Genomic DNA, 114135 nt, shown 5'->3' with positions numbered 1-114135 from the left:
CTGCTCCCGAGCAGGCAGCCGAGACGAACGCAAAGTACAAGCAGTGGCTCGGCAACGTCATGTTCAGCTACGCGACCGGGAACGGAACCATCAGCAAGACCGGTGTCGGAACGACGCCGTGGAAGAAGGCCTGGACGACGGAGTCCGCTGATGGTCGCACTGTCAGCGTCAACGGCAACACGGTCACCGTCACCTACAAGAACTCGACCGACGCCGAAGGGGTGAAGGGGTTCACGTTCACCCAGACGTACACGGTCGCTGCCGACGGATCGATCACCTGGAAGCAGAACGTCGAGAACACTTCCGGCCAGCGACTCGTCCTCGGGGACTGGGGACTCCCGATCCCCGCGAACGAACTCTGGAAGGGTGGCGACTCGATCTACGAGACCCGCGTCCTCACCCACTCCTACGTGGGGAAGAACGGCTCGTACCTGACCTTGCAGCGCCCCAGCGGTCAAGGCCCCGGGATCATGATCACTGCTGACACGGGCACCGGTTCCGGTTTCGAGTACCAGGACCGCTGGCGCACCCAGGAAGTCGGCGACACCTCGTGGGCGTGGAACTCGGACAACGAGAGCTCGAACATCAAGGGCCTGAACGTCTACTACCCGAACTCCACGGCAATCCAGTCGACCAACCGCGGGTACCTCGGATCCACGGCGACAACGCTCGCCGCCGGAGCCAGCAAGACGCTTACGTTCCACATCAGTAAGTTCACCAGTGACAACGACCGTCAAGACGTGCTCTACAACCAGGGGCTGCTCGACACCACCGTCGTCCCGGGCCTCGTCGTGCCGTACGACCAGACCGCGCAGGCCGCGTTCCGGATCAAGGGGACGATCACCTCGGTGACGGCGAAGAACAACAACGACCTCGGCGGCGCCAACCCGACGAACCCGAAGGTGACGTTCTCACGCGCCAACGGTGACTACCGCATCTACTCCATCGCCTTCGACAAGACCCAACTGGGAACCAACCTGGTGACCGTGAACTACACGGACGCGGCGGGGAGATCCCGCTCCAGCGTGCTGCAGTTCTCCGTCACCGACAAGGTCGCGAACGCCCTCAACGCGCATGCGGACTTCATGGTGAAGAACCAGCAGTGGACGACCGCCGACGGCATCACCACCGACGACATCCGGTACGGAACCTACGACGACTGGATGATGAACGCCGCGGACGGCTCGCTGCCGTCGTCGACGAAGGCGCCGGAAGGCAAACGCAACGAGTACGCCGGCTACTACGGCCTCGGAGACGACTGGGGGCTGCCACACGGAGAGTTCCTCGCGGCGAAGAACGCGCTCGACCCCGTCAAGACGCAGGTACAGTCCCTCGACCTCTACCTCGAGAAGGCCGTCTGGGAGCACCTGATGGGCAACACCGCCGACACGACGAAGCCGAGCTACCTCGTCTACGACTTCTGGGAGCAGGGCAAGCCCGGTGCCGCGAACACGACACCCAGCTACCGCGGGTACGCCTACCCGCACATCTACAACACGTTCTTCAGCATGTACCAGATCGCGAAGCAGAACCCCGGCCTGATCAGCTACAGCCACCCGTCGAAGTGGTACCTGACGCAGGCGTACGGGGTGTTCAAGGAGCTCTACGACGGCCCAGTCGCATACAACTGGAACACCGGTCTCATGGGTGAGCTCACCACGCCCGCGCTGATCGATGCGCTGCGCACCGAGGGCATGACCGAGCAGGCCAACGACATCGAAGCGAAGATGGCCGTCAAGTACAAGAACTTCTCGTCGGAGAAGTACCCGTACGGCTCCGAGTACAGCTACGACAACACCGGCGAAGAGGCGGTGTACACACTCGCCAAGCTCAACGTCAACGCCGACAAGGCGAACGCGCTGCGGATGATGCGCGACATCGTGGCGAAGACGCGCGCAGCGCGAGGACAGATGCCCGTCTGGTACTGGTACGCCGACCCCACCACCATCACCGGCGAGAACTGGTGGCAGTTCCAGTACAGCATCGCCCTCGCGGGGTACACGATGGACGACTACATCAACCACACCTCCGCGCTTGAGACCGGCACGGACGCGGTCACTCCGACGGAGCGGGCCGAACTGCAGCGACTGAACTACGCATCGAAGCTCGGCGCGATCGCGAACGTGAACTCCGGACAGATCAGCAACGTGCCGGCGAACATCGGCGCCTCCGCATGGTCCTACCAGTCGGAGAAGGGCAACCTCGGCACCCTCGGAGTCGGCGGGGGCACCAACGTGCAGCTCCTGAACGGCTGGCGGGGCATGACCGGCGAGAGCGACCTCAACCTCTGGGGCGCACTGCAGAACATGAGCGCGGACGTCGTGACCGATGACCCGATCTTCGGGACCATCGGCTACGGCGCCACGGTTTCCTCCGATCAGTCATCGACGACGGTGCAACCCACCGACGGTGTGCAGCGCAAGCTCAACCTGGTCAGCCAGCAGCTCTCCGTCGACCTGAACTCCGACCGCTACACGCAGGCCGTCGTCGGCAAGAACAGCGCCGACCTCCGCCTCGACCTGGCGAACGTCTCCGGGGCAGCACACACCGGTTCGTTCGACGTCACAGGGCTGGCCCAGGGCACGTACTCGGTGCTCGTCAACGGACAAGCGCAACGGAAGATCAACGTGTACACGCCGGCGGCCGCCGCCGGAACGCTCCGCGCCCCCACGAGCGTGACGTACCAGGTTCCGGCAGGGTCCAGCTACACCGTCCGCCTCGTGACGGCCGCTCCGGATGCCAACACGGCACCGAAGGTCAACGCCGGCGCGGATCAGACCGGCATCGTCAACGGGCTGGATGACGTGACCCTCAGCGGCTCGGCCACCGACGACGGACTCGGCAACCCGAACGGCACACTCAACTCAACCTGGACGGTGAACACGAAACCCTCCGGAGCCACCGCGACGATCAGTGACCCGAAGAGCCTGCACCCGACGGTGAAGGTCAGCGGAGCGGGCAACTACCTCTTCACCCTCACCGGGTCCGACGGATCGCTACAGTCCACCGACAGCGTGAAGGTGACCGTCACAGCCCCGGCACCGATGCCCACGAACTGGGTCAACTACACCTTCGCCACGGCAAGTGGGAAGACGGTGCCCGACACGAGTGGGAGCGGCAACAACGCAACGCTGAACGGCACCGCGGCAGTGACCAGCGACGCTGGCACGAGCGCACTCCGACTCGACGGCGCAGACGGCTCCTACCTGCAGCTGCCGAACGACATCGTTTCGCGCGGAACGTCCATGACGATCTCGACGAGACTAAAGGTGGACTCGGTGCAGACGTTCGGCAGGATCTTCGACTTCGGCAGCAACACCACGAAGTACATGTTCCTCACGCCAGCGCTCGGTGACGGTCACGTCGGCTTCGCCATCAGCAACGCGGGCAACGGCGCGGAGACCCAGATCACCAGCGACTACACCATGAAGGCGAACACCTGGACGACGCTGAAGCTGACGTTCAAACCGAATTCTGACGGGACCACGACCGGCACGCTCTACGCGGACGGGACACAGATCGGTCAGAACACGGCCATGAAGGTGGCGCCGAAGGACCTCGGCCGCACCACGGGTGACTACCTGGGCAAGTCCCAGTTCCCGGACCCGTACCTGAAGGGCACGATCGACACCTTCGAGATCCACGGGGACGTCCGCTGAGCCGGTGCGGGCCGGGTTTTCGGGATCCGGCCCGCACCTCAGCAGCACCCAGACAACCGCCCGCACGCCAACGTTCCGTCTTCCTCACCGCGAAGGTTCCCATGCCAATCACCAACAGGACCGCACCCAGGAACGGCCCGGTGCTGCCCTCTTCCTCTCTCTTGCGCCCGCTCCCTCTCGGGGCTCTCCGGCTCGCCGGTGGGTACTGGGGAGAATGGCAGGACCGGAACGCGCACACGATCCTGCAGCACTGCGAAGACTGGATGGAGCGAATCGGGTGGATCGGGAACTTCGACGCCGCCGCGGCGGGCGAGCCGTTCACACATTCGGGCATCGAATTCGTCGACTCCGAGGTCTACAAGCTGCTCGAGGCGATGGCTTGGGAACTCGGACGGAGCGCTGACCCGGATCTCGCGAGCCGGTACGAGCGCCTCGTGAGACGAGTGGCTGCTGCCCAGTCCCCGGACGGGTACCTGCACACGAGTTTCGGACGTCCCGGGCAACCTGCTCGGTGGTCGAACTTCGAGTGGGGTCACGAGCTCTACAGCATGGGCCACCTCATTCAGGCTGCCGTGGCGCAAATTCGGACCGCCGGCAGCGGACCCCTCGTCGACGTCGCCGTCCGCGTCGCCGACCATCTCGTTGCGGTGTTCGGTGCCGACGGGCGACAGGCGGTATGTGGGCACCCGGAGATCGAACCGGCCCTCGTCGAACTCGGACGGGCCACCGGCGACCACCGGTACACCGAGCTCGCGCGGTTGTTCGTCGAACGACGTGGGCACGGTCTCCTGAAACCGATCGAGTTCGGGCAGGAGTACTTCCAAGACGAGCTTCCCTTCCGCGAAGCGGACGTGATGCGTGGGCACGCCGTCCGAGCGCTCTACCTCGCGGCGGGCGCCGTCGACGTCGCCGTGGAAACCGGCGATGCCGAGTTGCTACGCGCTGCCGAACTGCAATGGGAGCGCACGGTCGCACGGCGGACCTACCTCACCGGTGCAATGGGCTCGCATCACCAGGACGAATCCTTCGGTGCGGACTTCGAATTGCCGTCGGACCGCGAGTACGGCGAGACCTGCGCGGCGATCGCCTCCAACATGCTGTCGTGGCGCCTGCTGCTCCAGACCGGGGACGCCAAGTACGCAGACCTCATCGAACGCACCCTTTACAACGCGGTGATGGTGGCGCCCCGAGAGGATGGCCGCGCGTTCTTCTACGCGAACACGCTGCACCAACGTGTCGAGGGAACAGTCCCACCCGAGGACGAAGTGAGTGCCAGAGCGCTCGCGAGTCTGCGTGCACCCTGGTTCGAGGTCTCGTGCTGCCCGACGAACCTCGCCCGGACCCTCGCGAGCGTGGAATCAGTCTTCGCAACGATGACCGAGCACGGGCTCCAGCTGCACCAGTACGGCGACTACGACATCGACGTCGACCTCCCGGGCGGCGGCACGGCAGGCTTCGAGGTCCGCTCCGGCTGGCCGTTCAACGGCGAAGTGATCGTCACGGCGACCAAGTCGAGTGAGACACCGCTCGAGCTTCGACTCCGAGTGCCGGCCTGGGCCACGACCGCCGAGCTCGACACGCCGGACGGCCACCACCGCGTGGCGGGTGGCACGTCGATCGCCGTCGATCGGATCTTCAACCGGGGAGACAGGGTGACGCTGACGGTACCCAATCGGGCCCGGATCACGCACCCCGATCCGCGCATCGATGCTCTTCGCGGCACCGTCGCCATCGAGCGGGGCCCCCTCGTCTACGCCTTGGAGTCCACGGACCTCGGAAGAGCGATCAACGATGTCGTCCTCCTCGACGAAGTCGCCTTGCAGGACGACGGCCCAGACGACGTCCGGGTCGCGATCGCGGTACGAGAAGCGCAGACCGGATCACCGCTCCCCTACGGAGCCGCAGTCACAGAGACGAGGTTCATCGACACAGTGCGGCTCGTCCCCTATTCGACCTGGGGGAATCGAGGTCCATCGACGATGCGGGTGTTCCTCCCCACTGAATGACGCCGCTGGAAGCGGGAGAGGAAGCGCTATGACGCGAACGCCAGCCTTCGTAGGCGACCGATTGCATTCGCGGATGGGTGCACCAGCTGGGCAATCAGAGACCGCCTGTCTTGCCTCGCGGCCGCGGCGACACGGACAGATCAGGTGAAAGCAGATGGCTGAAGCTGGTGCACCCACCATCTACGACGTGGCGACGGTGGCAGGCGTCTCGCACCAGACTGTCTCACGCGTCCTCAACGACCCCACGAGCGTCGCTCCCACCACGAGGCACCGAGTGTTGGCGGTCATCGCCTACCTGGGGTACCAACGAAACGCAGAAGCAGCCCAGCTCGGCCGCAGAGCAAAGAAACCGACTTGAAACACCGCCGGTGGTCCGGCCTCCGCTCCCTGCAGGAGCGGAGAAGTCAGGCGCTGGCGACACCAACGCGGACCCCACCCACCGGCACCTCCGCCCAGAGTGGGTGTGCGGGACAATCAACAGGTCGGCACAGATTGGGAGCACCGTGAGCGAACCGTCCCTGAAGAGCATCCATCGCGAACTGTTCGTCTGGCTCGCCGCCCGTCCGGACGCCATGGAGGTGCACTACCAGGAGAGCACGATCGTTCTGACGCCCACACCGAGAACGAAGGCCGACGGCTCTCCGTGGCAGAAGGTGGTACGAGTACAAGTCCTCGAGTCCGAACTCGCAGCAGCGTGGCCGTATTTGCAGCGCGCGGCAGTCGCCCTTACCTCCAACACGACAGACGACCTTCCGGAGCTGGCTGCCTTCAGCTTGCTGGCCATTCACCTCGACCACGCGGTGAATTCGACGCAAGAACCCGGACCGGGAGGGTATTCTTACCGAGAAAGCGGATTCGTCGCCGTTTGACGACCCCGAGTGCGCTGCCGAACAGCACCTGAACGGGCGTGCGTCCGTTGCTTGCGCGGGCCGCATCGGGAGGGGGATGCGCGTCGTTTATCGTGAGGACGATGCCAAGGACTTCGATGGGACTCTCGATGGACTCGGGTTCATGTCGCGGGGGCCGGAGCGGAGCACCAGCCGTTCGCGAGGTCACAGCAGGCGCAGTTAGCCCCTGTCGGGCTTCCGACGCTTGGATTCGATGATCAGCACGATTCCCCCGACCAGCGCCGGCGCCCCGACAAGTAGCGACAGCATCGCGAACACGAACCATCCCGTGAACGCCATCAGAGCCAACGCCGTCACCGTGAGCAGCCCACCTGACACAAGCAGGCATCCATTGACATCTTGCACGTGATCCGTCCCGGTTCCCAGTTCGATTCGTCGGCACCTACGTCTGATCCAGACGGGCACGGTGGGGCCGCCACCGGCGATACCCCGGTGCCGGCCCCACCGCTTGCAATTTGTCCGTCGTCGCGTCGATCTCCCTAGAGTTCGCTCGACGGAGCAGCATCACCGCGCACCCGAACAGCACGCTGATGGGGACTGCTGCCGGTTCGGTTGACTCCTGAGAGGTAGGGGCATCGGCTCCACGTAGCTGACCCTCAAACGCGCGCAGTGGTGGGAGCGTCCCGCGCCCACGTCTGGTTGCGCGGTGTGCGCGGCCTCTTCTGGGGGCAACTAAAGCCTTTGGCGCGGCGGCACCCTCGTGGGATGCTCATGTTCGGCCGTGGACGCTACTTCTTTAGCCCGGCCGAAGCCAACCCGAGGGCAGAGGACCACGCCATGACCGAATACACGACCAAGTGGAAGCCCGCCAAGGCGGAGAAAAAGGCCGCAACCGCGCGCGAAACGCTCCTCCCTGGCGAGGACGTCTGGTTCCTCGGTGTGTGCAATAACCTTCGACCCTTCATCTCTGAGGTCGCGCTGACTTCGCTCCGCTTGGTCGGTCTGCAGGATCGCTCGATCAACTTCGAGGTGCGGTACGCCGACATCACGAACGTCGTGTTCGATCGCAAGAAGGAGACCGTCGAGGTCACCTCACGAGCGGGAGTTCGCACGGTCCTGAAGATGGTGCCCAAGGCCGATCACGACGTGATGTCGCGGTTTGTGGACGAGGGGCGTTCATCGACACCGCCTGACGAACTGCTCCAGGCAGCTGATGCGGCTGCAGACGAAGTCGCTGCGTCTACTGCTCGCCTCGAGGCAGCGAAGGGGGCGGAATGGCCCAACTCGATCGTCAGAGGAAAGCTCGGACGGAAGGTGAGCGAAGCGATTCTGCGCCAGTGCCACGAGGATGAGCAGCCCTGGTTCATTCTCACCTCCTCAGGTGGGGCTGGCACGCTCGCGGCGTTCGATGACAGAGCGGTCATCATCAAGACTGGTGCCCTGACCAGCTTCATGGCCGGCTCGCTCGGTGGGGAACGCTCGGCGACCTTCCACTTCACCGACATCACGGGCATCGAGTACAACTCAGGCTTTGTGAACGGTGTGCTGGAGGTGCTCACGCCGAGCTACAGCGGCACGGCGAACCACGACTTCTGGAGCGGTGCTGGCAAGTCGCGCAACTCTGCAGCGTCTGACCCGTACACGCTGAGCAACGCCTTGCCCTTGTCGAAGCCGGAGTACAACGCCTGCCTCGCAGAGATCAACGAGCTGAAGGCTCGCATCAGCCGAGCGAAGGCACCCACCGTGCTCGTCGCACCGGCCCCAGCGCCGGTTGCCGACGGGCTGGCCGAGCAGATCCAAAAACTCGCTGACCTTCGGGCCGCCGGAGTGCTTTCTGACGAGGAGTTCGCCAGCGCGAAGGCTCGCTTGATTGCTCAATGAAGGGCACTCGCCGGCGCTGTGCGTTGTGAGCGGGAGCGGATTAGCCGGGTCGTGAGGAAGGGGACAGTCGTTGAACGACGAGCGCGTGCGGTATGAAACAAAGACCGTGAACGCTATCCGCGGTCTTGAAGGGAAGACGCGGTCGAGGATGGAACAGGACGGGTGGGAACTCGTTCAGCAGAACGAGGGTGCGCTCCGGTCAAGTCTCGTGTTCCGCCGGCCGAAGAGGCCGCGTCCGAAGAAGGCGCTGATCATCGGCGGTTCCGTGGCCGCTGTCGCCGTCATCGTTATCGTCATCGGAGCGATTGCCGAGGGAGATCCTGCGCCTGTCGAGACGGCAACCGCGATCGCGAGGCCGGAAGCCTCCGCAAGAGCAACCACCTCTGCCGTGCCGACACCTTCGGCCGCCGCAACTACAGGGGCTGCAGCCGCCTCCGCCGCGGCTGATGCCCCAGCTATAACTGACGCGGAGGTGCTTCAAGTCTTCAACGACTACTTCGCCGAGCGTTCTTCCAAGGGCGTCGTCCTCGCCAAATCCGTCTCCCAAGTGCGTTTCGAAGGCGGGATTGTGCAGGTGACCTTCGACCCTGCCAAGGCCGGCATCACGAGGGACCAGTTCGACTACATCAACCCGTTCCCGAACCTCGCGAGCTTCGTAGCCAGCCCGATCGCCTTCAACGATGAGGTCGGCAATCGAATCAGGCCGTCCGTGCAGTCAATCGCCACAGTGGCTTCAGACGGAGCACCTCTCGGCTCCTTCACCCACGACCAGATCCTCGCGCTCAACGAGCTCGACCGCTGAGGCCACGAGCGTTGACAGGGCTCGCGGCGGCTGCACAACTTGCGGCGCTCATCTCCATCGTCGTCACGGTCGGGCTCTTCGCGTACACGCAAGTGACGACAATCCGTGCCGGCCGGTCGCAAGCGCGGGAGGCGGCCGTGCTCGAAGTACTCGACGCGCTCGACCGAATCACAAGGCGCCGCGCTTGGCCGACTGTGGCGAGGCTCTGGCACAAGCCAGAGTTGGACTACGCGCTCCTCGTCCCACGACTCCTCGTTGGACTGCCCAAACGCGACAGGGCGATCGCCACATGGCTGGCCACCCAGGTGAACCTGATGAACGCCGCGTCCACCCAGACCCAGGTCTTCAAGGTCGCCCTCGAGGCAAGCAGCCGCATCGCGAACTGGCACATCGGCGAAGTGCCAACGTCGTGGTTCGAAAGCGCGGTCCGCGCGCACTCACCGCGCAAGCCACGCGGGAATCTCAGAGTGCTCATGACCAGCATCGCGGCCGCAGCCGGGCTGGTAGTGGCTGGCCTGACTGCCAGCGCGGTCGCGGGAGTCGGAGCCGGACTGGCGCAGCTCCGCGTTCGAAAGGCGGCCGACAACGGCTGACGTCGCGGTGCCATGGAACAGAATCCCGATACCCGTGGAACGCCCGTCACGACTGGGATCCGCGATCCGCGCAAGCACTGGCATCCGCGAATAGACCGAACACCTCGCTCGGCTCGATCAGAACATCGTGTTCGCGTTGGCCGCTTGCTCCGGTACCTGCTGCATCACGTCCCAGTGCTCGACGATGCGTCCGTCCTCGAGCCGCCACAAGTCCGCGACGGCCATGCCGCGGTCGCCCGGTGCGAGGTGAAACGCACTGTGGGTGACGACGAGGTCGCCCTCGGCGACGGTCCGCTTGACGTCCACGTGGAGTCCGGGGAACCGTGTGCGCATGGAGTGCACGTAGGCGATGAATGCCTCCGCACCGTCAGGGGCCGAGGGGTTGTGCTGCACGTAGCTCGTGCCGAGGGCGCGCGATGCCGCGGCCTCGGGCTCGCCGTCGTTGAACGACTGCGTGTAGAAGCCCACGACGGTCTCGGTGTTCTCGGCGGTCGACATGGGTGTTCCTCTCCGCGGTGCGCCCTCTGCGTTCCGCTGACCAGATCTTCGCCGGTCGCGCGGCCCGGCAGCCTGCCCCCGACCGGGACACGCTCCCGGGCCGTCGCCTCCGTACGGTCGCTGGCACCAACCGAACGGAGATCCGATGCCCGCTGTGCAGTTCACCCGCGAGTCACCCGAGGTCGGACGCGTGGTCGTCTCCGATCCACCCGTCGGCCTGATGACGGGGGCGACCGTTCACGGCCTGGCCGACGTCGTCGCGGGGCTCGCGGGCGACTCGGACCTCAAGGTGCTCGTCTTCGAGAGCAGCACCGACGACTTCTTCCTCAACCACTTCGACCTCGCGCGGATCGACGACTTCCCCGGAGGTGCGGCCTGGCTCGATCTCGTCGTCGCGCTGTCGGAGGCCCGGTACATCACGATCGCGGTGATCCGTGGGCGCACGCGCGGCGGCGGCAACGAGCTCGCGCTCGCACTGGATCTGCGGTACGCGAGCCGGCAGCGCGCCCGCTTCGGACAGCCCGAGGTCGGCACGGCGGTCGTCCCTGGTGGTGGCGGGACGGAGCGACTACCCCGTCAGATCGGACGTGACCGCGCGCTGGAGGTCATCCTGACCAGCGCGGACTACGACGCAGACACCGCCGAGCGCTGGGGGTGGGTGACGCGTGCGCTCGACGACGACCAGCTCGACGAGTACGTGGCCGGCGTCATCGGGCGCCTCGCTTCCTTCGACGGCGACGCGCTCGCGACCGCGAAGGCGATGGTCAACCGTGCCACCCTCCCGCCGAAGGCCGACCTCGAGTCCGCCTACCGCACCTTCGAGGAACGCGTGGCGAGCCCGTCGTACCGCGCACGGGCGGCGGCCGGTGCTGCGCGTCTCGACGACGACCAGCTGCTCGCCCTGGAACTCGAACTCGGTGAGTTCATCGGAGCGGCCGCTCGACGTCGGGTCGCCGACGCGTGAGACGGCGGACGGGAGGCGCGGTGCGGGCCCGACCCGCGCCTCCCGTCCGATCTGCGGTCGTGACGGGAATACCTGACGCGTCAGGTAGTTGTAGCCGCTGTGCAACAGCGACTGAGCGAGCGACAACTGGCCACGTGGCAACGGCTCCAGGTGGTGACGGAGCGGCTGCGCCGCCGTGTCGGCGCCGACCTGCGCGACGGAGCCGACCTGTCGGAGGCGGAGTTCACGGTGCTCGCGCACCTGGTCGACATGGGCGGCGACGCCCGGCCGACGACGTGCGCCGCAGCGATCGGCTGGGACTCCAGTCGCCTCGCCCACCAGCTGCGCCGGCTCGAGCGACGAGGACTGGTCGAACGGCGCGGAGGCCTCCGGGACGCGCGCGGATCGTCGATCGTGATCACCGACTCCGGGCGGTCCGCCCACCGGGCCGCCGTCGGGTCGCACCTCCGTGCTGCGGCGACGTGGTTCGGCGACGCGCTCGACGACGCAGCACTGGCAGGGCTCGACGGCGCACTGCGCGCGCTCGAGGAGCACATGCGCCGATTGGACGGCGACGGACCGGACGACGGACGTCCGGAAGCAGACGAACACGAGGAGCACGGACGATGAGCACCATCGACACATGGACGACACCCACTGCGGACCTGACAGGACGGACGGTCGTCGTGGTCGGCGGCAGCGGCGGCGTGGGGGAGGGCGTGGTCCGGTCGATGCTCGCCGCGGGCGCGACCGTGATCGCGACCGGACGGGACGTCGCGCGACTCGATGCCGTCGCGGCACGGCTCGCGACGGCCGGGCTCCCCGGCACCCTGCACACGAGGGTGCTCGACGCGATGAACCCCGGGCTGGACGACGACGTGACCGCGATGGCGCAGGAGTTCGGGGCGTTCGACGGGGTGGTCGTGTCGCTCGCATCCTGGGGCGACCAGGGCCGGAAGCCGGCGCTGGCGCTCGACGACGACGAGTGGCAGCGCCTGCTGGACGGCAACCTGACGAGTGTCTTCCGGGTCTTCCGGGCGTTCCTGCCGCGGATCACCGGGACCGGAGTGCTCATGCAGTTGAACGGCATGAGCGCGGACATCCCGTTCCCCGGGAGTGCCGGGGTCGCGCTGAGCGCCGCGGCGACGAAGTCCCTCTCCCTGACGCTGGACGCCGAGCTCGGCGGACGCGGTCCACGCGTCGCGCAGCTCGTGCTCGGGGTGGTCCGGACCCGCGCCCGGCAGGCCGCCGGGATCGACGACCCGCGGTGGATCGACGCGACCCAGGTCGGCGACCACGTCGCGCACCTGGTCGCCGGGAGCAGCCCGCTCGCCCGCACCGCCCTGCAGTACTTCACCGATCGAGCCGAGGGCCCGCGTCCCGGGTCCACCGTGCGCTGAACCGAGGAACCATGGACATCGTCCGACCCAGCGACACCGGGTACGCCGCACTGCAGCACGTCTACTCGAGCACCGGCCGACCGGGATCGATCCTGCTCCCGCGCACGACGACCGAGGTCGCCGAGGCGCTCGCGATCGTGCGCGCGTCGGGGCGCCCGTTCGCGGTGCGCAGCGGCGGGCACGGCATCAGCAGCATCGCCACCAACACCGGTGGCGACGTGATCGACCTCCGTGCCCTCGCGTCCGTCGAGCCCCGGGGAGGCCGGTCGGTCCGCATCGGGCCCGGCGCGCGCTGGGGCGCCGTGGCGTGGGCGCTCGCCCCGCACGGCCTCGCGATCAGCTCCGGCGATTCCGGTGACGTCGGGGTCGGCGGTCTCGCCACGACCGGTGGCATCGGCCTGATGGGCCGTGCGCACGGCCTCACCATCGACCGCCTGCGAGGCGCGGAGATCGTCACGGCGGACGGGACCGCACGGCGCGTCTCCGGCGACGAGGAACCAGACCTGTTTTGGGCGATCCGTGGCGCCGGCGCGAACTTCGGGATCGTCACGGCGTTCGACTTCGAGGCCTCGGAGACCGCCGACGTCGTGCAGACCACCGCGGTGTACCAGCCGATCGACCTCGCTGCGTTCCTGCAAGCCTGGGGCCGGACGGTGGAGACCGCGGCGCGTCCGGTGTCAGCCTTCCTCTACCTGGGGGCGGGGCCGACGCCGTTCGCGCAGGCGACCATCGTGTACGCCGGCGACGACCTGGAGGCGGCGGCCCCGGAGATCGAACGCTTCCTGCGGATCCCGGGCCTGGCCGGGCAGCGGGCCGCCGTGACGCCGTACGCGGCGGTACCGCTGACGAGCGGTGCGCCGCACACCGGGCAGCAGCGTGCTGCCACCCACACCGGGCTGGCCGTGCACCTCGACCAAGACCTGTCCGACCGGATCGCGGTGTTGCTCCGCAGCGCCGGCGTGGACATGGTCCAGATCCGCTCGGTCGGCGGCGCGATCAACGACGTCGACCCGGCGGCGACCGCCTACGCGCACCGGCACCAGAACTTCTCGGTGACTGCGGTGTCGGTCCGGGGCGGCGACGCGTTCCACGACGCGTGGGAGTCCGTGCACCCTCGGATGGACGGCATGTACCTGAGCTTCGAGACCGATCACGCACCGAGCGCCGTGGCCGAGGCGTTCCCGCCGGCGACGCTCGCGCGGCTGCGGGACCTCAAGGCCCGGTGGGACCCCGACGACCTGTTCGACCAGAACTTCGACGTGTCGCGGACATCCGCGGAGCTCAGCTGAGGGCGACGGCGCCCGCGATGCGGTCCGCGAGGTCCGCGAGCGCGGCGGCGCTGTCGGACCCCGGCACGGCGTGGTACGCGCAGAGCAGGTACCCCGGTGTGTTCGGGACCACGAACGTCTGGTGGCGGAGCGTGATCTGTCCGTACCCGTCGACCGAGGGCCGGACATCCCCGTCGTAGTACGGGTCGACCTCGTGGCGCTCCCAGAGCCGGCGGAACACCGGGTCCGCCTCGGCGAGCCTCGCCGCGGTCTCGTGGAGCCGGGGGTCGTACGGGTGCCCGTAGAACCGCATGCGGCGTGCGGTCCGGTCGGCGAGCGCCGGCCAGGTCGGCAGCGCTCGGACCTCCGGGAAGGTGAAGACCACCTCGGGGATGCTCCTGCCGACCTCGAGCCCGAGCGGGACCACCCACCGCGCGAGGGCGTTCGAGAGCACGACCTCGTGGCGGGAGTTGATGATGTACGCGGGTGTGTTCGGCCAGGAGTCGAGGATGGCGGACATCGCCTCGATCGAGACCGCGGCCTCGGCCGCCGCCACGTCCAGCGGCTGCACCGTGCTGAGCCGCAGCAGGTGCTGGACGCCGGCATCGTCGAGCCGCAGTGCCCGGGCCAACGCGTGGAGGACCTGTTCGGACGGTGCGCGGTCGCGACCCTGCTCCAGCCGCAGGTAGTACTCCTGGCTGATCCCCGCGAGCCCGGCGACCTCGTCGCGACGGAGCCCCGGGACCCGGCGGCGCGTGTGCGACCGTACGTCGACGTCCTCGGGGCGGGTCGCCGCCCGACGCGCTCGGAGGTAGTCGCCGAGCGGTGTCCCTGTCGCGATCACGACCCGTCCTCCCTCCCTGCCGGCGCGTCCGGCGCCGTGGTTCCTCCATCCTGGCGCATTCCCGGTCCCGGGATGCGCCAGGTGTCCCCGACGGGGACACCCTCACGCCTGCTCGGACCCGTACCGTCGGCGCAGTGCGAAGGGAGTGTCGTGCACGATCCACCGGTCCGCCGGGCGCACGTCACCGTCGCCGCCCGTTTCGACTGCTCGCCGAGCGCGACGTGGTCCCGCTTCGTCGACTTCGCCGACGGGCACGTCGGTCCCGACGGTGCGACCGAGCTCCTCACGCCCGGTACGAGTCGCTGGATCCGGCGGCTCCCTGGCGACCTCGGCGTCGTCGAGGAGCGTTCCCGCACCGAGGACGGCGTCGTCGCCTATCGCGCTCGCGTCCCCGGCGGTTCGGCGGTCGACGACGTGGACGGCGTCGTCCGCGTGTCCCAGGAGGCAGAGGGGAGCCTCGTCACGTGGACGACCGAGGCGGTCACCGCCCCGTCCGCGTCCGAGCGCGAGCGCGTCCGGCAGTGGCTGGCGGATCGGCTCCGGACCGCCGGGGGCACGGTCCTCGCCCCCCTCACCATGGACGTGTGGCTCGGAGGCTACCGGGACGTCGCCCGCACCGGTCTCGACGGCACGGGCACCGCGACGTGGTCGCCCACGACGGCGACCCTGGTCTCCGGCGAACACGACGCCGTCCTCGTCGACGCCCTGATGACGGCGGACGAGGCCGACGCCCTGGTCGAGTGGATCCGAGGCAGCGGGAAACGGCTCCGGACCGTCGTGGTCACCCAGGGCCAGGCAGACCACTTCTTCGGCCTCGGTCGCGTCCTGCGGGCGTTCCCCGACGCGGTCGCGACGGCCGTCGCCGACGTCGCCACGCGTGCGCTCGACCAGACGGCGCCCGCACACCGTTCCCGGTGGGAGTCGTTGTTCCCCGGACGGCTCCCCGGATCCCTCACCGCTCCGACCCCCGACCCGGCCGGGGTCGTCGACCTCGAGGGCCATGCACTGCAGCTGTTCGACGTGGGACGGATCGGCGACCGGCCGACGAGCCTGGTGTCGGTCCGGCACCTCGACGCGGTGATCGGCGGCGACCTCGTCTACAACCGCGTGCACCCGTGGCTCGTCGGCACGGACGCGGATTCCCGACGGAGCTGGGCGCGGGCACTCGACCTCGTCGAGGCGCTGCGTCCGGCATGGGTGATCGCGAGTCACCGGCACCCGGCTTCCCGTTCCGACGCCGCTCGACCGCAGGTCGCCGCGCTCCGCAGGTACCTCGGCGACGTCGAGACGGTGCTCGCGGACCACGGTGATGCCGTTGGGTTCGTCCGCGAGATGCTCCGGCGGTGGCCGCGGTTCGGCAACCGATCGACGTTGGAGGCCTCCGCGGTGGCCCTGCACACGATGGGCCCCCCGCCATCGGAGGCCGAGTTGCCGGACCTGCTCCCGCGTCGTCCGCAGGACGAGGCGGACGAGCCGACGGACCTCGTCTGAGACGCGACTCAGGTTACGCTGTCCCCGACCGGGAGGAGCGTCGTGGGCGACACGGACCTCGCAGCGCGGCTCCGGACACTCCGGCTCGCAGCCGGCATGACGCTCGAGACCCTCGCGGAACGATCGGGCGTGAGCGTCCGGGGCATCAGCGACATCGAGCGCGGCCGCAGTCGCCACCCGCAGCCCCGCACGATCGAGGCGCTGGTCTCCGGACTCGGGCTCGACGACGCGGCACGCCGATGGCTCCGGGCGCCGCTGGTGGGCGCGGGGCCGGACACCGGACGCACCGATTTCCGCCCGCCACGCGTGGCGGACTTTACCGGGCGCTCGGGTGAACTCGACCGGCTCGTCGCGGACCTCGACCGGCCGTCGGGCCCGCCGGTCGTCGTCGTCTCCGGACCACCCGGCATCGGGAAGACCGCGCTCGTGACGGAGGCGATCGGACGAGCGTCCGCCGCCGAGCGCCGCGTGTTCGTGGACCTCGCCGGACACGGCCGACCGGCGACGACCGCGTTGGAGGTGCTCCAACGCGTCCTCCGACAGTGCGACCCGGACGATCCGCCCGGCACGTTGGCGGCAGCGAGGGCGCGGTGGTCGGAGCTGTGCTCGGCCGAACGGGTGCTGGTGCACCTCGACAACGTCTCAGGCGAGGACCAGGTCCGACCTGTGCTCGTCGAAGGACGGTCGACCGTCGTCGCGACCTCGCGTCGGACGCTCGCGGGTCTCGACGCGGACCGGATCGTCCTCGACGTGCTCGGACCGGAGGACGGTCGTCGCCTGCTCGAACGCATCGTGCCGGACGAGCAGCGCGATCCTGCTGCGGTCGACGAGCTCATCGCGCTGTGCGACGGATTCCCGCTCGCGCTCCGCGTCGCCGCCAACCGGATCGCGAGCCGTCCGGCCACGAGCGTGGCGGATCTCGTCGCCCGCATGCGGTCGACCGATCGCCGGCTCACGCTGCTCGTGGCCGGCGACGTCTCGGTCGCGGCGGCGATCGCGGTTTCCTACGACGACCTCGACCCGGCGACGGCCGCCGTGTTCCGGGCGACCGCGGCACTCGACGGCGTCACGTTCGGCGCCGACGTCGTCGCGGCGGCGGTCGGCGCGAGCCCAGACGAGACCGAGGCCCGACTCGAGGGACTGGTCGACCTCGGCCTGGTCGAACCCCGGGGCACGCGGTACCGCGTGCACGACATCATCCGGCTGTTCGCGCTCGAGCGGCTCCGCGAAGACGCCCGGACCGAGGCAGCTGCACGCGAGCGGCTCACCCGGTGGTTGCTCGACCGGCTCCTCGCGGCCGGGTCCGCGTTCGTGGTGCCCGGCCGTGCCCCCGTCGCACAACCGGACGCCGATCAGGACGTCGCCCGCGACTGGATCATCGGAGAGGTCGACCACTGGTGGCCGGCCTTCCGTCGGGCCGCCGCGCTCGGGTGGCACGAGATCGTGGTCGCACTCACGACCGTGCTGCAGTGGTTCGGGAACCTCTGGCCGGACTGGGGACGGTGGTACGAGCTCGACCTCGTGGCACAGCGAGCAGCGGACGAGCTCGCGGACGATGCCGCGCGTTCACGAGTGGCGGGACATCTCGCCTGGGCCGCGCACGTCGAACGAGCCGACCACGGACTGGCCACGCAGCACGCGGACGAGGCGCTCGCCGCGGCGGAACGTACCGGTGCCGTCGATCTGATCGCATGGGGGCACTACCACGTCGCCTGGAGCGCACTCGACCGCGGGGATCCGGTCACCGCCGAAGTACACGCACTCGCTGCGGTCGCGGGGTTCGAGAGCGAGGACGACCCGGTCTTCCTGCACCAGGCGCGGGGCATGTTGGGCCTCGCCCTGCAGGCACAGGGTCGGTACGACGAAGCGGTCGCCGCGCTCCGAGCGGCGGTCGACGGCATCGTGGAGGGGCTCGACCCCGTCGACGAACGCGTTCGGTACGCGCAGGCGCTGGCCCGCGCGGCGCTCGCCACCACGCTCCTCGAGTCCGGTGCGCCGAGCGAAGCGCTCGACGTCCTCGACGCCGGGCTCCGGACGCTGCCGGACGACACCGGGACGTCCATCGGGCTGCTGCTCCGTTCGCGGGCGGCGGTGCTGGTGGAGCTCGGACGACCCACCGAGGCGCTGGCCGACGTGGACCGTGCGCTCCGCGCCTTGCCGGCACGCGTTCGTCCTGCCCGCCTGGACGCCCTGCAACGGGAGTTGGCGGCGCTCCGCGACTCACTCACCGGCCCGAGCGGCTGAGGGCCCGCGGGACGAGGGCGTCGCCCGGCGGTCAGACCTCGACGGTGCGTCGTCCAGGAGCGGTCGTGACCTCGTCTCGCAGCGCCGCCAGCGCCCGCGCACCGTCCGTGCCGTCCGCCGCGTGGAAGGCGGTGAGCACGTACCGCTGCGGGCCCGGGACCTCGAGCGTCTGGCACGTGAGGGTCACCCTGCCGTGGCCGTGCACGTCCTGGTCGATCGAGCCGTTGAGGTACGGGCGGGCGTCGTGCCGTGCCCAGAGCCGCCGGAAATCCGGGTCCCGGACGGACAGGGTGCCGATGATCTCCTGCAGCCGCCGATCGCGGGGATCGCTCCCGTACCGCAGCGTCGCCGCGGTCCGGGCAGCGGCATCCGGCCAGTCCTCCATCACCGCGCGGCCGAACGGCGAGAACACCGCCAGCGGCAGGTTCACCCCGGGTGTCAGCCCGCCGCCCGTCATCGCCCGTGCCAGCGGGTTCACGACCAGGACGTCCTGGTTGCCGTCCATGATGTACGCCGGCGTCCCGGTCCACTGGTCGAGGAGGCCGCTCAGCGTGTTCATGACGCGAGCCGGCGTCGTGTGGTCGTCGGAACGAGCCTCGCCGGTCTGGATCCGGACGAGGCGGTCCATGTGGTCCACCGCGTCCTGGTCCAGGCGGAGCGCACGGCCGAGGGCGTGCAGCACCTGGTCCGACGGTTGGCGATCGCGGCCCTGCTCGAGTCGGAGGTAGTACTCCTGACTGATCCCGGCGCGGCGGGCCACCTCGTCCCGTCGCAGCCCGACGACCCGCCTCGGCGTCGACGACACGATGCCGACGTCCTGCGGCTGCACGAGTGCTCGTCGTGCGCGGAGGTACTCACCCAGAGGCGTGATCGCAGTCGGCATGGCATCGCTCCCGCTCGTCCTCGCTGCACCGTCGTGAACGGTGCTGCATGATGTCGGGTACCAGCCCACCAGGCACCCGGCGTCGGCACCATGCAGAACGCAGGCAGGAATCGAGGAGCACGTGCAGGAACGACCCGACGGCGAGCTCCTCCGGCGGTTGCGCACCACTGCGGGCCGGACGCTGGCCGACCTCGCCGACGCCGCCCACGTCGGCGTGCGGACCCTCAGCGACATCGAGCGAGGGGTCGCGCGGCGCCCGCAGCGCGCGACGATCGAGGCGATCGCGGCGGCACTCGGCGTGACGTCAGCGGAACGGGACGCGCTGCTGTCGATCGGTCGGGCCCGTCCGTCGACGGAGGCGAGCGCCCCGGACGTCGTCGGCGACTTCACCGGACGCGACCGCGAACTCGGCAGGGTGCTCGACCGTCTCCGGGGCGCCCACGCGGGTGCGGTGATCGTGTCCGGCGGCCCCGGGGTCGGCAAGAGCACCTTCGCTGCCGAGGCGCTCCGCGTCCGCGGTGTCCCGTGGATCCACGTCGACCTCGGCGGGCAGACGGCCGCCCCGCTGTCGGCGCTCGACGTCCTCCGCCGTCTCGTCTCCCTCGCCACCGACGGCACGGAGGAGGCACCGGTGATCTTCGACGCGGCGGCAGCACGGTGGCGCGAACTCAGCGCCGACCACCGGCACGCGGTCCTGCTCGACGATGCCGGCAGCGAGGCGCAGGTGCGTCCGGTGGTCGACGCGGCGGGACCGGGGGTGCCGGTGATCGTGACGAGCCGGAGTCCGCTGGCCGGACTCGACGCCGGACTCCGCCTCCAGGTCGAGCCGATGCCGCTCGCCGATGGCCTCGCGTTGCTCGAGCGGATCGTGCCCGACGTGGCGAGCGAGCCGGCCCTGGCGGCGGTGGCCGAGCACTGCGCGGGGATCCCGCTGGCGCTGCGGATCGCCGGGAGCCGCATCGCGGCACGGACGGACGACGTCGACGGCTTCCTCGGTGCCATGCGCGCCGAGGAGCAACGGCTCGGTGCCCTCCGGCACGGTGACCGCTCGGTCGAGGCCGCGTTCGCCGTCTCCTACGAGCGGCTCCCGTCCGTCACGGCGCAGGTGTTCCGCTCGCTCGCGGTGATCGACGGGACGAGCTTCGATGCACGGACCGGCGGCGCTCCCCTCCGGCTCGACGACGTGACCGCCGAGGACGCACTCGAGGAGTTGGTGGACCTCGGTCTCGTCGAGCCGCGCGGTGGGAACCGGTACCACGTGCACGACCTGCTCCGGGCGTTCGGCGCCGATCGGATCGACGCCGAGGACGGTCCCGGCGCGTCCCGTGCGCTGCGGGAGCGACTGCACCGGTCGGTCCTCTCGTCCCTCGATCGAGCGGCACGGCGGTTCGCTCCCGAGTCCGCCCGCCGTGACCAGGCCGATCCGGAGTTCGCCGACCCGGCAGCGGCGAAGCGGTGGATCACCGGTGAGGTCGACCACTGGTGGGCGGCGTTCCGCGCCGCGGTGTCGGACGGGCTGCACGGCGACGTGATCCGGACCGCGGCCGGTCTCGAGTGGTTCTCCAACCTGTGGCCGGCATGGGGGCACTGGTACGAGCTGTTCGGCGACGCGGTCGACGCCGCGCACGCGGCCGACGACCGAGCGTCGGCAGCGCGGCTCCTCGGTCTGCAGACGTGGGCTGCCCTCATGGAGCGCGGCGACCGGACCGGTGCGCTCGAGCTCGCCACGAGGGGTCTGGCGGACGCCCGTGCGGCAGACGACGACGCCGTGTCCGCGAGCGCCGAGTACCACGTTGCGTGGGCACACCTGGCGCTCCGACAGCCGGAGCTCGCGCTGCCGCACATCGACGCCGCGATCGACGGGAACACGAGGACCGGGGACGACGCCGCGCTCGTCCAGTGTCGCTCGATGGCGGGCGCAGCACTCCACCTGCTCGGCCGGCACGCCGAGGCGATCGCGTCCTTCCGAGCGGTCCTCCGCGACCTCGAGCGGGTCGGGGAGGGCGACCCCGGGGCGGTGTTCACCCGGGTGGTCGCGCTGGAGGAGATCGCGAAGTCGGCCAACGCGCTGGGGCGATGGGACGACGCCCGGGACGCGGCGGACGCGGGGTTCGGTGCGGCGTCGGCGCTGTCGTGGGACACGGGTGCTGCTCGCGCGCTCCGACAGCGTGCCGAGGCGCTGCTCGGTTCCGGGGAGGCCGATGGAGCCCGACGCGACGCCGAGCGGGGGATCGCCCTGGTCGACGCCGATCGGGCGGACGCCCAGGCGGGTGCGGTGCTCGGCGAGCTCCGCGCGCTGCTCGAGCGGATCGACGGCCGCGCGCCCTGAGCGGAGCCTGTCCCCGGCAGAGACAGGCGCACGGCCTTCCTCGCTGGCTAGCCTGCGACGGTGCAGCGAGACCCTGATGACCGACCCATCGTGCGCGCCCGCGACGTCGAGCACGCCTATCCCGGTCGCGCGGCCGAGCCGGTCCTGCGCGGGGTGTCGCTCGACGTCCAGCGCGGCGAGATGCTGGCGGTCGTCGGCCCGAGCGGCTCCGGCAAGAGCACGCTGCTCGCGTGCCTGTCGGGTCTGGAACGCCCGCTCCGGGGCACCGTGGAGATCGACGGCACCGACATCGGCCCGCTCTCGCGGCAGCGGTCGGCCCGGTTCCGACGCGGTCGGGTCGGCTTCGTCTTCCAGTCGTACAACCTGCTCCCGGCACTCACCGCCCGGGAGAACGTGGCGCTGCCGGCACGCCTGGCGAAACGCCCCGCTGATCGCCGGACGGTCGACGCCGCCCTGGACGCCGTCGGCATGCTCGACTCCGCACACCGGTACCCGGATTCGATGTCCGGCGGACAGCAGCAGCGCGTGGCGATCGCCCGGACGCTCGTCGCACGGCCGCAGGTGGTGTTCGCCGACGAACCGACCGGGGCGCTCGACACGGTGGCCGGCGGCGCGGTGCTCGACCTGCTGCGGCACACCGCCTCGGGGCAGCGTTCGGTCGTCATGGTGACGCACGACCTCGCGGCCGCGGCGCGGGCCGACCGCGCGATCGTCCTGCGGGACGGCATCGTCCACGCGGAGCTGGTCGCACCGGACGTCGACGCGCTCTTCGACTCGATCGAGCGTGCGTCGGTACGCGCATGATCCTCGTCCGACTGGCGGCAGCCGATCTCCGCACGTCGTGGCGCGTCTGGGCCGGCCTGTGCGCGGTGTCCGCGGTCGCCGCACTGGCCGGCAGCGTCCCCGGTGTGCTCGTGGTCGGCGGCCTGCGGACACCCGGGGTCCGGGGGCTGGCGCTGCTGTCCATCGCGGGCACGACCGCCGCGTTCGGGCTCATCGCGATCCTCGTGGTGGTGTCCGCCGTGGTGCGGCTCACCGCGGGGCTCCTGGAGCGGACGTACGCCCTCTGGCAGCTGGCCGGCGTCACTCCTCGAGGGGTCCGTGTGACGGTGCTCGTCCAGACCGCACTCGTCGCCGTGCTCGGCGCCGTGGTCGGAGCGGCCGCGGCTGGCGCCGTCGTCCCGGCCGCCGTCGACGCCGCCCTGGCCGGAGCCTCCGGACTCGACGGGGTCCGGGTGGCCGCTTCCTGGGCCGAGGCCGTCGTCGTCGTCGGGCTGACGGTCACCGCCGCGGTCGTCGCCGGGCTCTCGGGGAGCCGCCGCGCCGCCACGACCCCGACGCTGCTCGGTGTCGGACCGGGTGTGCGCGGACGTCGACCGCCGATCCTCCGTGCCACGGTCGCGGCACTGCTGACGGCGCTCGCGGCGAGCATGCTCGCCGGACTCCCGGCGTCCGTACCGGACGGCGCGGCGTCGGCACTCCTCATCGGTCCGGTGCTGGTCGCGGTGGTCGCCGTCCTCGGCAGGTCGGTCGGTGCACCCGTCGTCCGGCTCTGGACGGCGGCGGTGCCGGCGAGCGCGTCGGTGTCCTTCGCTCTCGCGCGCGCAGCTGTCCGGCGGGCTGCGGCTCGGAGCGACACGACGCTCGCGGCGCTCCTGGTGGCCGTGGCCCTGCCGACGGCGCTCGTCGGGGGTCAGCGGACGGCGGCGACCGCGATCGGAGACGACGCGACCGGGAGCGGCTCAGCGGTGACGACCGTCCTCGTCCTCAGCGGCCCGGTCCTGCTCGCCGCCGTCGGGGCCGCGGCGACGGCGGCGATGGCCGCTCGGGACCGCGCGCAGGAGCGCGAGCAGCTCCTGGCCGTCGGCGCGACCCCGGCCTTACCGGTGGCCGTCGCGGCACTCGAGGGTGTCGTCCTCGGGGTGAGCGGCACGCTCATCGCCGCGGCCACCGTGGGCGTCTCCGTCATCGCGGAGTGGGCGGTGCTCGTCGGGCGGTACCCGTCGACCAGGCCGATCGTCCCCGTCGCGGTCCTGGTGGTGATCGGCGCGCTGTGCACGGCTCTCGTCGTGCTGTCGACCCTCCTGCCGGCCGTGCCGGGGCGGACACGGAGGAGTACCTCGCCGGGCGACTGACGGCGACGTATGCTCACACCGTGCCCGAACGTGCCTCGCAACTGGTCGGCCGCGAGGCCGAACTCCTCGTCCTGGCCGGTGCCCTGGACCACGCCCGGCGGGGGCACGGTACCGCGGTCCTGGTCGACGGCGATCCCGGCATCGGCAAGAGCGCGCTGCTCGAGACCGTCGCCGCGGACGCCACCGCGGACGTCCGGTTCGTCCTCCGTGCCCGTGGGGTCCGCAGCGGGACCGAGATCCCGTTCGGCGGCCTGCACGAGCTGCTCCACCCGCTCCTGCCCTTCGCGGCCGCCCTCCCCGATCGTCAGGCCTCGGCCCTCGACGTCGCCTTCGGCCGTCGTGACGGACCGGCCCCCGACCGGCTCCTGCTCGGCATCGCCGTGCTCGGGCTGCTCGAGGAGGCGAGCAGTCACGGCACCGTGGTGGCACTCGTCGACGATCTGCACTGGACGGACCGGACCTCGCTCGAGGCGCTCCTCTTCGTCGCATCGCGGGTCCGCGGACTCCCCGTCCTCCTCGTCGCGACGACCCGGAGCGGTACCCCTGTCGGTGACCACGAGGACGCGTTCCCGACCGTGCTCCACGTCGGCCCGCTCGACGACGCCGCGGCGGACCGACTGCTCACCGACGTCGCGGACCACCTGCCGACCGGGGAACGGGCACGGGTGCGTCGGGAGTCGTACGGCAACCCGCTCGCCCTGCTCGAGTTCTCCGCGCCCGTCGCCGGCACTGCGCGCGGACCACTGTCCGAACGCATGTCCGCCCGACTCGAGCGGACGTTCCTCGCCGGTGTCCTGCTGCTCCCGGAGACGACCCAGCGGGCGTTGCTCGTCGCGGTCGCCGGAGAGGACGCCACCGCACGGGAGCTCGAGCAGGCACTCGTGGGTGTCGGACTCGGCGCAGGCGAGTTGGCGACCCTCGAGCGCGAGGGTCTGCTGCGGCGTGACGGCGACCGGTTCGTGCCACGGCACCCGCTGGTGGGGTCGGCGCACTACGACGCCGCCGATCCGGTCCGTCGGCGCGAGGTCCACCACGCCCTGGCACTGGCGGTCCGTTCGCCCAGTCGCCGTGCGATCCACCGGGCCGAGGCGACGACCGGCCTCGACGAGGCGGTCGCCGCCGAGCTCGACGCCGTGGCGAGTGCTGCGCTCCGGCAAGGCGCCCCCGCCGAGGCGGCATCCGCGTGGCGGCGAGCCGCCGACCTCTCGCCCGACCCGACCCAGCAGGCGAACCGGTTGGTGGAGGCCGCCGAGGCGGCCCGACGCGCCGGCGCCTCGGGTGAGGCGTCCGCCTTGCTCGACCGTGCCAAGCCGCTCACCGATCTGTCGGACGGCCGCACACAGCACCGGTTCGCGCGCGCGGAGTGGATGCTGAGCATGACCGCGGATCACCGCGGTCGGACGGCCGAGGAGCTCGTGGCGTTCGCGACGACCCGGGCAGATCCGACCGAGCGTGCCGAGGTCCTGCTGTGGGCGGCGGCGAAGTGCTACATCCACCAGGAGGCGGACGCCGTCCGAGCGCTCGTGGCCGCCACGGTGGAGGACGTCGACCACGCTCCGGGCGGACGCGGGGACGCCGACGACGCGGTGCTCGCCGAGGTGGCACTCGCCCTCGTCCGTCCCGGGCAGCGTCTCGACGAGCGCACCGTGGACCGGTTCCTCGCCCGTGCACAGGCGACCGACGGCGTCATCGTGAACTGCCTGGCGTTCGCCGCCGAGGAGTCCGGCGACATGGCCACGTCGGACCGGTGCTGGACCGCTGGCGTCCGGCTGTTCCACGATGCGGCACGCACGAGCGACGAGACCACCGCTCTATGCGGACGTGCCTCACCCCGCGTCACGGCGGGCCACCTCACCGACGGGCTCGCCGACGCGGATCGCGCGGAGCGTCTCAGCCGCGAGCTCGATCTCCCGGTGGTCGCCGGGATGGCGCTCTCCGAGGCGGCTCGGGCCCTCGTGCGCGCCGGGGACACGGCCACGGCCCGGACACGACTCGCGGCCCTGGACGAGATCCCGGTGGCCGGCGCCTTCGCGCGCATCGTCGCGACCGCCGCGTGGGCGGCAGCACTCATCGCCGTCGACGAGGGACGCCACGAGGACGCCGTGGCACACCAGGTGCGCACACGGGCGAACGGCGCGGTGGCGCTGTGGGCGGGCGCCGACGTGGTCGAGTCGGCGGTCCGCGCGGGCGACACCGACTCGGTCCGCGCCTGGCTGGCGGACGCCGCCGCGGCGGCCGCCACGACCGGCTCGCCGCACCTCGCGCTGCTCGTCGAGCGGACGCGCGGTCTCCTCGCACCGGACGACGAGACGGCCCTCGGGCACCTCGCCGCGGCGGTCGACCTCGGTTCGGCGATCGACACACCGTTCGACCTCGCGGTCGCGCGACTGCACCTGGGTGAACGGCTGCGGCGCGTCCGCCGGATCGTCGATGCACGTCAGCACCTGTCCGAGGCGGCCCGGCTGTTCGACCGCATCGGCGCCCGCAACTGGGCCGCGCGCGCCGCGTCCGAACTCCGGGCGACCGGTGGACAGTCGACGGACCGGACGTCGACGGACCGGGCGCCGGCTCGACTCCTCACCGCGCAGGAGCTCCTCGTGTCGCGTATGGCGGCGACCGGGCGCACCAACAAGGAGATCGCGGACGAGGTCTACCTCTCGCACCGGACGGTCGCGGCGCACCTGTCCCGGGCGTTCACGAAGCTCGGCATCAGCAGACGGTCCCAGCTGGCCGGTGCGCTGCGGCCCTCGGACCGTTCCGACTGAGGGCGCGAGCAGACGGTCACGCCACGCGTCCGACCTCGCTGTCGGCCGAGCGAGCGCCGAGACCGCGGCGCATCGCGGTGAACCGCTGCAACGCCAGGGCCGCCGCCGTCCCCGGTTCGGCGGTCAGGGTCATCACCGACCGCCCGCTGCCGCCCGGGACGGCCAGCGAGTGGCACGTGAGCTCGACCGGTTCGGCGGTGCCGAGTCGGATCCGAGCGACCCACGTGACCTGCTGCTCGACGTCGTGCCGGGCCCACAGTTCCCGGAAGGTCGCGTCCCGGATCGCCAGGGTCCCGACGACCTCGCGGTGACGGGCGTTCCTCGGATCACCGTGGAACCGCAGGTTGGCGACCGCCCGTCGGGCGTCGTCCTCCCAGTCGATGACCTCGGCGCGCGCGCGGTCGGTGAACAGGTGGAACAGGAAGTTCGACCCTGGCAGCAGCCGCGGCCTGATCGCCCGGGCCAACGTGTTCGACGCCAGGACGTCCTGCTCCGCGCTCATGAGCATCGCGGGCACGCCGGACAGCCCGTCGACGAGCTCGAGCAGTGCGGGCTCGACCGGTGCGGGCGGTCCCGCCCCGTCGTCGGTGGTGCTCCCGGTCGGGCCGCCCTCGTCGAGTCGGGCGAGCCGGTGCATGTGCTCGAGCGCGACGTCGTCGAGGCGCAGGGCCCGCACGATCGCGCCGAGCACCTGGTGCGAGGGCCTCCGGTCCCGGCCCTGCTCGAGCCGGAGGTAGTACTCCTGGCTGATCCCGGCCAGTCCCGCCACCTCGCTGCGGCGGAGTCCCGGCACCCGCCGAGCCCGTGAGGAGTCGATGCCCACGTCGGCCGGTCGGACGAGGGCCCGGCGTGCGCGGAGGTACTCGCCGAGGAAGGAGGTCTGAGCGGGCATCGTGTCTCCCGGGTCGTGGCGAGCGTTCCCGGGACGTCCGGCAACCGTGCTCCACGTTGCCGCTGGTCGTCCCCTCCGGGCATCGGTCGAATGACCACATGTCGGCGGCTCGACCGGATCGCGCCGATGGTGTCCCCGCCGGGGACACGATGCCGTCGACACCCGGGCCGTACGCTCCGTCCGTGAGCACGGACGACGGGGTCGACCACCCACGAGCACTGCTCGGCAGGCTCGTGCTGCCGTGGCGGACGGTCCCCGCGGTCGTCTACGACCGACACCTGACCGTCCGGGTGGCGAACGCGTTGGCCGGGGCCGTGCACCCGACGTTCCGGTCCGGTGCGAACCTCGCGCGGGCGACGTTCCTGCGGCCTGAGGGCGACGAGGCGTTCCGCGCGTCGTCGGAGACGGCGGAGGCGGTGCCGCTCGGCGCCCGCGTCGTCGCGGAGCTGCGGCGCTCCCTCGACGAGCACGAGGAGGACCGCGGGTACGTCGAACTGGTCGGGGAGCTCGCGGCCCGGAGCGACGCCTTCGCTCGACTCTGGGCTGGGCCGGACACTGCGGATCCGGACGGGGTCGTCGGCTTCGACAACCCCGTGGTCGGTCACCTGGCCCTCGCCTACCACCGGTTCGCGGTGCCCGGCCCGGACGGCGACACGCTGCTGTTGTGGCGTGGCGCGGACGAGCAGTCCGCCCGCCGCCTGTCGAGCCTCGCCGACAGCCTCGCCGACTGACAGCCTCGCCGACTGACAGCCCCCGCCGCGGCCACCCCACCCGGCCCGGCTGACCGGTCCCGCCCGGCCGAACGGTCCCGCCCGGCCGAACGGTCCCGCCCGGCTGACCGGACCCGGCCCACCGCGCACGCCTCAGCGCGCGACGACGACCTTTCCGATCGCGGTCCCGCCCGCCACCTGACGGTGCGCTTCGCGGAGGCCGGCCGGGTCGAGCCCCCGGACGACCGACGTCGCGGTGGTCCGCACGCGACCCGCGTCCACGAGGTCCGCCAGCGCATCGAGGAGCAGGCCCTGCTCGCCCATGTCCGGCGTCCCGAACGCCGATCGGGTGAACATGAGTTCCCAGTGCCAGGCGATCGACTTCCGCTTGAGCGGGTAGAGGTCGAGCCCGCGCGGGTCGTCGATCGCGGTGATCTGGCCGAACGGGCGGACCAGATCGGCGAAGGTGGTGACGTTGCCCGCCGAGTGCGCGGTGAAGACGTAGTCGACCCCGTCCGGCGCGACCGACCGCACGCCGCCGACGAGGTCGTGGTGGTCCACGACGTGGTCGGCTCCCATCGACGACACCCAGTCGCGGCTCTCGGAGCGGCCGGCGGTCCCGAGCACCGTGAGGCCGGTGCGCGCCTTCGCGAGCTGGACGAGCACCGACCCGACACCGCCGGGTGCTCCGACGACGAGCAGGGTGCCGGTACTCGACTCCGTCAGGCGGAACCGGTCGAACAGTGTCTCCCAGGCGGTGATCCCCGTGAGCGGGAGCGCCGCGGCCTCGGCGTGGTCCAGCGTCGCGGGGCGGCGACCGACGAGGCGTTCGTCCACGAGGTGCAGCTCGGCGTTCGTCCCCGGGCGGTCGAGGGTGCCGGCGTACCACACGGCGTCACCGACGGAGAACCGGGTGACCTCCGAGCCGACCGCCTCGACGACGCCGGAGGCGTCCCAGCCCAGTTGCTTCGTCCCGGACCGCAGGCCCTGCCGGGTCTTCGTGTCCACCGGGTTCACCGACACCGCCTCGACCCGGACGAGCAGGTCGTGCGGGCGGACCGGGTGGAGGGGGACGTCGCGGACGACGAACGCGTCCTCGTCGCGGACCGAGCGTCCGCCCTGGGCGAGGAACGCACGGGTCGTGGTCGGGACGTCCCGTCCGGTTCGGTGTGTGGCAGTGTCGGTCATGGCGGTCCTCCGTGCGGGTCGCGTCGGCGGGTGACCGACCGGAGGCGCGGATCGCCTCGTGCAGGCACGGTACGTCCGCACGTGGCCGGTCCGCGTGGCTCCGTCGGGGACACGCTCGCGCCGCCTGTCCCTGCGAGGGGATGGTCCTCGGGGGGACACGTGCGGAGCACCCCACCGGCCGTAGCGTCCTCGGTGTCGCGACGACGTGACCCCGACCGAGGAGACCTGCGATGACGATCTCGTTCCCGCCCCTGCCCGCCGTGCTGCACGTTGGAGCGGGAGCCGCCACCCCTGCCGTGCAGACCCTGCTCCTGCCCGTGCCGACGCCCGCGACCGAACGGCCGGGGGTCCGGCGGTGAACCCGCTGCGGGCGGTCCTGCACGTGCTCAGGGCGGACCCGGACCAGTGGCGTCGACGCGGGCTCCGGTCCCCGCGCGAGATCGCCGTGCTGGTGGCGGAGCGGTCGCTCCCCGACGATCCGTCGTACCGGGACTTCTTCGTCCCGTCCCCGTGACCCGGGCGCACGGCGAACGGCCCGGCCCCGAGGGGCCGGGCCGTCTGACGTACCGGGCGTCAGGCTGCGCCGTCGAGCACCGCGACGTCCCTCGGGGACAGGACGACCGACGCCGCCGCGACGTTCTCCTCGAGGTGGTCCACGCTGGACGTCCCGGGGATCGGCAGCACGTTCGGAGCGTGCTGCAGCAACCACGCGAGGGCCACCTGCGACGGTGAGGCGCCGGCCCGTGCCGCCATCGCCCCGAGTGCTCCGGCGCCGCGCGTGAGGCCGCCGGTCGCCAACGGGAACCACGGGATGAAGCCGATGCCGAGTTCCGCGGTGACCCGGACCAGGTCCTCGGAGGAACGCTCGACCAGGTTGTACAGGTTCTGCACCGTGGCGATCGGCAGGATCCGCTGCGCGGCGAGGAGCTCCGGAACGCTCACCTCGCTCAGGCCGACGTGCCGGATGAGTCCCTCGGCGCGGAGTGCCGCGAGGGTCCCGAGCTGCTCGTCGAGCGGCACCCGCTGGTCGATGCGGTGCAACTGGTACAGGTCGATCCGCTCGAGTCGCAGGCGGCGGAGGCTGCCCTCGACGGCGGCGCGCAGGTGCTCCGGGCGACCGTCGACGACCCATTCGCCCCGTGGTCCCCGGACGAACCCGCCCTTCGTCGCGATGACGACGTCCGATCGGTACGGGGCCAGCGCCTCGCCGATGAGTCGTTCCGCGACCTCGGGGCCGTAGGCGTCCGCGGTGTCGACGAGCGTCACGCCCAGCTCGACGGCGCGCCGGAGCACGGCGCGGGCGCCCTCCGGGTCGCGGGACGGGCCGAAGGCATTCCGGCCGGCGAGCTGCATCGAGCCGAACCCGAGTCGGGCGACGGGCAGGTCCCCGCCGATCAGGAATGTACCGGCGGCGGCGGCTGAGACGCCGTGGAGATCGGTGGTGGTGGTCATGGTGGTCCTGTTCGTTGACGTGGAGTGACCGGGAAGGGGGTCACGCGGTGTGGACTGCCGCGCGCTCCCTCCGGGACCGCGCGGTCAGACCGATCCCGGCGGCGACGGCCGCGATCGCCACGACCGCGGCGTACGCGGCGCCGACGCCGGCGAGTCCGACGGCGCCGGTGAAGAACCCGGCGACGAGCACCGGAACCCCGTAGGCGGCGTACGCGACGAGGTAGACGGCGGCGAAGAGGCCGCCGCGGGTCGCGTTGTCGGCGAGTGGTCCGAGGATCCGCAGGGAGGAGCCGAACGCGGCGCCCTGGCCCGACCCGCCGACGACGGCGGCCACGACGAGCAGCGGGAGGTCCGCGGAGAGGATCGCCGACCCGGCGCCGATCGCGCCGAGCAGCAGCAGCGCGGCGCCGACCGCGGTCGCGATCCGGGCGGTGGCGCGTGAGAAGAGCATGCCGGACACCGCGGCGGCCGCCGGTTGCAGCGCGACGACGGCCGCGCTGGCGGTCCCGCCGTCGATGCCGAACACGCCGTCGTCGAGACGTGGGCCGAGTCCGAGGAACAGCCCGGAGAACATCCAGCCGGCGACCGTCAGCGGGGCGAGCACGGCGAACCACGCTCGCGCTGCACCGGGCACCGCGAGCACCGGCCGCAGGGACATGAGTGCGCCGGCGTGCCGGTCAGCGGTCTCGTCGGCCGCGAGGACCGCGGCGATGCCGACGAGCAGGACGACCCCGAGGGTCAGGAAGACGGCGGCGGTGGGGTCCGGGGCGAACTGTGCCGCGATCCCGCCTCCGAACGCCCCGAGCGCGAGCCCGCCGACGGGAGCGGCACTCGTCAGCACGGTCATCGTGCGACGGTGTCGTTCGCTCGACAGCTCGATGATGGCCGCCGCGAACGTACTGGTGGCGGCTCCCGTCGCGATCCCCTGCACGGCCCGCGCGGCGATCACCCACCCGATCGAGTCGGCGAGCAGGAACAGGACGCTCGCGATGAGCATGAGCACGAGCGCCCCGATGAGGACGGGCCGACGCCCGATGTGGTCGGACAGCCGTCCGGCCACGAGGAGTGTCCCGAGCAGGGTGACCGCGTACACCGTGAACGCCGTCGTCAGCTGCCAGTCGGGGAAGCCCCACGCCGACTGGTACACGACGAACAGCGGACTGCCGGCACCCGCTCCGAACGCCACCGCGACGGACGCGACGACGACGCCGATCAGGGCGAGGCGTCGGTACGGGGCCGAGGTGCGGCGGGAGCCACTCGACTCGGACCTGCGGAGCAGCCCCAGCGAGCGGACCGCGATGCTGCCGACGATGCCGGTCGCGACCGCGACGACGACCCAGGCGAGGACGGTCCCCAGGGTGCCCAGGCCGGCGGTGGAGAGCAGTCGAACCGCGTACGTGGCGCTCGCCGCCGTCGTGAACGTCATCGCCCAGAACCCGATCGCGAACCCGCTCCGGACGTACCGGCGCACGAGGAAGGCGTGTGGGAGCAGGAAGGCGACCATCGTGCCCGCGAGGGCGGTGTCGACGACGGAACCCGCGCCTCCCGTCATGGTCCACCAGGCGTTGCCGGCGACCGCCGGCGGCGCGGACAGGATGGCGAGCGTCGGCAGGAGCGGCGGCGGCACGGCGGGGCCGGTGGCGAACCGTGCGATGAGCACCGCGCCCACGAGCAGCCAGAACAGCACCCCGGTCGCGAAGTACCCCATCGCCAGGTCGTGGTGTCCGATCACGGCGAGTGACTGCGCACTGAGCAGCGAGCCTGCCACGGTCGGCAGCAGGTAGCCGCCGTGCAGTGAGGCGGCTTCACGGGGAGACGTGAGGAGATCGGTGACGAACCAGGCGCCGAAGGCGGTCGTGAGCGCCAGCATCGTCCAGACGCCGACGGCACCGGCGACGGGCGCCCAGGTCGCGAGGTGGGCGGCGAGCAGCGAGCCGACGGCGGGGACGAGCGCGGCGAACGGCCCGAGCACGGGGTGTCGGAGGTCGGCGCCGATGGCACGGAGCCCGCCGGGGCGGTGGAGGTACCGGACGATCGTGACGGCCCAGGCGATCGCGGCGGCGGCCCACAGGACCTCGCCGATCGCCGTGGGCGCACCGAGCAGGCTGCCGGCGGCCGTCCAGGTACCGGCGAGTCCGGCGGTGCCGAACGCGATGCCGAAGGTGTTCAGGGGGAGCCGGGGGTGGTGCGTGGCCGTGGTGTTCATCATGCCTCCTGTGGCGGTGCCGCTGTAACCATCCAGAGCGGTTGCGTATTCCGGGGCGCGAGCGGTGACGGACTGGAGGCGCGGTGCGGGCTGGCGCCGCGCCTCCAGTCCGGTGGTGGGTCGCGTCAGCCCTTGATCCAGGCGAGGACGTCCTGCTGCAGGACCGCGCGGTAGTCGCCGTGGATGCCGTGGGGGGCGCCGGGGTAGGTCTTGAGGGTGCCGTCGGCGACGAGCTCGATGGCCTTGCGTGCGGCGTCGTCGATGGGGACGATCTGGTCGTCCTCGCCGTGGTTGATGAGGATCGGCACGGTGAGCGCCCTCAGGTCCTCGCTCTGCTCGGTCTCGGAGAAGGCCTTGACGCAGTCGTACGCGGCGGACAGGTTCACGTTCTGGCCCTGGCGCCAGAAGTCGAGCTTCGCGCCGTACGAGACGTCGCGGCCGTGGTTGGCGCCGAAGAAGCTCTCGGAGAGGTCGAGCCAGAACTGCGACGCGTCCTCGAGGACGCCGGCACGGATGCCGTCGAACACGTCGATCGGGGAGCCCTCGGGGTTGCTGTCGGACTTCACCATGATCGGCGGGATCGCGCCGGCCGTGACGACCTTCGCGACGCGGCCGTTCGCGTACTGCGCGGCGTAGCGGACGACCTCGCCGCCGCCGGTGGAGTGTCCGAAGACGATCACGTCGTGCAGGTCGAGGTGCTCGATGAGCGCGGCGAGGTCCTTCGCGTACTGGTCGATGGTGTGGCCGACGGCGGTCTTCTCGGAACGGCCGTGGCCGCGGCGGTCGTGGGCGATGGTGCGGTAGCCGTTGTCGCTGAAGAACTTCAGTTCCGGCTGCCAGGCGTCGGAGCTGAGCGGCCAGCCGTGCGCGAAGACGATGGGCTGTCCCTCGCCCTGCTCGGTGTAGTACATCTCGATGCCGTCGGGAGTGGTGAACGTGGGCATTGCAGGCTCCTTGCGTCGTGGTCTGGTGCCGGACGAAGGTCGTCGGCGATCGTCACGCTAGGAGCGGTGCGCACGGCAGGGCGTGTCCCCGTCGGGACCACCCACGGCCTCCGGTGCGACCGCACGGGTGACCCGGGCGGGGACACGCTGCGACGGTGCGCGGTCCCTAGCGTCGGCTGCGTCCACGACGAAGGGAACCAGCCCATGACCGATCTCACCCTCACCCAGGCGCACGCCGCCATCGCCGCCGCCGAGGCGAAGGCCGCCGAACTCGGCGTCCCCTCGACCGTCACCGTCCTGGACCGGGGCGCACGCGTCGTCGCGGTCGCCCGGCAGGACGGCGCACCGCTGGTGTCCGTCGACGCCAGTGCCGCGAAGGCCCGCACCGCGGTGTCGTTCGGTGCCGCGTCCGGCGACCTGGCCGGCGCCGTCCAGCCCGGTGCACCGCTCTACTCGCTCGGGGCGGCCAGCCACGAGCCGCTCACGTTCGTCGCGGGCGGTGTCCCGGTGACCGACGCAGCCGGTTCCGTCATCGGTGCCGTGGGGTCGAGCGGCGGGTCCCCGGACCAGGACCTCGCGATCGCGGAAGCCGCGGTCGCCGCGCTCTGAACCACCGGTGTCCCCGCCCGCGCTGACTGGCCCGGGCGGGGACACGCACGTCCGGGGGCGGCCGATCTACCGTCCCGACATGCACACCGAGATCACCGAGTACACCGCCGACCGATTCTCCATCCCCATGGCGCAGCCCTTCGACGAGGTCGTCGCGGCGTTCGAGCTGGCCGTGCCGCCGCTCGACCAGACGAGCCTGACCGAAGCACTGGCGCGGCACCGCGACTGGGACACGGTCGAGACCTGGACCGAGCAGCACGCACCCCGTGGCTTCATCCGGTACTGGCGGAACGAACCGACCGCGTTGATGGCCATCGCCGGGCACCGGTCGTCGTGTGTCTCGTACCTGGTGGGGAACCACGTCGTCGCGGAACGGATGTACCGGTTCGACCCGCGCGTGATGGGGCTCGCGCCGTTCCGCGTGACCATCTCGCAGCGGCCCGGGGACCCGGTCCTGCTCACCGCCGACGTGCCGAGCGCGTCGTTCGGCTCCTTCGGTGACGGGCGCATCACCGCCGTGGCCCACGGTCTGGACCGCGAGTTCGCGGAGCTGCTCATCGCACTCGGCGCTCCGGTCCCCGAAGTCTTGGCGGAGCTGTGACGGCGTGCCCGTCGTCAGCGGACCTGCTCGACGACGCTCTCGCCGTGCGGTTCCCCGATCCGGACGACGGGATCCGCGAGGATCCGGGCGAGGGGGATCGACACCAGCCCGGTCGCGGGCGGCGTGTCCGGGGCGGAGGGGTCGCGACGGCGGCTGCGCATGGAGGAAGGCTAGGCACCCGCCGTGCCGGGCCGCGTGGCCGCGCCACGGTCACCCTGGAGCCGGCGCCGTGAGCATCGACGAGACCCTCACCTGGGTCGTCGCGTTCCTCGTCGTGACGGTCGCCGTCAGTGCAGCCGCACGGCGCGTGGGGTGGTCGGCCCCGCTGGCCCTCGTCGTCATCGGGGTCGCCGTGTCCTACGTGTCGGGTGTGCCGCGCGTGGACGTCGAACCGGACTTCGTCCTGTCGGTCCTGCTCCCGCCCCTGCTGTTCGCGGCGGCGCTGCAGACCTCGCTGTCGGACGTCCGTGCCCGGCGGGAATCGCTGTTGCTGCTGTCCGTCGGGCTCGTCGCGTTCACCACGCTGGTCGTCGGCGTCGTGACGTGGGCCGTGGTCCCGACCCTGACGCTGGCGGCGGCGTTCGCCTTCGGTGCCGTCGTGGCGCCGACCGACGCGGTGGCCGTCTCAGCCGTCACCCGGCGCGCACCGCTGCCGAGGCTGCTCGCCTCGGTCCTGGACGGGGAGAGCCTGCTCAACGACGCGACGGCGCTCGTCGCGTTGAACACCGCAGTGGTGGCCATCGTCGCGGTGTTCGACCCGGTCCGCGCCGCGGGCGAGTTCGTCCTCGCGGTGGTCGGCGGCATCGGCATCGGGTTGTCGGTCGCGTTCGTCATGGGCGCCGTCCGGAGGCGGCTCTCCGTCGCGGTGCTCGACACGAGCCTGTCCCTCGTCACGCCCTACGTCGCGTTCCTGCTCGCGCACGGCATCGGTGCATCGGGTCCACTCGCCGTCGTCGTCACCGGACTCTTCCTCGGGTACCGGGCGCCGGTCCTGCAGTCGGCCGAAGCCCGCCTGGCCGAGTCGCTCAACTGGCGCACCGTGCAGTTCCTGCTCGAGAACGCGGTGTTCCTGCTCATCGGACTCAGCCTGCCGGCGATCCTGCGCGGGGCCTTGTCGTCCGGGATCGGGCTGGGTCGCGCGCTGCTCGTGATCAGCGTGGTCCTCGTGACGCTGGTGGCCGCGCGGCTCGGCTGGAGCCTCGCCGTGACGGCGGTCTACCGATGGGGGCCGGCGCGGCTCCGACGCCGGAGCTGGCAGTGGCGCCTGGACCTGCCGGTCACCGTCGCGGGCGTCCGGGGGGTCGTCACCCTCGCCGCGGTGTTCCTGCTGCCCGAGCAGACGCCGCACCGGGCGTTCCTGCAGTTCCTCGCGTTCGTGGTCGTCGTCGCGACGCTCCTGCTCGGGCTCTCGCTGCCGTGGGTGATCCGCCGGGTCGCGCTGCCACCACCGAACCTCGACCAGGAACGGATGGAGACCCAGCTGCTCCTCGCCGAGGCCCGCGCCGAGAGCCTGCAGCTCGTCGACGGCCTCGACGACGGTGCCTACGACGACCGGGCCGTCGAACGCGTGCGGATCGACGCCGCCCTGCTGGGCGAGACGTTCGTCGGGGACGACGGGGTCCGAGCCGACCGTGCGGCCTCCTACGCGGAGCTGCGGATGCGCACGATCGCCGAAGAACGTCGAGCGGTCCTGCGCGCGCGCCGGGAGGGGCGCTACGCGGAGACCGCCGTCCGTGCGGTGCTGACCGTCCTCGACATCGAGGAAGCCGCGGTCCGCGCGACGCTCGCCGGCGACGTGGACTGACGGCCGGCCGGTGTCTGACCGTGTCCGGACCATGTCCCTGACGGGAGCACGCGGCGCTGTCCGCACCGCTCCTAGCGTCGACCTCGCCACCGACCACCCGGGTCGGTCGAACCCAGGGAGTCATCGATGAGCACCACGGAGACCACGGCCGGTCACACCGCCACCACCGTCCCGACCAGCACCGTGACCGCGGCGAACGGCACGACCTACGCCTACCGCCGGTTCGGGAGCAGCACCGACGGCGTCCCACTCGTCTTCCTCATGCACTTCCGCGGCAACCTCGACAACTGGGACCCGGCGCTCATCGACCCGATCGCGGCTCGGCGCGAGGTCGTCCTCGTGGACAACGCCGGCGTCGGCGCGTCGACCGGGACGGTCCCGACCACCGTGGGGCAGATGGCCACCGACCTGCTGGCCTTCACCGACGCCCTCGGCATCCGTCGGTTCGACGTCTTCGGGTTCTCGCTCGGCGGGTTCGTCGCCCAGGACCTGGCCCTCCTCCGACCGTGGGCGGTCCGCAGGCTCGTCCTCGCCGGGACGGGCCCCGCCGGTGCACCGTCGATGCACGGATGGCGGGAGGACATCGAGCGCGAATCACGGCACGACGTCCCCACGGCGGAGAGCCTCCTGTACATCTTCTTCGCGCACACGGACACGAGCCGGGCTCGTGGCGTCGACTTCCTCCGGCGGTTGGGCGCTCGGACCGAGGACCGCGATGCGCCGACCACCCCCGCTGTGCGCGACGCGCAGTACGACGCCGTGCTCGCCTGGGGCGTCCCGGACATCTCGAAGCTCGAGCGCTTGACCGGGATCCGGCAGCCGACGCTGGTGCTCCAGGGGGACGACGACCTGATGATCCGGACGCCCGGGAGCCACACGCTGGCCGGACTCATCCCGGACGCGCGCCTGCACGTGTTCCCCGACGCCGCCCACGCGTCGATCTTCCAGTACCCCGACGAGGCCGCTGCCATCGTCGAGGACTTCCTCACCGCGGCCACCGCCGCCTGACCCGGAGCGATCATGACCACCACCACGACCCTGCTCGACCGCATCCTCGACGCCCACGGCGGCAGCCGCTGGGCCGACGTCTCCACCATCTCGGCGAACCGACACTTCGGAGGCGCCTTCTGGGGCCTCAAGCAGGTTCCGGGGATCGCCGAGGAAGGTCGGTTCACCGTCGACCTCCGCCGCCAGCGCACGTCGCTCGAACACTTCGGCGCCGACGACCTCCGTACGGAGTTCACCGGCGACCACGTCGCGGTCGTCCGCACGACCGCGCACGGCGACGAGGTCGTCGAGGAACTCGCCGATCCGCGATCGTCGTTCCGCGGGCACGTGCTCGAGACGCCGTGGAACCGGCTGCAGCTCGCCTACTTCACCGGCTACGCCATGTGGACGTACAACACCGAGCCGTGGTCGTTCACGTTCCCCGGCGTCCGCGTCGAGGAAGTCGGCCCGTGGACCGAGCCGGACGGAGCCACGTGGGACCGCCTGCGCGTCACCTACCCCGACAGCATCGCGACCCACACCCCCACGCAGACCCTCTACGCCGATGCGGACGGCGTCCTGCGTCGCCGTGACTACGAGGTCGACATCGCCGGTGCCTCGCCGAGCGTCGAGTACATGACCGGCCAGACCTGGGTCGACGGCCTCCTGCTCGCCACCGAGCGCAACATCTTCGTCCGCGACGGAGACGGCCACGCGCTCCCGGAGCCGCTCATCGTCTCCATCGGCATCGACGACGTCGTCGTCGGGTGACCGGGCCCACCATGCGAGTCGTCGTCGCCGGCGCACACGGCAAGGTCGCACGGCTGCTCTCCGCACAGCTGCGCGCCGGCGGGCACGTGCCCGTCGGCCTCATCCGGAACCCCGACCAGCGCGGGGAGCTCGCACGTGCGGGCGTGATCCCGATCGTGCTGGACCTCGAACACGCCTCGGTCAGCGACGTCGCGGCGGTGCTCACCGGTGCGGACGCCGTCGCCTTCGCAGCGGGCTCCGGGGAGAACAGTCCCAGCAGCCGTTCGCTGGCGATGGACCGGGACGGAGCGATCCTCCTCGCCCAGGCCGCGGTGGTCGCCGGCGTCCGGCGGTTCGTGGTGCTCTCCGGCGCCGGTGCCGACGACTACGAACGCGGCTCCACCGAGCCGTTCCAGGTCTACCTGCGGGCCAAGGCGGACGCGGACGCCGCCGTCCGGACGCTCGACCTCGACTGGGTGATCCTCCGCCCCGACGCGCTGCACGACGGCGCCGGCACGGCACGGTTCTCGGCCGGAGTCCGGGTCGAGCGGCGCGGGATCGCTCGCGAGGACGTCGCGGCGGCGTTGTGCGACGTCGCCGTCGGCCAGGACCCGGGCCGGGTGCAGCTCGAGATCACCACCGGCGACCTGCCGCTCCGTGCCGCGCTCCGTGCCGCGGACGTCGCGGTCGGTTGATGCCCGCACACCCCCGATCGACGGCACGACGACAGGAAGGCCAGACATGACGGAGATCACAGGAGCAGTGGTCGTGGTGACCGGTGCGAACGGCGGCCTGGGACAGGAGTTCGTCCGACAACTGCTCGACCGCGGGGCGGCCACGGTGTACGCCGCAGCACGGACTCCACGCGCTCAGGTCGACGACCGCGTGGTCCCGATGCGGCTCGACGTGACGGATCCGGCATCGGTGCGGGCCGCCGCGGACGCGGCTCCGGACGCGACGATCGTCGTCAACAACGCCGGAGTGCTGCGCAGCGGATCCCTGGTGGACGGCGACATCGCCGCTGTCCGGGAGCAGATGGAGACCAACTTCTTCGGACCGGTGCAGGTCACCAGGGCGTTCGCGCCGGCACTGCGTCGCGCACACGGTGCGGTCGTGAACGTCGCGTCCGCGCTCAGCTGGCTCGCGATCGGCAACGGGTACAGCGCGTCCAAGGCCGCGCTGTGGTCGGCGACGGACTCCATGCGCCTGGACCTCGCCCCCGACGACGTCCAGGTGCTCGGCGCGTACCTGGCGTTCACGGACACGCCGATGACACCGGGGGACATGCCGAAGAACGACCCGGCAGACGTCGTCGCCGCGATCCTGGACGGCGTCGAGGCAGGGGCGCACGAGGTCCTCGCCGACGACCTCACGCGCGCGGCACGGTCATCCCTCGCTGCCCCGGTCCACGAACGCTACGACGCCCTCCGGTGAACGACGGAACGGCCCGCGGGGACCCTGATCGGGTCCGCGCGGGCCGTTCGTCGTCTCACACGTCCAGCGGTTGGAGCGTCCGGAGCGCGATGGGGACCGCCAGGCGCCCCTCGAGAGCCGAGCCGAGGGCCGCGAACGCGGCGCCCGCTGCGTGGCTCTCGAGGGCGGACTGGTCGGCCCAACGCTCGACCATCACGAACCGACCCGTTCGGGCGTCGTGGTGGAGGTCGTACTGTTCGCAGCCGAGATCCTCGGACCGGACCCGCGCGACCGCGGCGAGCAGGGCCTCCTCGACGGCCGGTTCGTTGTACGGCGCGGGTTCGATCTCCGCGATGACGACGATGCTCATGACTTCCTCCTCGGCTCAGGCGACGCGCTGGCCACCGTCGACGTGCACGGCGGTCGCCGTCAGGAACGGGTTGGTGAGCGCGAACACGACCGCGTCCCCGATGTCCGCCGGTGTTCCGACGCGCCGGGCGGGGTTCGTCCGGGCGACCTCGTCGAAGAACGCCGACTTGTCGTCCAGTCCGTCCCAGGACCCGGAGTCCACGACGCCGGGTGAGATCCCGACGACCCGGATCGGGGCGATGTCCACCGCGAGGGCCGGGACGAGTGCGTCCACCGCGCCGTTCGTCGTCGCCATGACGGCGAGCCCTCCCTGCGGCCGGGCCGAGACGTACCCGGAGAAGAGCACGAACGAGCCCCGCGGTGACATGCGCGGCGCGAAGTGCTTGGTCAGCAGGAGCGGGCCGAGGACCTTCGCCCGGAACGCCTCCTCGATGTCGGCTGCCGCCAGGGTCGTGACGGGGCCGTTGGCATGGTCGGCCGCGACCGTCACGACGTGGTCCACCGGTCCGAGCACGTCGGCAGCGGCGATGATGCTCTCCTCGTCGCCGAGATCGAGGCGGACGGCCGCCGTCCCGCGTCCGACGATCTCGGCGACCTGTTCCGCGGTGTCGAGTCGTCGGCTGGCAGCGACGACCCGCGCGCCGGCACCCGCGGCCGCCTGCGCGATCGCGGTGCCGATGCCTGATCCGGCGCCCACGACGAGGACGGTCGTGCCGCCCAACCCCTGCGTGCTCATCGGATGGCGTCGAGGCCGGCCTGCGCGATGACGGCGTCCTCGTCGGGCGTACCGCCGCCGGAACCGACAGCACCGATGACGGTCCCGGTCGCGTCCGTGATGGGGAGTCCACCGGCGAGGAAGGCGAGGGGCTCGGTGCTCGCTGAGCCGAGCGTGTAGAGCGGGGCGCCGGGCTGGATCGCAGCTGCGAGGTCCCCGGTCGCCGCGCCACCGAAGTACACCGACGTCCGGGCCTTCGCGAAGCTCGAGTCGACGGACACGAGCGGGGCGCCGTCCTGGCGGACCGAGGCGACCATGCGAGCACCGCGATCGAGGACGGTGATCGACGACGGGACGCCGAGTTCGGTGGCCTTGGCGTCCGCGGCGGCGATGATCTCCTGTGCCTGCGCGAGAGTGATGGTCATGCTGGTTCCTTTCGTTGTTCCGTACTCGGTGGTGGGGGACTCGGGGTCAGAGCCCCGGCTCGTCGGTCACGACGACCTTGCCGATCACGCGACCGCTCTCGACGAGGGCGTGTGCCTCCCGCAGGGTCTCGGCCGAGATCGGTCGGAGCACGGTGGTCGCCGTGTGCCGGACCCGGCCGGAGTCGACGAGGTCCGCGACGGTGTCCAGGAGCTCGTGCTGACGATGCATGTCGGTGGCCTGGTGCAGCGAACGGGCGAACATGAACTCCCAGTGCCAGCTCAGTGCCTTCGACTTCAGTGCTACGACGTCGACCTGTTCGGGATCGTCGATCGCGACGATCTCCCCGAAGGGACGCAGCACGCGCTCGTACACGGGGAGCTGTCCTGCCGAGTTCGTGGTCAGGATCCACTCGATCCCGTCCGGCGCGACCTCGAGGACCTGTGTGGCCAGGTCCGCGTGGTGGTCGACGACGTCGTGTGCGCCGAGGTCCCGGACCCAGGACTCGCTCGCCGGACGTGACGCGGTCGCGATGACCCGCACGCCGGGCAGCAGCGTCCGGGCGAGCTGGATGGCCATCGAGCCGACGCCACCAGCGCCGCCGACGACGAGCAGGGTCCCGGTGGCGTCAGCACCGATGCGGAGCTTCTCGAACAGGCTCTCCCAGGCGGTGATCGCGGTGAGGGGAAGCGCTGCGGCCTCGGTGTGCGACAGGGTGCGGGGTCGCCGCCCGACGATGCGCTCGTCCACGACCTGCAGCTCGGCGTTGCTCCCGGGACGGTCGATGGCCCCGGCGTAGAACACGTCGTCGCCCGGAGCGAACAGGGTCACGGCGTCTCCGACGGCGCGGACCGTGCCGGATGCGTCGAAACCGAGCACACGGACGCCGCCGTCGGGTTCGGCACCGCCCCGGAGCTTCACGTCGACCGGGTTGACCGAGACGGCGCGGACCTCGACGAGCAGGTCGTGGGGCCCGGGAACCGGTTCGGGGATGGTCGTCGGCACCAGGCTGCGCGCGCTGGTCACCGGGAGAGCTGCCGTCTGTCCGATCGCTCGGACCTCGTTCGTCGTGGTCATGTCAGCACTCTGCACCCGGTGCTGTGGTTACCCGCAAGGGCCCCTGGTTACCCCGCGGTAACCATGGAATCCCTGATGGGCAGCAGTACCCATCGGGAATCGACCCCTTGTCGAAGGCCGCGGCGCGCGCTACCGTTCCGGTGTGACCCCCTCGACGAGCCACCCTCTCGAAGCGGCGCACGTGCTCGACGCCTGCGACCGGAACGACGTGTACGCAGCCGCTTGCCCCTGCCGCGAGATGCTCGACCTGCTCGCCAACAAGTGGACGGCGCTCGCGATCGGTGTGCTCGAGGACGGCCCGCAGCGGTTCGGGGAACTCCGGCGCCAGCTGCAGGGTGTGAGCCCGAAGGTCCTCTCGGCGTCCCTGAAGCGCATGGAGGAGGCCGGCCTGGTCGACCGCACCGTGTTCGCCGAGGTCCCGCTGCGGGTCGAGTACGCGCTCACACCGCTCGGTCGCGGTGCTGCCGCGCCGCTCGCGCACCTGCGCGACTGGGTGAACGAGAACGTGACGCGGCACTGAGACTCCTGACGGGCGATGCCATCACCCTGACGGAGCGCGCGCGCTGATGCGTGCCTCTGTCGGGGACACGCTTCGGCGGCCGCACGGCCGCACGGCCGTGCGGTGTCGGCTCAGCGCGCCCCCGGCGCCCCCGCCACCCGCTCGAGGATCCCGTCCAGCGCCGATCGATCCCAGAACGACCCCGCCCGGACCACCCCGTCGATGCGCCCCAGCGCCGTGTGACTCGCCATCGGATCGGCGGCGAGCAGCACCGCATCCGCCCGTGACCCGGGTGCCAGGCGTCCGGTCTCGGTCTCGAGCCCGAGGAACCGCGCCGCGTCGGACGTCGCCGTCCGGAGGATCTGCAGGGGTCCCAGACCGGCGTCGGCGAGGTACCCGAACTCGTCGTGGAGCGCGAAGCCCGGGATCACCCCAGCGGCACCGTCGGCATCCGTCCCGGCGAGCATCGGGACGCCCGCGGCGGCCAGGAGCCCGACGAGGCGCAGTTGGGCCGCCCAGTGCGACTCGAGGGCGTCCCGGGTCGCCGTCGGGAGGCCGGCGAACTTCCGGCCGGACCGGTCCCACGAGCGGAGCTCCCCGGGTGCGATGTAGCGGCGACGGTCGTCGTGTCGGTGCTCCGGCGCGTTCGGGAACTGCTGCGTGTGCAGGCGGACCAGGGTCGGGCACTGCCAGGTCTCGTGCTCGACGAAGAGCGCTGCCAACTCCTGGGCGGCCTCCTCGTCGAACGAGTCGTCGGCGAGGGTGAGCGCGCGGGCGGACGAGTCCGAGGTCCTCGTGGCCGGGTTCACCACGATGCCGCGGATCACGCGACCGATGACGCGCTCCATGCCCGGCAGCCTGACCGTGGGGATCTTCGGCGTGCGAGCCGCTCCGACCGCGGATCGCACCTCGGCCTCGCGGGACGACGTCGCGGCGAACACGGTCGCGCCGGGCCCGAGGTGCTCGATCGCTCGCATGCCTCCTCGGGACGCTTCGCGCGGGTCCACGTCGTTCGGGAGGTGTCCTGCGAGCGGGACACCGAGCCGACCTGCCTCAGCGAGTGCTGCGAGGAACGCATCGCGCCCGACGAGGGCCGCCTTGATGAAGTCGGCACCCTGGGCGTGCTGGTCACGGACGGTCGCGACGGCGGCCTCCGCGGTCGACGCGTTCACCGGGGTGAGGAGGTCTCCCGGCGTGGCGAGGAGTGCCGGAGCGCCGAGCGGTGCGGGCAGTGCACCCGCGGCACGTGCTGCCAGCAGGGCGGGCGATCCCGACATCTGGCGGAACCCGACCACCCCGTTCGCGAGCATCAGTGCGTAGGCGCCGTCGACGTCGTCCGGGGAGTTGAGCGGGTGGGCGTGCATGTCCGCGAAGCCCGGCACCAGGAACCGGCCGCGTCCGTCGACGACCTGCTGGCCCGCGGCCGTCCCGGTCTGCGACGTGGCGGCCACCGACGCGATGGTCGCGCCGGTGAACCGCACGTCCTGCCCGGCCGTGGCGGTCCCGTCGAGCGGGTCGACGACGGTGACGTCGCGGATGACGACGTCGTGGTCGGCAGTGGGTGCGGTGACGTAGCGGCTCATGCGCGGTCTCCGTCCCGGGCGCCGCGATCGTGGCCGTCGAGCCAGTCCTGTTCGGCGGCTTCCACCGCCTCGACGGATCCGGGCCGGTCCGTGCCGGGCAGGTCGTCGGCGATGCGGTGACCGCTCGCCCCGAGGATCGTCGCGAGCCATCGGTACGACGGCCGACGGTCGTCGACCGCGACGGAGGACAGGTCCGGCACGGTGCCGGGAACGGTCGGTGTCACCGTGTCGGATTCGTAGACGCACGTCATCGCGGCCAGCCGCCAGCCGGTGCCGGTCCGGCGTGCGCGGTACAGCAGCCGGACGCGAGAGGCCAGGTCGACCTCGGCGCCGCCCAGTCCGGCGCGGACCTCGATGACCGCCGGTGCGGCGACGATCGCGCGGTCACCGAGGAGGTCGACGACCGGCGGGCTCATCCGGTGTGTGGCGGCCGTCCCACCGGCGGCCATCGCGATCGACCCCGCGACGAAGTCCCGCGCGTTGCCGTCGAACCAGCTGATGCGCACGCGGCCGTCCGGCTCCCACGCGTGACGCATGCGGTCCCACCGCCCGCGGTCCCGCCCCTGGCGTTCGCGCAGCACGAGCTGACTGATGTCGGTGACGTCGTCCACGATCTGCTCCTTCGTCCGGGGGCCGAGCGTAGGACGGCGCGAGAGCGGTTCGGCGAGGGTTTCCGCTCAGCGGAAGACGGCGTCGGCGGTAGGGTGCAGCGGTGGGCGACACTCGCACGGGGACGGTCGGTCGGGCATTCGCGATCCTGGGGTGCTTCGACGACCGCCACCCGACGCTGACGCTGAGCGAACTCGCGCGTCGCTGTGGCCTGCCCGTCAACTCGACGCTGCGGATCGCGCGGAGCCTGGTCGCCGAGGGCGCCCTCGAACGCCGGGCCGACGGCCGGTTCACGATCGGGCTGCGCCTGTACGAACTGTCGTCCCTCGCCCCGCGGGGCGTGGGGCTCCGCCAGGCCTCCCTGCCGTACCTCCAGGACCTGCACGACCTGACGGGACAGCACGCCATGCTCAGCGTCCGTGAGGGGGACGAGGCGGTCCTCGTCGAGCGCGTCTCGCCCAAGCGCGGGACCCGGAGCGTCGACTACCGGGTCGGCGGCCGGATGCCCCTCGCGGCGACCGGCGGCGGACTCGTCCTGCTCGCGTTCGCGCCCGACGAGGTCCAGGAGCGTGCGATCACGACGTTCGACGTGCGGACCTCGGTCGACGAGGTGACGTCGGCGGTCGAGCTCCGCCGGTACCTGTCGGCCGTCCGTCGGACGGGTGCCGCCGTCGGCTCGCAGCGGTCCCCGCGTGCCCTCGTCGCGGCGGGTGCGCCGAGCCGGGACGCCTCGGGCGTCGTCGCGGCCCTCTCGATCGTGATGCCGACCGGGCACGCCGAGCCGAGCACCGTCGTGCCCGCGTTGCACGCGTGCGCACGGGCGATCACGCGCGACGCGACGCGCTGACCCGCTCGCGCCGTGCCGTGGTCCGGCACCGCGTCGGACGGGAGGCGCGGTGCCGGCCCGCACCGCGCCTCCCGTCCGATGCCGGGCCCTTCGCCGGCGGCCCCACCGCTGCCATACTGGCGGCATGACGATGGCGCAGCCCGTCATCGGGCGCGAGCGGGAGGGCTCCGCCCTGCGGGACGCCCTCCGCGACGTCCACGACGGCGGCTCCGCGTTCGTCATCGACGGTGAGGCCGGGATCGGCAAGTCGACGCTGGTCGCCGATCTGGTCCGCCACGCGACCGACCTCGGCGTCCGACGGCTCTCGACCGCGGGGACCCTCGCCGAGTCGGCCGAGCCCTACGCCGCACTCCACCTGCTCCTGTACCCGTTGCGCAGCGGGATCGCCGACCTGCCCGCACCGCAGCGTCGTGCGCTCGAGGTCGCGTTCGGTCTCGCGACCGGGATCCAGCCGTCGCCGCTGCTCGCCGGGCTGGCGGCGCTGACACTGGTCTCCGACGCCGCCTCGGAGGGCCCGATCCTGGTCGTCGCCGAGGACCTGCACTGGATGGACGCCGCGTCCGAGTGGGCGATCCGGATGATGGCCCGGCGGGTCGACCAGGACCCGATCGTCATGGTGATCACGACCCGGAACACCGAGACCGCGGACGACCCCGCGGTCCGGCGCCTCCACCTGACGCCGCTCGACGAGTCGGACGCCGGCCGCCTGCTCGACGCCGTCCCCGGGGCGCCGATGGGCCAGGCGCGACGTGACCTGGTGCTCCGCGCCGAGGGGAACCCGCTCGCGCTGCACGAACTCAGCAGCACGACACCGGGGGACCGGAGCCGTGACCGTCCCGTGGTGGGCCGGGTGGAGCAGGAGTTCGCCGCGCGGTACGCGGAGCTGGACCACCCCGTCCGGCTGGCCATCCTCGCCGTCGCCCTGTCCGGTGGTACCGGCGCCGAGGAAGCCGCGCGGGTGGCCGCCCGGACGCTCGGGAGGTTCCCGCCGCCGACGTGGACGGAGCAGGCCTCGGCGTCGTCGCTGCTCGAGTGGGTGGCGCCCCGCGCGATCCGGTTCCGGCACCCGCTCGTGCAGTCGGCGGTCCTCACCGCCGCGTCGCCGACGGAGCGCACCGCGGTCCTGCGTTCCCTGGTCCTGGAGCACGACCACGACCCCGCGCGCACGGTCTGGTGGCGGGCCGAACTGGCGACCGGCCACGACGACGACCTCGCGGACGAGATCGCCGCGATCGGCGACGAGCGATCGGCGATGTCCGATCCGTTCGTCGCGAGCCGGGCGTACGAGCGCTCGGCCGAGCTGACCTCGGACGTCGCCCGACGCGTCGGCCGGCGGATCCTCGCGGCGGAGCACGCCGGGCTGTCCGGACGGCTCGCGGACGCCTCGCTCCTGGTGCAGCGAGCGTGCGACGAGGCACCCGACCGGCTCCTCGCAGCACGCGCGGCCTTCGTCGCCGAGACCCTGCCCACCGGTCGGACCGGGCTCGCGGTGGGCGACCTCGGGCCGGCCCTGCACGCCGTCTCCGAGATGCAGCAGGGCGGCGGGGTCGACCACGCCACCGCGGCGCTGCTGCACCTCGCCGCGATCGCCTGGGACCACACCGCCGAACCGGACCCGGGCGACCCGATGCTCGTCGTGGTCGAGGCGCTCGCCCTGCCGGACGACGACCCCCGGTCGATCCTGCTCGCGGCCCGGACCGAGCCGGTGGTGCGTGGCGACCGTGTGCTGGAACGCGCGCTCGCCGCCGCACCGACCGCCGAGGACGAGGGCTCCGCCTGGTACCTCGGGTACGCGCTCAACCTCGTCGGGGAGATCGAGACGGCTCGCGTCCTCCTCGACCGTGCCGTCCGGAGCATGCGGGCGCGTGGTGACCTGCGCACCTTCCCGCAGGCGCTCATGGGGACCTCGATGACCACGTTCCTCGGTGGGGACCTCGCGCGGGCGCGGGTCCTCGCCGAGGAGGCCTCCTCGCTCGGACGGGACCTCGGTGACGACGGCTTCACCGCCGCGACCCGGTGCGCGCTCGCGTGGTTCGACGCCCTCGACGGCAAGCAGCCGGACCCCGAACGGATCGCGGGCGGAACGGCTGCCGGGGCACAGGTGCTCCGGTCGAGTGCGATGCGCGCGACCCTGCTCGGCGCCGCGGGGGCGGCATCCCTGGTGTCCGGTCGCGCGGCGGAGGCGCTCGAGTCCGTCCGGGCCCTGGCCGATCCCGACCACGACGCGTTCAACCCGACGTTCGCCGTCATCACCTCGCACGACTTCGTCGACGCCGCGCTGGAGTCGGGCAACCGGGCCGACGCCGAGCAGCGGGCGGCGGACCTCGAGCGGCTCCACGCCCGCTGGCACGCGCCGATCGTCCGCGCCGCGCTCGACCACGCGCGGCTCGCACTCGTCCCCGACGCCGACCTCGAACCGGCGTGGGCGTCCGTGCAGCACGAACGGTGGCCGGTGCCGTACGTGCAGGCCCGTGCACTGCTCCGCCTCGGCGGCCGCCTGCGCCGGGCGGGTCGGCGGGACACGGCCCGTGCCGCCCTGCACGCCGCCCTCGAGCTGTTCGAGTCGATGCCCGCGCCGGCGTGGGCGGACCGGACCCGTGACGCCATCCGGGCGACCGGGCAGCGGGTGGCAGCGGCGGGGCACGGCGGCGTCGAGCTGCTCACGCCCCAGGAACTCCGGGTCTGCACGCTCGCGGCACGGGGACTGAGCAACCGGGCGATCGGCGAGCACCTGTTCGTCTCCCCGCGGACGGTGGGGGCCCACCTGTACGCGGCGTTCCAGAAGCTCGGGATCTCGGCCCGGCAGGAACTCGCCGCGGCCCTGGCGGCCGGCTCGTCCGGCGACTAGGTCATCCGGCAACGCATCTCGGTCACCGTGACCGATGTGCACCTGTACCGCGCGCCCCTAGCGTCGTCAGCGCCACCAGGCACCGCCCTCGACGAAGCAGGTCCGCGCCTCCCGCTGCGGACCCGGAAGGACCGCACCATGCCCGGATCACCCACCATCGTCCTCGTCCACGGAGCATTCGCCGACGCCTCCAGCTGGGCCCCGGTGACGAGGCTCCTCCTCGACCAGGGTCACCACGTCCTCGTCCCGCCCGTCTTCAACCGCAGCCTCTCCGGCGACGCGGCCTACATCCGGTCGTTCGTCGAGCAGATCGACGGACCGGTCCTGCTCGCCGGGCACTCGTACGGCGGCGCGATCCTGACCGTGGCCGGTGTCGCCGAGAACGTCGTCGGCCTCGTCTTCGTCGCCGCGTACGCGCTCGAGGAGGGCGAGAGCCTCGGGGCCCTGCAGGGCGGCTTCCCGGACAGCGACCTCGCCGCGAACCTCGTGTACGCGCCCTACCCCGTGGACGGCGGCGAGCCCGGCACGGACGTCTCCGTCGCCGTCGACGCCTTCCCCGCCGTCTTCGCGGACGGGCTCGCACTGGCCGAGGCGCAGGTGCTCGCGGTGTCGCAACGTCCGCTCTCCGCCGTCGCGTTCGGCGAGCCGGCATCGGCGGCCGCGTGGAAGACCAAGCCGTCCTGGGGCATCGTCTCCAGCGCCGACCACACCATCAACCCCGACGTCGAGCGCTTCGGGTACCAGCGCGCCGGCGTCCGCGAGGTCGTCGAGATCGACGCCCCCCACCTCGTGATGCAGACCCACCCCGCCGAGGTCGCCGCGGTCATCACCACCGCCCTCGCCGCGGTCAGCTGACCCCGGCCCCTCGACCGACCGACCGAGAACCACCGAACAACCACAGGGAGACCACCATGGGATACGTGACCACCGACGACGGTGCAGAGATCTACTTCAAGGACTGGGGGAGCCACGACGCGCAGCCGATCGTGTTCCACCACGGCTGGCCGCTGTCCTCGGACGACTGGGACGCGCAGATGCTGTACTTCCTGGCCGAGGGCTACCGCGTCATCGCCAGCGACCGCCGCGGCCACGGACGCTCGTCGCAGATCGGCACCGGCCACGACATGGACCACTACGCGAGCGACGTCTCCGCCGTGGTCGAACACCTCGACCTGCACGACGCGATCCACATCGGCCACTCGACCGGTGGCGGCCAGGTCGCCCGGTACGTCGCCCAGTACGGCCAGCCGCAGGGCCGGGTCGCCAAGGCCGTCCTCGTCGCGGCGGTGCCGCCGCTCATGGTCACGACCGAGGCGAACCCCGACGGTACCGACATCTCGGTCTTCGACGGGTTCCGCGAGGCGCTCGCCGCCAACCGTGCCGAGTTCTTCCAGGCCGTCGCCTCCGGCCCGTTCTACGGCTTCAACCGTGACGGTGCGACGCCGTCGGAGCCGGTCATCGCGAACTGGTGGCGTCAGGGCATGACGGGCAGCGCGCTCGCGCACTACGAGGGCATCAAGGCGTTCTCGGAGACCGACCAGACGGAGGACCTCAGGGCCATCACCGTCCCCGTCCTCGTCCTGCAGGGCGACGACGACCAGGTCGTGCCGTACCGGGACGCGTCGCTGAAGCAGGCGGAGCTCCTCGCCGACGCCACGCTCAAGATCTACGAGGGGTACCCGCACGGCATGCTGACGACCCACGCCGACATCGTCAACCCGGACATCCTCGCGTTCCTCCGGAGCTGAGAGCACCGACGCTGCGGACGCAGCGTCCCGGACTGGAGGCGCGACGACCCGGCGGTCCCGCACGGCCCAGGGCAGCAGGAGCCCAGCGAGCACCCCGCCCCCGACGTCGGCGGCCAGGTCCCCGATGGTGTCCTCGTAGCCGACGTAGATGGTCGGGTCGAGGAAGGTGTGCCCGAGGAACTCGAACATCTCCCAGACGGATCCGATCGCCAGCGACAGCACGCCGGCGACGACGACCGCCTGGACCCGGCCGACCCGGTCGCCCGTGCGCAGCACCCCGGTGTCGCTCGCGATCACCCAGAGCACCGCGGTCAACGCGGCGAGCAGCACGAAGTGCACGACCTTGTCCCACAGGAACACCGACGTGTACCAGCCGAGGACGCTGCTCCACCCGGCGACGAGCGCCAGTGCGCACACGGCGGTGTCGACGGCGGGTCGGAGTCCGAGCACGCGGGGGACGACGACCCCGAGCAGTGCGAGCAGGAGCACGGCGAACGCGATCCAGCCCCACCCGATCGTGGCGACCGGGAGGCTCACCAGCGTCACCGCACGGACGGCGTCGGCGACGACCTCGGCCCCGCGGGGTCGGCGGAGGAACGTCGCACCGAGCCGGTCGATCACGCGGTGGTCCGCGGTGGTCGTGGTCACGCTGCCTCCCACCGGAGCACGGCCTGCACGGCGGCGTGGTCGGACGGCCACACCCCGCTCGGTCGGCGCGTCGACACGGCCGCCGCCGACACGGCGGCACGCACCCCGTCGGCACCGCGGGCCAGGATCCAGTCGATCCGGCGTCCGCCCCGCCGGGGAGCGCGGTAGCCCAAGTGCGTGCCCCACTGCTCGGACGCGTGCGAGGCCGCCGTCGTCCAGGTGTCCGCGAACCCCGCGTCGGTGAGGACCCGGTGCGGAGCACTGTCGGCGGGGGCGTTCGCGTCGCCGAGCACGACGACCGGGAGCCCGGCCTCGTCCGCCCACCGGACGAGGAGCTCCGCCGACCGCCGGCGTGCCAGGGGCGATGCGACGTCGAGGTGCACGGACACGGCGAGGAAGCGCGTGCCGGTGACGCGGTCGTCGAGCTGGAGGCCGACGGCGACCCGGGGGAACAGGGTGCCCCACGACCGGCTCCCGATCCGCTGCGGCCGTCGGGACAGCGCCCGGACGTGCTCGCCGATGATCCGCAGACGGTCGGTGTCGACCAGCATCCCGACGCGCTCCCCGTCGCCACGGCGCCCGCGACCCCGGAGCACCGCGGTCCACCGGGGCTGCAACCGATCCGTGAGCCAGCGCTCCTGGTCGGGCAGGACCTCCTGCAGGGCGGCGAGGTGCGGGGACTCGGACCCGAGCAGCTCGAGCACGGCACCGCGGCGGTGCGTCCAGGCGTCGGGGTGGTCGGTCCGACGGTGCGGGACGCGTCGGCGGACGTTGAGGGACAGGACGTGCAGGTCCGGGGCGGACCGCGGCCCGACGAGCGGGGAGTCGCTCACGACGCCGGCACCTCCTCGAGCGGTTCCACGACGTCCGGTCCGTGGACGCGCTCGACCACGGCACCGGGCACGGCACGGGGCGTCGCCCAGCACCGCCGCACGGCCCGGACGACCGGCAGGACCCGGAACCCGCCGAGCGCCAGGGTCCGGAGCGCCTTCCGCGTGCGCACGACGAGGCCGGGCAGGTCGCGGACGGGCTCGCCCGACACGGACATCACGAGGGAACGGTCGAGCACCACCGGCCACGCGGGATCGAGCTGCACGGACAGGTCGACGTCGTCGTGGACGTCGGCGTCGTACCGGTGCACGCGGGACCGGACGGCCTCCCAGGCGCGGCGCCGGATGACCAGGTTCGAACCGAACAACGGCGGCCGCCACAGCGCCGCCGTCATCAGGGCGAAGTAGGCGCGCATGTACGCCACGTGCCAGAACGCCCGCTCGAGACGACCGAGCCCGCGGAACTCGCCCGGTCCGGTCACCGCCACGACGCGGTCGTCGTCGAAGTGCAGGAGCGCCCGCTCGAGCCAGTCCGGACCCGGGCAGGAGTCCGAGTCCAGCCGGGCGATCAGGGTGCCCGTCGCCGCGTCGTAGCCCCGGGACGCCGCCGCGGCGATCGCCCGGACGGGTTCGTGCAGCACGCGGGCACCGGCCTGGGAAGCGACGGCCGCGCTGTCGTCCGAGCTGCCGTTGTCGACGACGACCACCTCGTCGGGCAGCCGCGTCTGGCGAGCCAACGCCGCGAGGCACCGGCGGAGCTGGTCCGCGTCGTCGAGGACCGGCACGACGACGGTGACGGTGTCGGGGCGGCGCATGCGACCACCCAACCAGGCCGTGCTCCGACCGCGCCCAGCGCTGCGGGCCGGCACCGCGCCTCCTGGCCGCCCCTACTCCACGTCGACGTCCCGCTTCCCGCGCCGGACGATGAGCGGATCGGGCCGGCCGATCACGTCCACCGCCTTGTCCGGGTAGTCGAACTGCGTCAGGAAGTACCGCATCGCGTTCAGGCGAGCGCGCTTCTTGTCGTTCGACCGGACGATCGTCCACGGTGCGTACCGCTTGCTCGTCCGGGCGAACATGGCGGTCTTCGCCTCGGTGTACTCGTCCCACCGGTCGAGCGAGAGCAGGTCGATGTCGGACAGCTTCCAGCGCCGCACGGGGTCGAGCTGCCGGATCGCGAACCGGGTGCGCTGCTCGCGGCGGGTGACCGAGAACCAGAACTTCGTGAGGTGGATGCCGGAGTCGACGAGCATCCGCTCGAACTGGGGCACCTGCGTCATGAAGGACTCGTACTCGTCGTCGGAGCAGAACCCCATCACCCGCTCGACGCCGGCGCGGTTGTACCAGGAACGGTCGAACAGGACCATCTCGCCCGCCGACGGCAGGTACTGCACGTAGCGCTGGAAGTACCACTCGCCGCGCTCGCGTTCGCTCGGCTTGCTCAGTGCGACGACGCGGGAGGTCCGGGGGTTGAGGTGCTCCGTGAACCGCTTGATGGTGCCGCCCTTGCCCGCGGCGTCGCGACCCTCGAAGAGGACGACCGCCTTCTGCCCGGTGTCCTCGAGCCAGTACTGGCACTTCAGCAGTTCGATCTGCAGGTGGTACTTCTGGTACTCGTACTCCTCGCGGCCGAGGCGCTCGTCGTAGGGGTAGTCGTCGCGCCAGGTCAGGACCGGGTTGCCGTACGGATCGATGAGGTCCGGGTCGGCGGTGTGCCCGTCGGCGACGCTGTAGCCCTCGGTCCGGAGCTGCTCGATGTACTCCCGGATGGGCTGCGAGTACTGGGCCTTGTCCACGGGTCCTCCTCGTCGGTGTGCTGCACCCCCATCCTGGCGTGCGCTTCCCGGCCGTGTCCGCAGGGACACCGGACAAACTTCCGTCAGGGCTGTACGTTCACAGTGAGGTCGCTGGACGCGATCGCGGCAGAAGGAGCAAGCATGTCAGGTACAACCCGGTCGGGACGTCCGACCACCGTCACCGTCTCGTTCGTGATCTGGCTGGTGGTCGTCCTCGCGAACATCATCAGCGGCATCGTCGTGCTCGTCGCGGGCGGCGGTGGCGCGGCCGCAGCGAACGCCGTCGGGACCGGGCCGGTGGTCGCTGGCGCGATCATCAGCTTCATCATCGCCATCGTCGAGCTCATCATCGTCTTCAAGATGCGCGACGGCCGCAACTGGGCGCGCATCGTCCTGCTCGTGCTCGCGATCCTGCAGGTCCTCAACGTCGGTGTCGGCGCGGCGTCCGGTTCGAACGCCTTCGGCTGGATCGGTGGCATCGCGGTCATCGTCGCGACCATCCTCATGTTCGTCGGTGGCGCGAACGGCTACTTCCGCCGTCGCTGACGACCGGAGTGCGGGTCGCGACGCGACCCGATGACGGACGGGAGGCGCGGTGCCGGCTGGCACCGCGCCTCCCGTCCGTCCGCGGTGGCGTCCGTTCGCGGTCGCGTCCGCGAGAGGATGGCCGGGTGCGCACCGCGACCGACCTCCTCGACGCCCTCGTCCGTCACGTCGACGCCACCGGCTTCGCCGCCCACGGCCTCCACGTCCTCGTCGGGGACGACGCCGCCGAGCACCACTGGACGCCCGACGTCCGCCGCGAGGTCCACTCCGTCGCCAAGGGGATCGCGGTCCTCGCCACCGGGATCGCCGCCGACGACGGACTCGTCGACGTGGACGTCCCGGTGTCGACCCTCCTGCCCGCCGTCCGCTTCGGGGCGGGCACGGACGCGGTCACGCTCCGGCACCTGCTCACCATGACGAGCGGTGTCGACATGCCGTGGTCCGAGACGGAGCTCACCGACTGGCCGGACCTCGCGGCCGAGTTCCTCGGGCGCCCCTCGCGCGGCCGGGTGTTCCAGTACGCGAACGCGAGCACGTACACGGCGATGCGGGTCCTCGAGACCCGCGTCGGCGACGTCGGCGCGTTCGTCGCCCGGCGGTTGTTCGACCCGCTCGGGATCGAGGACGTGCCGTGGGCACGCTGCCCGAACGGGTACGTCGTCGGCGGCGAGGGCCTGGCGCTGCGCACCGGCGAACTCGCACGGATCGGCCGACTGGTGCGCGACCGCGGGGAGTTCGCGGGGCGTCGCATCGTGGGCGCACGCTGGTGCGACGCGATGCACACCGACTGGGTCGAGCGCGACGGCACGGGCCCCGGCTACGAGCGGTACGCGATGGCGGGGTGGGGCGGCCCCGGCCGACTCTGGCGGCTGCACGGCGCGTACGGGCAGATGCTGCTCTTCGACGGCGACACGGTCGTCACCGTGACGGCGGACGACCACTTCGGAGCGGACGCCTTCGCGGCGGTCGTCGCGACGGAGCTGGAGTCGGAGGAACGGGCCGACCGGGCCTGAACGCCGCAGGCCGAGGGGCGAGGGCCGCGGGCCGAGGGCCGGGCGTCAGTGGCGCCGTCGGCTCGAGATCAGTCCGCCGAAGACCAGCACCACCGCCACGCAGAAGACGATCAGTCCCGCGGGGTCGAAGCCGTCGAAGTTCATGGTTCCTCCTGGAGTCCTGTCCCGACGGTACGACCGCGTTCCTCGACGTGCGCGGTGTCCGGCGCCCCCGGGCATTCCGGCCCGCACAGGTTCCTCCGGCGGAGGCGGGTTCGTCCGGGGAACGCACCCGATCCCGCCGGAGTGCGCATGTGCGCCCGCTGCGAGCGCTCCGGCCGAACGGGTGCGATGATGATCCGCGGCCGTCGCCCGACGGCGAAGAGACGGAAGTGACGAGCGTGACCGAGACCCGCTCTCAGACCCCGACGACCGAGACCTCCGATGACGCCGGCACCCACGGCCCCGCGAAGGGCATCGCCGCCCTCGCCCTGGCCGCCCTCGGCGTCGTCTTCGGCGACATCGGTACGAGCCCGCTGTACGCGCTGCGCACCGTGTTCACGATCGACGGCGGCATCGTGCAGGCCAACCAGGAGGACGTCTACGGCGTGATCTCGATGATGTTCTGGAGCATCACGATCATCGTGTCGATCAAGTACGTCCTCGTGCTCATGCGCGCCGACAACAACGGCGAGGGCGGGGTGATGGCGCTCGCCGCACTCGCCCGGCGCCTCTACGCGAAGCGCCGCGGGGGAGCGACGATCTTCCTCGTCATCGGGATCGTCGGCGTCTCGCTGTTCTACGGCGACTCCGTCATCACCCCGGCGGTGTCCGTGCTCTCGGCCGTCGAGGGGCTGCAGACCGCCGCTCCGAGCGTCGGCCACCTCATCGTGCCGATCGCGGCGGTCATCCTCGTGGTGCTGTTCGCGGTGCAGCGGGTCGGCACGGGCAAGGTCGGCAACCTGTTCGGCCCCGTGATGCTGCTCTGGTTCGTCGTCATCGCCGCCGCCGGGGTGCCGCACATCCTGGCGCACCCGGGCGTCCTGCAGGGGCTCTCGCCCACGTGGGCCATCGCGTTCCTCATCGCGCACCCGTACATCACGTTCGTCGCGATGGGCGCGGTCGTGCTGGTCATCACCGGCGCCGAGGCCCTCTACGCCGACATGGGCCACTTCGGGCGGACGCCGATCCTCCGCGCCTGGTTCTTCGTCGTCTTCCCGGCCCTCGTGCTGAACTACCTCGGCCAGGCGTCGCTGGTGCTCAACCAGCCCGGGGCGGCGAAGGACCCCTTCTTCCTGCTCTTCCCGAGCGCGTTGCAGATCCCGGTCGTGATCCTCGCGACGATGGCCACCGTCATCGCGAGCCAGGCGGTCATCTCCGGGGCGTTCTCGCTGAGCCGCCAGGCCGTGCAGCTCGGCCTGCTGCCGCCGCTCACCATCCGGCAGACCTCCCGACAGGAGGGCGGCCAGATCTACCTGCCGGCCGTCAACCTCCTGCTGTTCATCGGCGTGATGGCCGTCATGCTCGCGTTCCGTTCCTCGGCGAGCCTCGCCACCGCGTACGGGGTCTCCGTCACCGGTGCGCTCGTCGTCGACACGCTCCTGCTGCTGCTCGTGGTGAAGCCGCTGTGGCACTGGAAGACGTGGAAGCTCGTCGTCGCCGCGGTGGCGTTCGGCGGGCTCGAGCTGACGTTCCTCGCCGGCAACCTGTCGAAGATCCTGCACGGCGGATGGGTCCCGCTGCTGATCGCGCTCGCGGTGATCACGCTCATGACCACGTGGCGTCGCGGCCGGCAGCTCGTGCAGGAGGAGCGCAAGGAGCGCGAGGGGTCCCTCGCCGACTTCATCGAGAAGATCAACACGAAGGGCATCCCGCGCGTGCAGGGTGTCGCGATCTTCCCGCACCCCAACAAGGAGACGACGCCGCTGGCGCTCCGGGCGAACGTCGAGCACAACCACGTGGTGCACCGGACGGTCGTCATCGTGTCCGTCATCACCGCGAACGTGCCCCACGTGCCGCACGCCAAGGCCTTCTTCCGTGACGACCTCGGCTACGAGGACGACGGCATCGACCACATCACGATCAAGTTCGGCTTCTCGGACGACCAGGACCTGCCGAAGGCCCTGCACGCGGCCTGCCTGGCCGAGGTGCTCGACGTCGACCCCGAGGAGATGGCGAACGCGTCGTACTTCATCTCGCGCGGCGCACTCCGGCCGGTGGCGGGGAACCGGGGCATGGTCGGCTGGCGCAAGAAGCTCTTCGTCGGGCTGGCGCACAACGCCGCCGACCCGGCTGCCCGCTTCGGGTTGCCGGCGCACCGCACCGTGACGATGGGCAGCGACGTCGAGATCTGACGACCGTCGTTCGCCTCAGCAGCAGTCGCAGGCCTCGACCTCGCGCTCGCCGGTGAGCGCGGCGACGGGCTGCTTGCACGCGTCGCCCCGCCAGGCCTCGAGCCCTTCCCGGACCGCGAACACAACGACGACGAGCCCGGCCACCGGGTCCGCCCAGGTCCAGCCGAACAGGGTGTTCAGCAGTAGGCCGACCAGGACGGCGGCGGAGAGGTAGCTGCACACCAGGGTCTGCTTCGAGTCCGCGACGGCCGACGCCGAACCGAGCTCGCGGCCCGTGCGCCGTTCGAGCAAGCTGAGGAACGGCATCACGGCCAGGCTGACCGCGGCGAGCACGATGCCGACCGTGCTGTGCTCCGGCTCGCGCAGTCCGGTCAGCGTCAGCACCGCGTCGACCGAGACGTACAGGGCGAGCCCGAAGAACGAGACGGCGATCACGCGGAGCGCCGTCCGTTCGCGCCGCTCGGGGTCGGGCGCCGCGAACTGCCACGCGACCGCGGCCGCGGAGAGCACCTCGACGATCGAGTCCAGGCCGAAGCCGATCAGGGCGGTGGACGACGCGACCGAACCGGCGCTGATCGCGACGACGGCCTCGACGACGTTGTACGTGATGGTGGCGGCGACGATCCATCGGATCCGGCGGCGCAGCACCGCGCTCCGGACGGCCGTCGGACGCGGCCCGAGGGGCAGCGCGGCGCTCATGCGCCCGGCCCGCAGCAGAGCGGCACGGCACAGGCGTCGTCGGTGCACGGCGCGCCGTCGTCGACCGCCAGCACGACGTCGACGAGCGACTCGAGTGCACGGGCGAGGTGCGCGTCCGCGATCTCGTAGCGGGTCCGGCGGCCTTCCGGCACGGCCACGACGATCCCGCACCCGCGGAGGCACGCCAGGTGGTTCGACACGTTCGCCCGGGTGGTCCCGAGGTCGTCGGCGAGCACGGCGGGGTACCGGGGGGACTCGAGCAGGCGGAGGAGGATCCGCGCGCGGGTCGGATCGGCGAGGGCGCGGCCGAGGCGGTTCATCACCTCGAGGCGTGGAGCGACGAGCAGCATGCACCCACAGTACAGCGAAGGCTGTACCGATCGGGGGTAGACGGGTACGTCGGGTACAGCGAACCTGAACGCCGGGGGATCCAGGCCGGGAATCGACTAACCGACGAGCAGCGACGCCCGATACTCCATCGCACAAGCACCACGGCCATCGCAACACACGCACACCCCCACGCAGGAGGCAGTCAGCATGCGGTCCCCGTCCGTCCTCGTCGCCGCGCTCTCGATCGCACTCGTCGCCGCGACCAGCCTCGCTGCCGGCGCGCCCGCCGGAGCAGCGGCCCTCCCCGCCTCGTCGAAGGCGACCTCGACCGTGCCGGACGGCCGGACGATCCCGAAGACGAACGTCACCACGAACGGCCGGACCTGGAAGCAGACGTTCCGCGCCGGGTTCGACAGTGCCGCGCCGGTCGGCAAGTTCGCGGCGACGTACCCGCGGATCGGTCTCTACGACGGCTTCACGGACACGACCGGCAAGGGGAAGTACGCGCCGTCGAAGGTCCTGAGCGTGAAGGGCGGCGTGCTCGACTTCGCGCTGCACACCGAGAAGGGCCAGCCCCTCGTCGCGGCGATCATGCCCGACGGGTACGCCCCGCACAAGACGGGTCGGGTGTCGATCCGGTACAAGACCACGAAGACCCAGGGCTACAAGTTCTCGACGATCCTCTGGCCGTCGAGCGACGACTGGAACGAGGGCGAGATCGACTGGCCCGAGGCCGACCTCGGTGCCCGCCCCCGCCCGGCCTCGGCGGTCCCGGGCAGCTGGACGCCGCTCGGCATGCGGTTCGAACCGGGCAAGGAGACCTTCGCGCCCTCGGACAGCACCGGCTGGCACGTCGCGACGACCGAGTGGGACAAGGGCATCGTCCGGTTCTACTGGGACGGCAAGCTCGTCTCGTCGACCACCAAGGCGGTGCCGACGACGGCCTTCCGCGTGACCATGCAGGCGGAGACCACCACGAACGGCGGGGCGATCCCGGCGAGCGCGGTCGGGCACGTCAGCGTGGACTGGATCGCGATCTGGAACTGACCGGGCGCCGGCGCCGCTGACCGACGCGGGGACCGGGGCGGCCGCGGCCGCTCAGCGGGTGCGGCCGCGCAGCCGTCCGATGCCCAGCACGACGGCGACGACCACCAGGCCGAGCAGGAGCCCGACCACCGCCGACACCGCGGTGTCCACGATCCACGTGACGACCGGCCCGGTCGCCTCGATGCCGTGCTCGATCGCGTGCAGCAGGTCGTACGGGCCGTGCCAGAAGGTCTCCGCCAGGTTCGCGATCACGAGGTGTCCGCCCACCCAGAGCATGGCCACCGTGCCGACGACGCCGATCACACGGAACACGGTCGGCATGGCGCGGACGATCCGCGCGCCCGTCCGTCTCGTGCGACGGACGCTGTTCTTCATCATCTGCAGCCCGATGTCGTCGATCTTCACGAGCAGGGCCACGGCGCCGTAGACCGCCCCGGTCATGACGAGCCCGATGACGATGAGCGCGCCGAGCGTCGGCCAGAGCCCGAGGTCGGGGTCGAGTCCGGCGAGGGCGATGAGCATGATCTCGGTGCTGAGGATGAGGTCCGTGCGGATCGCCCCGAACACGAGCTTCGGCTCGGCGACGGTCTCCTCGGACTCGCTGACGTGGTGCGCGCCGAACCACTCGGTGACCTTCTCGGCCCCCTCGAAGCACAGGTAGGTGCCGCCGAGCAGCAGCAGCCACGGCAGCACCCACGGCGCGAACGCCGTGAGCAGCAGCGCGAGCGGGATGATGATGACGAACTTGTTGAAGAGGCTGCCGAGTGCGATCCGCCCCACGACCGGCAGCTCGCGCGCGGGCGAGAGCCCCTGCACGTACTGCGGGGTCACCGCGGCGTCGTCGATCACGACGCCAGCGGTCTTGGCGCTGGCCTTGAGGGCCGCGGAGAGCACGTCGTCGACGATGGCGAGCAGACCGACTGACATGCGCTCAGACTAGGGCCTCGGCGCGTCCCGTCGGCGCAGGGTCTGCGAGGGGGACTCCCCGTACACCTCGGCGTAGTACCCGGAGAACCGCCCGAGGTGGTTGAACCCCCACGACAGCGCGACCTCGGCGACCGTCACACGCTCGGGGTCGCCCGCGAGCAGTTCGGCGCGGACCCCGTGCAGCCGGGCCTCGCGCAGGAACTGCATCGGGCGGACGCCGACGTTCCGCTGGAAGGCGGCCTGCAGTCCCCGTGCGCTCACCCCGGCAGCAGCGCTCACCTGGGCGACCGTGAGCGGCCGGCGGGCGTTCGCGACCATCCACTCCTTGGCGAACCGGATCGTCGACGACCCGACCGCCACCGTGGGCGCCGACGACGGCGTCGCGTCGAACGCCGCCGCCACGGCGTCCGCGATCGACTGGTTCCAGCGTGCGCGGACCGTCTCCGGCGCGGTCGGGTCCAGGAGGCGCGGTGCGGCCTCGCCGATCCGGCTGCGGAGCAGCCGCAGCGCGTCCACCCCCAGCGTGCGGCGGAACGCGAGCTGCCGCGGCTCGTCGTCGCCGCGGCGCGCAGCGGCGATCGACTCGAGGAACGCGCCACCGAACCGGACCGAGTGCTGTCCGGAGGGGAGCCCCTCGAACGTGAAGTCGCGACCGACCGGGTACATCACCGGGATGCCGGGCAGCAGCTGCACCGGGTCGCGGGTCCCGGTGTCGATCGTCATGCCGGGGCCGGTCGCCCACGCCAGGACGTAGTCGTGACCGGGGACGATCGTGCCCCACCGTCGTGCCGCCACGTCCGAGGTGCCCACCACCACGTCCTGGTCACCGACGGCCCGGAAGCGGAAGGCGAACCCGTCGCGTGCAGCATCGCCGATGTGGATGTCACGGCTGTCGTACACCCGCTCGTACAGCGCCACGGCGTCGTCGAGGGAGGACCCCCGGCGATCGACGTGGATCGGCGCGACATCGTGGACCATGTCCGACCAGTGTCGCGCATGTCGTCCCCGATCGGTCACATCGCGACGCAGTTCGCGCACCCGACCACGGACACGACTGCGTTCGGCGGCTGTTCCGTACGGGCTGCCAGACGCCCCCGAGGACCGTGAGGACAGCGGCGGATCCGTCGCTCGGACGGAGGACCACATGTACTTCCACGCACAGACCTGGATCAACGAGATCGCCGACGGCGAACCGGACCCCGCGGCCGCCAACGCCCTGCAGGAGGGACTCGGCGGGCAGTTCGGCGAGATGCGCACGATGATGCAGTACCTGTTCCAGGCGATGAACTTCCGGGGTCCGGCCGCGAAGCCGTTCCGCGACCTCATCCAGGGCGTCGGGACCGAGGAGATCAGTCACGTCGAGCTCATCGGCACCACGATCTCACGGCTGCTCGACGGTGCTCCCGAGTACTCCGGCACGCTCACCGACCCGCTCGACACCCCCGGGGCGAAGGGGGCGACCCCGCTGCACATCGCGCTCGACACGGGCAACATCCACCACTACCTCGTCGGTGCCCAGGGAGCCCTGCCGGTCGACGCCGCCGGGAACCCGTGGAGCGGCAGCTACGTGTACAACTCCGGCAACCTGCCGCTCGACCTGCTCTACAACCTCATGCTCGAGTCGACCGGCCGCCTGCAGAAGTGCCGGATCTACGAGATGACCGACAACCCGACCGCTCGCAGCACCATCGCGTACCTGATCGTGCGCGACCAGGCGCACGAGAACGCCTACGCGAAGGCGCTCGAGGCCCTCGGCGTCGACTGGGGGAAGCTCCTGCCGATCCCGAAGACCAACGCCGAGGCCTTCCCCGAGGTCAAGGCGCTCGTCGACCTGGGGCTGCAGAGCAAGCAGTACAGCTTCGACCTCGACGGTGCGTCCGAGGCCGCGAAGATCTTCCGCGGCGCCTCCCCGTCGAACGACGACACCCATCTCGACGCGTCCGAGCAGGCACCCGCCGGGGTGCCGTCGTTCATCGCGCCGGAGCGGCTCGAGGAGTTCGCGCCGGGGCTCGACGCCGATCTGCTCGCACTCATCCAGCAGACCGCGGAGCTCGAGCTCGACCAGGCCGAGACGCCGGTGTACGGCCCCGTCGCCTGACCGGTCTCAGTCGAGGCAGAACTCGTTGCCCTCGACGTCCTGCATGACGATGCACGACTCGTTGACCTCGTCGGCGAGCATGCGGCGGAACTGGGTGGCGCCGAGGGCGACGAGCCGGTCGCTCTCGGCGTCGAGGGCGGCGAGCCGTTCGGCGCCGACGAGCCCGCTGCCGACCCGGACGTCGAGGTGCACGCGGTTCTTCACGACCTTGCCCTCCGGCACGCGCTGGAAGAACAGCCGCGGGCCGACGCCGGTCGGGTCCACGCACGCGAACGCCGAGCCGCGGTGCTCCGGGGGCAGCGCCCGGTCGAAGGCGTCCCACGAGTCGAACCCCTCCGGTGGCGGCGGCACCACGTAGCCGAGGACCTCGCACCAGAAGCGCGCCACCCGCTCGGGGTCCGCGCAGTCGAACGTCACCTGCACCTGCCGCACCGTCGCCATGGGCAGACGATACAGCGGAGGCCCCGTCGTTCGACAGGGCCTCCGCTGCTCGTTCCGGTGTCAGTCGTTGAGGTGCGCGATCGCGTAGTCGGCCTCGGCCGGCAGGAACTTCTCGCCGTACTCACTGACCAGCTGGTCGCGGATCGCGGCGGGGGACATCGACATGTCCTCCTGGTAGCTCTTCGCCTTCTCGAGCGCGTTCGCGTTCCAGTCCGCCTGCACGTGGTCGATCGCGTACTGCGCTGCCTCGGCGGAGAACTGTTCGCCGTACTCCGAGGTGAGCTGGTCGTAGATGCCCGCCTTGCTCATGTGCATCATCTCGGAGTAGCTCTCGGCCTTGACGAGGGCGGAGGTGTACTCCACGGGCGTCGCGGGCGCAGCCTCGGTGCTCTCGGAGGGGGCCTCGGACTGCTCGGACTCGGAGCTCTCCGAGGGGGAGGCGCTCTCGGACTCCTCGGCCGCGACCGGCGCCGGGGTGGCCGACTCCGCGACGACGGACGATTGCGTCGCCGAGTCGGATGCAGTGCCGACCAACGCACCGAGTCCGGCCGCGAAGGTGATCGACGTGATGGTGGCCACGGCGCCGAGGACGAGGCCCGTGATGGCGAGACCCTTCGACTGACGCTTCCGGAGAGCGATCGCGCCGAGAACGACGGCGACCACGCCGACGATCGCGCCGAACACGGGGACCCATCCGAACACGAACGCCACGATCCCGACGACCAACGCGGCGATCGCGAGTCCGGCAGAGCGCTGTTGCGGAGTGGGGGCGCCGGGGTACGGAGCGAAGGTCTGGCCTGCCGGGGCGTGCGGCTGGTACGGGGGAGGAGTCGGTGACGTGCCGCCCCCCTGCGGCTCGGGTGTTGTCATACCGATCAGTATCGCAAGGTGAGAGATGGTTCATGTTCGTTGAGCCAGATCACCCGGCCCCAGTTCGGGGCGCTCCCGTCACTCTCTCGCCGGTCGGCCAACTCGAAGCTGAGCGCCTGACGCGTGACGTCCGTATGCTCGCCGCATGGCTGACTTCACCGCTGAGCAGGCCGCCGTCGTGCGGATCGAACGTGCCGAGGAGGGCCGCTGGGACCTCACGGTGATCAGCGACTCGGGCGTCCGGATGGGGCACGGCGAGTACCTCTTCGACGAGGCGGACGACGACGCGGCGGGGGAGCAGGCAGCGGCCCTCGACTTCGTCCGCGGCTACGGCTTCCGCTTCGAACCGGACGCCGTGGTCGCCGACGGGCCCGATGCGTACTGGGCACCGCTGCTGGCGCTCGACGAGCGGTAGCGTCGGGATTCCTGCTCAGAGGGTCGCGATCAGCTGCTCGACCCGCGCGCGGATGGCGTCCCGGACGGGGCGGACGCGGTCGATCGGCTGCCCGGCCGGGTCGTCGAGCTCCCAGTCCTCGTAGCGCTTCCCGGGGAACACCGGGCACGCGTCGCCGCAGCCCATCGTGATGACGACGTCGGACTCCCGCACGGTGTCGGTCTCGAGCACGGCGGGGACGGCGGTCGCGATGTCGATGCCCTCCTCCGCCATGGCCTCGACCGCGACGGCGTTGACACGGTCGGCCGGTTCGCTGCCGGCCGAGAACACCCGGACGCGGTCGCCCGCGAGGTGCTGCAGGTAGCCGGCGGCCATCTGGGACCGGCCGGCGTTGTGCACGCACACGAAGAGCACGGTGGGACGGTCGGTCACGCGAGTGCCGCCGCCTCGAAGCCGATCAGCCACGTGACGCCGAAGACGTCCCGCACGGTGCCGTCCCAGTCGCCCCACGGACGTTCCTGCAGCGGGTCCACGACGGTGCCGTCCGAGGCGAGGTCGTCGAACCAGCCGCGGAGCACGTCGGGTTCGGCGGCGCCGAGCAGGGAGAAGAGCAGCCCGGTCGCCGAGAACGAGGTCTCGCCGGTCGGGGCGTCGGCGGCGAACAGCGTGATGCCGCCGCCGGTGAGCTGCCCGTGCGCGACCGCGTCGGCGGGGCCGTCGGTGCGCGAGAAGTCCGCGAAGGTGGCGATGCTGAGCTCGCCGCCGAAGACGTCCTGCCAGCGCCCGAGTGCCTGGAGCGCGGTGCCGTCGAACTGGAAGTAGGGCGAGGGCCCGTTCACGTTCATGCCCCGGACCCTACCGCTCAGACCGCCGCGGCGAGCGTGTCGAACGTCCGGCGGAGCAGGGCCGGAGCGTCCTCGTCGGTGACGGACCAGGTGGCGATCGCGACGTCGAAGCACCCGAGCGCGGCCTGCACGAGGACGGCCGCACCGAGCTCGGCGCCGTCGGGGCCCCCGGCGCGCAGCCGCTCGGTCAGGATCGGTGTCAGGACGTCCGCCCAGGCGAGGTGCTTCTCGAGGTTGCGGGCGCGGAGCGACGGCGTCGACATCATGACGCGGACCGACCGCCGACCGGACTCGGGGTCCTCGTCGGCGCGGACCATCATGCCGACGAACGCCTCGCGCAGCGCGGTCCACGCCGGTTCGTCGTCCGGACGCTCCCGGAGCGCGTCCGCGAGCGCACCCCGGTGTCGCAGCGGATCGCCGATGACGGCGTCCTCCTTCGCCGGGAAGTACCGGTGGAAGCTCCGCGCCGAGATGCCGACCTCGGCCGCGATCTGCTCGACGGTGACGGCGTCGAACCCGTCGCGGTCGAACCGGGCGACGGCGACCGCCGCGATCCGCGCGCGCACGGCTTCGCGCGTGATGTCCCGCAGACCGGTCCGCGCGCTCGTCTCACCCACGACGGCATCGTACCGAGGGAGGCGGAACATGACCAAGTTGTCAGAGACTGACAGAACGGGCGTACAGTGTCATCTGCGTCGCCAGACACGACGGAAGGACGGCACATGCAGCAGCGCACTCTCGGGACCCAGGGCCTCACGGTCGGATCCATCGGCTACGGCGCGATGGGGACGGTCTTCGCGTACGGGCCCGCCGACGACACCGAGTCCATCGCGGCGATCCGTCGCGCGCACGACCTCGGCGTCACCCACTTCGACACCGCCGAGATGTACGGGTGGGGTGCCGGGGAACGACTCCTCGGTGCGGCCCTGGCGCCCGTCCGCGACGAGGTCACCATCGCCACCAAGTTCGGCTTCACCGCGGACGACTGGGCGCCCGACTCCCGCCCCGAGCACATCCGCGAGGTCGTCGACCAGAGCCTGCGGAACCTCGGCACCGACTCGATCGACCTCCTCTACCAGCACGTCCACGACCCGGCGGTGCCGATCGAGGACGTCGTCGGCGTGATGGCGGAGTACGTGCAGGCCGGCAAGGTCAAGTACCTCGGGCTCTCGAACACCGACGGCGACCAGCTCCGTCGGGCCCACGCCGTGCACCCGATCTCGGCGTTCCAGACCGAGTACTCCGTGTTCGCCCGGGAGTCCGAGGAACTCTTCCCGCTCGTCGACGAGCTCGACATCGGGCTCGTCGCCTACTCGCCGCTCGCGCGCGGGTTCCTCGGCGGGGCCGTCCAGCCGCGGTCCGCCTACCCCGAGGACGACATCCGGCACATGCTCGAGTGGTGGGCGCCGGAGCACTTCGACCAGAACGTCGCGGTCGTCCGGGCGCTGACCGCGATCGCCGACGAACACGGCGTCTCGCTCTCGCAGCTGTCCCTCGCGTGGATCCTGGCGCAGCGGGACGACGTCGTCCCGATCCCGGGGTCGAAGAACCCCGACCGGGTCGCGCAGAACGTGGCGGCGGCCGGTGTCGTCCTCACGGCCGACGACCTGGCGCGCATCGACGCGCTCTCGCGCGACGTGCGCGGCAAGCGCATCGAGAGCCGGGTCTGACGGGCGTCAGTGGGCAGTGGGCGCGACCGTTGACGGACGGGAGGCGCGGTGCGGGCCCGCACTGCGCCTCCCGTCCGTCACCCGAACAGCGCGAGTGCCTCGTCGACGACGTCCTCGGGGCGGCCCTCGCCGTGCGTCGCCCACCACGTGAGCGCCGTGCTCGCCGCCGCCGCGAGGGCGTGTGCGCGGACCCGCGTCGCGAGATCGTCGACCGAGCCGCCGTCCCGCTCGGCCACGAACCGCTCGATCACCCCGGTGAGGGCCGTGGACGCGGCCTCCCCGCCGCGCTCGAGGGAAGGGTTCGCGCGGATGACCCGCAGGCGGTGGCGGGTGATCTCGATCGTGTCGTCCGGGAACGTGGCACCGACCCGGTACGCGGCGCGGAGCGCGACCCACGCGGACTCGGACGCCGGCCGGAGGCGGAGCTCGTCGGTGAAGCGCACCGCGAACTCGTCGAGGCCGCCCCACACGAGCGAGGCCTTGCTCGGGAAGAGCCGGAACAACGAGCGGCGGCTGACCCCGGCGGCCGTCGCGACGTCGTCCATCGAGACGGCGTCGAAGCCTTGCTCGTCGAAGAGCCGCAGGGCCACGAGCGACACCGCGGCGGGGTCGATCGTCCGCGGGCGTCCGGTCGGCCGGTCGCTCGTCGAGCTCATGGATTCCTTTCGGCACTGAGTGCTACAACTGTGGTGGCGCAGCGAGCGCCTCTCAGTGAGGAGACGACATGACCGACACCACCGCCGGACGGTTCACCGGCAGGACCATCATCGTCACCGGAGCGGGTTCCGGCATCGGACGCGCCACGGCGACGCGCATCGCGAACGAGGGCGGGCGGGTGATCGCCACCGACGTCGTCGCCGAACGGCTCGATGTGCTGCGCGCCGAACTCGTCGACGCCGCCGGCCTCGACGTCGAGACCGTCGTCGGCGACGTCGCCGCGCCCGAGACGATCGACGCGCTCCTCGCCGCCGCGGGCGACCGGGTCGACGGGCTCGCGAACGTCGCCGGCATCATGGACGCGTTCCTCCCGCCGAGCGAGGTCGACGACGCGACCTGGGACCGCGTCTTCAGCGTGAACGTCACCGGGCCGATGCGGCTCACCCGAGCGGTCCTGCCGCTGATGATCGCCGCCGGACGCGGTGCGGTCGTGAACGTGGCGTCCGAGGCGGCGCTCCGGGCGTCGGCCGCGGGTGCTGCGTACACGGCGTCGAAGCACGCGATCGCCGGGTTCACGAAGAGCGTCGCGTTCTTCCACGGGCCGCAGGGCATCCGCGCCAACGCCGTCGCGCCCGGTGCGGTGGCGACGAACATCGAGGCGCCGATGCGCAGCGAGTACGCGGCCGGACGGGTGGGGCCGATCATGCAGACGACGATCCCGCCGGTGGCGCAGCCCGAGCAGCTCGCGGCGGCGATCACGTGGCTGCTCAGCGACGACTCGGCCAACGTGAACGGCGCGGTGCTGCCGAGCGACGGCGGGTGGTCGGTGGTCTGAGCGGGGGAGCTGACCGCGAGGGGTGGTGCCTACGTCTCGCTGTCGCGGACGAACGCTGCGAACCCCGGGATCGTGAACTCGAGCGTGCCGCGGTCGGCGGGCTGGATGAGTCCCTTGTCGATCAGTCGTGCACGGGGCGTGGAGAGCTGGTTGCTGCCCGTGTTCAGCGACGCCGCGATCGCAGCGCGCGACACCGGCCCGTCCCCGTGCTCAGCGATGGCTGCGAGCATGCGTCGTTCCGACGGAGAGCATGCAGACCATCGTGCTCGGAACAAGGCATCGAGATCCGCCTGCATCGCGTCGCGTCCGTGCTCGACCGCGCTGAGCTCGATGGCGCTTCCCGGATCGGGCCGTCCTGCAGCCGTCCAGGCCGCATCCGCGATGAGTTGCACGAAGTAGGGGTACCCCTGCGCGATCGCGAGCGCACGGTCGACCGCAGGTTGCGTCCAGTGGACCCCGAGTGCGCGAGCGGGTCCGATGAGCGCGATCTCCTCGGCCTCGCGGTGGAGCGGCCCGAGCGGGCGGTACGCAAGCCGTTCGCTGAACGTGACGATCCCGGCGATGGTCTCGGGTGCGTTCGGGAGCCCTGCAGCGAACACGGCTGCCGGGACGTCCGCGCCTTCGGCTTGGAGATGCTGCCAGGCGTACACCAGTGTCCGGAGTCCCGAGGGATCTGCGGACTGGATCTCGTCGATCAGGATCACCAGTGGTCGTTCCGCGACGGCCGCCCGGATCACTGCCTCGAGAGCGCGCGCTCCGGACTGGTCCGGACGGTCACCGTCGGTCGGTGGTCGGAACGTGCTGGTCGCGGTCGCGATGCCGGGGACCCCGACCGAGAGCTGCAGTGTCTCGATCCGTTCCCGCAGCCCGGTCCTGACGTGCTCGGCCAAGCCGTCCGTGATGGTGTGGACACTCGCTGCGATCTGCGCGATGAGTCCTTGCTCCTCGCCCGCGGTCACCCACACCGTCGCCGCGCCGCGGGCCGACGCGCGTCGCTGGTACTCGCGGAGCAGCGACGTCTTCCCGAATCCTCGGGCGGCGTGGTCGACGCGGATCCGTCCGACGAGCCGCCCGAGGTCGATGAGCGTCGAGAGGCGTTCGTCGACCTCGGCGAGCTGCCGGGCGCGACCGGGCACGATCCGTGCGACTTCTCCGGGCGTGTACGGACTCGGCTGCATCAATCCTCGATCGATTGTTATGAAACTGCTCTTTCATAACAGTGTATCGGCGCGGGTGACGCCGCCTACACTGCCGACATGACCGAGGTCCCCGACGCCCGCTCCGACTGGGGCCGGTTCGCCCCCGACTCCGTCGAGCGGCGGATGCTCGACGACACCGGGACCGCACTCGGGCTCGTCCTCCGTCCCCGCACCGTCGTGCTCGACCGTGCCCGGGTCGAGGTCGAGGGCATCGACGCCGACGACCGCGTGGTCGTGCAGCTCGTGGCGAACCAGGGTGCCTACAAGCCGGCCTGGCGCAACAAGGTGATGGCCGACCTGTTCAAGCTGCTGTGGCTGCGGCAGTCCGTCCCCGGTGCCGAGCGGGCCGTCCTCGTCGTCGCCGAACCCGCTGCGCGGGCGCTCGCCGGGTGGGTCTCGGTGGCCGCCGAGGACCTCGGGATCGAGGTGCTCGTCTGGGACGGGCGGACGGCGGCGCCTTCGCAGCGCTGACCTCGTGCAGTCGTTCACACGTTCGCAACACATGTGGCCAGACTCCGTAACACGAGCGTCCTAACCTCGTCACCAGCAGCGGATTTCCGCGTCGCAGACGAACCCGAGCTCGCGACGCACGCTCTCCGCCATACGAGACCGAGCCTGCGTGCTCGCCGACGGTATGGAGGAACGGATGACCACAGCAGCGGTCCGGGTGGACGCGGTGCGCAAGGTGTACGGCAGCGGTCCGAGCGCCATGGTGGCCCTCGACGACGTCGAGCTGACGATCGAGCCCGGGAAGTTCGTGTCGCTCATCGGCCCGAGCGGCTGCGGGAAGTCGACGCTGCTGCGGCTCGTCGCCGGCCTCGAGCCCGCCGACCGCGGCGACGTGCAGGTCCACGGCGTCACCCCGGCGCAGGCGTGCGCGGCGAAGCTCATCGGCCTCGTGCCCCAGACGCCGGCGCTGCTGCCCTGGCTCACCGTGCTGCAGAACGTCTCCCTCGCCGGCCGGGTCAACCCCGGTGCCGGGCGTCGGCGCGCCGCGATCGAGGACCTCGCGGAGCGCGGTGCCGACAGCGGCCCGGACATGCGACAGCTGCTCCGGATGGCCGGGCTCGGCGAGGCGGAGGACAAGCTGCCCGCCCAGCTCTCCGGTGGCATGCAACAGCGTGCGGCGATCGTCCGGGCGTTCGGCCTGCGCCCCGACGTGCTGCTCATGGACGAGCCGTTCTCGGCCCTCGACGAGTTCACCCGCGAGGCCCTGCAGGACCAGCTGCTCGACCTCTGGGACGAGCTGCGGACGACGGTGCTCTTCGTCACGCACTCGGTGTCCGAGGCGGTCCGGATGTCGGACACGGTGGTCGTGATGGCGCCGCGCCCCGGGCGCATCGTCGACGTCATCGACATCGACCTGCCGCGACCGCGGAACCAGCGTCTGTTCGAGGAACGGCGCTTCCACGAGTACGAGGACCTCGTCCGCACGCGGTTGCACAGCGCGTGGCGTGCGACGGACGCGGCCTGAGGGAGACGACACGATGACCACCACCAGCACGACCTCCACCGCCTCCGCCACGACCACCACCGCCGAGTCCGAGGCCGCAGCGACCCGTCGGCCGCTCCCCGGTTGGATCCGCCCGACGGTCTGGGCACCCCTCGTCGTGATGCTCGCCGTCCTCGCCGTGCTCTGGCAGATCGGCGCGACGACGATGCCGTACCTGCTGCCGCCGCTGCCCGCGGTGGGGGAGACCCTCGCCACGCAGCTGCCCTACTACCTGCAGAACGCCGGGATCACCCTCGTCGAGTCGCTCGTCGGCCTCGGCATCGGGTTCGTGGCCGCGTTCGTCCTCGCCGTGCTGACGAGCGAGCTGCCGATCGTCCGCCGCGCGGTGATGCCGATCGCGATCGTCCTCAACGTGACGCCGCTCGTCGCGATCGCCCCGGCCCTGGTGGTGGCGTTCGGGTTCGGCCCGCTGCCGAAGCTCGTGATCACGGCGCTCATCTGCTTCTTCCCGATCCTCATCAACACCGCGGCCGGGCTCCGGTCCGTCCCGCAGCCCGTGCTGCAGGTGTACCGGACGATCGACGCGTCCCGCCTCGAGATGCTCGTGCACCTGCGCATCCCGAACGCCCTGCCGTTCGTCTTCGCGGCGCTCCGCATCGTGTTCCCGCTGTCGATCATCGGCGCGGTCGTGGCGGAACTCTCCGCGTCGGGCTCGACGGGTGGGCTCGGCACCGTGATCAGCACGGCGTCGTCGATGAACCAGCTCGCCGTGGTGTACGCCGCGATCGCGATCCTCGCGGTGATGGGCGTGGTCCTGCTCGGACTCATCTCGCTCGTCGAGCGGCGGGTCCTCCGCTGGCACCGCACCGCGAACGACTGACGGCGACCGCCGCCCGCCGCCCCGCCACCCGCCGCACCGCCCGGCCACCGCACGCCGCCCCGCGGCCCAGCAGCACCACCCGTCGGCGCGAGCCTGCCCGCGCGACGCCAGCCGCGCCTCCAGGCCGACACCCGGCAACGACCCGACCCACTCGACCCGCACCCCACCCCGCCCCGCCCCCGCCCTGCACCACCCATCCCTTCCCACAGGAGTGACCATGCAGCACCGCACCCACCCGCACCGCACCCGCCCGCACCGCACCACGGCCGCGCTCGCGGCCCTCGCCGCCACCGCCGCCGTGGCCCTCGCCCTCACCGGCTGCAGCACCGGCTCGAGCGCGGGCACCGGCTCGTCCGAGGGCAGCGCCATCTCCGCCGAACGGTGCAAGGAGAACAAGGCCGCCGGCCCCATCACCTACCTGTCCGGCTACCAGTACCAGTCCTCGGCGTCGATCCTCGAGTACATCGCGGCCGACGAACTGGGCTACTTCAAGGACCTCTGCCTCGACGTCACCCTCAAGCCCGGGTCGGGCGACACCGCGCAGAACACCAAGCTCCTCGCGAGCGGCCAGGCGACCGTGTCGGCCGTCGCGGAGCAGGACCTCATCCAGGCCCGGGCGAACGGCATCGACATCACCGGCATCTCGTCCTACTCGAACGCCGGGCTCGACATCCTGATGACGAACAAGGACATCACGAAGCTCCCGCAGCTCGACGGGAAGGTCGTCGGCCACAAGGGCTACGTCCCCGCCTCCGTCCGGGCGATGATGGAGAAGGCCGGGGTGGACTGGGACTCGCTCACCCTGGTGAAGGAGGGCTACGACCCCTCGGTCCTGCCGCGCAAGCAGAACGGTCTCGAGGCCCTCACCGGCTTCGTGTCGAACGAGCCGAACCTGCTCGAGGCCGCGGGCGACGACGTCACCGTGTGGCAGCCCGTCGACTACGGGATCCCCTCGTCGATCGGCGCGATGGCCGTGAACCCCGCGTTCGCGAAGGCCCACCCGACCGCCGTCGAGGACGTCCTGCGCGCCGCCCTGCACGCCTACGACTTCTGCTCGTCGAGCGCCGCGAAGACGAAGCAGTGCGTCGGGTACGCCGCGAAGCTCTCCGGCGCGACCTACGACGAGGCGCAGAACGCGAAGATCTGGACGACCGAGACGAAGGTCATCGCGGACAACCCGACACCGGGCCAGCCGCTCGGGGGCATCGACCCCGAGAACGTGTCGAAGCTCGTCGACATGCTGCACCAGTTCGACATCGTGAAGAGCTCGGTGACCGCGGACGACGCGAAGAGCTGGTTCACGAACGAGTACATCGACGCGATCACGAAGGACGGCGAGACCGTCTGGCCCGCGCCGTGACCACGGTGGGTCGCGCGGACGCGCGACCCACCCGGCACGACGTGACACGCACCGAGCAACGACCAGAGAGGCGGCGCACCATGCCCGCGAAGGAGTACGGGATCTTCCTCCCGATCGGCAACGGCGGATGGATGCTCTCCGACACCGCCCCCCACCCCGAGGCGACCTACGCCTGGAACAAGCGCGCAGCCCTGCACGCCGAAGCGATCGGCCTCGACTTCGTGATGTCGATGGCGAAGTGGCGCGGCTTCGGCGGGAGCACCGACCACTGGGGGCGCTCCCTCGAGTCGATGACGATGATGGCCGGGATCGCCGAGGCGACCGAGCGCGTGAAGATCTGGGCGACCATGCACGCGAACGTCCACAACCCGGCCGTCGCGGCGAAGATGTACACGACGCTGCAGGACCTCTCCGGGGGTCGGGCGGGCATGAACATCGTCAACGGGGCCTACGCGGCCGAGTTCGAGCAGTTCGGGATCTGGGACGCCGGCCTCAGCCACGCCGACCGCTACCGGATGACCGAGCTCTGGACCGAAGCGGTCACCCGCCTCTGGACCGAGGACAGCGTCACGATGCACACACCGTACTTCGACCTCGACGCCTGCGAGTCCCGCCCGCACCCGGCCAGCAGGCCGACGATCATCAGCGCCGGCAAGTCCGAGGCCGCTCGCGCGTTCCAGGCGAAGTACGCCGACGGTGCGTTCCTCGCAGCGGACAGCCTCGACGAGATGCGCGACCTGTCCCGCGACGTCCACGACCGCGCGGCCGACGAGGGTCGGGTGTGCCGGACCTACTCGATGCTCACCGTCGTGCAGGACGAGACCGACGAGGCCGCGCAGCGGAAGGTGCGCGAGTGGGGTGCCGGCGTCGACCGCGAGGCACTGGCCTCGATGCGAGCGTCGTGGGGCGTCCCCGCCGAGCAGGCCCGTGCGTGGGCGGACGGTGCTGCGGGTGAGGACGCGTTCCAGACCGCGTACGTCGCCGGTTCCGCCGAGACCGTCACGGAGCACATCGAGTACATCGTGGACCGGGGCGAGCTCGACGGCCTCATGCTGATCTTCCCCGAGTACGACCAGGACATGGTGCGCTTCGGCGAGACCGTCCTGCCGGCACTCCGCCAGCACGACGCGGCGGTCGTCCGGTGACCGGCGGCAGCGGCGGGCTCGACCCGCGACTCGCCCGGTTGCTGGACGGCCCCTCGTCGTCCGGTGCTGGTGGCCGCACGCCGGCGCTCGTCGTCGTCGACGTGCAGCGCGACTTCGGTGAACCCGCGCGCATCGCCGGCTACGGGCTCGACGACCGTGCGTTCGCTGCGGTGGACGCCGCGATCGTCCGGATCGGCGCCCTCGTCGACGAGGCGCGAGCCACCGGCGTCCCCGTCGTCTGGGTCGAGCTCGGCAGCGACCCGTCCGCCCCGTGGCACAGCAGCACGTGGCTGCGCGGCGGTGCGCTCGACGGACCGATGCCGGAGGACGAGCCCTGCCGCATCGGCACCGCCGGCGCCGAGTGGTACCGCACGGCGCCGGCGCCCGGTGAGACCCGCGTCGTCAAGCGCGGCTACAGCGGGTTCCTCGGCACGGACCTGGAGGCGCGGCTCACCACCGCCGGGATCGGCTGGCTGACCGTCGTGGGACTCACGTCCGAGTGCTGCGTCTTCGCGACGGCGCAGGACGCGATGCAGCTCGGCTGGCCCGTCGTGGTGCCGTCGGACGCCACCGCCGCCTACGACATCGACGTGCACGACGCCGCGCTCACGATGATCGAGCTCAACGTCGGTGTCGTCACGGACGCTGCCGAGACCACCGCGCTGTGGCAGGCGTGGGCGGCGTCGCCGGTGGGTGCCCCGTGAGCGGCATGCACATCGCCTACGACCTGTCCTTCACCCACACCGAGGGGCGCTGGGCGGCACCCGGCAGCTGGGTCGGCCAGGACTTCCCCGACGTCCGCATGTACATGGAGGTGGCCCGGACGGCCGAGCGCGCCGGCGTCGACATGCTGTTCTTCGGTGACGGCTCGGGCGTCCCGAGCACGTGGCGCGGCAGCATCGACCCGGCGGTCGAGTGGGGGATCCAGTGGCCGCGGCAGGACATGTCGCCGGTCATCGCGGCGATGTCGACGGTGACCGAGCACATCGGGTTCGGACTCACCTACTCGTCGACCTTCACGCACCCGTTCTCCACCGCGCGGCTGCTCAACTCGCTCGACCACGTCACGGGCGGCCGGATGGCGTTCAACGTCGTCGCGTCCTCGCGCGGTGCGGACGCCGCGAACTACGGCTCCGACCACCTGGTCGACCACGACCTCCGGTACGAGCGGATGGAGGAGTTCATCGGCGTCTGCCGTGCGCTCTGGGACTCCGTCGCGCCGGACGCGATCGTCCGCGACCGGGCGACCGGGCGCTTCGCCGACCCGTCGCGCGTGCACCCCATCGACCACGACGGCCGGTTCTTCAAGGTGCGGGGGCCGCTCGCCAGCGTCCCGAGTCCGCAGCGCCACCCGGTCGTCGTGCAGGCGGGCAACTCGCCGCGGGGCATCGCCGCGAGTGCGTCGTTCGCCGACCTCGTGTTCGGGTTCGGGGCGAGCGTCGCCGGGCAGCTCCGACACCGGAACGCCCTCGACGCGGCACTGACGGACGCCGGACGGGACCCCGCCGCGGTCGGGATCCTCTGGGCGACCCAGGTGATCGTCGGCGCGACGCTCGCCGAAGCCCAGGCCCGACGGGACTCGCTCCTGTCGTTCTGGAACCGCGAGGCCGTCGGGACCTTCATCTCGCACAATGCCGGGTACGACTTCTCGACGCTGCCGGCCTCCTTCCGGCTCGGGGACCTGCGCGACGAGATCGTCGCCGCCCAGGCGAGCCCGGCCGGACTCGTCGGCAGCCTGGTCGCCGAGTTCGGGGAGGACCACACGATGGACCGCGACGACTTCTTCGAGCACGGGTGGCGCGCCGCGACCGGCCTCGACCACATGCTCGTCGGTGACGCCGCGGGGGTGGCCGACGCGCTCCAGGAGAACTTCGCCGCGACCGGTGGGCGGGGCGGCTACATGCTGTCCAGTCCGCTCGGGATGCCGTCCGGGTTCGCCGACCTCAGCGAGCTGCTCGTGCCGGAGCTCCGCTGCCGCGGGGCCCTCGCGCCGCGGTACCCGGGGGCCACGCTCCGCGAGAACCTGGCGGTGTGAGGTGACCCCGGCCCGTCGGTGGCTCGCGCTCGGCGGGCTCTGCCTCGGCTTCTTCATGCTGCTGCTCGACAGCACGATCGTGTCGGTCGCCCTGCCCGACCTCGGGCGTGACCTCGGTGCCGACGCGTCGACGTCGGTGTGGGTGAACAGCGCCTACCTCTTCGCGTTCGCCGTCCCGCTGCTCGTGGCGGGCCGGCTCGGCGACCGGTTCGGACACCGGCGCGTGTACCTCGTCGGGCTCGCGGTCTTCACGGTCGCCTCGGTCGGGTGCGCGGCCGCGCCCGGGATCGGCGCCCTCGTCGCCTGGCGTGCGGTCCAGGGCCTCGGCGCTGCGCTGCTCACCCCGCAGTGCCTGACCGTGATCCGGTCGCTGTTCGAACCGCCGAGGCTCGCCGTCGCGCTCGCCGTCTGGAGCGCCGGCGGCGGGGCGGCGACGGTCGCCGGGCCGATCGTCGGCGGGCTGCTCGTCGAGGCGTGGGGGTGGCCGTCGGTGTTCCTCGTGAACGTGCCCGTCGGGATCGTCACGGCGATCGCGGTCCTCCGCTTCGTGCCCGTCTCGCGGCGCATCGCGGTCCCGCTGCCCCTGTTCGCCGTCGTCGGCGTGACCGTAGGGGTCCTCGGTGTGGTCGTCGGCGTGCAGGGCACGGACACCGGGCTGCTCGCCGACCCGGTCGCCCGTGGCGGTGCGGTCCTGCTCGGCGCCGCGGTGGTGGCAGCGGTCCTCGTCCGGCAGCGGCGTGCCGGCGACCGCGCCCTCGTGCCGCTCGCCCTCTTCCGCGACCGCGGTTTCGTGACCGGGTCGTGGGGCGCCACGGCCGCGTCGTTCTGCGTCGGGTCCGCTCCGATCCCGCTCATGCTCGACCTGCAGCAGACCCGCGGGCTGAGTGCGGGATCGGCGGCCCTCGTGCTCGTGCCGATGGGGGTCGCGTGCCTCGCCTCGGCGCCGTTCGTGGGCCGCATGACGAACACCGCCGGGCCCCGGGCGACCGCGACGGTCGGAGCCGTCCTGCTCGTCGTGTCGGTGGCACTGACCGCGGTGCTCGTCGGTGCCGCGGCGCCCCTCTGGACGATCGCCGCGGCCTTCACCGGGTTCGGGATCGCGAACGCGTTCGTCTGGTCGCCGTTCTCCCTCGCCGCGGTCCTCGGTGCGGGTCCCGCGACGGTGGGGGCGGCATCGAGCGTCTTCAACACCGTGAAGCAGCTCGGCGCCGTGCTCGGCAGCACCGCGACGGCCGTGCTGCTCGCCACCGCGGGTGACGCGGTCGCGCTCGGTGCGCTCGCGCTCGTGGCCTGCGGTGCCGTGGTCGCCGCGCGTGCGCTGTCCGGCCGGCCGGGTGCCCCGGTCGTCCTGACCGGCGTGATCGTCCACGGTGCCGGGGTCGGGCACGACCTGGGGTTCCCCACCGCGAACCTCCGGCCCGAGGACGAGTCTGCCGTCCCCGTCCCCGTCGACGGGGTCTACGTCGGATGGCTCGCGGCTCCCGTCGGCGCTCCGCCACGGCAGGCCCTCGTGTCGATCGGCAGCAACAGCACCTTCCCCGACCGACCGCGCACGGTCGAGATCCACGTGCTCGACTTCGACGGCGACCTGTACGGCTCGGTCGTCGAGCTCACCGTCGGCCGGCGCATCCGACGCCAGCGCACGTTCCGCGGGCCGGACGCGCTCGTCGCCGCGATGCGGTCCGACGAGCGTCGGGCCCGTGCGGTGCTCGCCCGCTCCTGACCGTTCGTCCCCGACCGTTCGTCCCTGACCGCTCGTCCCCGACCGCTCGTTCCCCGAGGAGGACCCCGTGCACGACCACTTCATCGAGGACCCGCTCGACATCCGTGAGGCCATCGCCGAGGTGCCCTCCGTCGTGGCCGCGATCGCCGCGTGCGTCGACGGTTCCCCCGTGGTCATGGTGGCGACGTCCTTCACCGTCGGCGTCTCCTACGACCCGCCGTTGGCGACGATCGCCGTGCAGCACTCGTCCACGACGTGGCCCGACCTCGCAGCAGCGCCGACGCTCGGCATCTCGGTGCTCGGCGACGGACACGGGCCGCACACGGCGCAGTTGGCGTCCCGGGACCGTGCGCGGCGCCTGCACGGCATCGAGTACGCCGCCGCCGGGTCCGGTGCGGTCTTCCTCGACGGTGCCCACTCGTGGTTCGAGTGCTCGGTCGAGGGCGTCCACCGCGCGGGCGACCACGACATCGTGGTGCTCCGTGTCATCCGGGTCGCACGGGATGCAGCCCGGTCGGCGCTCGTCTGGCACCGGCCGGCGCGCTCGAGGGTCGCCGTCGACGCGCAGCCGTAGTCACGTCGGCTCCACCGCGGAGGCCATGCGATGCCGTCGCCGCGACGGGCGGCTGAGCGCCGCAGGGCCCCGTCAGCCCCGCACGACCGCCGCCATCGTCGCCACGACGACCTCGCGCCGCCGAGCCGCCCCCACCTCGTCCGTCAGTCGGGCGTACTCCGGCGTCGCACCGCTCCACAGCGCAGCCGTGTGGATCACGATCCCGAGGAGCTCCGCCGCCGAGAACGTCGTCGGCAGCCGACCGTCCCGCTGTGCGTCCTCGATCGCCCGGAGCTTGGCGGCGTTGCTCCGCACGACGGCGTCGATCGGGTGCGAGGTGTCGCCCCGCTCGAGCCGGTACCAGGTCGCCAGGCGCTGCACCCAGGGTCGGTGCGCGTAGGAGTCGTGCAGGCGTCCGGCGTACTCGGGCAGGTCGTCGGCGTCGATCGTGACCTCGTCGAGCGTCTCAGCGACCATCGCGTCGAAGACCGCGTCGAACAGGCCGTCCTTGCTGCCGAAGTAGTGGTAGATCTGCGCCTTGTTACTCGCGGCGGCTGCGGCGATCCGGTCCACTCGCGCGCCGGCGATCCCGACCGCCGCGAACTCGTCGCGGGCGGCGACGAGGAGTCGGGCGCGGGTGGCGTCGGCGTCGCGGGGCATCGGCATCCGTCCAGGTTATCAACCGGACGGTTGACAAGCGAGCAACGGGGGTGTTCCATGAATGCTGTCAACCAACCAGTCAGTTAGGAACATGATGTCCGTCTTCCTCGTCACCGGTGCCTCGCGGGGCCTCGGCCGCTCGATCGTCACCGCAGCCCTCGCCGCCGGTCACCAGGTGGTCGCCGGGGTCCGGGACCTCCACGCCCTCGACGACCTCACCAGCGCGGAGCTCGTCCCGGTCGCGCTCGACGTCACCGACCCCGACGCCGCCCGTGCAGCGGTCCGCACCGCGGTCGAGCGCTTCGGCCGGCTCGACGTGCTCGTGAACAACGCCGGGTACGCGAACCTCGCCAGCATCGAGGACGTCGACCCCGCCGACTTCCGCGCCCAGGTCGAGACGAACTTGTTCGGCGTGGTGACCCTCAGCCAGGAGGCCGTGCACGTCATGCGTGAGCAGGGCTCCGGGCACATCGTGCAGGTCTCGTCCGTCGGCGGGCGCATGTCGACGCCGGGGCTCGGCGCGTACCAGACCGCGAAGTGGGCCGTCGGCGGGTTCTCCTCGGTGCTCGCGAAGGAGGTCGGCGCCCTCGGCATCCGCGTCACCGTCCTCGAGCCGGGCGGCATGCGCACCGACTGGGCGGGGTCGTCCATGACGGTCGCGCCGGTCCGGCCGGAGTACGAGGCGACCGTCGGGGCCTCCGCACGGATGCACGGGGGTACGAGCATCGGTGCGAGCGACCCGGACCTGGTCGCCGAGCTCGTGCTGCAGGTCGTGGCGATGGACGAGCCGCCGCTCCGCCTGCTCGTCGGCCCGGACGCGTTCGAGCACGGGACGGCCGCCGGCCGCGCGCTCCTGGCCGAGGACGAGCGGCACGAGGCGCTCAGCCGGTCGACGCAGGCGGCCGATGCGACGCCGGAGCAGCTGGACCCGCTGGCACGCGCCTGAGACGCGACCACCTGTCGGACGGGAGGCGCGGTGCGAGCCGGCACCGTCCCTCCCGTCAGACGGGCGGTACCGTCTCCACGCGCTGGGCGACAGTCCACGGGCCGGTGCGCGCGTGACGTGTCGGTGAGCGCGAAAGTTCACCCGCGTCGACGCGGACACGTGGTCGCCCCGCGTCGACGCGGGCGCGTGGTCGCCCCGCGACACGCGCCGTTGCGCGCCGCGGGGCGAGGGCACCGGCCGTCGGGTGCGGCCGGTGCGAGGAGCGTAGGCAGCCTTCGCGCCCGGTGGGAGGACTCCTGCGGGATGCCGAAACGGCCTGCGGGTCCACGCAGGCAGGCGTCCGATCAGGCGGAGGCGAGCGCGCCCATCTCGCCGACCACGGCGCGCAGTCGGACCGCGAGCTCGTCCGGCCCGCCGACGGTCTCGCGGTGGGCCACCTCGGACAGCGCGGACATGACGAGGGCCACCGCGGTGCGGGCGGTCTGCTCGTCGGTCCGCGTGCCGACCGTGGCGAGCAGGGACTGCCGGGACTCGGCCATCCACTGCATGACCATCGGGGCCATCTCCGGGCGGAGCACGAGCAGCTCCTTCATCCGACGCCGGTCCTGCGAGAGGGGCACGGTGGCGGCGACGAGGCCGCACAGGTCGTCGATGAAGCGCCCCTCGGCGGTGGCGAACCAGGTCGCGGCGGCCGGCGGGACCTCGACCGTGTCGAGCCCGAGCGCGGCGTGCGCCTTCGAGGAGAAGTAGTTGAAGAAGGTCCGGGGGGAAACGTCGGCGTCGGCGCAGATCTGCTCCACGGTCACCCCGTCGAGGCCGTGCGCCGAGACGAGCGTCAGTGCGGCGTCGTGCAGCGCCGAGCGGGTCTGCTGCTTCTTCCGTTCACGCAGCGAGCACGGCTCCGTCGCCGTCGTCGTCGCGGGGGTGGTGGTCACGGTGGCTCCTGGTGCTGGTGGGGTGGGACGCCCGTCCACGAAGGGGGACAGCGGACGGGCGCCCCGGTCGGTCACCGGCGCTGCGCAGGCTGCGTCGGGGTGGATCCGGTCATCGGGCCGGTGAAGGAGCCCGCCTCGGCGGCGGCCAGGCCGGCGGCCGTCTCGAGCTCGTCCTCCGCCGAGAGCCGGTCGTCGTCGGCGCGCTGCGCACCCGCGGCGTCCGCACGCTCCTGCAGCGCCGAACGCTGACGGAGCGGCGGCACCCGGAAGAACCAGGTGAGGACGAAGGCGAGCAGGATCACACCGAGACCGACCCAGTAGATCGTCACGGACGAGGCGTTGAAGCCCGCCATGAACGGCCGGGTGAGCCGGCTGTCCGCACCGGTCAGGAACGAGGTGTCGTTCGTGCTCATGGTGCTCGACCCGGAGCCGCTGCCGTCGGAGACCTGCTTCGCCACGGCCGGGGTGAGCTCGCCCACCCAGTAGGACCGCTGCGCGGCGTCCGACCAGTCGACGACGAGCTTGCCGTCCTGCACCGAGGCGTGGGCCTGGTCGGCGGCCGCGGCGAGGGCCTGGGCCTGCACGGCGGCGGGGGCGCTCGCGGTCGACTGCTGCACCTGGGCGGTGACGTCGTCGAGCGAGGCCTGCACGTTCTGCTCGAGCGGGGTGACGATCGGGGTCCAGATCTCGTCCATGACGCCCCGGTTCGCGGGCGCGGTGGCCACGGTCGGGTTCGTCGCCGCGTCGAGGGCTGCGCCGAGGTCCTTCTGGTTCGCGGTCGCGTGCAGGATGTTCGACGGCATCACCGAGAACAGGATCGACAGCAGCACGGCCGTGCCGAGCGTGCCACCGATCTGGCGGAAGAACGTGGCGGACGACGTGGCGACGCCCATGTCCCGGGCCTCGACCGAGCCCTGCGACGCGAGGGTCAGCGACTGCATGACCGATCCGAGCCCGAGCCCGATGAGGAACATGCCGATCATCAGGAACCAGAGCGGCTTGTCGATGCTCATGAACGTCAGGACGACGTAGCCGGAGGACACCAGCGCCGTGCCGATCACCGGGAAGATCCGGTAGCGGCCGACCCGGGCGACGATCTGGCCGCTCGTGATCGACGCGATCATGAGCCCACCGACGAGGGGGAGCGTCGCGAAGCCGGACTCGGTCGGGGTCAGGCCGACGACGATCTGCAGGTAGAGCGGGATGGTCAGCATGGCGCCGAACATCGCGAAGCCGACCAGGAACCCGATGACGGTCGCCATCGAGAACGTGCCGGAGCGGAAGAGCTTCAGCGGGATGATCGCGGCGTCGCCCATCTTCGACTCGATGAGCAGCAGCGCGACGAGGCCGACGACGCCGATGACGTAGCAGGCGATCGCGGCGGCCGAGCCCCAGCCCCAGGTGCGGCCCTGTTCGGCCACGAGCAGGAGCGGGACGAGCGTGACGATGACGGCGGTCGCGCCCCACCAGTCGACCTTCGGCTTCGCGGTGTCGCCACCGTGCACCTTCGGCAGGTGCAGGAAGACGAGCACCATGACGAGGGCTGCGATGCCGATCGGCACGTTGATGAGGAGCACCCAGCGCCAGCCGGTGATCCACAGGATCTCGGAGGAACCGGCGAGCAGGCCGCCGATGAGCGGGCCGATCACGGACGAGATGCCGAACACGGCGAGGAAGTAGCCCTGGTACTTGGCACGTTCGCGGGGAGCGAGGATGTCGCCCATGATCGCGAGCGGCAGCGACATCAGCGCACCGGCACCGATGCCCTGCACGGCGCGGAAGCCGGCGAGCATGAGCATCGAGGTCGACATCGACGAGAGCACGGCGCCGAGGATGAACACCACGATGCCGAAGATGTAGAGCGGCCGGCGCCCGAAGATGTCGGAGAGCTTGCCGTAGATCGGCGTCGCGATGGTCGAGGTGATGAGGTACGCGGTCGTCACCCAGGCCTGCTGGTCGAGCCCGTGCAGGTCGTCACCGATCGTCCGGATCGCCGTACCGAACACCGTCTGGCCGAGCGAGGACAGGAACATGCCCGCCATCAGCCCGTAGATCACGAGGAGGATCTGGCGGTGGGTCATCAGCGGCTGCTGGCCGGGTGCGGCGGAGTCCGTGGGGACCCCGGCTGCGCGTCGGCCGTGCTGCACCGGGACGGGTGCGGTGGCGGTCATCGAGCTCCTTGCTTCGTGCTGTGTTTCCTGCTGTGAAAGTTTGCAGACCGCGCAACGATACATCCATTGCTTCCGACAAGCAACTAAATGTGGCCGCTACGCTGTCCGGCATGACCGAGGACCGGGACGACGCCGAGCGACTGCTGCGCGCGCAGCTCGACCGGCTGTGGGTCCGGCAGACCCTGCGGTCGTCGCTCATCGAGTCGCGCGGGGGACTGGACCCCACGGCGCGCGTGATCCTGCGGGCGGTCGACCACTTCGGGGCGGTCCGGTCGATGGCGATCGCGGACGCCACGGGGTTGTCGCGCCCGGTGATCAGCCGCCGCGTGGCGTCGCTCGTCGAGTCCGGGTACCTCGGCACCGCCCCGGACCCGGCCGACGGACGCGCCAGCCTCGTCTCGATCGCCCCGGCCGGCCGGACGCTGCTCGACACGCTCGACGTCGCCGGCGCCGAGGTCTTCGACGACCTCACGGGGGCGTTCGCCACGGGGGAGCTGCACACCCTCGCGGGGCTCCTCGCCCGGCTCAACGACCGCGCCGACGCGGTCCTCGGGATCGGCGCCACGGACCGGCGCGACGCGTCCTGACCACGCGGCGCGCGCCCGTGACGTGACCAGGAGGCGGGCGGGAGGCGCGGTGCGGGCCCGCCCCGATCCTCCAGACCGTCACTGCTCGCGCCGTATTCGAGATACCGTTTCCGCATGAGCACGGACACCGCCACCACCACTGAGACCCTCGACGACGGGCCAGTGGTGACCTTCGCCGACCTCGGCCTGAGCGATGCTGTGCTCAAGGCCGTCAAGGACATCGGCTACGAGACCCCCTCCGCCATCCAGGAGGCCACGATCCCGACCCTGCTCGACGGGCGCGACGTCGTCGGCCTCGCGCAGACCGGAACCGGCAAGACCGCGGCGTTCGCGTTGCCGATCCTGTCCCGCATGGAGGCGGGCAGCAAGGTGCCGCAGGCGCTCGTGCTGTCGCCGACCCGCGAGCTCGCCCTGCAGGTGTGCGAGGCGTTCGAACAGTTCGCCTCCCACATGAAGCACGTGCACGTCCTGCCCGTCTACGGCGGCCAGGCGTACGGCGTGCAGCTGTCCGCCCTGCGCCGCGGCGTGGACGTGGTCGTCGGCACGCCCGGTCGCATCATGGACCACATCGCCAAGGGCACGCTCGACCTGTCCGAGCTGAAGTACCTCGTGCTCGACGAGGCCGACGAGATGCTCAAGATGGGCTTCGCCGAGGACGTCGAGACGATCCTCGCCGAGACCCCGGACGACAAGCAGGTCGCGCTGTTCTCCGCGACGATGCCGGCCCAGATCCGCCGCATCTCGCAGCAGTACCTCACCGACCCGGCCGAGATCACGGTCAAGACGAAGACGAAGACCGCGGCGAACATCACGCAGCGGTACCTCATGGTGTCGTACCCGCAGAAGGTCGACGCGCTCACCCGCATCCTCGAGGTCGAGGACTTCGAGGGCATGATCATCTTCGTCCGCACGAAGAGCGAGACCGAGACCCTCGCCGAGAAGCTCCGCGCCCGCGGGTACGCCGCAGCGGCCATCAGCGGTGACGTCGCCCAGGCCCAGCGCGAGCGCACGGTGAACCAGCTGAAGTCCGGCAAGCTCGACATCCTCGTCGCCACCGACGTCGCCGCCCGCGGCCTCGACGTCGACCGCATCACGCACGTCGTGAACTACGACATCCCCGTCGACATCGAGTCCTACGTGCACCGCATCGGCCGCACCGGTCGCGCCGGCCGCTCGGGTGACTCGATCAGCTTCGTCACCCCGCGCGAGCGACGCCTGCTGTCCGCGATCGAGCGGCACACCAAGCAGCCGCTCACGCAGATGCAGCTGCCGACGATCGAGGACGTCAACGAGACGCGCCTCACCCGCTTCGACGACGCGATCACCGCGGCGCTCGAGCAGCAGGACCGCATCACCGCGTTCCGCGACATCATCGCCCACTACGTCGAGCACCACGACGTCCCGGCCGACGACGTCGCCGCCGCGCTGGCCGTCGTCGCCCAGGGCGAGGACCCGCTGCTGCTCGACCCGAAGGCCGACGAGCTGCGGAACCGCGTCGACCGCGACGGCCGGAGCAGCGACCGTCGTGACCGTGACGACGACCGCGGTGCCCGTGGCGACCGGGCCGACCGTGGCCCGCGCCGCTCGCAGCCGATGACCGCCTACCGCATCGAGGTCGGGCGTCGGCACCGCGTCGAGCCGCGCCAGATCGTCGGTGCCCTCGCGAACGAGGGTGGCCTGCGTCGTGACGACTTCGGGGCGATCCAGATCCGCCCGGACTTCTCGATCGTCGAGCTGCCCGCCGACATGGACGCCGGGGTGCTCGACCGGCTGACGGACACCCGGATCAGCGGGAAGCTCATCGAGATCAAGCCGGACCGCCGTGGTGGTGGCGGTGGCGGGGCGCGCCGGTACGACCGCGACGACCGTGGGCCGCGTGCCGGTGGTCGGGACCGTGACGACCGCGGGCCGCGTCGGTACGACCGCGACGACCGTGCGGAGCGCAAGCCGCGTCACTGACGCACGCACTTCTGACGGGAGCGCGCCCCGCTCAGCGGCAACGCGAAGCGTTGCGCGGGGCGCGCCGACCGAGCCTGCGAGGGAGGAGTGCCAGCTGGCACCGCGCCTCCCGGCGTTCCGTTGGTGCGTGAGCGCACGTCCCCGCGAAAGCGACAGCGCACAGGGGACCGCCGCCGTCCGTGCCGCGAGCGCGACAGTGTGGCGCGGACGTCCGGCGGCAGCGTGTCGCTTTCGCGAAGCGCGGCGCCCCGGCCCGCGGGTTGCGGGATGACGCATGAGGGCCTGCACGGCCCGCACGATCCCGGCGCCGACGGGTCGGCGAGGTCCGACCGGTGCTCTGATGTCCGTAGCCGTGGCGCATGGACCACGGGACGAACAGGGGAACGCACGTGTTCAGAGCCGTACTGACCGCCGCAGCCGCGGTGGCGCTCGTCATCGGGGGAGCCGCGCCGGCGACGGCCGCACCCTCGTCGGTGCCCGGCGCACCGACCTCCGTCCGCGTCACCGGAGCCGCGGACAGCGCGACCGTGACCTGGGGACTCCCGAAGTCCGGCGCGAAGGTCACCAGCTGGCGCGTCACCGTCTCGCCCGCGCAGCAGCAGCCGGACGCCGGCGTCGACCGGCTCCCGGCCAGCGCGCGGTCCGACCGGTTCGGCAACCTCACCGCGAGCACCGCGTACACGTTCTCGGTCCGTGCGGTCGGGACCCGCGGCGCGGGCAACGCCGTCTCGGTGCGGTACACCGCGCCCGGGTCGGTCCAGACCGTGCAGTCCCTGTTCGCCCTCGACGGCGCGGGCTCGGTCGTGCGGTTCCCGACCTCCGGCACGTCCGCCCCGACCACGATCGCGGCGAACGCCGCCGGCTTCACGGCGGACGACGTGGGCGACGTGTTCGTGCCCTCGGCGGACCGCACCTCGATCGTGATGTACCCGGCCGGCGGCGCCGCTGCCCGGACCGTGGCGACCGGCCTGCACCTCACGGCGGACCTGCGCTCGGACGTCGCCGGCAACCTGTACTGGGTCGACTCGGTCTCCGGTGCGATCACGAAGCTCCCGGTGTCCGGGGCAGCACCGACGGCGATCATCCCCTCGGCCGGCTCCGGCTGGGCGGTCGGACGCGACGGTACGGTCTCGGCCGTGACCTTCGGGACCCAGGGCGCCGCGACGAAGGTCGTCTCCGTGTCGCCGACGGGCGTCCGGACCACCCGGTCGATCCCCGAGACCGGCTACCGGATCTTCGCGGCGGTCATCGCGGACGGCGGCGGGAACCTCTACGTGAACTACCTCTCGACCGGCGCGTCCGGTGCGAGCGGATGGGTGCTGCTGGCGAAGGGCTCGAGCGAGCTCGTGTCGGCCGAGTCCCGGATCGGCTTCACCTACGCGGCGACGAACGGGCGGGCGCTGGTGTCCGCGAAGTCCGCCGGGTGGTGCGCCGCTCCGAGCGAGGGCAGCCCCGGCGGCTGCACCGCAGACAAGACCATCACTTCGCTGTCCTCGCGGACGGCCGACGGGACGACCACCGAGCAGACCACGAGCGGCGTGACCGCCCAGGGCCGTGGCGTGTGGATCGGTGCGGCGGACGAGGCGGGCGACCTGTTCTTCGACGTGAGCGCCGGCCCGACGACCGGTCTCTGGCGGCTGGATGCCGCAGGCGGCGTGGCGCAGCGGCTGTCCGCCGGACAGTTCTCGCGGTTGCTGGTGATCTGAGGTCGGACCCGACCAGGTGACTGACGGGAGGCGCGGTGCGGGCTCGCACCGCGCCTCCCGTCATGCAGTGCGCAGCCGGTTCAGGCGACGCCCTCGACGGTCCGTCGGCACACCTCGTCCCACGGGGTCGGCTCGATGCCGAAGTGGGCTCGGGCCGCCGAGTCGTCGACCACGTACGGGGCCGTCCACTGGTAGCTCATCTCGGCGATCTCGCGCATCATCGGTGAGACCAGCCCCATCGCTCTGAGCATGCCGGCCGGGAGACGCCGGACGGTGACCGGGGGCTTGCCCGCCGCGGCCAGCACCTCGGTGAGGGCCTGCACCTGCGACCGCGGCGCGTTGCTCGGCACCATCCAGGTGCGTCCGTGGGCGGTCTCGTCCGCCGCGGCCGCGACGAGCATCCGGGCGACGTCGAGCACGTCCGTGAAGGTGTGCGGCAGGTCGGTCCGGCCGATCATCGACACCGCCTTCCCCTGCAGCGCTGCCGGCAGGACGCGGGTGATGTGGCCGTTCTCGCCGATGCCGGCGCCGACGTAGTCCGAGGCGCGGACCTCGACGGCACGCAGCCGTCCCGCCTCGTGCGCCGTGCGTGCGTCGGCCCAGAGCCGTGCCCGCAGGATGCCCTTGTGGTCCGTCGCGGCGTCCGGCAGGCTCTCGCGCATCGGTCCGTCGACGGGGCCGTAGGGGTAGAGGTTCCCGGTGATGGCGTACACCGCGCCGGTCCGCTCGGCCGCGGTGAGCAGCGCGGTCGCGAGCGGCGGCCAGGTCTGCTCCCACTGCGTGTAGTTGCCGGGGTTGGCGCAGTTGTAGAGGGCAGCGGGCCCCTCGGTCGCCCGGGTGAGCGCGTCGGCGTCCGAGGCGTCCAGGGCGAGGTGCTCGACGCCGGAGACACCCGTGTCCCGGCCGGATCGGGTGGCGACGGTGACCCGCTCGCCCCGTTCCGCGAGGAGTGCGGCGACGTGACGGCCCACCGGACCGGCACCGATGACGACGTGGTGCTGCGACATGGCTTCCTGCTTTCGTCTGTTTGCGAGAGCACCGCTCTCGGTTCTCAGCATGCACGAGCGGTCGCTGAATTGCAAGAGCAGTGCTCTCGATTGTGTGCAGTGCTCTCTCGTGCCATGGTGGAGGCATGACGGACAAGGCGCCCACTGCACGATCCCTCGCACGCGAGACCGTGCGGGCCGGCATTCTCGCCGCTGCCCGGGTCCGGCTCACCGAGGAGGGGCCGTCGCAACTGAGCCTCCGCGCCGTCGCCCGTGACGTCGGGATGGTGTCGTCGGCCGTATACCGGTACTTCCCGAGCCGCGACGACCTGCTCACGGCGCTCCTCATCGCCGACTACGACGAGCTCGGCGGCGCGGTCGAGGCAGCCGAGGCGGCAGCGGGACCGGCACCCGGGGCTCGGTGGGTCGCGGTGTGCCGGGCGATCCGGACGTGGTCGATCGCGCACCCGGGGGACTTCGCGCTCCTGTTCGGCTCGCCGGTGCCCGGGTACGTCGCGCCGCGGTCGACCGTGGACCCGGCGTCGCGGACGACGCTCACGATCGTGCGGGTGGTCGCGGACGCGGTGGCGGACCCCGGGTACCGTGCCCCGCTCCCGGCCGGATCGAGTCCGGGGCTCGTCGCTGCGGCGGTCGCGGACGGGGTGGCGTCCCTGCGGGCGTTCGGCACCGAGCTGCCGGAGGAGGTCCTCGTCCGCACGCTGATGGCCTGGACGACGGTGTTCGGCACGGTGTCGTTCGAGTTGTTCGGGCACTTCGTCGGTTCGGTGTCGGACGGTGCGGCGTACTTCGACGAGGTCGTCGCGAGGCTGGCCGAGGGACTCGGGTTCGTCGCCGAGTTCGACTGACGGGGTCGCGCGCGCTGCGGGTCGCGCAGTGCGCCGGTCGCGGGTCGCGTCGTCCGTTGGCCGCGTCCTGTTGTCCCCAGAGCGGGGTGCCGGTCTGACAGGGGGCCCGTTCCTGCGGTAGACAGGTCGTGGGCCCCGGTCGTACCCGACGACCGAGTCCACGCTCGGGACGGCACACCTGGAGTCTCCCCGGACGGACCACCACCCTCGGGCGCGCGCCGCGGCCGGGGGCCGACGGATCAGGGAGGCTCGCTTGCGACGCAGCACGTTCGGCGACGCCGTCGTCGGGGGCACCCGGTGACCGCGCTCGACGTCAGCCGGCAGGACCGCCGCCGTCTCACGACCGGGACACCCCGGAAGCGCCTCGTCGCCGTCCGGACCGTCGCCCTGCTCGCCTCGATCGCCGGCGTGAACTACATCGTCTGGCGCTGGGCCGCCTCGGTGAACTGGCACTCGTGGTGGATCGCCGTCCCGCTGATCCTCGCCGAGACGTACAGCGTGATCGACTCGCTGCTCTTCGCGTTCGGCGCCTGGCGGCTCCGTGAACGCGGGAAACCGCCGACCCCGCCGCAGGACCCCGTGACCGTCGACGTCTTCATCACGACGTACAACGAGCCCGTCGACCTCGTCGTCCGCACCGCGACGGCGGCGAAGGCGATCACCCACCCGCACACCACGTGGATCCTCGACGACGGCAACCGTCCGGAGATGCGCGCCGCCGCCGAGTCGCTCGGGATCGGCGTGATCACCCGGGGCGCCGACTGGATCGACCGACCGCGGCACGCCAAGGCGGGGAACCTCAACAACGCCCTGCTCGCGACCCAGGGGGAGTTCCTCCTCATCCTCGACGCCGACCAGGTCCCGGAACCGTCGATCCTCGACCGCACGCTCGGGTACTTCAAGGACTCGCGGATGGCGCTGGTCCAGACGCCGCAGTGGTTCGAGAACGTCCCCGAAGCCGACCTGCTCGGCAGCCAGGCGCCCCTGTTCTACGGGCCGATCCAGCAGTCGAAGGACGGGTGGAACGCCGCGTTCTTCTGCGGCTCGAACGCGATCCTCCGGCGCGAGGCGCTCATGCAGCTCGGGGTCACCCGGTACGTGCGCGAGGTCGAGGCGTCGGTCGCGCGGACGATCAAGACATCGCGGAAGCTCCTCGCCCGTGCACGCGAGACGGAGACCGACCCGCGGGTGCTCGGGGCGCTCGACGAGGCCGAGGCCGTGGTCGACCGCGCACGCGACCAGGTCCAGCGGGGCGAGCCGCTCGGCGACGTCACCTACGACTTCCAACGCGGCATCGACACGATCTCCTACCGGTTCGCCGCGTCCGACCTCGAATCGGTCCGCAACGACCTGCAGGAGCTCGCGGCGATGTCGACCGACGCGAACACCTTCGCGGGCCTCGACGACGCGGCACTCGACGTCCTCGGCCGCCGCGACGCCTCACCGGTCGCCGCGATCGAGTCCATCGCCGTGCTCACCCGGGCGCTCGACGTCAACCGCGACGACGAGGCCCAGCCGATCATGCCGCTGGCGACGATCTCGGTCACCGAGGACATGGCGACCGCCATGCGCCTGCACGGCCTCGGCTGGAAGTCGGCCTACCACGACGAGATCCTGGCGAAGGGCCTCGCCCCAGAGGACCTGCCGACCATGCTCGTGCAGCGGCTCCGCTGGGCGCAGGGCACCATGCAGGTCTTCTTCCGCGAGAACCCGCTCGTGCAGAAGGGCCTGTCGTGGGGGCAGCGGCTCATGTACTTCTCGACGATGTGGAGCTACCTGTCCGGCTTCGCCGCGATCGTCTACATCGCGGCCCCGGTGCTCTGCCTGTCCTTCGGTGTCGTGCCGGTCCAGGCGTACAGCGTCGACTTCTTCGTCCGGCTCATCCCGTTCCTCGTCCTCAACCAGCTGCTCTTCTGGGTGGTGGCGGCCGGCAGACCGACGTGGCGCGGGCAGCAGTACTCGCTGGCGTTGTTCCCGGTCTGGATCGAGTCCGTCACGAGTGCGTTCGAGAACGTGTTCCGGGGCAAGCCGCTGGGCTTCCGGGTCACCCCGAAGGTCCGTGACGAGTCCGAGCAGAAGCCGCGGTGGGACCTCGTGAAGCCCCAGCTCATCGCGATGGGGGCCCTGGTGGCGGCGCTGATCCTGATCGGCATCCGCTACCTGACCGGCCAGGCGTCCGGCATCGCGCCGCTCGTGAACACCGCGTGGGTCGTGTTCGACCTGTTCATCTTCAGCATCGTCATCCGGGCCGTGCTCTACCGCGGACCGGGCACGGCGCAGTCCGAGCACGAGTCGAGCACGGCCGGGGGACCCCTGTGAGCCCGGCGCGGGTCGAATTCGACGTCCCGGCGGTGCCGGCGTCCCTCGACGAGGTGCAGGACCGCTTCGGCGCGTGGTGGGACACCCTCGGCATCGACGACGTCCGGCTCCGCTTCGGCCTCGAGACCGCCCTCGCCGAGATCGCCGCGAACATCGTCGAGCACACCCGCCGCGCCGACCAGGAAGCCGGCCGGCGCTACACCGTGGAACTCGACGCGACCGACCAGGAGCTCGTCGCCGTGCTCACCGACAACGGGCTGCCGGTCGACATCGACCTCGCTGCCGTGACGATGGCCGACGCCGACGAGGAGAGCGGTCGGGGCCTGGCCCTCGCGATCGCCGCGCTCGACCGGCTCGAGCACCGACACGAGGGCGGTCACAACGTCTGGACCCTGGTGTGCGCACGGTGAGCCGGACCGCTGCCCGGCTCGTCGCGTTCCTGGTGGTGCTCGCGACGTTCGCCCTGGGTGGCGCGCTGCCGGCGTCGGCGGTGCAGGCTGCCGCGACGAGCGGTGCGTCGATCGCGCCGTCCGACGGGAAGACCTGGTTCGGACCGGACATCGACTGGGGCGACGACGCACCGGCCGGGTACGCGGGACGACTCGGTGCGACACCGTCGATGTACGGCGTGGAGATCCAGTACCCGCTCGACCGCAGCGCCCGCAAGGAGTTCCTCCGGGCCACCCGCGCTGCCGCGACGCAGGGCGCCGTCCTCGTGGTGAGCCTCGAGCCCGACCGGTCGCTCCGGTCCCTCACCGCGGCCGACGCCCGCGCGGCCAATGCCCTGCTCGAGGAGGTCCACCGCCAGTACGACACCCAGGTGCTCGTCCGGTTCGCCCCGCAGATGAACGGCACGTGGGTGCGGTGGGGGCAGCAGCCGACCCAGTTCGTCTCGGCCTTCCGGACGCTCGCGACCGCGGTCCACGGCGGCAGCTCGGACGCGCTGATGGTGTGGTCCCCGTCCTACGGTGCGGGCTACCCCTTCGGCGAGTCCGCCGGCCGGCTGCAGGACCTCTCCGCGACCGACGTCTCGAAGCTCGACACGAACGGCGACGGACAGCTCACCGCGGCCGACGACCCCTACGAGCCGTACTGGCCCGGGGACTCCTCCGTCGACTGGGTCGGGCTGTCGATGCTGTACTTCGGCAAGGGCAAGGCGACCGAGGCAGCCGGCCGGGACGTCCCGCTCACCCGGAACGACGTCCCCGAGGCCGGCGAGGTCTCCGCACGCTTCGACGAGACCTGGGGCTACGAGCAGCGACAACAGGGGAGCTTCTACGACCGCTTCGCCGTGGCCGACGACCGGCCGATGCTGCTCGACACCGGGGCGCTGTACGACCACTCGCTCCGGGGCGCCGACGAACTCCCGGTGAAGCAGGGCTGGTGGCGACAGGTGATCGCCGCCGTGCAGGACCGCCCGTTGATCCGCGGCGTGACGTTCTTCGAGACGAACCGCCGCGAACCCGAGGCCGGCAACCGCGTGGCCGACTGGCGCGACACCGCCGTACCCGGCATCGCCGGCTCGTTCCGCACCGACCTCGAGCGCGCGGGCGACTTCGTGTTCGGCCCCGTGACGGACGAGGTCACGCCACGGGACGGCGCCGCGGCGACCGACCAGCAGTACGACACCGGCGGCGACCAGATGGCCTGGATCGTCTGGTGTGCCGTCGGCCTCGCGGTCGTGTTCCTGCTGAGCGGCCTGTTCGGTCGGCTGCTGCCGAGCTGGCGCTACCCCGACGACGGCAAGCCCGGGCGCGACCTGCGGCTCGACCTGTTCCGCGGGTTCATCATCCTCGCCGTGGTGATCACCCACATCGAGATCGGCGGACCGTACTCGTACATCACGCTGCACGCCGTCGGCGCGATCACCGGCGCGGAGATGTTCGTGTTCCTGTCCGGCATGGTCCTCGGCATGACCTACCCGTTCGCCATCAAGAAGTTCGGCGAGTGGGCGGCCGCCATCGGGGCGTGGAAACGCGCGCGGAAGCAGTACCTCGTCACGCTCGGGGTGATCCTCGTCGTCTTCGCGCTGAGCTTCGTGCCGTTCCTGAACACCGACGCGATCACCACCTTCACCGACCGGGGGACCGGCACCGGGGGAGTCGGCGCCGAGGGGCGCGTGTACGACCTCTACCCGAACGCGATGCAGCTGCTGGCGTACCCGCCGCCCTGGTACGCGATCCGGCAGTTCCTGCTGCTCGAGATGGGCCCGTGGCCGTTCAACATCATGGGCCTCTTCGTGGTGCTGAGCCTGTTCATCCCGGCGTTCATGTGGGTGATCCGCCGCGGGTTCTGGTGGGCGCTGCTCGTCGTCAGCTGGGCGCTCTACGTCTACCAGGCGCTCAATCCGGACTTCCGGCCGCTGAACTCCCAGTTCGAGGCGGTCTTCCCGCTCCTCACCTGGCAGGTCGTGTTCACCCACGGACTCGTGCTCGGGTACTACCGCCGGCAGATCATCGGCGCACTGACCGGTCGCCTCGGCAAGGTCCTCGTCGGGGTCGGCATCGGCGGGTACGCGCTGTTCCTGGTCTACGTCTGGGCGGGCGATCACTTCGGGTTCACGCCCGTGCCGTTCCCGGCCTCGATGTACGACCAGCTGTACAACACCGCCTACCAGCGCGTCGACCTGCAGTGGGGGCGCCTGGTCGACATCGCCTTCTTCGCGATCGTGTCGTACGCGATCCTCACCGTGTTCTGGAAGCCGATCGCGAAGGCCATCGGATGGCTGTGGATCCCGATCGGGCAGGCGAGTCTCTACGTGTTCGTCTGGCAGGTGTTCTTCGCGCTGGCGATCGCGTCGATCCCGGGTGTCGACTGGGGCAACGGCTGGATCGGCTTCGCGACCCACACCCTGCTGATCCTGCTTGCCTGGTACATGGTGCGGAAGCGGTTCCTGTTCTCGGTGATCCCGCGCTGACGCGCTGCGGGACGGACGGGAGGCGCGGGGCGGGCCCGCACCGCGCCTCCCGTCCGTCAGCTGGTCGCGGTGCGCTGGCGCTCGCCGTCGCGTTCGGCGGCCTGTGGTTCCTGGTGACGATCGTCGTGATGCCGGAGCTCGCGGGTACGGCACCGTCCTGCAGGACGCGGGCTTCCGTCGAGCAGTCCGCCGATGGCGACGCGCGGTGCAGCAGTACCGGAACCAGTACCACCCGCTGCGATGGGCGGCCCCGCTGGTGTACGTTCCGATGACCGGCCTCTCCGTCTGGCTCGCAGCGTCCGGACAACCGCTCTCCTGGATCTTCGTCGGCCTCTTCCTCGTCATGCTGGTCGCCTCCCTGATCGTTGCACCTCGAGCGGTCCGCCGGACCGACGCGATGCTGACCGAACTCGACCGCCGTGAGCGGTCGGTCCAGTGAGACGTGACGGGTGACCGCGACCCCCGCTAGCAGCGGGGGTGGTCCTGGTCGTGACCGTCCCACAGGTCGCCGCACTCGACGGGTTCCGCGCCCGACGACGCGAGCCACGGCCCGGCGCCGTGCGCGGGGTCGCGGGACAGCGCGGCGACCAGTGCGGCGCGGTGCTCCGAGCCGACGACCACCGGGTGTCCCGGCACGCCGTGGTGGACCGCGCGGCGGAGCGCCGCCGGGTGGTCACCGTCGCCGATCACCCGCCGGACGGCCGACGCGGGGAGGCCTGGCAGGTCGACGAGGGAGACGCACGCCGTCGCCGGACCGGTGACGGCCGCGAGCCCGACGGCGAGCGACGCGCCCGGACCCGCCGCCCAGTCGTCCGCGACGACGACGGTGACCCCGTCCACGGAGGGCACGAGCGCCCGCGCCCGGGCGGCGGCGGCGCCGAGGACGATGACGACCCGGTCGCAGCCCCCGACGAGGAGCGCGTCGACGCCGAGGTGCAGCCACGGAGTGCCGTCCGGCTCGGCGACCAGCGCCTTCGGCCGCCCCATCCGCGTCCCCGCACCGGCGGCGAGCAGCACGCCCACCACCTCCGTCACACGAACGCCGGCACCGACGTCCACGCGGCTGGGGCCTCGGCGACGCCGTCGCGCACGACGGTGCCGGAGATGAGGCCGTAGGGCCGGTCGGCGGCGAAGAACACCTCGCCGGGGTTGTCCAGGCCGAACGGTGCGAGGTCGACCAGGAAGTGGTGCTTGTTCGGCATCGAGAACCGCACCTCGGCGATCTCCGGGAACGCCTCGATCGCCGAGCGGCCCATCGCGAACAGGGTCTGCTGCAGCGCCAGCGAGTGCAGCTCGGCGAAGGTCGCGAGCATGCGGTCGAGGACGCCGGCGTACACGACGTCGTAGTCGATGCCCGCCGCCACCGCCTCGGGCGTGTAGCGCCAGCGGGCCGTCACCGAGGTCGCGAGGATCCGGTCGTCGGTCTCCGCGAGCGTCGTGTACCCGTCGCGCGGGAACCCGTGGAACTCGCTGCCGGTCGACTTCAGGACCGTCAGGTCGGTGACCCCGGCGAGCACGTGCACGTCGTCGCCGTCGACCTGCACCACGGCCGTGCGGGTCCCGCGGCCGGCCCGGACGAACGAGTGGTCGTGCTCCCGGCCGTCGACGACGATCCGCTCCCACGTGTGCTGCTCGGCGGACAGGGTGGAGCCGTCGTACCAGTCGAAGGCGGTGCTGAAGTGCCGGCCGAGGCGCAGGAGGAACTCCTCCGGCGTGCCCACCCCGTGCTCCCTCGCGAAGGCGTAGATCGTGTTCTTCTGCGTGTCCGTGGCGACGACCTTGGCGTTGTCGCCCTCGGTGTACGAGTCGGCGAGCGCCGCGCCGCGCAACTGGGTCGTGACGGTCAGGTCCTCGATCTCGTGCCGGTCGGTGTCGCGCGTCACCCGGACGAGCCGGACCTCGGCCTTGCCGTACTGGTTCGCACCGAGGTGGACGGTCGTGGTGGTGGGGACTGGCTGGACGTCGGTGATCTCCATGGAGGCGACGATGACACCCGCGTGTTTCGGCGGTGGGTCGAACAGGTCACGAGCTCCGTCAGCGGCCACGGCCCGGTCGTGACGCAGCCGTCGAACGCCCGTAACCACACGGAAACACCCGTTCCATAGCGTTGCCGCCACGACGCACCCGATCGAGGAGGGCCCCGTGGCGCACACATCCGCACCCCGGCGGTCCTCGGCGTGGAACCGCGGAATGATCGCGCACGGACGACGGTCCGACGGCGCCACCGACACCCGTCCCACCATCCCGATCGGACCCTGCAATGGACCTCGTCTCCGTCCGCACCGTGCGGACACCGTCGCACCGCGACGACCTCTCCTTCGGTCCCGGTGAGCATCCCCTCGCCGGCGGCACCTGGCTGTACTCGGAGGAGCAGCCGGGTCTGACCGGGCTCGTCGACCTCACGGCACTGGGGTGGCGCGACACCGAGCGCAGCGCCGGAGGGTTCCGGATCGCCGCGACGTGCACGATCGCGTCGCTGCTGCGCGTGGCGCCCGAGGACGACTGGCGTGCCTGGCCGCTCGTCGACCGGTGCGCCAACGCGTTGCTGGCGTCGTTCAAGGTGTGGAACCAGGCGACGGTCGGCGGCAACGTCGCGGTCGCCCTCCCGGCGGGGGCGATCACCGCGCTGCTCGTGACGCTCGACGCGATCGCGGAGGTCTGGACGCCGGACGGCGGGGAGCGCCGGGTCCCGGTGGCGGACCTGGTCACCGGGCCGCGGACGACCGACCTCGCGCCGGGTGAGGTCATCCGGGCGTTCGACGTGCCACGGGCGGCACTCGTGTCCCGCACCGGGTTCCGCCGGGTGTCCCTCAGCCCGCACGGCCGGACCGGCGCACTCGTCACGGCGCGGTGGTCGGCGTCGGGCTTCGTCCTCGTCGTGACCGGGGCGACCCCGCGGCCGCTCGTGCTCCGTCACGCCGGGGTCCCGACCGCCGCGGAGGTCGACGCACGGCTCGAGGCACACGACGCCTGGTACGACGACCCGCACGGATCCCCGGACTGGCGGCGCGCGGTGAGCCGGCGGTTCGCGGCGGAGCTCGTCGCCGAGGCGCTCGGGACGACGGGCGGTGCGGCATGAGGTTCGAGGTCGACGGCGCGACGGTGGACGCCGAACCGCAGCCCGGTCAGGTCCTCCGCACCCTGCTCCGCGAGCACGGGGTGACGTCCGTGAAGAAGGGCTGCGACGCGGGCGACTGCGGGGCGTGCTCGGTGCTCGTCGACGGTGTGCCGGTCCATTCCTGCATCACGCCGGCGCACCGGATGGCGGGTCGTGCCGTCACCACGGCGGCTGGGCTCGGCACGCCGGAGGACCCGCACCCCGTGCAGCGCGCGTTCGCCGAGGCGCCGGGCTTCCAGTGCGGCTTCTGCACCGCCGGGTACGTCGTCACGGCGTCCACGCTCGACGAGGACGCCCTGGCCGACCGGCACCGCGCCTTGAAGGGCAACCTCTGCCGGTGCACCGGGTACCGGGCGATCGAGGACGCCCTGGACGGGGTCGCGAACACGGCGTGCGCGCCCGCCGGTCAGGCGATCGGCACGTCGGTCGCCGCTCCCGCCGCGATGGCGATCGTGACCGGACGCGAGGAGTACACGCTCGACGTGCGGCGGACCGAGGGCCTGTTGCACCTCGCGGTCCTCGGTAGCCCGCACCCGCACGCCCGCATCGTGTCGATCGACACGGCGGAGGCCGAAGCCCTCCCGGGCGTGCACGCCGTCCTCACGCACCACGACGACCCCGGCGTGCTGTTCTCCACCGGTCGGCACGAGTCCCGCCTGGACGACCCAGACGACACCCGGGTCCTCGACCGGGTGCTCCGGTTCCGTGGGCAGCGCGTGGCCGCAGTGGTCGCGGACAGCGTCCGGATCGCCGAGCAGGCCTGCGCCCTCGTTCGGGTGCGCTACGAGGTGCTGCCCAGCGTGCACGACCCGGACGCGGCCCGTGCCGCCGGCGCTCCGCTCCTGCACGCCGACAAGACGACCCAGGAGCACCGGATCGCCGAGCCGGGCCGCAACGTGGTCGCCGCCCTGCACGGTGAGACGGGCGACGTCGACGGAGCCCTGGCGACGGCCGCGGCCACCGTCGAGGGCACCTGGACCACGGGCCGCGTCTCGCACGCCGCGCTCGAGACCCACGCGACCCGCGGGTCCGTCGACCGCGACGGGCGGCTCGTGCTCCGGACCGCGACGCAGGTCCCGTTCCTGGTGCGGGACGAGATCGCGCACGTGTTCGGCCTCGACCCGAGCCGAGTCCGTGTCATCGCGAAGCGCGTCGGCGGTGGGTTCGGCGGGAAGCAGGAGTTGCTGACCGAGGACCTGGTCACCCTCGCGGTGCTGCGGACCGGTCGCGCGGTGCAGTACGAGTTCAGTCGGCGTGACGAGTTCACGATCGCCCCGACCCGGCACCCGATGCGCGTGCGGGTCCGGCTCGGTGCCGACGCCGAGGGGCACCTGACGGCACTGCACGTCGACCAGACCATGGACACCGGCGCGTACGGCAACCACGGGATCGGTGTCATGTTCCACTCCGTCAGCGAGTCCGTCGCCGTCTACCGGTGCCCGTCGAAGCGTGTGGACGCGGAGTCCGTGTACACGAACAACCTGCCGTCCGGGGCGTTCCGCGGGTACGGACTCGGCCAGGTCGTGTTCGCGATCGAGTCCGCCATGGACGAGCTCGCCCGGGAGCTCGGCATCGACCCGCTCGACCTGCGGCGGCGGAACGTCGTGGTCCCCGGAGACCCCCTCGTGGTCACGGACCCGGACGAGCAGGACGACCTGCGCTGGGAGGGCAGCTACGGACTCGACCAGTGCATCGACCTGGTGGAGGACGCCCTCCGCGCGCCGGTGCCCGAGGTCCCACGCATGGACGGGCCGCCGCTGGACGACTCCGGTGACTGGGCGTTCGGCACCGGGGTCGCCCTCGCGGCGATCGCCACGATGCCGCCGCGCGGGCACCACGCGCACGTGTCGGTCGAGGCCACGGCGGAGGGTCGGTACCGCATCGGCGTCGGCACGGCCGAGTTCGGCAACGGGACGACGACGGTGCACACGCAGCTCGTCGCCACCGCCCTCGGCACCACCACGGACCGGGTCGACGTGCACCAGTCGGACACCGACGCTGCCCGGCACGACACGGGGGCGTTCGGGTCCGCCGGGGTCGTGGTCGCCGGCAAGGCGCTGTACGCCGCGGCACAGGCACTGCGGGAGGACATGACCGGGCGCGCCCTCGGGATCGTCGCCGCCCGGACACCCCGGACCGCGTCGGGTCCGCTCGGGCCGGCGGTCTCGATCGGGCCGGACGGCGTCCGCGTCGGGGAGGAGCTCGTCGGGCACGCCGAGATGCTCGCCGACGGCCCGCTCGTCGCGCACGGCAGCCACGACGGCACGCCACGGTCGCTCGCGTTCACCGTGCACGGCGCCCGGGTGGCGGTGCACCGGCCGACGGGTGAGGTCCGCGTGCTGCACAGCGTGCAGGCGGTGGACGCCGGCACCGTCCTGAACCCGGAACAGCTCCGCGGCCAGGTGGAGGGCGGCGCCGCGCAGGCGATCGGCTCGGCGCTCTACGAGGAGGTCGTGCTGGACGAGACCGGTCGGGTGACGACCGACGCGTTCCGGTCGTACCGGGTGCCGAAGATCTCCGACGTGCCCCGCACCGAGGTGCGCTTCGCCGACACGCACGACCCGCTCGGCCCCCTCGGCGCGAAGTCGATGAGCGAGGCGCCGTACAACCCGGTCGCGCCGGCCGTCGCGAACGCGGTGCGCGACGCCGTCGGCGTGCGCCCCCACCGGTTGCCGATGACGCGCGACCGGGTCTGGGCGATGCTCCAGGACGCGACCGACGCCGGGGGTGCGTGATGTTCGAACTGGCACCGCGCCTCCTGGCCGCCCTCGACGCGGGGGACCCCGTGGTCGTCGCGACGGCCGTCGCGATGACGGGCAGCGCGCCGACCGGCGTCGGCTCGTCGATGGCCGTCCTGCCCGGCGGCCAGGTCGTCGGCACCATCTCCGGCGGGTGCGTCGAGGGGGCGCTGTTCGACACGGCGGAGCAGGTCCTCGAGACCGGCGAGGCGGTGCTCGAACGCTTCGGGTTCGACGACGACCCGGACGACGTCGACGCGATGTGGGCACCGGCGCTCCGCTGCGGTGGTCGCGTCGAGGTCCTGGTCCGTCGTGTCCGTCCCGATGACGTCGACGTCGTGGACGCACTCCGGCGCGCGGCGTCCGGGGTGCCGACGTCGCTCGGCCTCTCGCTCGACCCGGCGACGCTCGGCGCGGTCGTGCACGTCCCCGACGGCTGCGGCGGCCGGCTCTTCGTCGAGCGGGCGGACGTCCGGCCGCGGTGCATCGTGGTGGGCGCGGTGGAGTTCGCCGTGGCCCTGACGAACACGGCGGCGGTGCTCGGCTACGCCGTGACGGTCGTCGACCCGCGGCCGGTGTTCCTGACCGACGAGCGCTTCCCGGCCGCCGACGAACGCATCGTGGGCTGGCCGACGCGTGTGGTCGAGGCGTTGCCGGTTGACGCGACCACCGCCGTCGTGGTGCTCGCGCACGACGACCGGTTCGACGCCGCCGTGGTCGACTCGGCGCTCCGACGGGGTGCCGGGTACGTCGGGGCGATGGGCTCCCGCACGACGAACGCACGCCGGATGGCGGAGCTGCGGGCGCTCGGGACGCCGGACACCGACCGGCTGCGGTCCCCGATCGGGCTCGACATCGGTGCGACGACGCCGGCGGAGATGGCGGTCGCGATCATGGCCGAGGTGATCGCGGTCCGGACCGGCACCCGCGGCGGTGCGCTCGTCGACGGTGCCGGTCCCATCCACCGCCGGGCGGTGTCCGCGAGCTGAGCCGTCGGCGAATGATCGGGTCAGGCGACGGCGGGTGTCCGGGCCAGTCGTTCGGCCAGTCGCGCCGCGATCTCCCGCTCGTCCGCCGCGACGAGCGCCCCGTCGCGCACCACCACGCGCCCACCCACGACGACGTGTCGGGGCCGCCGCCCGGGGGCGGCCCAGAGGAGTCCCGCGACGGGGTCGGCGACTCCCGCGTCCGCCACCCCGGAGACGTCCCACACGCACAGGTCGCCCGCGCTCCCGTCGCCGAGGTGCCCGAGCTCCGGGCGCCCGAGCCCCGTCGCGGAACCCTCCGTCGCCGCGCCGAGCACCTGCCGCGCCGGCAGCTGCGGCCCGACGAGCCCCGACACCTGCATGGCGAGCCGGGCGTCCGCGAGCAGGTGTCCGGCGTCGTTGCTGCCGCCGCCGCTCGTGCCGAGGCCGACCGGGACCCCGGCCGCGGCGAGCCGGGCGACGGGAGCGATGCCCCAGCCCATCGGCACGTCGCACCCGGGTGCGTGCGTGGCGGTGACGCCCGCCGCCGCGAGCCGGGCGATCTCGTCGTCGGTGACGTCGCAGAGGTGCGCGATCGTGACGTCCGGCGCGAGCCACCCCCACTCCTCGAGCAGGTCGAGCGGACGACGGCCGTAGCGCTCGAGCGCGATCGCGGTGTCGACCTGTTCGTTGGCCTGGGTCCGCCGGCGGAGTCCGTGCCGCGCCGCCACCTCGCCGAGCGCGCGGAAGGTCGCCTCGCCGTCGGAGTGCACACCCGCCGGACCGACGGCGACCTGGAGCCCGCCGTCCGGGTCCACGCCGCCGACGGCGTCGTCGTGCAGCAGTCGTGACGCGATCGCGTCCGCCGAGGCGGCCGCGCGGTCCGGGTCGTCCCGCGCCGAGCCACGGACGAAGACGACCCGACCGCCGAGACCGCGCACCGCGCCCACGGTGGCCGCGGCGAGCGCGACGGTGTCGTCCGTGGCCGCCTCCGCGGGCCAGTTCAGGTGGTGGTCGGCGATCGTCGTGACGCCGGACAGGAGGCCCTCCGCGGCTCCGGCGGACGCCGCCCGTGCGTACAGCTCGGGGTCGTGCCCCACCCGTCCGTACGCCGCGGCCATGGTCGGGAGCCAGTCCGCCATCGGCACGCCGCGGGTCCCGGGCAGGGTGCGGAACGCGGTCTGGAGGAGGTGGTGGTGCGCGTTGACGAGACCGGCCGTGACGACGCACCCGGATGCGTCGAGGGTGGTGACGAGGTCGCTGCCGTCGTCGACGACGACGTCGCCCTCCCGTTCGGTCCGGGGGTCGACGAGGACGCGGAGGGCTCCGGTGACGGTCAGCATGGTGGTGTTTCTAGCAGTCCCCTGTTTCCGGTCCGTGACGGGGTGCGCACGGACGGGGTGGGCACGGCCGGCGTGGCTGCTCCGTCCCGGCGTTCCAGGACCCTCGGTCGGCATCGCGGGGTAACCGGGCGGAAACACCCGGGGAACACGCGGACCGTAGGTTCGCCCCATGACGCAGACCCTGATCCGCGCCGGATGGGTGCTCACCGCAGCACCCGACGGCGCTGCCACGCCCGCCGCGATCCGCGACGGAGCCGTGCTCCTCGACGGCGACCGGATCGCCGCGGTCGGCACCTACGCCGACCTCGCCGCGGCCCACCCGGACGCGCCGGTGCGCGGCGGTGCGTACGACATCGTCACGCCCGGCTTCGTGAACACCCACGGCCACTTCAGCGAGGGGCTCATCACGGGGATCGGTTCGCAGTACACGCTGTGGGAGTGGCTCACGGCGTTGATCGGGCGCGTCAACCCGGTGATGACCCGGGACAAGGCGTACGCGGGCACGGTGCTGCAGGGCATCCAGCTGCTCCGGAGCGGGGTGACGACGGCGAACGACATGTTCTGCGCGGACCCGGTGCCGGACGAACCGGCGACACCCGGCGTGGTGCAGGCGCTCGAGGACCTCGGGCTGCGCGGGGTCGTGTCGTTCGGCTCCGGCGACGTCGACCGCGACTTCGGCGCGACGCCCATCCTGGAGGAGTTCGAGGCCCTGCGCGAGGCCGCCGCCGCCAGCCGGTACAGCACGTTCCGGGTCGGCGTCTCGTCGATCGGGCGGTACACGGACGACACCTGGCAGGAGCACGTCGACTACGCGGTCGCCGGTGGCCACGGCGTGCACGTGCACTTCCACGAGGTGCGCGAGGAGGTCACCGCGGCCCGGCAGCGCACCGGACGGACGGCCATCGGGCACGCCGAGGCGACGGGCATGTTCCAGGTCCCGGTGATCGCCGCGCACAGCGTCTGGGTGGACCGCGAGGACCGGGAGCGGTACGCGGCCAACGGCGTCGGCGTGGCCCACAACCCGGTCGCGAACGGGATCCTCGCCAGCGGCATCGCCCCGATCGCGGAACTCCGTGCGCTCGGCGTCCCGGTGGGCATCGGGGTCGACGGCCCGGCGTCGAACGACTCCCAGGACTTCCTGCAGGCGATGAAGACGGCCGCGCTGCTCGCTCGGGTGCGGGACCTGCAGGCCACCGCGATGAGCGCCCGCGAGGCCTTCGAGATGGGGACGATCGGCGGCGCCCGTGCCCTGCGCATGGAGGACGAGATCGGCTCGCTGGAGCCGGGCAAGCGCGCGGACCTGGTCGTCCTCGACGGCGACTCCCCGACCCTCGCCAACGTCCACGACCCCTACCAGGCGGTGGTCTTCGTCGCCGGCAGTCGCGAGGTCCGCGACGTCTGGGTGGACGGCGAGCTGAGCGTCGCGGACGGCGACGTCACCCGGGTGGACGTGCGTGAGGCGGTCGAACGGGCGCGTCCGCTCGCCCGACAGCTCGTGGCCGAAGCGGGCCTGGAGCGCCTGTCCGCGCTCACCGGCGGCCCGCTCGACGGCACCGAGCGTCCGTAGTCCGTCCGGTCAGAGTTCGAGCACCAGTCGCGGGCAGCCGCGCCGGGCGCGGGACACGCAGACCATCATGGTGCGGTCGTCGGCCTGCTCCTCGGGGCTGAGCACGGTGTCCCGGTGCTCGACCGCGCCCTCGAGCACGGGGGTCTCGCAGGTGCCGCACGTGCCCTCCCGGCAGGACGAGAGCACGAAGGCGCCGGCGTCCTCCGCGACCTCGAGCACGGTCCGGTCGGCTGGAACCGTCACGGTGACGCCGGTGACCGTGAGCTCGACCTCGAAGGCCTCGCCGGGGGCGTCGACGTCCGCAGCGGGCTCGAAGCGCTCGACGCGGACGCTGCCCGCCGGCCAGTGCTCGGCGGCGGCCTCGACCGCGTCCATGAGCCCGCGCGGCCCGCAGCAGTACACGACCGCATCGCGCGGTGCGGCGAGGAGCGCGTCGACGTCGAGCCGGACGCCCTCGTCGGCCGCCGCCACGACGACCCGGTCGGGGTGCGCGGCGACGAGCTCGTGCACGAACGCCATGCGGTCGCGGGACCGCCCCGCGTAGTGGAGCTCCCACGGGGTGCCGGCGCGTTCGGCGGCGGCGATCATCGACCGGATCGGCGTGATCCCGATGCCCCCGGCGACGAAGACCGCGGGGCGCGCCGGGTCGTGGCCGAAGTGGTTCCGCGGCCCGGCCACCACGACCTCGTCGCCGACCGCCAGCCCCTCGTGCACGGCGACCGATCCGCCGCGGCCGTCGGGCTCGCGGAGCACGGCGATGCGCCAGTGCCCGTCGGCGGTCGTCGTGACGAGCGAGTACTGGCGCTCGGTCCCGGGGGAGACCTCGAGGTCGACGTGCGCTCCGGGTTCCCAGTCCGGCAGTGCCGGGCCGTCGACCGGGGCCAGGTCGAGTGCGACGACGTCCGTGGCGACCTGGTGGCGGGCGGCGACGCGCAGTCGCCGACGCTCCGGCACGGCGTTCACGCGATCGCTCCGGCGCGCGGGGTCTCCTTGACCACGATCATGTGGAAGCGGGTGCCGTCCGCGCTGCACCACCGGTGGCCGGTGCCGCCGCGGTAGTACGCCGAGTCGCCGGGCCCGAGGTCGAGCGGTTCCCGTCCGCGCAGGTCGAGGTGCACGCGGCCGGCGAGCACGGTGAGGAACTCGTCCTCGTGGTGCTCGAAGTACTCGCCGAGGTCCGTGTTGTCGCCGACCCACTCCAGCGGCTCGAACGCGTGCGGGCCGGCGTGCACGAGCAGCCGGGCCTCGCCGCTCGAGAACGGTCCGCGGGCGCCCTCGCCGGCACGGATGACCTCGGGCAGGCGGACCTCGTGCTCCGGTCGCTCGGGGGCACCGGCGGCGAGCAGTTCGACCTGGGTCGTGCCGAGCGCCGCGGCGATCTTCTCGAGGGACACCATGCTGGCGCGGGAGTGCCCGCGCTCGACCTGGCTGAGGAACGGGTGCGACAGCCCGGTCAGTTCGGCGACCTGGACGAGCGTCAGTCGTGCGGCGCGTCGACGGGCACGGATGTGCTCACCGATCCGCTGGGTCTGGTCGTCGACAACGCGGTCGGTCTCGGTGGTGGTGCCGGTGCTCACGCGCGCTCCTCTCGTCCTCGGTGGGGTCGTTCCGACCGCTCGGCCGGAACGCTCGTTCCCGCTCCCGGTCACGTCGGGGCGGGCGTCACACACGGCAACCGCCTCGAAACGAGAGGGAAACACTGCCGCCCTAGCATCGGAGATGTTGATGCGATCAACATTCTCACACACGATCGAGAGGCTCCGGATGGACTCGTCAGTGCCCCGCCCGATCGCCCTCCTGCGCTCCGCGCTGCTGCCGGACGGCCGGTCGGTCGACGTCGCGATCGACGGCGAGACCGTCTCCACCGTGGCCCCGGCCGGCACCCTCGCGGCGCCGGCGGAGGAGACGATCGACCTCGGCGGCCGGCTGCTCCTGACCGCACCGGCAGAACCGCACGCCCACCTCGACAAGGCCCTCAGCGCCGACGTCATCCGGCCGCCGCTCGGCGACCTCGGTGCCGCGATCGCCTCGTGGACCGCGCACGCGACGACCATGACCGTCGAGGACATCGCCGACCGGGCACGGTCCGCCGCCCTCACGCTGCTCGCCGCCGGCACCACGGCCGTCCGGAGCCACGTCGACGTCCTCAGCGGCCGACACAGCGCGGCGGACCGGCCCGCCACCACGGAGCAGGCCCTGCGCGGCGCTCGTGCCCTCGTGCAGGTCCGCGACGAACTCGCCGGCCTGATGGACATCGAGCTCGTCGCCCTCGCCGGCCCGCTCGCCCCCGACGAGCACGTCGAGGCGGTGCTCGACCTCGGCGTGGACCTGGTCGGCGGCGCCCCGCACCTCGCCGAGGACCCCCTCGCGGACGTCGACCGACTCCTCGCCATCGCCCACCGACGGGGCCTCGGCGTCGACCTGCACGCCGACGAGAGCCTCGACGGCCCGGTGACCCTCGACCACTACGCCCGGGCGTCCCGCTCGCTGCGACGGGACCGGCAGTACTCCGCCGGGCACTGCGTCCGGCTCGGCACCCTGGGGCCGGAGCGGCTCGCCGAGGTGGTCGCCGACGTCGCCGCAGCCGACCTCGGGGTGATCACGCTGCCGATCACGAACCTGTACCTGCAGGGCTGGCAGTACCCGGTCGCCACGCCGCGGGGACTGACCGCCATCCAGGCGCTCCTCGACGCCGGCGTCCGCGTCGCCGCCGGCGCGGACAACGTCCGCGACCCCTTCAACCCGGTCGGCCGGAGCGACGCCTTCGAGACCGCATCGCTGCTCGTCTCCGCCGGCCACGTGACGCCGGACCAGGCGTACGCGATGGTGAGCGACACCGCCCGGAGCGTGATGGGCCTCCCGGCCGCCGGTCCCGTCCCCGGGCGGCGCGCCGACCTGCTCGCCGTGGCCGCGACGAGCGTCACCGACGCCGTCGCGAACGCCCCCGCCGACCGCGTCGTCCTGTCCCGCGGGCGACTCGTCGCCCGCACCGAGGTGCGACGGACCGTCGCCGCGCCGGCCGCAGCCGCGGCCGCCGTCCCCGCCTGACCCCTCCGCCCGCCCGCACCGAGAACCCGAGGTGATCGTGACCACCACCGCCCCGCCACCCGTCGGCACGACGGACACGCTGCTCGACTTCCGCAACGTCGAGATGACCTTCCCGAACGGCACCATCGCCCTGCAGGGCGTCGACCTCACCGTGGACCGCGGCCAGTTCGTCTCGGTCGTCGGCCCGTCCGGCTGCGGCAAGTCCACGCTGCTCCGCATCGCCTCCGGCCTCGAGACCGCGTCGGACGGGTCGGCCGGTGTCGCGGCCGACCGCATCGGCTACGTCTTCCAGGACGCCACGCTCCTGCCCTGGCGCACCGTGCAGGGCAACGTCGAGCTGCTCGCCGAGCTCGGACACGTGTCGAAGGCCGAGCGAGCCGCCAAGGCCGCTCACGCCATCGAGCTCGTCGGCCTGAACGGCTTCGAGACGAACCTGCCGAAGCAGCTGTCCGGCGGCATGCGGATGCGGGTCTCGCTCGCCCGGTCGCTCACCCTCGACCCGGAGCTCTTCCTGTTCGACGAGCCGTTCGGTGCCCTCGACGAGATCACCCGCGAACGCCTCAACGACGAGCTCCTCCGGCTCTTCGTCGAGCAGCAGTTCGCCGGGCTCTTCATCACGCACTCCGTGTCCGAGGCCGTGTACCTCTCCACCGAGGTGATCGTGATGTCCGGGCGCCCCGGCAGCATCGTCGGCCGGTTCGACGTGCCGTTCCCGATGCCCCGCGACCCCGACATCCGCTTCACACCCGAGTTCGCCGAACTGGTCGGCGAGGTCTCGCACGCGCTCCGGGAAGGACACCGCTGATGGTCACCCTGCAGGAGGCCGCCGAGACCCGCGCGGTCCGGGCCGCCGCCCGTCGCGCCGCTCCTCGGGCCCGCCGCGGCATCGCGTGGTGGCAGCCCGTCGTCGTCCTCGCCGTGCTCGTCGGCATCTGGTACGCGGCGGCCGCGTACTACGACCACGTCCGCGGCCTGGCCTTCCTCGTGCCGTACCCGCACCTCGTGGCGAAGGCGATCGTCGCGCCGACGATGCCGGACGGGTCGCCGTCCACGTTCGGCTCCGACCTCTGGTCCGCCCTCGGACGCACCACCGTCGTCTCGCTCACCGGCCTCGGCTTCGCGATCGTGATCGGCGTCGTCTGGGCGATGGCGATGGCGCAGGCGAAGTGGCTCGAGAACTCGCTGTACCCGTACGCCGTGGTGCTGCAGTGCGTGCCGATCCTCGCCCTCGTGCCGCTCATCGGCGCACTGTTCGGCTACGAGTTCGTCAGCCGCGTGATCGTCACCGTGATGATCGCGCTGTTCCCGATGGTGTCGAACACGCTGTTCGGACTGCAGTCCGCCGACCGCGCGCAGCGTGAGCTGTTCCAGCTGCAGCGCGCCGGCCGGTTCGCCCAGCTCGTCAAGCTGCAGTTCCCCGCCGCGCTGCCGTCGATCTTCGTCGGCCTGCGCACCTCCGCCGGGCTGAGCGTCATCGGGGCGATCGTCGGCGACCAGTTCTTCCAGCGCGGCAACCCCGGGCTCGGCGTCCTCATCCAGGTGACCGCATCGCGCCTGATGGGCCCCGAGCTGTACGCGACCATCCTGATCGCCTCGCTCTACGGCGTCGCCGTCTTCCTCGTGTTCGGCCTGATCGGCCGCCTGGCCGTCGGCCGCTGGCACGACTTCAGCTGATCCCCCCCCCAGAACCCACACCCCTTCCCACCACAGCACCACGAGACCCGCACCACGAACGGAGCCTCCATGCGCACCACCTCCCGCCTCGGCGTCGCCACCGCCGCCCTCGCCGCCACCGCCATCGCCCTCACCGGCTGCGCGGCGGGCTCGTCCGGCAGCACCGGGACGACCGCCGCGACCTCGTCGACCGCCTCCGGGCCCAAGCTCGACCTCGCCGGCGCGTGCCCCGCGACCGTCGTCGTCCAGACCGACTGGAACCCCGAGGGCGAGCACGGCCACCTCTACCAGATGCTCGGCCCGAACCCGGTGATCGACTCCTCCGGCAAGACCGTCACCGGCGACCTCTACGCCAACGGCAAGAGCACCGGCGTCAAGCTCGAGATCCGTGCCGGCGGCCCGGCGATCGGCTACACCAAGGTCGCGTCGCAGATGTACCAGGACAAGGACATCACCCTCGGGTACATGTCCACGGACGAGCAGGTGCAGTTCTCCGGCAACCTGCCCACCACGGCGGTGTTCGCCGAGAACGACCAGTCCCCGATGTCGATCATGTGGGACCCGAAGACGTACCCGGAGGTCGACAGCATCAAGGGCCTCGGCAAGGCCCTCGAGAAGGACGGCGGCGTCGTCCGCTACTTCAACGGTGCCGCGTACATGACCTACCTGGAGCAGTCCGGGATCCTGCCGAAGAAGGTGCTCGACGGCAGCTACGACGGCACGCCGTCGAAGTTCGTGTCCGCAGGCGGCAAGGACGCCCAGCAGGGCTTCGCGACCGCCGAGCCGTACATCTACCAGAACCAGGTCGCGGCCTGGGGCAAGAAGGTGGACTACGCGCTCGTCTCGAGCACGGGGTGGAACCCCTACCCCGAGGCGATGTCGGTCCGTACCGGTGACCTGAAGAAGCTCGAGCCGTGCCTGCAGAAGCTCGTGCCGGTCATGCAGCAGGCCGACGTGGACTACCTGAAGTCCCCGGGCGCCACGAACGACCTCATCACGAAGCTCGTGCAGCAGTACAACAACGGCTGGACCTACGACTCGAAGGTCGGCGCGTTCGCCGCGGCCCAGATGGTGAAGCTCGGTCTCGCGAAGGACACCGACGGCTACATCGGGTCGATGGACGAACAGCGCATGCAGGACTTCATCGCCAAGGCGACGCCCGTCTTCGCCGGCACCGGTGACGTCAAGAGCGGCCTGAAGCCCTCCGACCTGTACACGAACGAGTTCCTCGACAAGTCCATCGGTCTGGGTTCCTGACACCGGTCGGCTCCCGTCGAACGGGAGCCGACCAACAAGCGGACGGGAGGCGCGGTGCCACGCCGCCCCGCGCCTCCCGTCCGTCGTCCCCGCACCACCCACCCACCAGGAGTGAGCATGACCACCGTCACCCCCACCTCCGTCGAGGCGCTGCGCGCCGAGCTCGTCGCACTGCTCGGTGAGCGCGGCGTGAGCGCCGACGAGCGCACGCGGGCCCGCGCCTCCGTCGACGAGGCCACCATGAGTCCCATCCTCAGCGAGCAGCTGCCCCTCGGCCTCGCCGACCTCGTCGCGTCGCCGGCCAGCGCCGACGACATCGCCGCCACCCTGCAGGCCGCGGTCCGGCACGGCGTCCCCGTCACCACCCGCGGGAAGGGCACCGGCAACTACGGCCAGGGCATCCCGCTGCACGGCGGCCTGGTCCTCGACACGTCGCGGGCACGCGCCGTCGTCGAGGTCGGCGACGGCTGGATCACCGCCGAGGCCGGCGCGTCCATGGTCGCCCTGGAGCAGGCGGCCGCCGCCACGGGCCAGCAGCTCTGGATGTACCCGTCCACCGCGCAGTCGACCATCGGCGGCTTCCTGTCCGGCGGTTCCGGCGGCACCGGGTCGATCGCGCACGGGTCGAACTGGCAGGGCTTCGTCACGGCGCTCGACGTCGCGCTCCCCGGCGCCGACGAGCTGCTGCACGTCGAGGGCGACGAGGCGCAGCCGTTCGTGCACACCTACGGCACCGCCGGCGTCATCGCCCGCGCCACCGTCCGGCTCGAGCCGCTGCAGGAGTGGCGAGCCGTCTACGCGGCGTTCCCCACCTTCGAGGACGCGCTCGTCGCCGTCCGCACGCTGCGCGGCCTCGACCCGGTGCCGCGGCTCGTGAGCGCCGACCGCGCCGAGATCGCCGCGACGCTGCCGTCCGACCTGGCCATCCCGGACGACCGGGCGAGCCTGCGAGCGATCATCGACGACGTCGTGGTCGACGATGCGCGGGCACGCATCGAGGCCGCCGGCGGTGAGGTCCTGGACGTCCGCGAGGGCCTGCAGCAGACCACGAAGGTGTCGATGCTGTCGTACAACCACCCGATCTGGTGGCTGAAGCGGAACACGAGCGACACCGAGTACTTCCACGTCGAGGTCGGCGGTGAGGCGCTCATCGACCGGATCGCCGAGGTCGAGGCCGTCTACCCCGGCGGCATGCTCCACATCGAGGCCGCGCACGTCGGACCGATCGGGATGCTCACCGCGCCGTACACCGGGGCCGAGGACGTCTACGCCGGCTACCCGGTGCTCCGCGGACTCGGCGTCCGGGTGCACAGCCCGCACCAGTACTACGTCGACCACGGCGTCGAGGAGCTCGTGGCGCTGAAGCAGCGCACCGACCCCGCGGGGCTGCTCAACCCCGGGCACGTCATCGACCCGTCGCTCGTGGTCAGCGGTGGCTCCACCGCGTCCGCGCAGCCCGTCGTCCCGGGGTTCGGCAAGTGAGCGCCGGCATCGGCACGGTCCGCTCGCGTCGGCTCGCGGAACTGTCCGGTCCTGCCGTCGCTGCGGGCTTCGGGCCGGACACGATCGTCGTGCAGCCCACCGGCGCCGTCGAGCACCACGGCCCGCACCTGCCGCTCCTGACCGACCACCTGCTCGCCGAGCACATCGGTGGGGCGGCGGTCGAGCAGGCCGCTGCCGAGGGACTGGACGTCTGGCAGCTCCCAACGCTGTCGTTCACGAAGTCCGACGAGCACAGCTGGGCGCCCGGCACGGTGTGGCTCGACAGCGACACGATGTTCGACACCGCCGTGCAGATCGGCCGCGCGGTCGCCCTCACCGGTGCCGGCACCCTGGTGTTCGCCAACGGGCACGGCGGCAACGTCGCCCTGCTGCAGGTCGCCCTGCGTGAGATCCGGAAGCGCTACGGGTTGAAGACCTTCCTCATGCCGACCCTCGCGCGCGTCCCCGGCCCGGACGGCGAGGACGCGGACGAGCTCGGGCTGGGGATCCACGGCGGCGCGGCGGAGACGTCGATGATCCTGCACCTGCGCCCGGACCTGGTCGACATGTCGCTCGCGGAGCGATGGGTGCCGGAGCACATCGCCGGCTTCGAGAAGATCGCCTTCAACGGCGGCCCGGTGTCGTTCGGGTGGTTGTCCGACGACTTCGGGACCCCCGGGGTCGTCGGCGACGCCAGCCGGGCGACGGCGTCGTACGGTGCCGTCCTCTGGGAGCACTCCGTCGCCGAGGCCGTGGCGTCGCTGCACGAGATCGCACGGTTCGACCCGGCGGTGAGCCGTCCGGCAGTGGCCCGCCCCGCCGACGCTGCGGTCTCGTGACCGTGCCGCGAGGGGTCGACGAGGCGTCCGTGCCGACGGACCCGTTGGCCCTCGCGGCATCGTGGCTCCCCGCCGCGGCGGACGCCCCGGGTCCGACCATGACCCTCTCCACCGTCGGACTCGACGGCTACCCCGACGCCCGGACGGTCCTGCTCTCCCTGTTCGACGGGGAGCGCCTGCACTTCGACACCGACTCGCGCAGCCGCAAGGCCGCCGAGCTCGCGGCGGTGCCCCGTGCCGCGGTGACCCTGCACTGGCCCGAGGCCGCGCGACAGCTCGTCGTGGTCGGTGACGTGGCGCCCGTCTCCGACCACGAGGCCCGTGCGGCCTACGCGGCCAGGACGCGGTACCTGCAGGTGCTCGCGTGGGTCAACGACCACGCGTCCGCTGCGGACGCACCGGCCCGGCGCCGCGAGGCCTGGGCGGCGTTCGGCCGCGAACGGGCCGGCACGGACCTCGAGCCGCCGAGCACGTGGGCGGGGTTCGCACTCACACCGGTGCGGATGGTGTTCTGGCGCGGGGCGACGGACGCGGCGAGCAACCGGCTCGCCTACCACCGGCGCGCGGACGGGTCGTGGTCGTGGGAGTCCTGGCCGGGGTGACCACCCCTGTGTCGGGTGGAACCTTCCTAGCGAACGGTGGCGCTGGGCAGTGGTGACCACGCAGCGACGACGACGGCGGCCGCGAACACGACCGTCACGGCGAGCAGCGCGAAGCCGTCCCCGGTCAGGGTCACGAGGGCACCCCCGCTCACTGCTCCCACCGCTGCGAGCGTCCGGTTCGAGCTGCGCATCGTGCCGTTCACACGCCCGAGGAGGGCGTCCGGTGTCACGGTCTGGCGGAGGACCATCTCGTTCGCGTT

At 72.0% G+C, this 114135-nt stretch carries 108 protein-coding genes (2 of these 108 running past the window's edge); 69 read left to right on the top strand and 39 right to left on the bottom strand.

The annotated features are described in order from the left end of the window. The 7 genes from HWD93_RS01065 to HWD93_RS01035 all read left to right on the top strand — a co-directional run. A protein-coding gene (locus HWD93_RS01065) for a DUF5695 domain-containing protein (RefSeq protein ID WP_261645775.1) crosses the window boundary here: on the top strand, window positions 1-3659 show its 3' portion. It extends 229 nt beyond the left edge of the window; only the last 3659 of its 3888 coding nucleotides appear in the window; its start codon lies off the left edge, out of view; its stop codon occupies window positions 3657-3659. A gap of 101 nt (window positions 3660-3760) precedes the next feature. Continuing rightward, window positions 3761-5665, top strand: coding sequence for a glycoside hydrolase family 127 protein (locus tag HWD93_RS01060; protein WP_261645774.1), 1905 nt, complete (start codon window positions 3761-3763; stop codon window positions 5663-5665). 154 nt (window positions 5666-5819) lie between these two features. Further along, complete coding sequence (locus HWD93_RS01055) at window positions 5820-6023, top strand: LacI family DNA-binding transcriptional regulator (protein ID WP_082517921.1); 204 nt, start codon at window positions 5820-5822, stop codon at window positions 6021-6023. A gap of 145 nt (window positions 6024-6168) precedes the next feature. Beyond that, window positions 6169-6534 (top strand): hypothetical protein, encoded by a 366-nt coding sequence (locus HWD93_RS01050; RefSeq protein WP_261645773.1) that lies wholly within the window; start codon window positions 6169-6171, stop codon window positions 6532-6534. Between the two features lie 744 nt (window positions 6535-7278). Continuing rightward, window positions 7279-8394 carry a DUF4429 domain-containing protein gene (locus HWD93_RS01045; protein ID WP_261645772.1) on the top strand — a complete coding sequence of 372 codons (1116 nt, stop codon included), beginning with the start codon at window positions 7279-7281 and terminating at the stop codon, window positions 8392-8394. Window positions 8395-8464: 70 nt separating this feature from the next. Further along, window positions 8465-9196, top strand: coding sequence for a hypothetical protein (locus HWD93_RS01040; protein ID WP_261645771.1), 732 nt, complete (start codon window positions 8465-8467; stop codon window positions 9194-9196). An 11-nt stretch (window positions 9197-9207) separates the two neighbouring features. Further along, complete coding sequence (locus tag HWD93_RS01035) at window positions 9208-9789, top strand: hypothetical protein (RefSeq protein ID WP_261645770.1); 582 nt, start codon at window positions 9208-9210, stop codon at window positions 9787-9789. Between the two features lie 117 nt (window positions 9790-9906). Here HWD93_RS01035 and HWD93_RS01030 read toward each other — a convergent pair whose 3' ends face one another. Next, window positions 9907-10287 carry an ester cyclase gene (locus HWD93_RS01030; RefSeq protein ID WP_071295117.1) on the bottom strand — a complete coding sequence of 127 codons (381 nt, stop codon included), beginning with the start codon at window positions 10285-10287 and terminating at the stop codon, window positions 9907-9909. 145 nt (window positions 10288-10432) lie between these two features. Here HWD93_RS01030 and HWD93_RS01025 point away from each other — a divergent pair, with 145 nt between their 5' ends. The 4 genes from HWD93_RS01025 to HWD93_RS01010 all read left to right on the top strand — a co-directional run bounded on the left by HWD93_RS01025 (window position 10433) and on the right by HWD93_RS01010 (window position 13919). After that, a complete protein-coding gene (locus HWD93_RS01025) occupies window positions 10433-11251 on the top strand; it encodes an enoyl-CoA hydratase/isomerase family protein (protein ID WP_071303544.1) in 819 nt (272 codons plus the stop codon). Between the two features lie 153 nt (window positions 11252-11404). Next, window positions 11405-11860, top strand: coding sequence for a MarR family winged helix-turn-helix transcriptional regulator (locus HWD93_RS01020; RefSeq protein WP_254790778.1), 456 nt, complete (start codon window positions 11405-11407; stop codon window positions 11858-11860). Beyond that, entirely contained in the window at window positions 11857-12630 is a 774-nt protein-coding gene (locus HWD93_RS01015) for an SDR family oxidoreductase (protein WP_071303545.1), read from the top strand. Before HWD93_RS01020 ends, HWD93_RS01015 begins: the two co-directional genes overlap by 4 nt. Before the next feature lie 11 nt (window positions 12631-12641). Next, the gene (locus tag HWD93_RS01010) at window positions 12642-13919 is read left to right on the top strand and encodes an FAD-binding oxidoreductase (protein WP_071303546.1); all 1278 of its coding nucleotides are present in this window, start codon (window positions 12642-12644) and stop codon (window positions 13917-13919) included. On the opposite strand, the gene HWD93_RS01005 is transcribed toward HWD93_RS01010, so the two are convergent. Then, complete coding sequence (locus HWD93_RS01005) at window positions 13912-14742, bottom strand: helix-turn-helix transcriptional regulator (protein WP_175473757.1); 831 nt, start codon at window positions 14740-14742, stop codon at window positions 13912-13914. The genes HWD93_RS01010 and HWD93_RS01005 overlap by 8 nt on opposite strands. A 150-nt stretch (window positions 14743-14892) precedes the next feature. Between HWD93_RS01005 and HWD93_RS01000 the strand changes: the two genes are divergently transcribed. Together HWD93_RS01000 and HWD93_RS00995 are read left to right on the top strand one after the other, a co-directional pair. Further along, window positions 14893-16233, top strand: a complete 1341-nt coding sequence (locus tag HWD93_RS01000; protein WP_261645769.1) for an MBL fold metallo-hydrolase — start codon at window positions 14893-14895, stop codon at window positions 16231-16233. A gap of 42 nt (window positions 16234-16275) precedes the next feature. After that, a complete protein-coding gene (locus HWD93_RS00995; protein WP_261645768.1) occupies window positions 16276-18477 on the top strand; it encodes a helix-turn-helix domain-containing protein in 2202 nt (733 codons plus the stop codon). A gap of 31 nt (window positions 18478-18508) precedes the next feature. Here the strand turns inward: HWD93_RS00995 and HWD93_RS00990 are convergent, their stop codons facing one another. After that, a complete protein-coding gene (locus tag HWD93_RS00990) occupies window positions 18509-19360 on the bottom strand; it encodes a helix-turn-helix domain-containing protein (protein WP_261645767.1) in 852 nt (283 codons plus the stop codon). A 121-nt stretch (window positions 19361-19481) separates the two neighbouring features. Between HWD93_RS00990 and HWD93_RS00985 the strand changes: the two genes are divergently transcribed. The 4 genes from HWD93_RS00985 to HWD93_RS00970 are packed head-to-tail and all read left to right on the top strand — an operon-like array spanning window position 19482 to window position 26589. Beyond that, a complete protein-coding gene (locus HWD93_RS00985; RefSeq protein ID WP_261645766.1) occupies window positions 19482-21689 on the top strand; it encodes a helix-turn-helix domain-containing protein in 2208 nt (735 codons plus the stop codon). A gap of 60 nt (window positions 21690-21749) precedes the next feature. After that, window positions 21750-22493 carry an ABC transporter ATP-binding protein gene (locus HWD93_RS00980; RefSeq protein WP_261645765.1) on the top strand — a complete coding sequence of 248 codons (744 nt, stop codon included), beginning with the start codon at window positions 21750-21752 and terminating at the stop codon, window positions 22491-22493. Then, window positions 22490-23824, top strand: coding sequence for a hypothetical protein (locus tag HWD93_RS00975; RefSeq protein ID WP_261645764.1), 1335 nt, complete (start codon window positions 22490-22492; stop codon window positions 23822-23824). The genes HWD93_RS00980 and HWD93_RS00975 overlap by 4 nt, the downstream gene beginning before the upstream one ends. A 20-nt stretch (window positions 23825-23844) precedes the next feature. Continuing rightward, the gene (locus HWD93_RS00970; RefSeq protein WP_261645763.1) at window positions 23845-26589 is read left to right on the top strand and encodes a LuxR family transcriptional regulator; all 2745 of its coding nucleotides are present in this window, start codon (window positions 23845-23847) and stop codon (window positions 26587-26589) included. A 16-nt stretch (window positions 26590-26605) separates the two neighbouring features. Here HWD93_RS00970 and HWD93_RS00965 read toward each other — a convergent pair whose 3' ends face one another. After that, the gene (locus HWD93_RS00965; protein WP_261645762.1) at window positions 26606-27481 is read right to left on the bottom strand and encodes a helix-turn-helix domain-containing protein; all 876 of its coding nucleotides are present in this window, start codon (window positions 27479-27481) and stop codon (window positions 26606-26608) included. A gap of 182 nt (window positions 27482-27663) precedes the next feature. On the opposite strand from HWD93_RS00965, the gene HWD93_RS00960 reads away from it, so the two are divergent. Beyond that, window positions 27664-28212, top strand: coding sequence for a hypothetical protein (locus HWD93_RS00960; RefSeq protein ID WP_261645761.1), 549 nt, complete (start codon window positions 27664-27666; stop codon window positions 28210-28212). A 132-nt stretch (window positions 28213-28344) separates the two neighbouring features. Here HWD93_RS00960 and HWD93_RS00955 read toward each other — a convergent pair whose 3' ends face one another. After that, window positions 28345-29379: a zinc-binding alcohol dehydrogenase family protein gene (locus HWD93_RS00955; protein WP_261645760.1), complete on the bottom strand. Its 1035-nt coding sequence runs from the start codon at window positions 29377-29379 to the stop codon at window positions 28345-28347. Between the two features lie 230 nt (window positions 29380-29609). Between HWD93_RS00955 and HWD93_RS00950 the strand changes: the two genes are divergently transcribed. Both HWD93_RS00950 and HWD93_RS00945 read left to right on the top strand, forming a co-directional pair. Continuing rightward, the gene (locus HWD93_RS00950; RefSeq protein ID WP_261645759.1) at window positions 29610-29738 is read left to right on the top strand and encodes a hypothetical protein; all 129 of its coding nucleotides are present in this window, start codon (window positions 29610-29612) and stop codon (window positions 29736-29738) included. Then, window positions 29735-29893 (top strand): hypothetical protein, encoded by a 159-nt coding sequence (locus HWD93_RS00945; protein ID WP_175473759.1) that lies wholly within the window; start codon window positions 29735-29737, stop codon window positions 29891-29893. The genes HWD93_RS00950 and HWD93_RS00945 overlap by 4 nt, the downstream gene beginning before the upstream one ends. A 59-nt stretch (window positions 29894-29952) precedes the next feature. On the opposite strand, the gene HWD93_RS00940 is transcribed toward HWD93_RS00945, so the two are convergent. The 3 genes from HWD93_RS00940 to HWD93_RS00930 all read right to left on the bottom strand — a co-directional run bounded on the left by HWD93_RS00940 (window position 29953) and on the right by HWD93_RS00930 (window position 33981). Continuing rightward, window positions 29953-30831: an aldo/keto reductase gene (locus tag HWD93_RS00940; protein ID WP_261645758.1), complete on the bottom strand. Its 879-nt coding sequence runs from the start codon at window positions 30829-30831 to the stop codon at window positions 29953-29955. A 40-nt stretch (window positions 30832-30871) separates the two neighbouring features. Further along, window positions 30872-33037: an MFS transporter gene (locus HWD93_RS00935; RefSeq protein WP_261645757.1), complete on the bottom strand. Its 2166-nt coding sequence runs from the start codon at window positions 33035-33037 to the stop codon at window positions 30872-30874. Window positions 33038-33162: 125 nt separating this feature from the next. Next, entirely contained in the window at window positions 33163-33981 is an 819-nt protein-coding gene (locus HWD93_RS00930; RefSeq protein ID WP_071295132.1) for an alpha/beta fold hydrolase, read from the bottom strand. Window positions 33982-34185: 204 nt separating this feature from the next. On the opposite strand from HWD93_RS00930, the gene HWD93_RS00925 reads away from it, so the two are divergent. Then, complete coding sequence (locus HWD93_RS00925) at window positions 34186-34590, top strand: heme-binding protein (protein WP_261645756.1); 405 nt, start codon at window positions 34186-34188, stop codon at window positions 34588-34590. Window positions 34591-34669: 79 nt separating this feature from the next. After that, window positions 34670-35191, top strand: coding sequence for a hypothetical protein (locus HWD93_RS00920; protein WP_261645755.1), 522 nt, complete (start codon window positions 34670-34672; stop codon window positions 35189-35191). Between the two features lie 14 nt (window positions 35192-35205). Here the strand turns inward: HWD93_RS00920 and HWD93_RS00915 are convergent, their stop codons facing one another. Further along, window positions 35206-35352 carry a hypothetical protein gene (locus HWD93_RS00915; RefSeq protein WP_175473760.1) on the bottom strand — a complete coding sequence of 49 codons (147 nt, stop codon included), beginning with the start codon at window positions 35350-35352 and terminating at the stop codon, window positions 35206-35208. A gap of 68 nt (window positions 35353-35420) precedes the next feature. Here HWD93_RS00915 and HWD93_RS00910 point away from each other — a divergent pair, with 68 nt between their 5' ends. The 5 genes from HWD93_RS00910 (at window position 35421) to HWD93_RS00890 (ending at window position 40166) form a co-directional block, all read left to right on the top strand. After that, window positions 35421-36995 carry a sodium:proton antiporter gene (locus HWD93_RS00910; RefSeq protein ID WP_261645754.1) on the top strand — a complete coding sequence of 525 codons (1575 nt, stop codon included), beginning with the start codon at window positions 35421-35423 and terminating at the stop codon, window positions 36993-36995. Between the two features lie 126 nt (window positions 36996-37121). Beyond that, window positions 37122-38003, top strand: coding sequence for an alpha/beta fold hydrolase (locus HWD93_RS00905; protein WP_071303557.1), 882 nt, complete (start codon window positions 37122-37124; stop codon window positions 38001-38003). Between the two features lie 12 nt (window positions 38004-38015). Continuing rightward, window positions 38016-38753, top strand: a complete 738-nt coding sequence (locus HWD93_RS00900; RefSeq protein WP_071295137.1) for a hypothetical protein — start codon at window positions 38016-38018, stop codon at window positions 38751-38753. A gap of 11 nt (window positions 38754-38764) precedes the next feature. Next, window positions 38765-39427 (top strand): NAD(P)H-binding protein, encoded by a 663-nt coding sequence (locus tag HWD93_RS00895; protein WP_261645753.1) that lies wholly within the window; start codon window positions 38765-38767, stop codon window positions 39425-39427. A 46-nt stretch (window positions 39428-39473) separates the two neighbouring features. Then, window positions 39474-40166: an SDR family oxidoreductase gene (locus HWD93_RS00890; RefSeq protein WP_261645752.1), complete on the top strand. Its 693-nt coding sequence runs from the start codon at window positions 39474-39476 to the stop codon at window positions 40164-40166. A gap of 55 nt (window positions 40167-40221) precedes the next feature. Here the strand turns inward: HWD93_RS00890 and HWD93_RS00885 are convergent, their stop codons facing one another. From HWD93_RS00885 to HWD93_RS00870, 4 genes are read right to left on the bottom strand one after another with little or no spacing between them, the layout of a single operon-like run. Further along, a complete protein-coding gene (locus HWD93_RS00885; protein ID WP_071295139.1) occupies window positions 40222-40515 on the bottom strand; it encodes a putative quinol monooxygenase in 294 nt (97 codons plus the stop codon). A gap of 15 nt (window positions 40516-40530) precedes the next feature. Next, entirely contained in the window at window positions 40531-41250 is a 720-nt protein-coding gene (locus HWD93_RS00880) for an SDR family oxidoreductase (RefSeq protein WP_261645751.1), read from the bottom strand. Continuing rightward, complete coding sequence (locus HWD93_RS00875; protein ID WP_071303560.1) at window positions 41247-41654, bottom strand: heme-binding protein; 408 nt, start codon at window positions 41652-41654, stop codon at window positions 41247-41249. Before HWD93_RS00875 ends, HWD93_RS00880 begins: the two co-directional genes overlap by 4 nt. 46 nt (window positions 41655-41700) lie before the next feature. Continuing rightward, on the bottom strand, window positions 41701-42729 hold the full coding sequence (locus HWD93_RS00870) for a zinc-binding alcohol dehydrogenase family protein (RefSeq protein ID WP_261645750.1): 1029 nt from the start codon (window positions 42727-42729) through the stop codon (window positions 41701-41703). Between the two features lie 142 nt (window positions 42730-42871). On the opposite strand from HWD93_RS00870, the gene HWD93_RS00865 reads away from it, so the two are divergent. Further along, window positions 42872-43249 (top strand): helix-turn-helix domain-containing protein, encoded by a 378-nt coding sequence (locus tag HWD93_RS00865; protein WP_254791863.1) that lies wholly within the window; start codon window positions 42872-42874, stop codon window positions 43247-43249. A gap of 110 nt (window positions 43250-43359) precedes the next feature. Here HWD93_RS00865 and HWD93_RS00860 read toward each other — a convergent pair whose 3' ends face one another. After that, complete coding sequence (locus tag HWD93_RS00860; RefSeq protein ID WP_261645749.1) at window positions 43360-44811, bottom strand: amidohydrolase family protein; 1452 nt, start codon at window positions 44809-44811, stop codon at window positions 43360-43362. Next, window positions 44808-45422 (bottom strand): nuclear transport factor 2 family protein, encoded by a 615-nt coding sequence (locus HWD93_RS00855; RefSeq protein ID WP_261645748.1) that lies wholly within the window; start codon window positions 45420-45422, stop codon window positions 44808-44810. The genes HWD93_RS00860 and HWD93_RS00855 overlap by 4 nt, the downstream gene beginning before the upstream one ends. A 101-nt stretch (window positions 45423-45523) precedes the next feature. On the opposite strand from HWD93_RS00855, the gene HWD93_RS19400 reads away from it, so the two are divergent. The 4 genes from HWD93_RS19400 (at window position 45524) to HWD93_RS00835 (ending at window position 50863) form a co-directional block, all read left to right on the top strand. Then, entirely contained in the window at window positions 45524-46267 is a 744-nt protein-coding gene (locus HWD93_RS19400; protein ID WP_261645747.1) for an IclR family transcriptional regulator, read from the top strand. Window positions 46268-46391: 124 nt separating this feature from the next. Further along, entirely contained in the window at window positions 46392-49115 is a 2724-nt protein-coding gene (locus tag HWD93_RS00845; protein WP_261645746.1) for a LuxR family transcriptional regulator, read from the top strand. Between the two features lie 138 nt (window positions 49116-49253). Then, window positions 49254-49970, top strand: a complete 717-nt coding sequence (locus HWD93_RS00840; RefSeq protein WP_071295148.1) for an alpha/beta fold hydrolase — start codon at window positions 49254-49256, stop codon at window positions 49968-49970. 56 nt (window positions 49971-50026) lie between these two features. Next, window positions 50027-50863 (top strand): alpha/beta fold hydrolase, encoded by an 837-nt coding sequence (locus HWD93_RS00835; RefSeq protein WP_261645745.1) that lies wholly within the window; start codon window positions 50027-50029, stop codon window positions 50861-50863. Window positions 50864-51507: 644 nt separating this feature from the next. On the opposite strand, the gene HWD93_RS00830 is transcribed toward HWD93_RS00835, so the two are convergent. The 3 genes from HWD93_RS00830 to ppk2 form a co-directional block, all read right to left on the bottom strand. After that, window positions 51508-52344, bottom strand: coding sequence for an endonuclease/exonuclease/phosphatase family protein (locus tag HWD93_RS00830; protein ID WP_261645744.1), 837 nt, complete (start codon window positions 52342-52344; stop codon window positions 51508-51510). Then, a complete protein-coding gene (locus HWD93_RS00825; RefSeq protein WP_261645743.1) occupies window positions 52341-53156 on the bottom strand; it encodes a glycosyltransferase family 2 protein in 816 nt (271 codons plus the stop codon). The genes HWD93_RS00830 and HWD93_RS00825 overlap by 4 nt, the downstream gene beginning before the upstream one ends. 72 nt (window positions 53157-53228) lie before the next feature. Then, window positions 53229-54137, bottom strand: a complete 909-nt coding sequence (gene ppk2, locus HWD93_RS00820) for a polyphosphate kinase 2 (RefSeq protein ID WP_070416884.1) — start codon at window positions 54135-54137, stop codon at window positions 53229-53231. Between the two features lie 141 nt (window positions 54138-54278). Here ppk2 and HWD93_RS00815 point away from each other — a divergent pair, with 141 nt between their 5' ends. From HWD93_RS00815 to HWD93_RS00805, 3 genes are all read left to right on the top strand, one after another. Further along, window positions 54279-54683, top strand: a complete 405-nt coding sequence (locus HWD93_RS00815; RefSeq protein WP_261645742.1) for a hypothetical protein — start codon at window positions 54279-54281, stop codon at window positions 54681-54683. Window positions 54684-54808: 125 nt separating this feature from the next. After that, complete coding sequence (locus HWD93_RS00810) at window positions 54809-55696, top strand: serine hydrolase domain-containing protein (RefSeq protein WP_261645741.1); 888 nt, start codon at window positions 54809-54811, stop codon at window positions 55694-55696. 371 nt (window positions 55697-56067) lie between these two features. Continuing rightward, complete coding sequence (locus HWD93_RS00805; RefSeq protein ID WP_261645740.1) at window positions 56068-58029, top strand: potassium transporter Kup; 1962 nt, start codon at window positions 56068-56070, stop codon at window positions 58027-58029. A gap of 15 nt (window positions 58030-58044) precedes the next feature. Here the strand turns inward: HWD93_RS00805 and HWD93_RS00800 are convergent, their stop codons facing one another. Together HWD93_RS00800 and HWD93_RS00795 are read right to left on the bottom strand one after the other, a co-directional pair. Next, window positions 58045-58728 carry a cation diffusion facilitator family transporter gene (locus tag HWD93_RS00800; protein WP_071301769.1) on the bottom strand — a complete coding sequence of 228 codons (684 nt, stop codon included), beginning with the start codon at window positions 58726-58728 and terminating at the stop codon, window positions 58045-58047. After that, window positions 58725-59078, bottom strand: coding sequence for a helix-turn-helix transcriptional regulator (locus tag HWD93_RS00795; protein WP_071295328.1), 354 nt, complete (start codon window positions 59076-59078; stop codon window positions 58725-58727). The genes HWD93_RS00800 and HWD93_RS00795 overlap by 4 nt, the downstream gene beginning before the upstream one ends. Before the next feature lie 187 nt (window positions 59079-59265). Here HWD93_RS00795 and HWD93_RS00790 point away from each other — a divergent pair, with 187 nt between their 5' ends. Continuing rightward, a complete protein-coding gene (locus HWD93_RS00790; RefSeq protein WP_070416879.1) occupies window positions 59266-60105 on the top strand; it encodes a glycoside hydrolase family 16 protein in 840 nt (279 codons plus the stop codon). A 51-nt stretch (window positions 60106-60156) separates the two neighbouring features. Here the strand turns inward: HWD93_RS00790 and HWD93_RS00785 are convergent, their stop codons facing one another. After that, entirely contained in the window at window positions 60157-61032 is an 876-nt protein-coding gene (locus tag HWD93_RS00785) for a DUF808 family protein (protein WP_071301770.1), read from the bottom strand. Window positions 61033-61041: 9 nt separating this feature from the next. After that, window positions 61042-62010 (bottom strand): helix-turn-helix transcriptional regulator, encoded by a 969-nt coding sequence (locus HWD93_RS00780; RefSeq protein ID WP_070416877.1) that lies wholly within the window; start codon window positions 62008-62010, stop codon window positions 61042-61044. 166 nt (window positions 62011-62176) lie between these two features. On the opposite strand from HWD93_RS00780, the gene HWD93_RS00775 reads away from it, so the two are divergent. After that, window positions 62177-63130, top strand: coding sequence for a manganese catalase family protein (locus HWD93_RS00775; RefSeq protein WP_261645739.1), 954 nt, complete (start codon window positions 62177-62179; stop codon window positions 63128-63130). A gap of 6 nt (window positions 63131-63136) precedes the next feature. On the opposite strand, the gene HWD93_RS00770 is transcribed toward HWD93_RS00775, so the two are convergent. After that, complete coding sequence (locus HWD93_RS00770) at window positions 63137-63571, bottom strand: VOC family protein (protein WP_070416875.1); 435 nt, start codon at window positions 63569-63571, stop codon at window positions 63137-63139. A 60-nt stretch (window positions 63572-63631) separates the two neighbouring features. Continuing rightward, window positions 63632-64441 carry an Ltp family lipoprotein gene (locus HWD93_RS00765; RefSeq protein WP_261645738.1) on the bottom strand — a complete coding sequence of 270 codons (810 nt, stop codon included), beginning with the start codon at window positions 64439-64441 and terminating at the stop codon, window positions 63632-63634. A gap of 145 nt (window positions 64442-64586) precedes the next feature. Between HWD93_RS00765 and HWD93_RS00760 the strand changes: the two genes are divergently transcribed. Then, entirely contained in the window at window positions 64587-64856 is a 270-nt protein-coding gene (locus HWD93_RS00760; RefSeq protein WP_070416867.1) for a hypothetical protein, read from the top strand. Between the two features lie 15 nt (window positions 64857-64871). Here the strand turns inward: HWD93_RS00760 and HWD93_RS00755 are convergent, their stop codons facing one another. Genes HWD93_RS00755 through HWD93_RS00745 form a run of 3 tightly spaced genes read right to left on the bottom strand, consistent with a single transcriptional unit; the run spans window position 64872 to window position 66297 of the window. After that, the gene (locus HWD93_RS00755; RefSeq protein WP_261645737.1) at window positions 64872-65267 is read right to left on the bottom strand and encodes an arsenate reductase ArsC; all 396 of its coding nucleotides are present in this window, start codon (window positions 65265-65267) and stop codon (window positions 64872-64874) included. Continuing rightward, window positions 65264-65680, bottom strand: coding sequence for a VOC family protein (locus HWD93_RS00750; RefSeq protein WP_175495971.1), 417 nt, complete (start codon window positions 65678-65680; stop codon window positions 65264-65266). The genes HWD93_RS00755 and HWD93_RS00750 overlap by 4 nt, the downstream gene beginning before the upstream one ends. A 17-nt stretch (window positions 65681-65697) precedes the next feature. After that, complete coding sequence (locus HWD93_RS00745; RefSeq protein ID WP_261645736.1) at window positions 65698-66297, bottom strand: TetR family transcriptional regulator; 600 nt, start codon at window positions 66295-66297, stop codon at window positions 65698-65700. A 105-nt stretch (window positions 66298-66402) separates the two neighbouring features. Between HWD93_RS00745 and HWD93_RS00740 the strand changes: the two genes are divergently transcribed. Further along, window positions 66403-67350: an aldo/keto reductase gene (locus HWD93_RS00740; RefSeq protein WP_261645735.1), complete on the top strand. Its 948-nt coding sequence runs from the start codon at window positions 66403-66405 to the stop codon at window positions 67348-67350. A 77-nt stretch (window positions 67351-67427) separates the two neighbouring features. Here the strand turns inward: HWD93_RS00740 and HWD93_RS00735 are convergent, their stop codons facing one another. Continuing rightward, window positions 67428-68006, bottom strand: a complete 579-nt coding sequence (locus HWD93_RS00735; RefSeq protein ID WP_261645734.1) for a TetR/AcrR family transcriptional regulator — start codon at window positions 68004-68006, stop codon at window positions 67428-67430. Window positions 68007-68074: 68 nt separating this feature from the next. Here HWD93_RS00735 and HWD93_RS00730 point away from each other — a divergent pair, with 68 nt between their 5' ends. Continuing rightward, entirely contained in the window at window positions 68075-68842 is a 768-nt protein-coding gene (locus tag HWD93_RS00730) for an SDR family NAD(P)-dependent oxidoreductase (RefSeq protein WP_261645733.1), read from the top strand. A 29-nt stretch (window positions 68843-68871) separates the two neighbouring features. Here HWD93_RS00730 and HWD93_RS00725 read toward each other — a convergent pair whose 3' ends face one another. Beyond that, window positions 68872-70020 (bottom strand): ATP-binding protein, encoded by a 1149-nt coding sequence (locus tag HWD93_RS00725; protein WP_261645732.1) that lies wholly within the window; start codon window positions 70018-70020, stop codon window positions 68872-68874. 78 nt (window positions 70021-70098) lie between these two features. Here HWD93_RS00725 and HWD93_RS00720 point away from each other — a divergent pair, with 78 nt between their 5' ends. The 9 genes from HWD93_RS00720 (at window position 70099) to HWD93_RS00680 (ending at window position 79211) form a co-directional block, all read left to right on the top strand. Next, window positions 70099-70512 carry a hypothetical protein gene (locus HWD93_RS00720; RefSeq protein WP_070416859.1) on the top strand — a complete coding sequence of 138 codons (414 nt, stop codon included), beginning with the start codon at window positions 70099-70101 and terminating at the stop codon, window positions 70510-70512. A gap of 175 nt (window positions 70513-70687) precedes the next feature. Continuing rightward, on the top strand, window positions 70688-71515 hold the full coding sequence (locus HWD93_RS00715) for an ABC transporter ATP-binding protein (protein ID WP_261645731.1): 828 nt from the start codon (window positions 70688-70690) through the stop codon (window positions 71513-71515). 13 nt (window positions 71516-71528) lie between these two features. Continuing rightward, entirely contained in the window at window positions 71529-72374 is an 846-nt protein-coding gene (locus tag HWD93_RS00710) for an ABC transporter permease (RefSeq protein ID WP_083295048.1), read from the top strand. A gap of 217 nt (window positions 72375-72591) precedes the next feature. Beyond that, window positions 72592-73734, top strand: a complete 1143-nt coding sequence (locus tag HWD93_RS00705) for an ABC transporter substrate-binding protein (protein ID WP_261645730.1) — start codon at window positions 72592-72594, stop codon at window positions 73732-73734. A gap of 80 nt (window positions 73735-73814) precedes the next feature. Then, entirely contained in the window at window positions 73815-74879 is a 1065-nt protein-coding gene (locus HWD93_RS00700) for an LLM class flavin-dependent oxidoreductase (RefSeq protein WP_071295311.1), read from the top strand. After that, window positions 74876-75583: a cysteine hydrolase family protein gene (locus HWD93_RS00695; protein ID WP_254790805.1), complete on the top strand. Its 708-nt coding sequence runs from the start codon at window positions 74876-74878 to the stop codon at window positions 75581-75583. The genes HWD93_RS00700 and HWD93_RS00695 overlap by 4 nt, the downstream gene beginning before the upstream one ends. A gap of 5 nt (window positions 75584-75588) precedes the next feature. Beyond that, complete coding sequence (locus tag HWD93_RS00690) at window positions 75589-76914, top strand: NtaA/DmoA family FMN-dependent monooxygenase (RefSeq protein WP_261645790.1); 1326 nt, start codon at window positions 75589-75591, stop codon at window positions 76912-76914. A 1-nt stretch (window position 76915) separates the two neighbouring features. Further along, window positions 76916-78637, top strand: a complete 1722-nt coding sequence (locus tag HWD93_RS19395) for an MFS transporter (protein ID WP_261645729.1) — start codon at window positions 76916-76918, stop codon at window positions 78635-78637. 67 nt (window positions 78638-78704) lie between these two features. Further along, a complete protein-coding gene (locus HWD93_RS00680) occupies window positions 78705-79211 on the top strand; it encodes a flavin reductase family protein (protein WP_261645728.1) in 507 nt (168 codons plus the stop codon). 72 nt (window positions 79212-79283) lie between these two features. Here the strand turns inward: HWD93_RS00680 and HWD93_RS00675 are convergent, their stop codons facing one another. Beyond that, window positions 79284-79856 carry a TetR family transcriptional regulator gene (locus HWD93_RS00675; protein ID WP_261645727.1) on the bottom strand — a complete coding sequence of 191 codons (573 nt, stop codon included), beginning with the start codon at window positions 79854-79856 and terminating at the stop codon, window positions 79284-79286. Between the two features lie 88 nt (window positions 79857-79944). Here HWD93_RS00675 and HWD93_RS00670 point away from each other — a divergent pair, with 88 nt between their 5' ends. Beyond that, window positions 79945-80796 carry an SDR family NAD(P)-dependent oxidoreductase gene (locus HWD93_RS00670; protein ID WP_261645726.1) on the top strand — a complete coding sequence of 284 codons (852 nt, stop codon included), beginning with the start codon at window positions 79945-79947 and terminating at the stop codon, window positions 80794-80796. Window positions 80797-81140: 344 nt separating this feature from the next. Here the strand turns inward: HWD93_RS00670 and HWD93_RS00665 are convergent, their stop codons facing one another. Next, entirely contained in the window at window positions 81141-81731 is a 591-nt protein-coding gene (locus HWD93_RS00665) for a TetR/AcrR family transcriptional regulator (protein ID WP_070416852.1), read from the bottom strand. Window positions 81732-81802: 71 nt separating this feature from the next. Beyond that, the gene (locus tag HWD93_RS00660; RefSeq protein ID WP_181015145.1) at window positions 81803-83902 is read right to left on the bottom strand and encodes an MDR family MFS transporter; all 2100 of its coding nucleotides are present in this window, start codon (window positions 83900-83902) and stop codon (window positions 81803-81805) included. Between the two features lie 110 nt (window positions 83903-84012). Here HWD93_RS00660 and HWD93_RS00655 point away from each other — a divergent pair, with 110 nt between their 5' ends. The 3 genes from HWD93_RS00655 (at window position 84013) to HWD93_RS00645 (ending at window position 88154) form a co-directional block, all read left to right on the top strand. Next, on the top strand, window positions 84013-84489 hold the full coding sequence (locus HWD93_RS00655; protein ID WP_071303102.1) for a MarR family winged helix-turn-helix transcriptional regulator: 477 nt from the start codon (window positions 84013-84015) through the stop codon (window positions 84487-84489). A gap of 114 nt (window positions 84490-84603) precedes the next feature. Next, window positions 84604-86448, top strand: a complete 1845-nt coding sequence (locus HWD93_RS00650) for a DEAD/DEAH box helicase (protein ID WP_261645725.1) — start codon at window positions 84604-84606, stop codon at window positions 86446-86448. Between the two features lie 389 nt (window positions 86449-86837). Continuing rightward, window positions 86838-88154: a fibronectin type III domain-containing protein gene (locus HWD93_RS00645; protein WP_261645724.1), complete on the top strand. Its 1317-nt coding sequence runs from the start codon at window positions 86838-86840 to the stop codon at window positions 88152-88154. Between the two features lie 80 nt (window positions 88155-88234). Here HWD93_RS00645 and HWD93_RS00640 read toward each other — a convergent pair whose 3' ends face one another. After that, on the bottom strand, window positions 88235-89161 hold the full coding sequence (locus HWD93_RS00640) for an NAD-dependent epimerase/dehydratase family protein (protein ID WP_261645723.1): 927 nt from the start codon (window positions 89159-89161) through the stop codon (window positions 88235-88237). 125 nt (window positions 89162-89286) lie between these two features. Between HWD93_RS00640 and HWD93_RS00635 the strand changes: the two genes are divergently transcribed. From HWD93_RS00635 to HWD93_RS00615, 5 genes are all read left to right on the top strand, one after another. Next, window positions 89287-90006: a TetR/AcrR family transcriptional regulator gene (locus HWD93_RS00635; protein ID WP_261645722.1), complete on the top strand. Its 720-nt coding sequence runs from the start codon at window positions 89287-89289 to the stop codon at window positions 90004-90006. Window positions 90007-90303: 297 nt separating this feature from the next. Further along, window positions 90304-92325, top strand: coding sequence for a glycosyltransferase (locus HWD93_RS00630; RefSeq protein WP_374115125.1), 2022 nt, complete (start codon window positions 90304-90306; stop codon window positions 92323-92325). After that, a complete protein-coding gene (locus HWD93_RS00625) occupies window positions 92322-92735 on the top strand; it encodes an ATP-binding protein (RefSeq protein ID WP_261645721.1) in 414 nt (137 codons plus the stop codon). Before HWD93_RS00630 ends, HWD93_RS00625 begins: the two co-directional genes overlap by 4 nt. After that, window positions 92732-95242 carry an OpgC domain-containing protein gene (gene opgC / locus HWD93_RS00620; protein ID WP_261645720.1) on the top strand — a complete coding sequence of 837 codons (2511 nt, stop codon included), beginning with the start codon at window positions 92732-92734 and terminating at the stop codon, window positions 95240-95242. The genes HWD93_RS00625 and opgC overlap by 4 nt, the downstream gene beginning before the upstream one ends. 268 nt (window positions 95243-95510) lie before the next feature. Then, entirely contained in the window at window positions 95511-95681 is a 171-nt protein-coding gene (locus HWD93_RS00615; protein WP_261645719.1) for a hypothetical protein, read from the top strand. A gap of 26 nt (window positions 95682-95707) precedes the next feature. Here HWD93_RS00615 and HWD93_RS00610 read toward each other — a convergent pair whose 3' ends face one another. After that, window positions 95708-96259, bottom strand: coding sequence for an NTP transferase domain-containing protein (locus HWD93_RS00610; RefSeq protein ID WP_092384931.1), 552 nt, complete (start codon window positions 96257-96259; stop codon window positions 95708-95710). A gap of 14 nt (window positions 96260-96273) precedes the next feature. Next, window positions 96274-97218, bottom strand: coding sequence for a factor-independent urate hydroxylase (gene pucL, locus HWD93_RS00605; RefSeq protein ID WP_092384929.1), 945 nt, complete (start codon window positions 97216-97218; stop codon window positions 96274-96276). Window positions 97219-97502: 284 nt separating this feature from the next. On the opposite strand from pucL, the gene HWD93_RS00600 reads away from it, so the two are divergent. The 3 genes from HWD93_RS00600 to HWD93_RS00590 are packed head-to-tail and all read left to right on the top strand — an operon-like array spanning window position 97503 to window position 102087. Then, on the top strand, window positions 97503-98321 hold the full coding sequence (locus HWD93_RS00600) for a xanthine dehydrogenase family protein subunit M (RefSeq protein WP_092384398.1): 819 nt from the start codon (window positions 97503-97505) through the stop codon (window positions 98319-98321). Beyond that, entirely contained in the window at window positions 98318-101095 is a 2778-nt protein-coding gene (locus tag HWD93_RS00595) for a molybdopterin cofactor-binding domain-containing protein (protein ID WP_261645718.1), read from the top strand. The genes HWD93_RS00600 and HWD93_RS00595 overlap by 4 nt, the downstream gene beginning before the upstream one ends. Further along, entirely contained in the window at window positions 101095-102087 is a 993-nt protein-coding gene (locus HWD93_RS00590; protein WP_261645717.1) for an XdhC family protein, read from the top strand. The genes HWD93_RS00595 and HWD93_RS00590 overlap by 1 nt, the downstream gene beginning before the upstream one ends. Before the next feature lie 20 nt (window positions 102088-102107). Here HWD93_RS00590 and HWD93_RS00585 read toward each other — a convergent pair whose 3' ends face one another. After that, the gene (locus HWD93_RS00585) at window positions 102108-103406 is read right to left on the bottom strand and encodes an amidohydrolase family protein (protein WP_261645716.1); all 1299 of its coding nucleotides are present in this window, start codon (window positions 103404-103406) and stop codon (window positions 102108-102110) included. A gap of 169 nt (window positions 103407-103575) precedes the next feature. Between HWD93_RS00585 and HWD93_RS00580 the strand changes: the two genes are divergently transcribed. After that, entirely contained in the window at window positions 103576-104973 is a 1398-nt protein-coding gene (locus tag HWD93_RS00580) for an amidohydrolase family protein (RefSeq protein WP_071295299.1), read from the top strand. A 9-nt stretch (window positions 104974-104982) separates the two neighbouring features. On the opposite strand, the gene HWD93_RS00575 is transcribed toward HWD93_RS00580, so the two are convergent. Then, window positions 104983-105936, bottom strand: coding sequence for a PDR/VanB family oxidoreductase (locus tag HWD93_RS00575; protein ID WP_261645715.1), 954 nt, complete (start codon window positions 105934-105936; stop codon window positions 104983-104985). Next, a complete protein-coding gene (locus HWD93_RS19390) occupies window positions 105933-106550 on the bottom strand; it encodes an XRE family transcriptional regulator (protein WP_261645714.1) in 618 nt (205 codons plus the stop codon). Before HWD93_RS19390 ends, HWD93_RS00575 begins: the two co-directional genes overlap by 4 nt. A gap of 187 nt (window positions 106551-106737) precedes the next feature. Between HWD93_RS19390 and HWD93_RS00565 the strand changes: the two genes are divergently transcribed. From HWD93_RS00565 to HWD93_RS00535, 7 genes are all read left to right on the top strand, one after another. Further along, window positions 106738-108021 (top strand): amidohydrolase family protein, encoded by a 1284-nt coding sequence (locus HWD93_RS00565; RefSeq protein WP_261645713.1) that lies wholly within the window; start codon window positions 106738-106740, stop codon window positions 108019-108021. 37 nt (window positions 108022-108058) lie between these two features. Then, the gene (locus tag HWD93_RS00560; protein WP_261645712.1) at window positions 108059-108826 is read left to right on the top strand and encodes an ABC transporter ATP-binding protein; all 768 of its coding nucleotides are present in this window, start codon (window positions 108059-108061) and stop codon (window positions 108824-108826) included. Further along, entirely contained in the window at window positions 108826-109695 is an 870-nt protein-coding gene (locus HWD93_RS00555) for an ABC transporter permease (protein ID WP_071295296.1), read from the top strand. The genes HWD93_RS00560 and HWD93_RS00555 overlap by 1 nt, the downstream gene beginning before the upstream one ends. A gap of 69 nt (window positions 109696-109764) precedes the next feature. Then, on the top strand, window positions 109765-110952 hold the full coding sequence (locus tag HWD93_RS00550) for an ABC transporter substrate-binding protein (RefSeq protein ID WP_261645711.1): 1188 nt from the start codon (window positions 109765-109767) through the stop codon (window positions 110950-110952). Between the two features lie 117 nt (window positions 110953-111069). Next, window positions 111070-112434, top strand: a complete 1365-nt coding sequence (locus HWD93_RS00545; protein ID WP_261645710.1) for an FAD-binding oxidoreductase — start codon at window positions 111070-111072, stop codon at window positions 112432-112434. Further along, a complete protein-coding gene (locus tag HWD93_RS00540; protein ID WP_217637358.1) occupies window positions 112431-113273 on the top strand; it encodes a creatininase family protein in 843 nt (280 codons plus the stop codon). Before HWD93_RS00545 ends, HWD93_RS00540 begins: the two co-directional genes overlap by 4 nt. Continuing rightward, on the top strand, window positions 113270-113875 hold the full coding sequence (locus HWD93_RS00535) for a pyridoxal 5'-phosphate synthase (RefSeq protein WP_261645709.1): 606 nt from the start codon (window positions 113270-113272) through the stop codon (window positions 113873-113875). Before HWD93_RS00540 ends, HWD93_RS00535 begins: the two co-directional genes overlap by 4 nt. Before the next feature lie 26 nt (window positions 113876-113901). On the opposite strand, the gene HWD93_RS00530 is transcribed toward HWD93_RS00535, so the two are convergent. Then, on the bottom strand, window positions 113902-114135 hold the 3' end of the coding sequence (locus HWD93_RS00530; RefSeq protein WP_261645708.1) for an MFS transporter. The gene runs 1014 nt beyond the window's last position; only the last 234 of its 1248 coding nucleotides appear in the window; its start codon lies off the right edge, out of view; it ends in the stop codon at window positions 113902-113904.

Origin of the sequence: Curtobacterium sp. C2H10 (genome assembly GCF_025407985.1) — a bacterium.
Lineage (GTDB): Bacteria > Actinomycetota > Actinomycetes > Actinomycetales > Microbacteriaceae > Curtobacterium.
The sequence above is the reverse complement of the archived record's forward strand: the minus strand, read 5'-3'. Positions and strand labels throughout refer to the sequence as shown.

Excerpts from the sequence above, each read along its gene's own strand:
- HWD93_RS00880 (WP_261645751.1), bottom strand. The coding sequence starts at position 41,250 with ATGAGCACGCAGGGGTTGGGCGGCACGACCGTCCTCGTCGTGGGCGCC.
- HWD93_RS00925 (WP_261645756.1), top strand. The coding sequence starts at position 34,186 with ATGACCGATCTCACCCTCACCCAGGCGCACGCCGCCATCGCCGCCGCC.
- HWD93_RS00885 (WP_071295139.1), bottom strand. The coding sequence starts at position 40,515 with ATGAGCATCGTCGTCATCGCGGAGATCGAACCCGCGCCGTACAACGAA.
- HWD93_RS00635 (WP_261645722.1), top strand. The coding sequence starts at position 89,287 with ATGACGGACAAGGCGCCCACTGCACGATCCCTCGCACGCGAGACCGTG.
- HWD93_RS00780 (WP_070416877.1), bottom strand. The coding sequence starts at position 62,010 with ATGGTCCACGATGTCGCGCCGATCCACGTCGATCGCCGGGGGTCCTCC.
- HWD93_RS00815 (WP_261645742.1), top strand. The coding sequence starts at position 54,279 with ATGTCAGGTACAACCCGGTCGGGACGTCCGACCACCGTCACCGTCTCG.
- HWD93_RS00595 (WP_261645718.1), top strand. The coding sequence starts at position 98,318 with ATGAGGTTCGAGGTCGACGGCGCGACGGTGGACGCCGAACCGCAGCCC.
- HWD93_RS01025 (WP_071303544.1), top strand. The coding sequence starts at position 10,433 with ATGCCCGCTGTGCAGTTCACCCGCGAGTCACCCGAGGTCGGACGCGTG.
- HWD93_RS00550 (WP_261645711.1), top strand. The coding sequence starts at position 109,765 with ATGCGCACCACCTCCCGCCTCGGCGTCGCCACCGCCGCCCTCGCCGCC.
- HWD93_RS00775 (WP_261645739.1), top strand. The coding sequence starts at position 62,177 with ATGTACTTCCACGCACAGACCTGGATCAACGAGATCGCCGACGGCGAA.
- HWD93_RS00670 (WP_261645726.1), top strand. The coding sequence starts at position 79,945 with ATGTCCGTCTTCCTCGTCACCGGTGCCTCGCGGGGCCTCGGCCGCTCG.
- HWD93_RS00700 (WP_071295311.1), top strand. The coding sequence starts at position 73,815 with ATGCCCGCGAAGGAGTACGGGATCTTCCTCCCGATCGGCAACGGCGGA.
- HWD93_RS00720 (WP_070416859.1), top strand. The coding sequence starts at position 70,099 with ATGACCGAGGTCCCCGACGCCCGCTCCGACTGGGGCCGGTTCGCCCCC.
- HWD93_RS00905 (WP_071303557.1), top strand. The coding sequence starts at position 37,122 with ATGAGCACCACGGAGACCACGGCCGGTCACACCGCCACCACCGTCCCG.
- HWD93_RS00930 (WP_071295132.1), bottom strand. The coding sequence starts at position 33,981 with ATGCCCACGTTCACCACTCCCGACGGCATCGAGATGTACTACACCGAG.
- HWD93_RS00990 (WP_261645767.1), bottom strand. The coding sequence starts at position 19,360 with ATGCCGACTGCGATCACGCCTCTGGGTGAGTACCTCCGCGCACGACGA.
- HWD93_RS00955 (WP_261645760.1), bottom strand. The coding sequence starts at position 29,379 with ATGACCGACACTGCCACACACCGAACCGGACGGGACGTCCCGACCACG.
- HWD93_RS00690 (WP_261645790.1), top strand. The coding sequence starts at position 75,589 with ATGCACATCGCCTACGACCTGTCCTTCACCCACACCGAGGGGCGCTGG.
- HWD93_RS00900 (WP_071295137.1), top strand. The coding sequence starts at position 38,016 with ATGACCACCACCACGACCCTGCTCGACCGCATCCTCGACGCCCACGGC.
- HWD93_RS00565 (WP_261645713.1), top strand. The coding sequence starts at position 106,738 with ATGGACTCGTCAGTGCCCCGCCCGATCGCCCTCCTGCGCTCCGCGCTG.
- HWD93_RS00795 (WP_071295328.1), bottom strand. The coding sequence starts at position 59,078 with ATGCTGCTCGTCGCTCCACGCCTCGAGGTGATGAACCGCCTCGGCCGC.
- HWD93_RS00920 (WP_261645755.1), top strand. The coding sequence starts at position 34,670 with ATGCACACCGAGATCACCGAGTACACCGCCGACCGATTCTCCATCCCC.
- HWD93_RS00840 (WP_071295148.1), top strand. The coding sequence starts at position 49,254 with ATGCCCGGATCACCCACCATCGTCCTCGTCCACGGAGCATTCGCCGAC.
- HWD93_RS00735 (WP_261645734.1), bottom strand. The coding sequence starts at position 68,006 with ATGAGCTCGACGAGCGACCGGCCGACCGGACGCCCGCGGACGATCGAC.
- HWD93_RS00555 (WP_071295296.1), top strand. The coding sequence starts at position 108,826 with ATGGTCACCCTGCAGGAGGCCGCCGAGACCCGCGCGGTCCGGGCCGCC.
- HWD93_RS00600 (WP_092384398.1), top strand. The coding sequence starts at position 97,503 with ATGGACCTCGTCTCCGTCCGCACCGTGCGGACACCGTCGCACCGCGAC.
- HWD93_RS00760 (WP_070416867.1), top strand. The coding sequence starts at position 64,587 with ATGGCTGACTTCACCGCTGAGCAGGCCGCCGTCGTGCGGATCGAACGT.
- HWD93_RS00675 (WP_261645727.1), bottom strand. The coding sequence starts at position 79,856 with ATGCCGATGCCCCGCGACGCCGACGCCACCCGCGCCCGACTCCTCGTC.
- HWD93_RS00845 (WP_261645746.1), top strand. The coding sequence starts at position 46,392 with ATGACGATGGCGCAGCCCGTCATCGGGCGCGAGCGGGAGGGCTCCGCC.
- HWD93_RS00615 (WP_261645719.1), top strand. The coding sequence starts at position 95,511 with ATGACCGGCCTCTCCGTCTGGCTCGCAGCGTCCGGACAACCGCTCTCC.
- HWD93_RS00915 (WP_175473760.1), bottom strand. The coding sequence starts at position 35,352 with ATGCGCAGCCGCCGTCGCGACCCCTCCGCCCCGGACACGCCGCCCGCG.
- HWD93_RS00875 (WP_071303560.1), bottom strand. The coding sequence starts at position 41,654 with ATGACCATCACTCTCGCGCAGGCACAGGAGATCATCGCCGCCGCGGAC.
- HWD93_RS00705 (WP_261645730.1), top strand. The coding sequence starts at position 72,592 with ATGCAGCACCGCACCCACCCGCACCGCACCCGCCCGCACCGCACCACG.
- HWD93_RS00770 (WP_070416875.1), bottom strand. The coding sequence starts at position 63,571 with ATGGCGACGGTGCGGCAGGTGCAGGTGACGTTCGACTGCGCGGACCCC.
- HWD93_RS00740 (WP_261645735.1), top strand. The coding sequence starts at position 66,403 with ATGCAGCAGCGCACTCTCGGGACCCAGGGCCTCACGGTCGGATCCATC.
- HWD93_RS00580 (WP_071295299.1), top strand. The coding sequence starts at position 103,576 with ATGACGCAGACCCTGATCCGCGCCGGATGGGTGCTCACCGCAGCACCC.
- pucL (WP_092384929.1), bottom strand. The coding sequence starts at position 97,218 with ATGGAGATCACCGACGTCCAGCCAGTCCCCACCACCACGACCGTCCAC.
- HWD93_RS00800 (WP_071301769.1), bottom strand. The coding sequence starts at position 58,728 with ATGAGCGCCGCGCTGCCCCTCGGGCCGCGTCCGACGGCCGTCCGGAGC.
- HWD93_RS00825 (WP_261645743.1), bottom strand. The coding sequence starts at position 53,156 with ATGCGCCGCCCCGACACCGTCACCGTCGTCGTGCCGGTCCTCGACGAC.
- HWD93_RS00750 (WP_175495971.1), bottom strand. The coding sequence starts at position 65,680 with ATGAACGTGAACGGGCCCTCGCCCTACTTCCAGTTCGACGGCACCGCG.
- HWD93_RS00860 (WP_261645749.1), bottom strand. The coding sequence starts at position 44,811 with ATGAGCCGCTACGTCACCGCACCCACTGCCGACCACGACGTCGTCATC.
- HWD93_RS00590 (WP_261645717.1), top strand. The coding sequence starts at position 101,095 with ATGTTCGAACTGGCACCGCGCCTCCTGGCCGCCCTCGACGCGGGGGAC.
- HWD93_RS00940 (WP_261645758.1), bottom strand. The coding sequence starts at position 30,831 with ATGACCACCACCACCGATCTCCACGGCGTCTCAGCCGCCGCCGCCGGT.
- HWD93_RS00660 (WP_181015145.1), bottom strand. The coding sequence starts at position 83,902 with ATGACCGCCACCGCACCCGTCCCGGTGCAGCACGGCCGACGCGCAGCC.
- HWD93_RS00585 (WP_261645716.1), bottom strand. The coding sequence starts at position 103,406 with ATGCTGACCGTCACCGGAGCCCTCCGCGTCCTCGTCGACCCCCGGACC.
- HWD93_RS00765 (WP_261645738.1), bottom strand. The coding sequence starts at position 64,441 with ATGACAACACCCGAGCCGCAGGGGGGCGGCACGTCACCGACTCCTCCC.
- HWD93_RS00975 (WP_261645764.1), top strand. The coding sequence starts at position 22,490 with ATGATCCTCGTCCGACTGGCGGCAGCCGATCTCCGCACGTCGTGGCGC.
- HWD93_RS00715 (WP_261645731.1), top strand. The coding sequence starts at position 70,688 with ATGACCACAGCAGCGGTCCGGGTGGACGCGGTGCGCAAGGTGTACGGC.
- HWD93_RS00870 (WP_261645750.1), bottom strand. The coding sequence starts at position 42,729 with ATGACCACGACGAACGAGGTCCGAGCGATCGGACAGACGGCAGCTCTC.
- HWD93_RS00655 (WP_071303102.1), top strand. The coding sequence starts at position 84,013 with ATGACCGAGGACCGGGACGACGCCGAGCGACTGCTGCGCGCGCAGCTC.
- HWD93_RS00730 (WP_261645733.1), top strand. The coding sequence starts at position 68,075 with ATGACCGACACCACCGCCGGACGGTTCACCGGCAGGACCATCATCGTC.
- HWD93_RS01015 (WP_071303545.1), top strand. The coding sequence starts at position 11,857 with ATGAGCACCATCGACACATGGACGACACCCACTGCGGACCTGACAGGA.
- HWD93_RS00950 (WP_261645759.1), top strand. The coding sequence starts at position 29,610 with ATGACGATCTCGTTCCCGCCCCTGCCCGCCGTGCTGCACGTTGGAGCG.
- HWD93_RS01045 (WP_261645772.1), top strand. The coding sequence starts at position 7,279 with ATGCTCATGTTCGGCCGTGGACGCTACTTCTTTAGCCCGGCCGAAGCC.
- HWD93_RS00965 (WP_261645762.1), bottom strand. The coding sequence starts at position 27,481 with ATGCCCGCTCAGACCTCCTTCCTCGGCGAGTACCTCCGCGCACGCCGG.
- HWD93_RS01030 (WP_071295117.1), bottom strand. The coding sequence starts at position 10,287 with ATGTCGACCGCCGAGAACACCGAGACCGTCGTGGGCTTCTACACGCAG.
- HWD93_RS01010 (WP_071303546.1), top strand. The coding sequence starts at position 12,642 with ATGGACATCGTCCGACCCAGCGACACCGGGTACGCCGCACTGCAGCAC.
- HWD93_RS01060 (WP_261645774.1), top strand. The coding sequence starts at position 3,761 with ATGCCAATCACCAACAGGACCGCACCCAGGAACGGCCCGGTGCTGCCC.
- HWD93_RS00545 (WP_261645710.1), top strand. The coding sequence starts at position 111,070 with ATGACCACCGTCACCCCCACCTCCGTCGAGGCGCTGCGCGCCGAGCTC.
- HWD93_RS00725 (WP_261645732.1), bottom strand. The coding sequence starts at position 70,020 with ATGCAGCCGAGTCCGTACACGCCCGGAGAAGTCGCACGGATCGTGCCC.
- HWD93_RS00710 (WP_083295048.1), top strand. The coding sequence starts at position 71,529 with ATGACCACCACCAGCACGACCTCCACCGCCTCCGCCACGACCACCACC.
- HWD93_RS00785 (WP_071301770.1), bottom strand. The coding sequence starts at position 61,032 with ATGTCAGTCGGTCTGCTCGCCATCGTCGACGACGTGCTCTCCGCGGCC.
- HWD93_RS00640 (WP_261645723.1), bottom strand. The coding sequence starts at position 89,161 with ATGTCGCAGCACCACGTCGTCATCGGTGCCGGTCCGGTGGGCCGTCAC.
- HWD93_RS00935 (WP_261645757.1), bottom strand. The coding sequence starts at position 33,037 with ATGAACACCACGGCCACGCACCACCCCCGGCTCCCCCTGAACACCTTC.
- HWD93_RS00790 (WP_070416879.1), top strand. The coding sequence starts at position 59,266 with ATGCGGTCCCCGTCCGTCCTCGTCGCCGCGCTCTCGATCGCACTCGTC.
- HWD93_RS00650 (WP_261645725.1), top strand. The coding sequence starts at position 84,604 with ATGAGCACGGACACCGCCACCACCACTGAGACCCTCGACGACGGGCCA.
- HWD93_RS01055 (WP_082517921.1), top strand. The coding sequence starts at position 5,820 with ATGGCTGAAGCTGGTGCACCCACCATCTACGACGTGGCGACGGTGGCA.
- HWD93_RS00895 (WP_261645753.1), top strand. The coding sequence starts at position 38,765 with ATGCGAGTCGTCGTCGCCGGCGCACACGGCAAGGTCGCACGGCTGCTC.
- HWD93_RS00835 (WP_261645745.1), top strand. The coding sequence starts at position 50,027 with ATGGGATACGTGACCACCGACGACGGTGCAGAGATCTACTTCAAGGAC.
- HWD93_RS00890 (WP_261645752.1), top strand. The coding sequence starts at position 39,474 with ATGACGGAGATCACAGGAGCAGTGGTCGTGGTGACCGGTGCGAACGGC.